Raw genomic sequence first — 112,977 nt, forward strand, 5'->3', positions numbered from 1 at the left:
CGATCCGAGCCTCGGCGCCCGGCGCTACCTGCTGCCCTCGGCGCTGGTGCGGTCCGCCGGGCAGTGCCGGACGGTGCTGCGCGAGCAGCGGGCCCAGGTGGCGGTCGGCATGGGCGGCTATCCGAGCGCCCCGGTGATCCTCGGTGCCCGCTGGTCGGGCCTGCCGAGCCTGATCCACGAGTCCAACGCCGTACCGGGCCGCGCCAACCGTTTCGCCGCCCGGCTCACCCCGCACGTCACGGTCGCCTTCGACCGTTCCCGCTCGGGCCTGGCCGGCGGCGAGAACGCCCGTGTCGTCGGCATGCCCATCGCGGCGGCCCTCGCCGGGCTGGACCGCGCCGCCCGGCGCCCCGAGGCACGGCGGGCGCTGGGGGTGCCGGACGGGGCGCGGCTCGTCGTCTTCAACGGCGGCAGCCTGGGCGCCGCGCGGCTCACCGAGGCCGCGACCGAGCTGGCCCGGCGCTGGCGCCACCGCACGGACGTGCACCTGCTGATCAAGACCGGGCCGGACGCGCTGGAAGAGGCCCGGTTCCGGCTCGCGGGCAGCGAGGTGGCCCGCGTGGTGCCGTACCTGGACCACATGGACCAGGTGTACGCCGCCGCGGACCTGGTGGTCTGCCGGGCCGGTTCGGCGACGGTCGCCGAACTCGCCAGCACCGGCGTGCCCGCGGTGCTCGTGCCCTACCCGCACGCGCCCGGCGACCACCAGACCCACAACGCGCGGGTGCTGACCGACGCCGGGGCCGGCCTGCTGCTGTCCGACGCCGAGACCTCGGCGGCGCGGCTGGCCGAACTGATCGGACCGCTGCTGGCCGATCCCGCCCGGCTCGCGGCGATGGGGTCGGCCGCCGACCCCGGCCCGCACGCGTACGCCGCCGACCTGCTCGCCGCCGAGGTACTGCGCCTCGCCGGCCACCCCCTGCCGGCCTTCGACCCCTTGGAGCGCACCCCGTGAACCACACCCCCGACTGGACCGGCCGCGAGGTCCTGGTCACCGGAGCCGAGGGTTTCATCGGCTCGGCCCTGGTCGACCTGCTCGTCGCCCGCGGCGCCCGGGTCCGGGCGTTCACGCACTACAAGCCGTACGCCGAGAAGGGCCACCTCGCCCACCTCCTCGGCCACCCGCTGGTCACGACGGTCACCGGCGACGTCCGCGACGCCGGCCGCGTGATGGACGCCGTCGACGGCTGCGACACCGTCTTCCACCTCGCCGCACTGATCGGCATCCCGTACAGCTACGACTCGCCCGGCGCCTACGTCCAGACGAACGTCGTCGGCACCGAGAACATCGCCGAGGCCTGCCGGCGCCACCGGGTGCGCCGCCTGGTGCACACCTCCACCAGCGAGGTGTACGGCACCGCCCGGACGGCGCCGATCAGCGAGAGCCACCCGTTGCAGCCGCAGTCGCCGTACTCCGCGTCCAAGATCGGCGCCGACATGATGGCGCTGTCCCACTGGCACGCCTTCGAACTGCCGGTCACCGTGGTGCGCCCCTTCAACACCTACGGCCCCCGGCAGTCCGCCCGCGCGGTGATCCCCGCGATCCTCGCCCAACTGCACTCCGGGGCCCGCACGATCAGGCTCGGCTCGCTCACGCCCACCCGGGACTTCACCTACGTCACCGACACGGCGCGGGGCTTCCTGGCGATGGCCGACTGCGACCGGGCTCTCGGGCAGGTGGTCAACCTCGGCTCGGGCCGGGAGATATCCATCGGGGACCTGGCGCAGGCCCTCACCGTCGCCGCGGGCAGCGACGCGGAGATCGTCGTGGATCCCGCCCGGCTGCGCCCGAGCGGCAGCGAGGTCCAGCGTCTCCTGTCCGACAACTCCCGCGCCCGCCGGTGGGCGGGCTGGGAGCCGCAGGTCGGCCTGGCGGACGGGCTGCGCCGGACGTCGGCGTGGGTGAAGGAGCACCTGGAGCTGTTCGCGGCGGAGCGCTACCAGGTCTGACCCGGCGCTCCCGCGGCCGCGGCGGCCGGGAATGTGAGAAGGACCTCCGCGGGCCCATACCCGCGGAGGTCCTTCTTCGGTCACCGTCGGGACGACAGGATTTGAACCTGCGACCCCTTGACCCCCAGTCAAGTGCGCTACCAAGCTGCGCCACGTCCCGGTGCCCACGCGCGGTGCGACCGCGCGATCACGCGACAGCACCTTACCGCACCCACCGGGCCACGCCTAAGCGGGACGGGCGGGGGGACAATCGGCCGTATGGACAGCACAGCATCGGACCGCCCGGCCGACGCCCGCGACCGGGACGAGGAGGGGCGGGCGCGCAACGCCCGGCCGCGCGACGGGCTGGGGCGCCCGCTGCCGTACGGCGCGGACGGCGTCGCCCGCCAGCCGGAGGGCGTCGTACGGGCGCCGGACGCGACGGTCGCCGAGGCGCAGCGGCTGCTGGACGAGGGGAAGCCGTTCCACGCGCACGAGGTCTTCGAGGACGCCTGGAAGTCGGGCCCCGAGGAGGAGCGGCAGCTGTGGCGCGGGATGGCCCAGCTCGCGGTGGGCCTCACGCACGCGGCCCGCGGCAACGGCACCGGCGGGGCCAGGCTGCTGCGGCGCGGGGCGGGCGCCGTGACGGAGTGGGCGGCGTCGGACGCCGGACGGCAACGGCCGTACGGGGTGGATCTCGGCGCGGTCGCCGGGTGGGCCGTGGAGCTGGCGGGGGACGTGGAGGGCGGCGCGTCCGTGGACGCGGGGGCGCGGGCGCCGCGGCTGCGGGGCTGAGCCGCACGGGCCGGGCAGGCGGCCCGGTCCGGGGGCTGCCGTCGGCGTACGGCAGACTCGTGGGGTGCGGAAGATTCATGTGATCGGTATCGGTGCGGGCGACCCCGACCAGCTGACCCTGCAGGCGGTCAGGGCGCTGCGGAGCACGGACGTGTTCTTCGTCCTGGGCAAGGGCGAGGTGAAGGACGACCTGGTGCGGCTGCGCCGGGACATGCTGGAGACGCACGTACCGGAGGGCACGTACCGGGTCGTCGAGGCCCGCGACCCGGAGCGGGACCGGAGCGCGGAGGGCGCGGCGTACTCCCCGGCCGTCGAGGACTGGCGGCTGGCCCGCGCCGGCATCTACGAACGGCTGATCGCCGAGGAGCTGGGCGAGGACGAGAGCGGCGCGTTCCTGGTGTGGGGCGACCCGTCGCTGTACGACAGCACGCTGGGCATCCTGGAGGAGGTCCTGGGGCGCGGCACGGTGGCCTTCGAGTACGACGTGGTGCCCGGCATCAGCAGCGTCTCGTCACTGGCCGCCCGGCACCGGACGGGGCTGAACCGGGTGGCGCGGCCGGTGCAGATCACCACCGGGCGGCGGCTGGCGGAGGGGTTCCCCGAGGGCGTCGACGACGTCGTGGTGATGCTGGACGCCCACCAGACCTTCCGGCGGTACGCGGACCAGGACCTCGACATCTACTGGGGCGCCTACCTGGGCACCCCGGACGAGATCCTCGACTCGGGTCCGATCGCCGAGGCCGGTCCGCGCATCGAGCGGCTGCGCGCCGAGGCGCGGGAGCGCAAGGGCTGGATCATGGACACGTACCTGCTGCGGCGGCGCCCCGGAGCCTAGGCTCCGGCGCACCCGGGCGGACCGTCCCCACATGCGTGGCCGCTGCACGGGTGTGATCGTGACCTCGTGACAGTCGCCGAGGAAGCACCACGGACCGCCGCCGCACAGCCGCCCGTCCTGGACCGGCGGCGGCGCAACGTCGTCTTCGTCACGATCATGCTCGGGCTGCTGCTGGCGGCCCTGGACCAGACGATCGTCGGCACCGCGCTGCCGACCATCGTGTCGGACCTGGGCGGCGCCTCCCACATGTCGTGGGTGGTGACGGCGTACCTGCTCGCGGAGACCGTGGCGACGGTGCTGGTCGGCAAGTTCGGCGACCTGTTCGGCCGCAAGGTGGTCTTCCAGGTCTCGGCGGTCGTCTTCATCACCGGGTCGTTCCTGTGCGGACTGGCGACCAGCATGCCGCTGCTGATCACGTGGCGGGCGATGCAGGGCATCGGCGCGGGCGGCCTGATGGTGACGGCGATGGCGCTGATCGCGGACGTGATCCCGCTGCGGGAGCGCGGCAAGTACCAGGGCGCCATCGGCGCGGTGTTCGGGGTCTCGACGGTCATCGGCCCCCTGCTGGGCGGTCTGTTCACCGACCACCTCTCGTGGCGCTGGGCGTTCTACGTCAACGTGCCCATCGCGATCGCCGTGGTGATCGCCGCGGCCCGCACCATCCCGGTGGTGAAGTCGGCCGTCCGGCCCGTCATCGACTACCTGGGCATCGCGCTGGTCGCGGTGGGCGCGAGCGCGCTGATCCTGGCGACCAGCTGGGGCGGCAACGAGTACGCGTGGGGCTCGGGCGTGATCCTCGGCCTGTTCGCGGGCGGGCTGGTCGCGCTCGCGCTGTTCTGCCTGGTGGAGCTGCGGGCGGCCGAACCGATGCTGCCGATGCGGCTGTTCGCCAACCCGGTGTTCACGGTCTGCTCGGTGCTCAGTTTCATCGTCGGCTTCGCGATGCTCGGCGCGCTGACCTACCTGCCGACCTACCTCCAGTACGTCGACGGCGACTCGGCGACCGTCTCCGGCGTGCGGACGCTGCCCATGGTGGCGGGACTGCTGATCGCCTCGGTCTTCAGCGGCAGCGTCGTCAGCCGGACGGGACGGTACCGGCTGTTCCCGATCGTGGGCACGCTGGTGATGGGCGTCGGCCTGTACCTGATGTCGCTGATGGACCCGTCGACCGGCGCCGTCCTGGAGTCGCTGTACATGTTCGTGCTGGGCACGGGCATCGGCCTGTCCATGCAGGTGCTGATCATCGCCGTGCAGAACACCGTCGACTACGCCGACCTCGGCACCGCGACCTCCGGCGTCACCTTCTTCCGCACCCTGGGCAGTTCCTTCGGCACCGCGGTGTTCGGCACCATCTACGTCAACGCCCTCGGCCCGAACCTGCGCGAGGGCGTCGCCGAGGCCGCCCGCGCGGGCGGCGCCGACCCGTCGGCGATCGGCCGGGCGGCGACCAGTCCCGAGGGGGTGCACGGCCTGCCCGCCGAGACGTCGGCGCCGATCGTCGGGGCGTACGCGGACACCATCCAGACGGTGTTCCTGTGGACGGTGCCGGTCGCGGCGGTCGGCTTCCTGGTGGCCCTGTTCCTCAAGCAGGTCCAGCTGCGCGACAGCGCCCGCGCGGGCTCCACGGACATGGGCGAGGGCTTCGCGTCCCCGCACGGCGCCGACAACAGGCGGACCCTGGAGGCCTCGGTCGGGAAGATCATCGGCGGTACGGAGCTGGACACCGCGCGCCGGATCATCGCCGAGAGCGACACCCGGCTCGACGTCGCCGGCGCCTGGGCCGTGATGCAGGTCGAGCTGTTCACCCGCCTGGTCGGACACGCCAGTCTGGGGCTGATCGCCGCCCGCCGCCGGCTCCCGCCCGAGGTGCTGCTGCCGGTCTTCGACCGGATGGTCGAGGAGGGCTTCCTGACCCGGCACGGCTCCCTGCTCTCCCACACCGACGCGGGCGCCCGCGAGGCGCTGGTCATCGGGCGGGCGTGGGCCACCTGGCTGGAGCGCCGGGTGGAGCAGGACATCGGCCGGCCCTCGGGCGCGGATCTGCGAGCCGCGGTCGATTCGATCGCCAAGCGCCTGCTGGTCGAGGACCTGAGCAACGGCCTGCCGCGGCGCCTCACGCCAGCAGGAGCTGCAGACCACCCACGATCGTCGCCGCGATCACCAGACGCTCGAACAGGCGCTGGTTGATCCGGGTCACCGCCCACTTGCCGAGGAACGCGCCGGGCACCACGAAGACGACCAGCGCGGCGTCGAGGAGCAGTGAGCGGCCGTCGATCAGGCCGAGACCGGCGCTGAAGGGCACCTTGGAGACGTTGACGATCAGGAAGAAGAACGCCGACGTGCCCAGGAAGCCGAGCTTGCGGAAGCCCGCGGAGAGCAGGTACATCGACATCACCGGGCCGCCGGCGTTGGCGACCATCGTGGTGAAGCCGCCGAGGACGCCGTACGAACGGGCCTTGACCCGGCCGGCCCGCGAGGCCGTGCCGTCGCCCTCGGGCGGGTCGGACGCGTCGGCCTGTCTCCTGCGCCACACCGTCACCCCGGCCATGAGCAGCAGGATCACGCCGATCGACGTCCGGACGACCGCGTCGTCCGCCCACACCAGGAACAGGGTGCCCACGGCCACGCCGACCGCCACGGCGGGGAACAACCGCCACAGCGTGGGCCAGTGCGCGTGCCGCCGGTAGGTGAGGACGGCCAGGACGTCCCCGGCGATCAGGACGGGCAGCAGGATGCCGGTGGAGGCGCGGGCGGGCAGCACCGCGGCGAAGATCGCGAGACTGACCGTGTTGGCCCCGCTCACGGCGGTCTTGGAGAAGCCGACGAGCAGGGCCGCGAAGGCGAGCGCCGCGAACTCCCAGCCGGTGAGGTGCCAGAGCGTCATGGTGTCCATTGCGGCCACTGATGCTATGCGCACTCAACCGGTCCGCGTAAGCACCGTCTCGCCAGTCGGTCCTTAGCGGGCCGGGCGGTCACCGGCGCGGGGCGTGGTCCACGTAGCGGGCCCGCAGTTCCCGCTTCAGCACCTTCATGCTCGGCCCGAGCGGCAGCGCGTCCGCGAACTCCACCCGGCGCGGGTACTTGTACCGGCCGAGGTGCCCCTTGGACCACTCGGTGATCCCGGCCGCGTCCGGCGTCGCGCCAGGCTCGGGGACGACGACGGCGCACACCTCCTCGCCGTGGAGTTCGTCCGGGAGGCCGATGACGGCGACGTGCGCGATGCCGGGGTGGCGCATCAGCACCTCCTCGACCTCCCGCGGGTAGACGTTGTAGCCGCCCCGGATGATGACGTCCTTCTTCCGGTCGACGATGCGCAGGAAGCCCTCGTCGTCCTTGGTGCCGAGGTCGCCCGTACGGAACCAGCCGTCGACCAGCGCCTCGGCGGTGGCCTCCGGCCGGCCGAGGTAGCCGGAGAAGACGTTGTGGCCGCGTACGACGACCTCGCCCAGCTCACCGGGCGGCAGCAGCACGACGCTGCCCTCGACGTCCGCCTGGGCGATCTCCACGTCCACGCCCCACAGCGGGTGGCCGATGGTGCCGGGCCTGGTGCCGAACACGGGCTGGTTCACGGCCGCCGCGGGCGAGGTCTCCGACAGCCCGTACCCCTCGTGGACGCGTGCGCCGAACGCCTCCTCGAACCGCTCCAGCACCGCCACCGGCAGCGAGGCGCCGCCGGAGACGCACACCCGCAGATCCGGCAGGGCACCGGCGTCGCCCGCCGCGGCGGCGAGGGCGACGAACATGGTCGGCACCCCGTGGAAGGTGTTGACCTTCTCCTCGACCATCAGCTCGATCGCGCGCGCCGCGTCGAAGCGGGGCAGCAGGACGAGGGTGGCCCCCGCCCGCCAGGTCGAGTTGAGTGAGACGGTCTGGCCGAAGGCGTGGAACAGCGGCAGCGCGCCGAGCGCGATGTCGTCGGGCCGGATGTCGTTGGCGTCGAAGGCGTTGACGGTCGCGTTCATCACCAGGTTGAAGTGGCTGAGCACCGCGCCCTTGGGGACACCGGTGGTGCCGCTGGTGTAGAAGACCACGGCCGGGTCGTCGGCGTCGCGGGTGACGTACGTCGGCAGCGGCTCGGCGTCGGCGGCGAGCTTGCCGAACTCGTCGCCGAGGGTGATCACCGGTACGCCCGTCTCCCGCGCGGCGGCCGTGCCCGTCTCGGCCTGGGCGGGGTGGCACAGCAGCAGCGTGGCGCCGCTGTCGCGCAGGACGTGCTCGACCTCGGCGGCCGACAGCAGCAGGTGCACGGGCACGACGACGCCACCGGCGGCGGCGATCGCGTAGTACGCCTGCGGGAAGTCGGCGGTGTTCGGCGCCATCAGCGCGACCCGGTCCCCCGGCCGGACGCCGAGGCCGGTCAGCGCGCCGGCCTGCGCCCGCGCCCGCCGCCACACCTCGGCGAAGGAGAGCCGCAGGCCGCCCTCGACCAGCGCCTCCTTGTCGGGACGGCGCCGGGCGTTCTCGGCGAGGATGGCGGCGACGGAGAGGGTTGCCATGGGGTGTTGCTCCGTTCCTTGCTGCGGCTCTGCGGAGAGGTGCGGCGGTCCTGCGGCTAGGGCCTGTCTGACAATTCCCGTCGTCGCCCGGAGGGCGGCCTCGCGGCGTCAGGTGCGTGCTCTCGCCGTGCCGGGCGTAGAGCCTCGTACTGGATGTACTTGGCTCTGCGCCCGGTGCGGCGAGAGTGCGTGCATGGCGTCGCGGGGCTGGGGGCACCTCCCGGCCGGAGGCTGGGGGAGGGAATTGTCAGACAGGCCCTAGTGCCGTTCGACGAGCACCGCGCTGCCCTGCCCCACGCCGACGCACATGGTGGCCAGCCCGCGGGCCGCTCCCGTGCGGCGCATGCGGTGGAGCAGGGTGGTGAGGATGCGGGCGCCGGAGCAGCCGAGCGGGTGGCCCAGCGCGATGGCGCCGCCGGTGGGGTTGACCAGGCCGGGGTCGATGCCGAGCTGGTCGACGCAGGCGAGGGCCTGGGCGGCGAACGCCTCGTTGAACTCGGCCTCGGCCAGGTCGTCGACGCTCCAGCCGGCCCGGGCGAGGACCTTGCGGGTGGCGGGGACCGGGCCGATGCCCATGACGTCCGGGTGGACGCCGGCCGAGCCGCCGGCGACGTAGCGGCCCAGCGACTCCAGGCCCAGGTCGTTCAGGGCCTCCTCGCTGACCAGCAGGAGTCCGGCGGCGCCGTCGTTCATCGGGGAGGCGTTGCCGGCGGTGACCGTGCCGCCGGGGCGGAAGACGGGCTTGAGGCGGCCCAGCTTCTCCAGCGAGGTGTCCTCGCGGACGCATTCGTCGGCGTCGACGACCACGCCGTCGGGGCGCTCGACGGGGAGGATCTCGTCGTCGAAGTACCCGTTCTTGCGGGCCTCGGCGGCGAGCCGGTGACTGCGCAGGGCGAACTCGTCCTGGCGCTCGCGCGCGATGCCGTACCGCCCGGCGACCTCCTCGGCGGTCTCGCCCATCGCCAGCAGTCCGTGCAGGTCCTTCATCGCCGGATTGACCAGGCGCCAGCCGAGCCGGGTGTCGACGGTCTCGATGCGGTGCGGCAGCGCCTCGTCGGGGCGGGGCAGCACGAAGGGGGCGCGGCTCATCGACTCGGAGCCGCCCGCGAGCACGACGTCCGCCTCGCCCGCGGCGACGGTGCGGGCGGCGGTGGTGACGGCCTCCAGGCCGGAGGCGCACAGCCGGTTGACGGTGGCGCCGGGGACGGACTCGGGCAGGCCCGCGAGGAGGGCGGCCATCCGGGCGACGTTGCGGTTGTCCTCGCCGGCCTGGTTGGCGGCGCCCCAGTACACGTCGTCGACGCGGGCGGGATCGAGCGCGGGCACGTCGGCGACCAGGCCCCGGATCACAGCGGCGGCGAGGTCGTCGGGCCGCACGGAGGACAGGGCACCGCGCAGCTTGCCGATCGGGGTGCGGCGGGCGGCCGCGAAGTGGACGGGACGCACGAGGGACTCCTGACCGTCGTCGCCCGGTCGCCGGACGGCACGCCGCCGGACGAGGGGCACACGACATTAATTAGCACTGCTAGTTTTGGACTATAGACCGCCGGACCGCTCCCTGGGAAGATCCTCCGGTCACCTTCACCGACGCAGCCGGAGGAGCCATGGCCGAGGCCCGCGCACACGACCTGACCGGAACACGGGGACGGATCACCGCCCGCGAGTGGCCCGCCGACCGGCCGAGGTACGTGGCGCTGCTGGTGCACGGCTACGGCGAGCACATCGGGCGCTACGAGGAGGTGGCCGGTGTCCTGGCCGGACACGGCGCTGCGGTCTGGGGTCCCGACCACACCGGACACGGCCGGTCCGACGGCGAGCGGGTGCTGGTCGAGGACTTCGAGGACGTGGTCACCGACGTGCACTCCGTGGCGGCACGGGCCCGCGCCGCCCACCCGGACCTCCCGTTCGTCGTGATCGGCCACTCCATGGGCGGCCTGATCGCCTCCCGCTACGCCCAGCGCCACCCCGGCGGGCTGACCGCGCTGGTGCTGTCCGGGCCGGTCATCGGCGACTGGGAGCTGCCGCGCCGGCTGCTGGCCCTGCCGGAGATCCCCGACATCCCGATCAGCCCGGCCTCGCTCTCCCGGGACCCGGCGGTCGGCGCGGCGTACGCGGCGGACCCGCTGGTCTGGCACGGCCCGATGAAGCGGCCGACCCTGGAGGCGTTCGTACGGACCCTGGGGAAGGTGGCCGAGGAGGGCGACGTCGGCCCGCTGCCCCTGCTGTGGGTGCACGGGGACGACGACCGCCTGGTGCCGCTGCCGGGCAGCCGCCCGGGCGTCGAGGCGCTGAGCGGCGGCGACCTGACCGAGCGGATCTATCCGGGCGCCCGGCACGAGCTGTTCAACGAGACCAACCGCGCCGAGGTCTTCGCCGACGTCACCCGCTTCCTGGACGGCGTGCTCGCCCGCTGACCGGGCGGCGCGTTTGCCGCTCCACCCCTCGGGCACCCGCACGTACGCACGTACGCACGACGAACTGAGGGGCACCTCATGGCCGACGCCCTCGAACTCGACGCGCTGTGGGAGGACTTCCACCGCGTGGTGAACATGACCTCCGCGGAACTCGCGGACTGGCTCCGGATACTCGACTCCGGTGAGCTGACCGAGCCGCTGCCGGACGACGCGGGACCGCCGCTCGGCCGGCACGTCCTGTCGATCCTCCAGAAGCGGCGCACCGACCTCACGGAGGACGACCTGGGCGCGATGCTCGAGGTCGTGGACACCGTGACGGAGCAGGCGGACCTGGAGAACGAGCCCCGGTCCGACGACACCGCGCTCCGGCACCGCCTGATGACGGTCGGCCACGACCCGCTGAAGCCCTAGGGGTGTCGTGAGCCCCGGCCAACGGCAGATCGTGCGCGCGCTCGTCGACGCGCACGGGCGGACGTACGCCGAGGAGGCGGGCATCCGGCTCAGGGACACCCCGCAGCCGCTGTACCGGCTGCTGGTCCTCTCCCACCTGCTGAGCGCCCGCATCCGCGGCTCGATCGCGGTGGCCACCGCGCGCGCCCTGTACGACGCGGGGCTGCGGAACCCGCGGCGCATGGCCGACGCCGACTGGCAGGAGCGGGTGGACGCCCTCGGCCGGGGCGGCTACCGGCGCTACGACGAGCGCACCGCCACCCAGCTCGGCGAGGCCGCCCGGCTGCTGACCGAGCGGTGGGGCGGCGACCTGCGCCGGCTCCGCGAGGAGGCGGACGGCGACCGCTCCGAAGTACGGCGGCTGCTCCGGGAGTTCCCCGGTGTGGGGCCGACCGGGGCGGACATCTTCCTGCGCGAGGCCCAGCTCGTCTGGCCGGAGGCGGGCCCCGTCCTGGACCGCAAGGCCCTCCAGGGCGCGGAACGCCTCGGCCTGCCGTCCGACCCGGACCGGCTCCTCGGCCTCGCCGGGACGACGGAACCGGCCGTCCTCGCGGCGGCGCTGGTGCGCGCGGCGGTGGACGGGGACGTCGCCGAGGACACCCTGGAACGCGCGGGCTGAGCCCGGCCGTCCGGCCCCGGGTCACGTCACCCGATCAGCCCCGTGCGCTGGTGAGCCCGCGGCCGCGGTGATGCGCTGAGGACACCGTTCCCGTCCCAGGAGGCATCCCGCGATGAGCCGTCGACCCTCCCGCCCCGCCCGCCTCGTGGCCTCCGCACTGACGGCGGGCGCGCTGCTGACCGCCGCGGCCTGCTCGGACGACGCCGGCGGGCCGGGCGCGGCCTCGGACACCGCCGCGGAACGGGCACGGGCGGCCTCCCCGGCCGCCGAGCGGTCCGTCGCGGCACAGCCCACCGGGTCCCCCAGGACCGCCCCCACCCTCACCGAGTCCGGCGCGAAGGCCGCGCTGCTCACGGAGGGCGACCTGGAGGGCGACTGGAACCAGGTCCAGGACGCGGACAAGTGGCGCGACCGGATGCTCGTCGGCGAGGTCGACGTGTCCGACTTCCTCACCGCCAAGACGGACGCCTCGGACTGCCAGGAACTCCTCGACGGGCTCTACGGCGAGAAGCTGCTGGGCGAGCCGTCGGGGCCGTCGGCGGTCACCGGCTTCGAGCAGGGCGACTCCCGTCTCCTGGACCAGGTGGCCGGCTACGACCGCGGCGGACTGGACGACCGCCTGGAGTGGATGGCCTCCCTGCCCCAGAAGTGCGACCAGTTCACCGCGACCGACTCCGAGGGCGAGAAGCGCACGGTCCAGGTGACCGAGGCGTCGGTGCCCGAGGTGGGCGACGCCCGTGCCGGCCTGCGCGTGACCGTGCAGGGCTCCACCGGCGGCGATCCGGCCACGCTCAGCCTGGACGTGGCCGTCGTGCGCGTCGGCACCTCCGCCCTGACCGTGACCGGAGGCGGCCTCGACGGCGACCAGGCCGACGCCGTCGAGCAGGGGGTGCAGCAGGGCACCGGCCGCCTGAAGACCGTCCTGGACGGCGGGACGCCCTCCCCGCAGCCCACCCCCGAGACCTGACCCCGGCTCCCGCGCCCCGCCCCGCGTCCGCCGACGACACGGCGCGGGGCGGCGCCGTGTGCACGGATCCGGCGAAACCCGGACAGCGTGATCACCGGACGGCACAATGGTCGGCGGTGGACGGCGCACGCGCGAAGGAGCCCGAGACGTGAGCGAGAGCGACCCCGTGCCCGGCGGGCGCCCGGGCGAGACCGAGCGGGCCACCGCGCTGAGCGGTGAGCTGTCCGGCCAGGGGGTGCACGGTGTGGTGCTGGCGTACGTCGACACGGCGGGGATCGCCCGGGTGAAGACCGTGCCCACCGCGCGGCTCGCCTCGGCCGCCGCGTGGGGCGTGGGCATGTCCCCGGTGTTCGACACGTTCCTGGCGGACGACTCGATCGTCGCCACGGACGTCCTCGGCTCCCCCGACGGCGACCTGCGCCTCCACCCCGACCTGGACCGACTGACCTTGCTGGCGGCGCAGCCCGGCTGGGCGTGGGCGCCCGTCGACCGGATCACGCAGGAGGGCGGGCCGCACCCGGCGTGCGCGCGCACCGTGCTGCGCCGGACCGTCGCGCACGCCGCCGAGCGGTACGGCGTCCGGTTCAAGGCCGCGATCGAGATCGAGTGGTCGGTGGGCCGGGACGACGCGGACGACGGCGCCTTCGTCCCGGCCGTGTCGGGACCGGCGTACGGCGCCGCCCGCCAGATCGGGCTCAGCGACTGCGCGGCCGACCTGCTGGCGGCGCTCGCGGCCCAGGGCGTGGACGTGGAGCAGCTGCATCCCGAGTACGCGGCGGGGCAGTTCGAGGTCTCGGTGGGTGCCCTCGACCCGGTGGCGGCGGCCGACCGCAGCGTGCTGGTGCGGCAGACGATCCGGGCCGTGGCCCAGCGGCACGGGCTGCGGGTCTCCTTCGCCCCGGCGGTCCTCGGGCAAGGCGTCGGCAACGGCGGGCACATCCACCTCTCCGCCTGGCGGGACGGGACCAACCTGCACGCCGGCGGCGCCGGCCGGTACGGCATGACCGCCGAGGCCGAGTCCTTCGTCGCCGGGGTGCTGGGCCATCTCCCGGCCCTCACCGCGATGACCGCGCCGAGCCCGGCCAGCCATCTGCGGCTCCGCCCCTCGCAGTGGGCGGGCGTCTTCACCTCCTGGGGCCGGGAGACCCGGGAGGCGGCCCTGCGGATCGTCACCGGGAGCGCCGGGGAGCAGGGCCGGGCGGCGAACCTGGAAGTGAAGCCGGTCGACCTGGCCGCCAACCCGTATCTCGCGCTCGCCTCGGTGATCGCCGCCGGACTGGACGGACTCGCGTCCTCAGCGCCGCTCCCCGAGGAGATCACCGGCGACCCGGCCCGGCTGGACCCCGCCGACGCGGCGGCCCGGGGGGTGCGCCGGCTGCCGGTCTCCCTCGCCGAGTCGGTGGCGGCGTTCCGCGCGGACGACGTCCTGCGGACCGCGCTGGGACCGGTCCTGGCCGACGCGGTGACCGCCGTACGGCAGGGGGAGATCGACGCGGTCGACGGGCTCGACGACGACCGGGTGGCGGCGGCCTACCGCTGGAAGTACTGACATGGCCGGCGGCCCCGTCCACGAGAGCCTCGCCGCGCTGGAGCTGGTCGACCACCACTGCCACGGCGCCGTCACCGGCGACCTGGACCGCGAGGGCTTCGAGTCCCTCCTCACCGAGGGCGAGCGTTGGCCCGGCGTGTCCCCCTTCGACAGCCCCGTCGGCCTCGCCGTGCGCCGTCACTGCGCTCCCCTGCTGGACCTGCCGCGCCACGCGCCCGCAGACGTGTACCTGGCCCGGCGGTCCGAACTGGGCGCGGCCGAGGTGAACCGGCGGTTCCTGCGGGCCGCGGGCACGGGCGTGTTCTGCGTGGACACGGGCTACGCCCCGCACCGGGTGACCGGGCCGGCCGAGCTGGCGCGCGCGGCGGACGCCACGGCGTACGAGGTGGTGCGACTCGAGCAGGTCGCGGAGGCGGTGGCGGCGGGCGGTGTCGAGCCGGACGCGTACGCGGAGGCGTTCCGCACGGCCGCGTGGGAGGCGGTGCGGCGGCCGGGCGTGGTGGGTGTCAAGTCGGTGGCGGCCTACCGGACGGGTTTCGGCCTGGACCCGGCCCGTCCCCCGGCCGGGGAGGTCACGGGGGCGGCCCGGCGCTGGCTGGCGCGCGGCGGCCGGCTCGACGACCCGGTGCTCGTCCGGCACCTGCTGTGGACCGCGGTGGACCTGGGGCTGCCGCTGCAACTGCACACCGGGTTCGGCGACAGCGACATCCGCATGCACCGCGTGGACCCGGCCCTGCTGACCGACTGGCTGCACCTGACCGCCGGCACGATCCCCGTCCTGCTGCTGCACTGCTGGCCCTACCAGCGCCAGGCGGCGTACCTCTCGGCGGTCTTCGAGCGCGTGTACCTGGACGTGGGCCTCACCCTGCACCACGTCGGCCCCGCGCGGGCGGGCGCGATCCTCGCGGAGGCGACGGAGATCACCCCGTTCCGGAAGCTGCTGTACAGCTCCGACGCCTATGGTGTGGCCGAGTTCCATCACCTCGGGGCGGTCGCGTTCCGGCGGGGACTGGCGGAGCTGCTCCAGGAGCGGCTGGACGCCGACGAACTGGCCCTTCCGGACGCGCTGCGCCTGGCGCGCTGGGCGGGCCGGGACAACGCCCGCCGGGTCTACCGGCTGCCCGGGGGCCCGATGGACGACGGCTGAGCGGCGTGGGACCGGTCACAGTCCCGGAGCGCCGCCCGGGAAGCAGGAACGGCTGAAAGTATGATCAAGCGATGTCTGACATGACCGAAACCACGCCGGGCTGGCTGACGACCGACGAGCTGGAGATGGCACGTGCCCGCATGCCGATCCTGTACGTCGAGGCGGTGCCCGTCCGCGTCGACGACAGCGGCGAAGTCACCAGCGTCGGCCTGCTCCTGCGCATCGGCCCGGACGGGACGGTCAGCCGGACGCTGGTCTCCGGCCGGGTGCTCCACCACGAGCGGGTCCGGGACGCGCTCCTGCGCCACCTGGAGAAGGACCTGGGCCCGGTGGCGCTGCCCCGGGTACCGTCCTCGCTCCAGCCGTTCACGGTGGCCGAGTACTTCCCGACGCACGGTGTGACGCCGTACCACGACCCCAGGCAGCACGCGGTCTCCCTGGCCTACGTGGTGCCGGTCACCGGTGACTGCCGGCCCCGGCAGGACGCGCTGGACCTGGTCTGGTTCGACCCGCGCGAAGCCCTGTCGGAGGCGGTGCGCGGCGAGATGCCGGGCGGGCACGGGGCGCTGCTGAAGCAGGCGCTGGCGCATGTGGGCTGCGTGGACTGAGCCGCGGGTGGCGGCGTGCGGCCGCCACCTCGCCCGCACGCGAAGAGGGCCTTCGCGGACTGCTGTCCGCGAAGGCCCTTCGCCGTGTCGGGACGACAGGATTTGAACCTGCGACCCCTTGACCCCCAGTCAAGTGCGCTACCAAGCTGCGCCACGTCCCGTTGCCCGTCTGACCTGGGGTTTCCCCCGGCCGAACGCGCAGGAAAACCATACCGCACTCGGACCCGTGGTCGCGCATCGCTTTTCCGGGGCGGGCACCGCGGTCAGCACTTCTCGGCCCGGGACGGCTGGGCCTTGCGCGCCACCCTTCCAGAGCCGGCCGTGGCCGCGTCGACCCGTACCAGGCCGCGCACCGCCGGTATCAGGAGCAGGGCCGCGCAGACGGCGAAGCTGGTCGCGCCGGAGACGAGCAGCACGTGGTCGGCGCCCAGGGCGGAGGCGGCGGGCCCGGCGAGGGCCTGGCCGACGGGCATCATCGCCAGCGAGCCCGCGACGTCGTAGGCGTGGATGCGGTTGAGCACGTCGGGCGGCACCTGGGTCTGCACGCTGGTCGCCCACATCACGCCCCAGAAGGACATCCCGGCTCCGGCGACGGCGGCCCCCGCGGCCATCGCGGGGACGTCGAGCCCGGCGCCGACGCTCGCCGGGAAGGCGGCGAAGCCGACGAGGGCGATCGCCCCGGCGCGGAGCATGCGGCGGGGCCGCAGCCGCAGCGCGACGAGGCCGCCGACGACGGTGCCGGCGCCCAGGGCGGAGTTGACCAGGCCGTAGGCGCGTGCGCCGTGCTCCTGGACCACCTCGGTGGCCACGAGGGGGACGGTCGGGCCCCAGACGGCGATCATGTAGACGCACCAGACGGCGATGACGCCCCACAGCCACCGGCGGGAGCGGAACTCGTGCCAGCCCTCGACGAGGTCGGCGCGGAAGGCCTTCGTCCGCGGGCCGGCGGCGGCCGGGCCAGGGGTGAGCGGGGGCAGCCGCAGCAGCAGCAGGCACCCGGCGCTGACCGCGTACGTGGTGGCGTGGGCGGCGAAGACCCCGCCGGGTGAGGCGAAGCCGACCAGGAGGCCGGCCACGGCGGGACCGGCGAGCTGGGCGGCGGACTCGGCGACGCGTATCGCGCCGTTCGCGCCCTGGATGTCGGCGGCCAGGCGGGGCACGGTGCTGGCGACGCCGGGCTGGAAGACGGCGCTGGCGACACCGTTGACGAACCCGATGGCGCAGATCTGCCAGAGCACGACGTGTCCGGAGAAGAAGAGGACGGCGGCCGCCGCCTGGGTGCCGAGCCGCACCAGGTCCGCGCCGATCATCAGCCTGCGGGTGCTGAAGCGGTCCGCGAGGACTCCGCCGAAGACGACCAGTCCGGCGAAGGCGGCGGCGGTCGAGGCCATGGCGAGGCCGACCGCGCCCGCCCCGTACCCGTGCTGAAGCAGACCGGCGGCGAGCGCGACGGGCAGCATGGTGTCGCCCAGCCGGGCGATGGCCCGCGCGGCGAAGAACAGCGCGAAGTCGCGCGACCAGACGGCTCGCGCCGCCGTCGCCCCCTCGTGCGTGGACTGCGAGGCCGTCCCGGCCATCCGCGCTCCCCTCCCCGGCCGCGCCGTACGTCCGACAGCCGGAGCCCCCCTCCGGCCCCGGCTGCCACGCGTGTCCCCGGATCATGCCACGGGGCACCGACAACGCCCGAGGGGTTTTCTAGTCCCCGGCCGGCAGCCCCAGTCGTGGATGGGCCTCCAGGAGGCGGGTGGGGGCCGCCTGGCGCCAGGAGTCGGCGAGGATGTCGCGCAGTTCGTCCTCGCCCTCCAGGGCCGCGAGCCGGGCCCGGACCCAGGCGAACTGCGCCTCGTGACCGGCGATCCAGAACTTCCGGGGCTCGGCCAGCACCAGTTCGTCGCGTTCCTCCTTGGGGCAGCGCACCGCGATGGAGGTCTCGTCCTCGGGCAGCGTGGCGAACATCTTCCCCGCGACCCGGAACGTGGGCATGTTCCAGGCGGTCTTCTCCGTGGTGTCCGGCAGGGACAGGGCGACACGGCGTACGTCTTCGGCGTCCGGCATGCCAGGCACGCTATCCGTCCCCACTGACAATCACCCGACGTCGGAGGGGACGCCGACCTGCTTGTAGTAGAGCGTCGTCGGCCGCAGCTCGCCGCCCGGATCCGCCGCGTAGCCGGGGATGGTGCCGGCCCGGGTCCACCCGGCGGAGCGGTAGAGGTGTTCGGCGGGACTGCCGGTCTCGGTGTCCAGGTGGAGCAGGGTGAGGCCGGCCGCGGCGGCCGACTCCTCGGCGGCCGTCAGCAGCCGCCGCCCCACGCCCCGGCCCCGGACGGCCCGGGACACCATGAGCTTGACCAGCTCGGCGCGGTGGCGGCTGTTGGGCTTGTCGGGCAGGGCGAGGCTCACCGTCCCGCACACCCGCTCCCCCTCGTGCGCCACCCAGACGGCCAGCTCCCCGGCGGCCACCGCGCGGACCCTGGCCCGCCACCACGCGAGCGCCGGGCCGCGTTCCAGCGGCGCGAGGAAGCCGACCGACGCGCCGCCGTCCACGACGTCGGTCAGCAGGTCCGCCAACTCCTCCAGCAGCGCGGTCAGTCGGTGCTCGTCGACTCGGCTGACGATCACGGCAGCACCACCGCCAGCACGTAGCGCGTCTCCTCCGGGCCCGCGCAGCGGAACCTGGTCGGCCCCCACACCCGCATCCGCAGGCAGTCCCCGGTGCCGAGGTGGTGCGCGACGTCCTGCGTCGTCACCGCCAGCGCGCCGCCCAGCACCCAGACGTGCTGTTCCAGGCCGGGGACGGGCGGCCGGTCGTAGGCGATGTCGGCGCCGGGGGCGAGCCGTCCCTCGACCAGTTCGCCGCGCAGTCCGGCGTGCGGCGGGGAGACCGAGCGGCGCACGAAGCCGGCGGTCCTGTCCTCCCAGCTGGGCTGCTCGTCGGCCCGTACCAGCAGCGCGGGCTCCGCCTCGACCTCGCCGAGCAGCCGCGACATGGTCCGGCCGTAGACCGCGCAGAGGCGGTTCAGCTGGGCGGCGGTCGGGCTGGTCTCCGCGCGCTCGGCCCTGGACAGCGTGGACCGGCTCACTCCGCTGCGCTCCGCCAGCTCCCCCAGCGACCAGCCGTGCTCGGCGCGCAGTTCGGCGAGGCGGGCGGCGAGCCGGGCGTCCACGAGGTCGGGAGCCCCGTCGTCACCCCTGTCGTCGTCTCTCATATCAGGGACGCTATCCCGGATATGAGACGTGCACGTTACGGGAGCCTCACGCCCGGGCCACCTCGCCGAGGGCGTCGAGCACCGGCCGGATCAGCGGGTGCTCCTCGGCCCCCCGGCGTACGGCGGCGAAGACCCGGCGGGTGGGCGCGACCCCGTCGACCGGGCGGACGACCACGCCGGTGAGGTCGGTGCCGTGCAGCGCCGAGCGCGGGACCAGCGCGACACCCGCGTCGGCCGCGGCGAGCGAGACCACCGCGCGGAAGTCGTCCGAGGAGTGCTCCAGGCGGGGCTGGAACCCGGCGCTCTCGCAGGCCAGCACGACGACGTCGTGGCACGGGTTGCCCGGGTAGGGGCCGATCCAGGGGTCCTTGGCCAGCTCCGCGAGCGGGACCTCGTCGGCACCCGCGAGGCGGTGGGCCACCGGGACGACCGCGTCGAAGGGCTCGGCGTACAGCGGGACGTGGGTCAGCCGCGGGTCGTCGGCGGGCGGCGCCCCGCGGTACTCGACGGCGACGGCCACGTCGACCTGCCGGTCCAGGACCATCGGCAGGCTGGCGTCGCCCTCGGCGTCCTGGACGCGGATGCGGATGCCGGGCGCGGTCTCGGCGAGGCGGGCCAGCGCGGGCGCGACCACCAGGGCGATGCCGGTCGCGAAGGAGGCGACGGTGACGGTGCCGGCGGCGCCCGAGCCGTAGGCGGCGAGTTCGGCCTCGGCCCGCTCCAGCTGGGCGAGGACGGCGTTGGTGTGGCTCAGCAGGATCTCGCCCGCCGGGGTCAGCCGTACGCCCTTGGCGCCGCGCTCGACCAGGCGGTGGCCGGTCTCCTGCTCCAGGGCGGCCAGCTGCTGGGAGACCGCGGAAGGGGTGAGGTACAGCGCGGCGGCAGCCGCCGTCACGGTGCGGTGGTCCGCCACCGCTCGGAGGATGTGCAGCCGCCGCGCTTCGATCACGGGATCGATTCTCTCAGGTCACCGGCGTTTCACGCGGCGAGCTGCTCCCGGGCCGCGACGAAGGCGTCCACCGCGCGGTTCACGTCGGCCGTGGAGTGCGCGGCGGAGAGCTGGACGCGGATGCGGGCCTGGCCCTGCGGCACGACCGGGTACGAGAAGCCGATGACGTAGACGCCGCGCTCGAGGAGCAGCTCGGCCATGCGGCCCGCCTCGGAGGCGTCGCCGATCATCACCGGGGCGATGGCGTGGTCGCCGGGGAGGATGTCGAAGCCCTCCTCGGTCATCCGGCTCCGGAACAGGGCCGTGTTCTCGGCGAGCCGGACGCGCAGGTCGTCGGCGGACTCCAGCAGGTCGAGGACCTTCAGGGAGGCGGCGGCGATCACCGGGGCCAGGGTGTTGGAGAAGAGGTAGGGCCGGGACCGCTGGCGCAGCAGGGCGACGATCTCCGCGCGGGCGGCGACGTAGCCGCCGGAGGCGCCGCCGAGGGCCTTGCCGAGGGTGCCGGTGATGATGTCGACGCGGTCCATGACGCCGTGCAGCTCGGGGGTGCCGCGGCCGCCGGGGCCGACGAAGCCCACGGCGTGCGAGTCGTCGACCATGACCATGGCGTCGTAGCGGTCGGCGAGGTCGCAGATCTCGGCGAGGGGGGCGACGTAGCCGTCCATGGAGAAGACGCCGTCGGTGACGATCAGCTTGCGCCGGGCGTCGCCGGCCGCCTTGAGCTGGGCCTCCAGGTCGGCCATGTCGCGGTTGGCGTAGCGCAGGCGCTTGGCCTTGCTGAGGCGGATGCCGTCGATGATCGAGGCGTGGTTGAGGGCGTCGGAGATCACCGCGTCCTCGGGGCCGAGCAGGGTCTCGAAGACGCCGCCGTTGGCGTCGAAGCAGGAGGAGTAGAGGATCGTGTCCTCCTGGCCGAGGAACGCGGAGAGCCGGCCCTCCAGCTCCTTGTGGACCTCCTGGGTGCCGCAGATGAAGCGGACGGAGGCCATGCCGTAGCCCCAGCGGTCCAGCGCCTCGTGGGCGGCGGCGACGACCTCGGGGTGGTCGGCGAGGCCGAGGTAGTTGTTGGCGCAGAAGTTGAGGACCTCGCCGGGGCGGCCGCCCGCGGTGACGTTCACCGTCGCCGACTGGGGGGTGCCGATCACGCGCTCGGGCTTGTGCAGACCGGCGGCGCGGATCTCGTCGAGGGTGGCGCGCAGGTCGTCGCGCACGGAGTCGAACATCTGAGAAGCTCCTAAGCTCCTGGGAAAGCGGGTGACTTACGCGGTCCAGTCGAGGATGACCTTGCCGCCCCGGCCGCTCGCGGCGTCGGCGAACGCGGCCTCGAAGTCGCGGTGGGAGTAGCGGCCGGTGATCACGGGGGCGAGGTCGAGGCCGCCTTCGAGCAGCACCGACATGGCGTACCAGGTCTCGAACATCTCGCGGCCGTAGATGCCCTTGACGGTGATCATCGAGGTGACGATCCGCGCCCAGTCGACGGGGAACTCCTCGGCGGGCAGGCCGAGCATGGCGATCCGGCCGCCGTGCGTCATGTTGGCGATCATGTCGCGCATGGCCTCGGGGCGGCCGGACATCTCCAGGCCGATGTCGAAGCCCTCGCGCAGGCCGAGTTCGCGCTGCCCGTCGGCGATGGTGGCCTGCGAGACGTCCAGGGCGAGGCTCACCCCGACCTTGAGCGCGAGGTCCAGGCGTTCCTGGCTGACATCGGTGATCACGACGTTGCGTGCCCCGGCGTGCCGGGCGACGGCGGCGGCCATGAGGCCGATCGGTCCGGCGCCGGTGATCAGCACGTCCTCGCCGACCAGCGGGAAGGACAGCGCGGTGTGCACGGCGTTGCCGAACGGGTCGAAGATCGCGGCGACGTCGAGGTCGACGGGGACGCGGTGCACCCAGACGTTGCCGGCGGGCAGGGCGACGTACTCGGCGAACGCCCCGTCGCGGCCGACGCCGAGCCCGACGGTGGCGCGGCACAGGTGGCGCCGGCCGGCCAGGCAGTTGCGGCACTTGCCGCACACCAGGTGCCCCTCGCCGCTGACCCGGTCGCCGGCCTTGATCTCGGTGACGTCCCGGCCGGTCTCGACGACCTCGCCGACGAACTCGTGCCCGACGACGAGCGGGGTGCGGATGGCCTGCCGCGCCCAGCCGTCCCAGGCCCGGATGTGCAGGTCGGTGCCGCAGATGCCGGTGCGCAGCACCTTGATGAGGACGTCACCGGGTCCCACGACGGGCTCGGGCACGTCCGCGAGCCACAGACCGGGCTCCGCCTTCTCCTTGACCAGCGCCTTCAACGCTACGGCTCCTGACGGGTGAGACCCCGGGACCGCGCACGCCGAAGCGGCCCGCGTCCGGGGAGGGGAGGGGGATCGCACTGCAATCTGCCGTACGGCACCGCCCCGGGTCCATCGAGCCTTTCTTAAGCCCGGCCGCAGCTTTCCTTCACGCCGCCCGCCCGCCGTCCTCCGGTCTCACAGCGGGAGCCCGTCCTGGGCGCTGCGCTCGATGCGGCGTACGAGGTCGGCGGCCGTCGACTTGATCGTCGCCAGGCCCGCCGTGCCCCAGGTCCGGGGACGCACGTCGGCGGCGGAGACCGTGCCCAGGACGGTGCCCGTGCTGTCGATGAGCGGGGCGCCGAGGTAGGAGCGGATGCCGAACTCGTCGACGACCGGGTTGCCGGCGAAGCGCGGGTAGTCGCGTACGTCCTCCAGGACCAGGGCCTTGCGCCGGACCACCACGTGCGGGCAGAAGCCGTGGTCGCGGGGCTGGACGCGGCCGAACTCCGGGCTGGTCCCGTCCCCCCGGGTCACCGGCGGGATGTCGGGCACCCGCAGGCCCGCGAAGAACTGCCCGTCCTCGACCAGGAAGTTGACCATCCCGTACGGGGCCTCGGCGAGGCCGGCGAGGTGCGCGGCGAAGGTGTCGAGTGCGGGGTCGGGGCGTTCCACCAGACCGAGCAGGCGCAGCCGTCGTACCCGGACGGGGGCCTCCCGGTCCTCGGGGGTGAGCAGCAGGCGTCCGGCCGGGCGCGGCGGGTCGTAGGTCATGGGCGGGCTCCGGCGCCGTACCCCGTGGTGGGGGCCGGCGTATGGGCGATCAGATGGCGTACGAGGGTGAGCAGGGTCTGCACACCGGAGCTGGAGATCCGGGCGTCGCAGCGGACGATGGGGATCTCGGGGTGCAGGTCCATGGCGGCGCGCACCTCCTCGGGGTCGTAGCGGTGGGAGCCGTCGAACTCGTTGATCGCGACGACGAACCCGAGGCCGCGTTCCTCGAAGAAGTCGACGGCGGCGAAGGACTCCTCCAGCCGGCGGGTGTCGGCGATGATCACGGCCCCGAGCGCGCCCTCGCACAGCTCGTCCCACATGAACCAGAAGCGTTCCTGGCCGGGCGTGCCGAACAGGTACAGGACGTGCGCGGGGTCGAGGGTGATGCGGCCGAAGTCCATGGCCACGGTCGTTTCGAGTTTGTTCTCGATTCCGTCGAGGTTGTCGGTCGCGGCGCTGACCGTGGTGAGCAGTTCCTCCGTGCTCAGCGGCGCGATCTCGCTGACGGCGCCGACGAAGGTCGTCTTGCCGACGCCGAATCCGCCCGCCACGAGGATCTTCAGGGCGGTGGGGAACGGGTCGGCGCCTTCGCCGTGGACGTGGTCAGAGCTGTCGTCGTAGTCCATCGAGCACTGCCTCCAGAAGGGCCCGGTCCGTGGGGTTGTGGTGGAACGCGGCGGGGGGTTTGGTGGTCAGCGCGCCGCAGTCGACGAGGTCCGAGAGCAGCACCTTGGTGACCGCCACCGGAAGCCGCAGGTGCGCGGCGAGTTCGGCGACGGGGAGCGGCGCCCGGCACAGGTCGAGTACCTGCGTGTGTTCGGGTCCGAGGTAGCCGAGGGGGGTCGTCCCCGTGGCCATGACCTGGGACATCAGGTCGAGCGCGACGGTGGGCCGGGTACGGCCGTTGCTGACGGTGAAGGGGCGCACCAGCCGTCCGGCGGCGTCGTCGAGCCAGGGCCCGTCGCCGGCCGCGGCCACCCTCAAGGCCTCATCGCCGGTGGTTCGACGGCGTGCTGCCGGGGCGCGGTGGCCAGGTAGGGGCGGACGCTCTTGACCAGCATGGCCATCTCGTAGCCGAGCACGGCGGCGTCGGCCTCCCGGCCGGCCAGGACGGCGAGGCAGGTGCCGGATCCGGCGGTGGTGACGAAGAGCAGCGTCGAGTCGAGTTCGACGACGACCTGCCGCACGTCCCCGCCGTCGCCGAAGCGGACGCCGGCGCTGCGGCCGAGGGAGTACAGGCCGGAGGCCAGGGCCGCCATGTGGTCGGCGCTGTCGGCGTCGAGACCGTGGACGGACTTCACCAGGCCGTCGCAGGACAGGAGCACCGCGCTGCTCGTGTGCGGAACGCGCTGCACGAGACCGCTCATCAGCCAGTCGAGGTCGGACACTTGGCCGGTCGGCGCATCGCTCGCCATGGTGGATCGACTCCTTGGGGTACGAAGATCTGTGGGGGCGTTCATCCGGACTGGTCCCGGGGGGTCGGCTCCAGGTGTGGTGCGGCCGGGTGGGGTGGCGCGGTGGGGGCGGGCGCCGTGTCAACGCGGACCGGCTCCAGGGAGGCCGGCTCCCGGTGCTGCTGGGCCTCGGCGAGGCCGATGCCCCGCTGGAAGGCCGCCATCAGGCCGGGGTCGTGACCCGTGTACTGCTCGGGTTCCTGGCGCGGTGCCGGGCCGCCGCGCAGTTGGGGTGCGAGGTGCTCCTGGGCGCGGCGGCGGGGCAGTTGGGGTTTGCCCATGGTGCCGCGCACCGCGCTGTGGCGCGGGACGGGCGGGGTGGCCGCGTGTTCGGCGATGACACCGCGCTCTTCGGGGCGTACGCCGGGGACGGCGGCGGCCGGGGTGGGCCGGTTCTGCCGCGTACCGCGCACGGGCAGCGGCAGGGGTCCGCCTTCGGCGGCGGTGCGGCCCCGGGCGGGGCGGGGCACCGCGGGCACGGTCGCGGAGGGTGCGACGGCGTCCGGTACTACGGTCGTTGGTCCCGCGGCGGGGGCGGCGGGGGCCGCCGGGACCGTCGGTGCCATGGGCGGTGGCTGCTGCCGGGGCGGCGGTACGGGGACCGGTTCGGCGGCGGCCGCCTCCGCCGGCCGGGCGGTGCCGTCGGGGAGCCGGCCGGGTTCCGTGCCCAGCAGGGCCTGCGGGACGACCAGTACGGCCTGGACACCGCCGTAGATGTTGGTTTGCAGCCGGACGGTGATGCCGTGCCGCTTGGCGAGCTGGGAGACGACGAACAGGCCGATGCGGCCGTCCGCCAGCAGGTGGGCGACGTTGACCTGGTCGGGGTCGGCGAGCAGGGCGTTCATCCGGGCCTGCTCGGCGGCGGGCATTCCGAGTCCGCGGTCCTCGACCTCGACGGCGAGGCCCGAGGTGACGAGGCTGGCCCGCATCAGCACCTGGGTCTGCGGGGCGGAGAACAGGGTGGCGTTCTCGACGAGTTCGGCCAGCAGGTGGATGACGTCGGCGACGGCGTGGCCGCGCAGGGTCCCGTCGATCGGCGGCACCAGGCGGACCCGGGAGTACTGCTCGACCTCGGCGATGGCCGAGCGGAGCACCTCGGTCATGTCCACCGGGTTGCTCCACTGCCGGCGGGAGACGGCGCCGCCGAGCACGGCGAGGTTCTCCGCGTGGCGGCGGATGCGGGTGGCGAGGTGGTCGACGTGGAAGAGGCCCTTGAGGAGGTCGGGGTCCTCGATCTCGTTCTCCAGCTCGTCCAGGATGGAGATCTCGCGGTGCACCAGTGACTGGAGGCGCCGGGCGAGGTTGACGAAGACCTCCAGCTTCTGTTCGCTGCCCGCCTGGCTGGAGAGCTGGGCGGCCCGGACGACGGCGGTGACGGCGCCGTCGTGGGCGCGGGAGAGGTCGGCGGCGAGCAGTTCGAAGTCGTCGGCGTCGGCGGGCGGCCCGCCGCGCGGTTTGCGCCGGGGCGGCGGCTCGCCGCGGCGCAGCGCCTCGACCACGGCACGCAGGTCGCCCTCCTGGCGTGCGGTGCCGCGGCGCAGCGCGCCGACGCGTTCGTGCACGGAGCGGGCGGCGCGGTCGGCGGCGACGGCGGCGATGGCGACGGCCGCGGCGGTCACCGAGACGGCGCCGGCGAGGACGGCCCACAGGACGGGGCCGGGCCGGATGCCGGTGGAGCGGACGGTGAACAGGACGACCGCGCAGCCGCTGAGGGCGACCGCGACCGGCGGCAGCACGGCGAGACGCAGGAGTTGGGGCCGTATGTGGGTCTCGGGCAGCGCGGGGGCGGTGCGGGGGGCCGGCCGGCCGTGCCGCCCGCCCTCGCGGCGGTCTGCTCGCGCGGCCGGGGCGCGGAGGTGAGACATCGGGGTCCTCGTACTGGTCCGTCGGTCTGGGTGCTCGCGCGTGGTGACGGAGATGCCACGCGGGCAGGCGTCGTCGCTGCGTCGACTGAACGGACCGGGGGATCCGGCTCTACGTCGCCCGACGGACACTGACAGTAGTCGCCTGCCCCTCATGTGCGGTGGGCAGTTGCCAAAGTCCCCCGGGCAACGTCCTGCTCTGGTATGAGGCCTCGTACGACAGCCCGATAAGCCGGTGAAGCACCCGTTCCGGAAGGGTCGCGGACCGGTCGGACTCGATCAGAAACAGTCACTGTCGGTAGCCGAGCTTCCGCATCCCCGACTCGGCGCGAGCGTCAGGGGCGGCGCGGTGTTCAACGCGCTGCTGCCCACCACCGCCATGGGGCCGCGCGCATCACCCCGTCGTTCCGGTCCCGGGCCGCGCGGCCTGGGCGATGAGCAGGGCCACGTCGTCGTGGTCTCCGCCGTGGCGCAGGCTGTTCAGGAGGAGGTCGCAGGTGGCGTCCAGCGAGTGGCCTGGGAGGACGGCGAGGACGCCGAGGAGGGCTTCCAGCCGGGCGTCGATGGGCTGGTCGCGGGTCTCGACGAGGCCGTCGGTGTAGAGGACGAGCTGGTCGCCGGGCCGGAAGCCGATCGAGGTGGAGGAGAAGGGGATGCCGCAGCCGCCCAGCGGGGCGCCGCTGGGCAGGTCGAGCAGTTCGTGGACGCCGTCCGCGTGGCAGTGGACCGGTGGCAGGTGGCCGGCCAGGGAGATGTGGCACTGCGCGGTGCGGGGGTCGAAGACGGCGTAGACGCAGGTCGCGAGGGTGCCGAGACCGTCCGTGATGTGGTCGAGGTGGTTCAGGACCTGGGCGGGGGGCAGATCGAGATCGGCCAGCGTTCTGGTGGCGGTGCGCAACTGCCCCATCGATGCCGCGGCCCCGACACCGCTGCCCATGACGTCGCCGACGACGAGGGCGGTCTTGTCGCTGCTCAGGGGGATGACGTCGAACCAGTCGCCGCCGATCTCGATGGTGTCCTGGGCGGGGCGGTAGCGGTAGGCGACGTCGAGGCCCGGCCGTTGTGGAGGAGGGTGGGGCAGGAGGCCGCGCTGGAGCGTGAGGGCGGTGCGGCGCTGCTCCTCCACGGCGCGGTACCGGTCGGTGACGTCGACGCTGGAGGTGGCCACGCCCAGCACTTTCCCGTTGGGGGACTCGAGCCGGTAGAAGGAGACGGACCAGGCGTGGTCGTTGTCCGGGTCGGCCGCGGTGCGGCCCACGGTGTACTGGTCCAGGACAGGCGTCCCGGTGGCCAGGACGTCACGCATGGCCGCCTCGAAGGACTCGTCGAGGAAGGGCAGCACCTCGTGGACGTGGCGTCCGAGGTGTTCGGCGGCCGGCACACCGTTCATCCGCTCCTCCGCCGGATTCACGGAGATGTACCGCAGATCGGTGTCCAGCATGCCCAGCCCGATCGGCGACTGGGACACCAGCTGCGCGGACAGCGACAGGTCCCGCTCCATCTGCCGCACCGTCGCCTGGTCCGCGGCCAGCCCCAGGGCCCAGTAGTCGCGCTGGTCGTCCTGCAACCGCATGTTGCGGAACTCCACCGGGCGCACGCTGCCGTCCTTGTGCCGGACGGGAAAGACCCCTGCCCAGCTCTCGCCGTCCTCCATGACCTGGGCGAACAGCGCCAGGACGGCGTCCAGCTGCTCCTTGTCGATCAGCAGGTCGGCCGCGTACCGCCCCAGGGCCTCCTCGGCGCTGTAGCCGAAGAGGATCTCGGCCTGCGGGCTCCACAGATCGACCCTGCCTTCGGCGTTGAGCAGGATCGCGGCGACGTTGAGCACGTCCAGCAGACCCCCCGGCCTCGACGCCACCACACCCGGCGTCCCGGGGTCCTCCCGGAACGGTTCGGGTTCGGTCGTACCCATGCCCAGAGCTCCTCCCGGCCAGTGACCGGACGGTCGGGTGGCGGCTGCCGGAGCGGACGGCGCGCCGGCGTCAGTGGCCCCGCCACTCCATCGTCCCCCCTCCGCCACCGGCTCGCCTGCTCCGGCTGCGAGGCGTGACGATGCCCCTCCGCGACGTCACGTCGGCCGGGACGCGGCGCCGGAGGATGTCACCGCTCACCGGCGAGGTCGAGATCGCCCACGCCCGTCCCGGTCACATCATCGGCACTGCGCGGACGCCGCCACGCGTGCGCGACCGGCTCCGACACCGCCCGCCACCACGCCTCCACCGGCACCTCCCCCGCCGGCTCGAAGGGCTCCCCCGGCCGCGGGAACGCCACCGCCTGCCCGGCCTCCCCGGCCGCGTCCTTCGTCCACTCCCCCGGCTCCGCCCACGCATGCGGCGCCAGGTTGAAGGTGCCCCAGTGGATCGGCAGCAGCACCCCGGCCGGAGCGCCTCCCTGGAGGTCGAGATGGGCCCGCAGCCCCTCGGCGGGCGTCATGTGGATGTCCGGCCAGAACCGGGAGTACGCGCCGAGCTGGATCATCGTGGCGTCGAAGGGCCCGTGCGCGGCGCCGATGTCCCGGAAGCCGTCGAAGTAACCCGTGTCACCGCTGTGGTAGACGCGGTGCTCCTCCCCCGCGACGACCCACGACGCCCAGAGGGTGTGCTGGGTGTTGCGCAGCCCCCGCCCGCAGAAGTGGCGGGCCGGCGTCGCGGTCAGGGTGAGGCCGGCGACGCGCGTCGACTCGTGCCAGTCCAGCTCCCGCAGCCGGTCGGCGGGCACCCCCCAGTGTTCGAGGTGGGCGCCGACCCCGAGCGGCACGGCGAACAGGGTGTCCGTGCCGGCCAGCGCCTTGATCGTGGGCATGTCCAGGTGGTCGTAGTGGTCGTGGGAGATCACGACGACGTCGACCGGGCCGAGGGCGGCCAGGGGGACCGGGACGGGGTGCAGCCGCTTGGGCCCGGCGAAGGGGAACGGGGAGCAGCGCTCGCCCCACACGGGGTCGAAGAGCACCCGCCGCCCGTCGATCTCGGCGAGCACGCTGGAGTGCCCCATCCAGGTGAGCCGGAGTCCGGTGGCGGGCTGCCGGGCGAGGTCGGCGAGGGTCGTGGCGTGCACCGGGATCGGGCCCCTGGGGGCGCGGCGGAGCCGGGACTCCCGGTCGAAGTAGATCTTGGCGAACTCACGGGCCGATCCGGAGGGCCGGGTCCGGGCGGTGCCGCCGGGGTTCTGGAAGACGCCGTCACGGAAGTGCGGCGATCTGCGGATGCGCGCCATGCGCTCACCGGTCGGGTCCGCGCCGAAGGCCGCGGGCCTGGGCGAACGGAGCCCGGAGCTCGGGGAACGGAATCCGGCCACGGTAACCTCCAGGTGGAGTAGGTCAGGCTCTCATTATGGTCGTCTCGTGTGACACCGACTGATCGTGTCCGGAGCTTGGGGGGACGGGGCGTGGTGCGAGTCCGGTTGAGTGTGGCCGAGCGGCGCGAGGAGCTGCTGCGCGCGGCCGTCGAGCAGATATCGGCGCGGGGTGTCGCGGCGCTGCGGATCGCCGACGTGGCGTCGGCGCTCGGGGTGAGCAACGCGTTGGTGCTCTACCACTTCTCCACGAAGGAGAAGCTGGTCGCCGCCGCCTTCGCCCGTGCCGCCGAGGACGATCTGGCTCATCTGCACGGACTGCTCGGCCGCCGTACGTCGGCGCTGCGCCGCCTGCGGGCCGCCGTGCGGTGGTACGCCCCGACGGGGCAGGCCAAGGGCTGGCGGCTGTGGATCGAGGGCTGGGCGGCGGCGCTGCGCGAGCCCGCGCTGCGGGACGTCACGCGGGATCTGGACCGCCGGTGGAAGGCCGCGATCGCCGAGGTCATCGCCGAGGGGGTGGCCGCCGGGGAGTTCCCCTGCCCGGACCCCGAGGGCGCGGCCCTGCGGCTGACCGCGCTCCTCGACGGGCTGGCCGTGCAACTGACGTCGTACGCGGGCACGGTCTCGCGGGCCCGGGCGCGGGAGTGGACGGACGAGGCGCTCGCCCGCGAACTGGGCCTGCCGCGGGAGGCGTTGGGTGCCCCCCGCCGCTGACCCGCCGCCGGCCTCGCCGTACCCCGCCCACAACCGGCCTCCGCCACCGGCCCGCCCGCCCCGCGCGGTCACGCCACCGAGGCGATCCGCGTCTTGATGTCGTCCGGCGACAGCGCCCCCTTGGCGGTCACATGGTCGCCCGAGGACTGGCCGCGCAGCCGGCGTCCGATCCACGGCACCAGGTACTCGCGCGCCCAGTGCACGTCGTCCCGGCGGACGTCCAGCGCGCCGCGGTGGGGCAGCGGCGGCCAGGGCTGGTCCGGGTCGGCGGGCACGGGCAGGCCGAGGGCCTGTCCGGCGCGCAGCGCCACCCGTGTGTGACCCTCCGGGGACAGGTGCAGGCGGTCGGCGTCCCACGCCCTGCGGTCCTGGACGCTGCGGAGCGACCAGAGGTCGAGCACCGGGCAGCCGTACCGGTCGGCGATGGCGCGGACGTGCCCGTTGTACGTGGCGATCTTGCCGCGCAGGTGCTTGAGCACGGGCACGCCGCGGGTGTCGAAACCGGTCGTCACGAGGACGGTGCCGGCCGCTTCGGCCAGCGCGGCCACCGCCCGCTCGAACCGCTCGGCCACTTCGTCGGGGTCGGTGCCGGGCCGGAGGATGTCGTTGCCGCCGGCCGCGAACGAGACGAGGTCCGGTGCGAGTCCGGCGACCCGGGGGACCTGTTCGGCCGCGATCTGGTCGAGCAGCCTGCCGCGCACGGCGAGGTTCGCGTAGGTGAAGTCGCCCTCGGGGCGCCGGTCCGCGAGCAGTACGGCGAATCGGTCGGCCCAGCCGACGAACGCCCCGTCGGGGCCGCGGTCGCCGACGCCCTCGGTGAAGCTGTCCCCCAGCGCCACGTACGACCCGATCACTGCTCTGCTGTCATTCTTCGAATCGTCTGCCACATCGAGCCATGATTCACCTTGGAATGTGACCTACGCGACCGTAGGAAGGGGTTGACGGTCGGTGAGAAAGGCCACTCCTAAAGGCTTGGTCAATTGCGGAATACACCGAAGGCCGGACCCGGGGATCGGGGTCCGGCCTTCGGTGGCATGGGGACTGCGCCCTTGCCGTGCGTCAGAGAGAGACGCCGTGCGAGCGCAGGAACGCGACCGGGTCGATGTCCGACCCGTAGTCCGGCGTGGTGCGGATCTCGAAGTGCAGGTGCGGACCGGTCACGTTGCCGGTGGCACCCGAGAGGCCGACCTGCTGACCCGCCGTCACCGACTGGCCGGCGGAGACGGAGAGGGAGGAGAGGTGGGCGTACTGGGCGTAGTGGCCGTCGGCGAGCTGGATGACGACCTGGTTGCCGTACGCGCCGCCGGGGCCGGCGGAGACGACGGTGCCCGCGCCGACGGCCTTGAGCGGGGTGCCGGTCGGGACGACGAAGTCGGTGCCGGTGTGGTAGCCGCTGGACCACATGCTGCCGGACTGGTGGTACGGGGTACCGACGGTGGCGCCCGCGACGGGGGAGGTGTAGCCGCTGCTGGTGCCGGCGTCCGAGGTGGAGGCCTTCTCGGCGTCCGTGGACTTCTCGGCCGGCTTGGCGGCGGGCTTCTCCGCCTCGGCGGGCTTCTCCGCGGCGGGCTTCTCCGCGGCCGGCTTCTCCGACTGGGCGGCCTTGGCGCCGACCGAGAGCTTCAGGCCGGGGTGGATCAGCGACGGGTCCGAACCGATGGCCTCGCGGTTGTCCTCGTACAGCTTCTTCCAGCCGCCGTCGACGTTCTGGTCGTCGGCGATCCGGGAAAGGTAGTCGCCGCTCTTGACGGTGTAGGTCCGCGCGTCCGAGTTCTTCTCGGCGCCACTCGCGGCGGCCTTCTTCGCCGTCGCCGCGACGGACTGCACGGACTGCTCGGAAACGGAGTGCGCGGGGGCGGCGTTGGCGCCGGCGGCCCCGATCAGCGGGAGCGCGAGCGCGGCGCCACCGGTTCCGGCGACGGCGATGGCGCGGGTCAGGCGCATGGCCCTGGTACGGCGGTGCTTACCCTTCGCGGGCATGGCGAATTCCTCTCCGGCGCCTGCGAGGTGAGCTGTCGGGTTCGGGCTGGAGATGCCCGGCCGCGCCGAAACGCGGCTTCACCCCAAGCCGTTCCGGGAACCGGAACAGGCATTCGTACCTGTGGGTCCCCCGCTCCTGCCGGGTACGGGTGGTGGATGAGAGTGGGCTCCGGTCGGCGGCAGGATTAGGCGTCCGTCCGGATCGGTGGTGAACGTAAGCGACCAAGACGCACCCGGACAAGCGAAGAGTTCCACCGGAAGGTGTTCCGATTGATCCTTTACGGGAATATCCGGTCACACTCCGTCGATTCGGGGAATGGCATTCCGAGTGAACGTCCTTGCAAACCGGCTTGATTACGTGGACATGACGGACGACGCACGGTTACGGATATGACGCTGCTCACGCGCCACTTCTCCACCTATTCGCATTTCAGCGCCAGTTGGAATCAAGGCGTCAATTCGGACAGAAAGCCCGAGGTAACCCTTAACGCCCTGTGGACAAGTCCTTGGCGCATACAGGGGATGCCGTATCGTCGAGGCGAGCCCGCCGCCGAGCAGCGTCGGCGGGGCGGAGTGGGAGGAGTCCCCGTGACGCAGCAGGTCCCGTCGACCGAACCCGAGCTGACCGGTGTGCGCAACTTCCGGGACGTCGGCGGACTGCCGGCCGCGGACGGGCGACGGGTGCGGCAGGGCGTGCTGTTCCGCAGCGGGCACCTGGCGCACGCCACCGGGGAGGACGCCGCCTTCCTGGCCACCCTCGGCCTGCACACCATCTTCGACTTCCGCAACGCGGCGGACCAGAAGCTGGAAGGCCCCGACGTCGAGCTGCCGGGCGTGCGCAATGTGAACCTGCCGCTGAGCGACCCGGCCGACGGCGCCGAGTTCTGGAAGATGGTCCGCGACGGCGACCTCGACCAGCTGCACGCGATCCTGGCCGACGGCAAGGGCGCCCAGCGCATGATCGCGTCCTACCGGACGATCATCACGGAGCGCACGGCGGAGCACTCCCGGGTGCTGCACGCGCTCGCCGAGGACAGCGTCCCCGCCCTGATGCACTGCGCGGCCGGCAAGGACCGCGCGGGCCTGTCGATCGCGGTCACGCTGCTCGCGCTCGGCGTCGAGCGCGATGCCGTCCTCGACGACTACCTCAAGTCGAACGCCACGCACCGCCGCTACAAGGTGCGCCGCGGCAGCTCCGCCGCCTCGGCCTACTCCCCCGAGGTCATGGAGCTGCTCAGCCCCCTGTTCGACGCCCGCGCCGAGTATCTGGCGGCCGCCCTGGACACCGTCGAGGAGACCTGGGGCGGCGTCGACGCCTACCTGGAGCAGGGCCTGCACCTGACCCCGGCGACCCGGGAGCGGCTGCGCGAGCGGATGCTGGACTGATCCGGTACCGCACCGACCCGCACGACCGCTAGCGGCTCGCGCCCACCTCGAAGAGCAGGTAGAGGAAGCCGCCGAAGACGTGGCCCAGGGCGATGTAGATGAGCAGCCGGACCCACAGGGCACGCGGGAACTTCTCCTCCATGGAACTCACGGCATCTCCCCGGGGGTCGTCGGGCCGAGGCACAGCGCGGCCGTCGGGCTCTGCAGCAGGGTGTGGACGAAGAGCAGCTCGACCCCTTCGGGGTCCTGTGCGGCGATGCGGTGCGGGGTCAGCGAGTCGAAGTGGGCGCCGTCCCCCACCCCGAGCCGGTGCTCGGTGTCCCCGAGGCGCAGCCGCAGGCGGCCCCTGAGCACGTGCAGCCACTCCTCGCCGGGGTGCACCCGCACGATGTCGCCCTGGGAGCCGTACGGCACCTCGACGCGCAGGGCCTGCATGCCCCGGCCCGGCGCTCCCGCCCGCCGGTACGTCCAGCCGCCCGCGGCCGTGGGCTCCATCTCGGCGGCGCGGATCACCGCGTCCGGGTCCGCGGGCGCCTCCCCCAGCAGCCCGGCGACGGTCGTACCGTAGACGCGGGCGAGGGCGAGCAGCATCGGCAGCGAGGGCTGGCGCTGCCCGGTCTCCAGGCGGGAGAGGTGGGCGGGCGACAGCCCGGCCGCGCGGGCCGCCGCCTCCAGGGTCAGGGCGGCCCGCCGCCGCAGCTCACGCAGCTGGGGCGCGACGGCGGCGACCGCGCCGTCGGCCGGTCCGGTCTCGGAGGAGCTCATGCTCATGGCTCCATTCAGCCCGAATCTTGCCCTTCGGGCAAATTTCTTGCCTCTGAGGCAAAGCTTCGGAGCGGCCTCTGAGGCAAAGCCTCAGGGCTGCTCCGGCGCCGGGCGGCCACCGACGGACTCAGCGGTGCGCCACCGCCTGCTTGACCAGCGTCTTGCCGAAGTCCCACATCAGACCGCCGCCATTGTGCGCGTCGTCCATCACCTCGGTGAAGGCGTCGACGAACCGGTCCACGTCCGCGGTGTCGATGATCAGGGGCGGGATCAGTTTGATCACCTCCAGGTGGTCGCCGGAGACCTGGGTGAGGATCCGGTGCCGTTGCAGCAGCGGCACCACCACCATCTGCGCGAAGAGGCCCTTCCGGGCGGCCTGGAGCATGGTCCAGCGGCTGCGCAGCTTCAGGGACCGCGGCCGGCCGAACTCGATGCCGATCATCAGCCCGCGGCCCCGGACGTCGGCGAGCAGCTCGTAGCGGTCCACCAGCGCCGCCAGCCGGGACTTCAGCCGCTCCCCCACCGCGGCGGCGTTCGCCACGATCTCCTCGTTCTCCATCACCGAGAGCACGGCGAGTCCGGCCGCCATGGCCTGGGCGTTGGAGCCGAAGCTCGCCGAGTGGACCTGCACGCGGTCCATCGAGGAGTACACCTTCTGGAAGATCCAGTCCTTGCCCAGGGTGGCGCCCACCGGCACGTAGCCGCCGGACAGCGCCTTGGCCACGCAGACCAGGTCGGGCTCGACGCCGTCCTCGTGCTGGAAGGCGTAGAACTTCCCGGTCCTGCCCAGGCCCGTCTGCACCTCGTCGGCGATCAGCAGTGCCTTGTGCCGGTGCAGCAGGTCCTGCGCGGCCCGCAGGTAGCCGGGCGGGGCCTCGTGCACGCCCTTGCCCTGGATCGGCTCCACGATGAGCGCGGCCACGTCTCCCCGCCGCAGCTCGCGCGCCAGCGCGTCCAGGTCGCCGAGCGGGACCGCGGTGTCGGGCAGCAGCGGCGCGAAGCCCTTGCGGAAGCCGTCCTCGCCGTTGACGGAGAGCGAGCCGGTGGTCAGTCCGTGGAAGGCGTGGGTGCAGTACAGGATCCTCGGTCTGCCGGTCGCGTACCGGGCGAACTTCAGCGCGGTCTCCACCGCCTCGGTCCCGCTGTTGCCGAAGAAGACCCGGTCCAGGTGCGGGCTGTACGAGAGCAGCCGCTCGGCCAGGAGTCCGGGCAGCGGCGGACAGTCGAAGCGGGTCAGGTCGGCGAGCGAGGCGTCCAGGACGTCGTGCAGCGCCTTGCGGACGACCGGGTGGTGGCGGCCCAGGCCCATCACCGCGAACCCGGCGAGCATGTCCAGGTAGTCGTTGCCGTCGGCGTCCCAGAAGTGCGCGCCCTCGGCCCGCTCGTAGACCTTGTCGAAGCCGATGGTGTGCAGCATGCGCGGCAGCTGGTGGTTGAGGTGCCTGGCGTGCAGCTCGTACCGCTCGGCCCCGCGCTCGGCCAAGAGCGCGGCGAGGTCGAACTCCTTGGTCATTCAGTTCTCTCCTTGCGCAGGCATGACGTTCCGTCCGTCCCCGGGGGTGTCCACCGCTCGCCGCCCGACGGCCAGGCTCGCGCTGATCCGGCCGGCGATGTCGACCGGGGTGAGGCCGATGTCCGCGAGTACCTCGGCTCGTTTGGCGTGGGCGAGGAACTGGTCGGGGATGCCGAAGCGGCGCACGGGCACGTCGGCCTCGGCGTCGCCGAGGGCCAGCGCCACCGCCGAACCGACCCCGGCCGCCCGGCTGTTGTCCTCGACGACGGCGACCAGACGGTGCCGGACGGCCAGCGGGGCCAGCTCCGGGTCGACGGGTTTGACCCAGCGCGGGTCGACGACGGTGCATCCGATGCCGCGCGCCTCCAGCAACTCCGCCGCCCCGAGGCAGACGGGCGCCATCACGCCGACGGCCACCAGCAGCACCTCGGGCCGGTCCGCGGCGTGCAGGACGTCCATGCCGCCGACCCGGCCCACGGCGGGTACGTCGGGGCCGACGGACTCCTTCGGGAAGCGCACCAGGGTCGGCGCGTCGTCGACGGCGACCGCCTCGCGCAGCTGGGCGCGCAACTGGCCGGCGTCGCGCGGGGCGGCGATGCGCAGCCCGGGGACGACCTGGAGGACGGACATGTCCCACATGCCGTTGTGCGAGGGCCCGTCGGTGCCGGTGACGCCGGCCCGGTCCAGGACGAAGGTGACCCCGCAGCGGTGCAGCGCCACGTCCATCAGCAGTTGGTCGAAGGCGCGGTTGAGGAAGGTGGCGTAGACGGCGACGACGGGGTGGAGTCCTCCGGTGGCGAGGCCGGCGGCGGAGACGGCGGCGTGCTGTTCGGCGATGCCGACGTCCCAGACCCGGTCGGGGAACCGTTCGGCGAAGGGTGCCAGGCCGACGGGGTGCAGCATGGCCGCGGTGATGGCCACGACGTCGTCGCGCTCCGCTCCGATCCGCAGCATCTCCTCGCCGAACACGGAGGTCCAGGACGGCCCGCCCGCGGGGCCGAGCGGTGCGCAGGTGAGCGGGTCCATCGCGCCGACGGTGTGGAAGTGGTCCTCCTCGTCGCGGAGGGCGGGTTCGTAGCCCCGGCCCTTCTCCGTGAGGCAGTGCACCAGCACCGGTCCGTGGAAGCGTTTCGCGCGCCGCAGCGCCGACTCGACGGCCTCGACGTCGTGTCCGTCGATCGGGCCGAGGTACTTCAGCCCCAGGTCCTCGAAGAGTCCCTGCGGGGCGAAGGCGTCCTTGAACCCCTTCTTGGCGCCGTGCAGGGCCTCGTAGACGGTGTGGCCGACCACCGGGGTGCGGTGGAGCACGCCCTTGCCCCAGGCCAGCATCCGCTCGTAGCCGTCGGTGGTGCGCAGGGTCGCGAGGTGGTTGGCGAGGCCGCCGATGGTCGGGGCGTACGAGCGTTCGTTGTCGTTGACCACGACGATGAGCGGCCGGTGGCCGGCGGCCGCGATGTTGTTCAGCGCCTCCCAGGCCATGCCGCCGGTGAGCGCGCCGTCGCCGATGACGGCGACGACGTGGCCGCGCTCTCCGCGCACGTCGCGGGCCTTGGCGAGGCCGTCGGCCCAGCCGAGCACGGTGGAGGCGTGGCTGTTCTCGATGACGTCGTGCTCGGACTCCTCGCGGGACGGGTAGCCGGACAGGCCGCCCTTGCCGCGCAGCTTCGAGAAGTCCTGACGCCCGGTCAGGAGTTTGTGCACATAGCTCTGGTGGCCGGTGTCCCACAGGATGCGGTCGGCCGGCGACTCGAAGACCCGGTGCAGGGCGACGGTGAGTTCCACCACGCCCAGGTTGGGTCCGAGGTGACCGCCGGTGCGGGCGACCGCGTGCACCAGGAAGTCACGTATCTCGTCGGACAGTTCACCGAGTTCCGCCTCGGACAGCGCCTTCAGGTCGCGTGGTCCCCGGATGTTCTCCAGAATCGTCACGCTCGGGCCCCCTTCGGTCCGTGCTTCTTCAGCTCACGGTGACGGCCGGCTCCCCCGACGCGCCGTCCTTCTCCATCTGCTCGGCGATCTTCATGGCCTCCTCGATGAGGGTCTCCACGATCTTCGACTCGGGGACGGTCTTGATGACCTCGCCCTTGACGAAGATCTGGCCCTTGCCGTTGCCGGAGGCGACGCCGAGGTCGGCCTCGCGGGCCTCGCCGGGGCCGTTGACGACACAGCCCATGACGGCGACGCGCAGCGGCACCTCCATGCCGTCGAGACCGGCGGTGACCTCCTCGGCGAGCTTGTAGACGTCGACCTGGGCGCGGCCGCAGGACGGGCAGGAGACGATCTCCAGCCGGCGTTCCCGCAGCCCCAGCGACTGGAGGATCTGGATGCCGACCTTGATCTCCTCGACCGGCGGGGCGGATAGGGAGACGCGGATGGTGTCGCCGATGCCCTGCGAGAGCAGCGCGCCGAAGGCGACCGCCGACTTGATGGTGCCCTGGAAGGCGGGGCCGGCCTCCGTCACGCCGAGGTGCAGCGGGTAGTCGCACTGCGCGGCGAGCTGGCGGTAGGCCTCGACCATCACGACCGGGTCGTTGTGCTTGACGGAGATCTTGATGTCGCGGAAGTCGTGCTCCTCGAAGAGCGACGCCTCCCACAGCGCCGACTCGGCCAGTGCCTCGGGGGTCGCCTTGCCGTACTTCTGGAGCAGCCGGCGGTCCAGGGAGCCCGCGTTCACACCGATGCGGATCGGGGTGCCGTGATCGCGAGCAGCCTTGGCGATCTCCTTGACCTTGTCGTCGAACTGCTTGATGTTGCCCGGGTTCACCCGGACCGCCGCACAGCCCGCCTCGATCGCGGCGAACACGTACTTGGGCTGGAAGTGGATGTCGGCGATCACCGGGATCTGCGACTTCCGCGCGATCACCGGGAGCGCGTCCGCGTCGTCCTGGGTCGGGCAGGCCACCCGCACGATCTGGCAGCCCGACGCGGTCAGCTCGGCGATCTGCTGGAGCGTCGCGCCGATGTCCGACGTACGCGTCGTCGTCATCGACTGCACCGACACCGGGGCGCCGCCCCCGACGGCCACCGGTCCGACCTGGATCCGCCGCGACTCGCGCCGCTCGGCGAGCGGCCGGACCGGTACCTCGGGGACCCCGAGGGAGATGGCGGTCACGACGTCACTCCCGGTTCGAGGAGACGGTCTCGCGCATGGCGCGCAGGGACTCCTTGAGGGACCCCATGGTGGCCAGGACGGCGGTCGGCTCGTAGCCGCAGTGCGCCATGCAGTTGGCGCAGCGCGGGTCCTTGCCGCGGCCGTACTTGTCCCAGTCCGTCTCCTCGATCAGCTCCCGGTACGTGGGCACGTATCCGTCGCTCATCAGGTAGCAGGGGCGCTGCCAGCCGAAGAGGGAGTAGTTCGGGATCGCCCAGGCGGTGCAGGGGAAGTCGACCTTGCCCTCCAGGAAGTCGAGGAACAGCGGCGAGTGGTTGAGCCGCCAGCGGGCCCGGTTGCCGCCCGAGAAGGCCTTCTTGAACAGCTCGCGGGTCTGCTCCACGCCCAGGAAGTGCTCCTGGTCGGGTGCCTTCTCGTAGGCGTAGGCGGGCGAGATCATCATCTCGTCGACCTTGAGGTCGTCGTTGAGGTAGTTGAGCACCTCGACGATGGTCTGCGGGGTGTCGGTGTTGAAGAAGGTCGAGTTGGTGGTGACCCGGAAGCCGCGCCGCTTGGCCTCCTTGATGGCCTCCACGGCCTCGTCGAACACGCCCTCCTTCGCCACGGACTCGTCGTGCCGCTCGCGCAGGCCGTCGATGTGGACCGCGAAGGCGAAGTAGGGAGAGGGCTTGAACTTGTCCATCTTCTTGCGCATGAGCAGCGCGTTGGTGCAGAGGAAGACGTACTTCCGCTTGGCCACCAACTGCCGGACGATCTCGTCGATCTGCGGGTGCATCAGGGGTTCGCCGCCGGCGATGGAGACCATCGGCGCTCCGGATTCGAGCACCGCCCCGACGGCCTGTGCGACCGGCATGCGCTGCTTGAGCACCCCGGCGGGGTGCTGGATCTTTCCGCACCCCTCGCACTTCAGGTTGCAGGCGAAGAGCGGCTCCAGTTCCACGATGAGCGGGAACTTGTCCCGCCGGCGGATCTTCTGTTCGGCCAGGTATGTAGCGACCTTGACGGACTGGCGCAGCGGCATGGCCATCTGGGCTCACCTCCGGGGGAGCAGCAAAGAACGGTGCCATTCGAAAAATGCGGGAAGAACGGATCGAAGAACGCGGAAGGCCGATATTCCACCGCGCACGGTGCCGATCCGGACGAGTTCGTGTTCCGGAGCGTCCACGACCACACGAACGGCCGCAACGGGGCGCTCGCCCGCCCGTACGGCGCTCAGGAGCGTGGCCGCGGACTCCATGTCGACGGCGATGGCGCCGGTCGCGAGCAGGTCGGCGCGTTCGGGGCCGCGGACGACGTGGTCCGAGCCGGTCAGCGGCCCGGTGTGGACGGTGCGCCCCGGAACGGCGCGCGCGAGTTCCTTGACGAGCCGGTCGGTGCCGACGCAGGCGACGGTGGAGCGCGGGTCCCGGGTCTCCTCGGCGACGACCAGGTCGCCGGGGTGCATGCCGGGGGCGAGTCCCGCGCAGAAGCCGGTGGCGAGTACGGCGGCGGAGCCGAGCGCCGGGTCGGCCAGGACCCGGGCGACGGAACGCTCGGCGGCCCGGGGGCCCATGCCGGTACGCAGGACGGTGACCGGCCCGCCCGCGCCACCGCGGTCGCCGGTGCGCAGGGCGAGGTGCTCGATGCCGAGCGCGCAGGCGATCAGCAGCGGGGACGACGGGCCGGGCTGCGGGTTCATCAGCCGCCCTTCACCTCGGCCGTGGACGTCGCGTCCGCGGACCGCTCGGCCACGGGGGCCGGGCGTGGCTTCTCGGCGAAGGGCTCCCCGTGGACGTACCGGCCGAGCGCGGTGAGCGGGAAGACCTGGCGGTAGAGGTGGTAGTTGATGGAGAAGTCCCAGGGGAAGCCGGTGCCGGTGAAGTACGGCTCGTCCCAGGAGCCGTCCTCGCGCTGGGTGGCGGCGAGCCAGGCGACGCCGCGTTCCACCGCGCCGGACTCCCGCTCCCCCGCCGCGAGCAGGGCCATCAGCGCCCACGCCGTCTGCGAGGCGGTCGAGGCGCCCCGGCCGCTCCACTCCTTGACGTACCGGTAGGAGCGCAGGTCCTCGCCCCAGCCGCCGTCGTCGTTCTGGACGGACTCCAGCCAGGTCACCGCGCGGCGGATCGCCGGGTGCGAGGCGGGGATCCCGGCGGCGGTGAGGGCGGGGACGACGGAGCCGGTGCCGTAGACGTAGTTCACGCCCCAGCGGCCGAACCACGAGCCGTTCTGCTCCTGTTCGGCGAGCAGCCACTGGATGCCGCGCCGGGTGCGCGGGTCGTGGGCGAGCCCTTCGACGGCGAGGCTCTCGACGACGTGCGCGGTGACGTCCGCCGACGGCGGGTCGATGACCTCGCCGAAGTCGCAGAACGGCAGGCGGTTGGGGAAGGGGCTGGTGTTGTCGACGTCGAAGGCGCCCCAGGCGCCGTTCTTCGACTGCATGCCGAGGTTCCAGCGCACCCCGCGGCCGATGGCCTTCTCCACCCGTTCCGGGTCGTGGTGGCTGACGCGGCGCAGCGCGAGGACCACCTCGGCGGTGTCGTCGATGTCGGGGTAGTTGTCGTTGTGGAACTCGAAGGCCCAGCCGCCGGGCGGGAGGCCGGGCCGTTTCACCGACCAGTCGCCGGGGCGGACGATCTGCTCGCCGAGCATCCAGTCGGCGGCCTTCACCAGCTGCGGGTGGTCGGCGGGCACCCCCGCGTCGGCGAGCGCGATGGTGGCCAGGCAGGTGTCCCACACCGGGGACTGGCAGGCCTCGATCATCCGGGCGCCGTCCTCGCGCCACACGGCGAAACGGTCAAGCGACTCCAGGCCGGCGCGCATCACGGGGTGTTCGAGGTCGTAGCCGAGCAGGTACAGCGCGATGACCGAGTACACGGCCGGCGGCTGGATGCCGCCCCAGCAGCCGTCGTTCTCCTGGCGCTCGATGATCCAGCGGGCGGCGGTGTTCATGGCGGCCCTGCGCAGCCGGCGCGGGGCGACCTTGCGGTAGGCGTGCAGCGCCTTGTCGATGCGCTGGAAGGCGCCGTCCCAGCTCGCCGCCGGGGCCAGGGGCCGCGGGGGGTTGGGCAGGGCGGGGTCGGTGTGCAGTTCGTCCAGCGGGAAGGGGGCGGGACGTACCGGCCGCTTCGCCGAGACGATCGTGAGCGGCACGATGGTCTGCCGGGCCCAGCAGCCGAAGTCGTAGATGTTGAGCGGTACCCAGGTGGGGAAGTAGATGAGTTCCGGCGGGAGCTCCGGCAGGTCGTCCCACTTCCACCAGCCGAACAGGGCGAGCCAGATCCGGGTGAAGACGCGGGAGGCCGCGATGCCGCCGCGGCCGCGGACCCACTCCGACGCCTTCGCCATGTGCGGCGCGTCGGGGGCGTCGCCGGCCAGGCGGAGGGCGACGTAGGCCTCGATGGTGGCGGACAGGTCGCCGGGGCCGCCGTAGAAGGTGGCCCAGGCGCCGTCCTCGCGCTGCTCGCCGCGGACGAACAGGGCGGCGGCGCGGGTGGTCTCGTCGTCCTGGATGCCGAGGAACTGACGCAGCAGCAGGTCCTCGGCGTCCATCGTGACGTTGGTTTCGAGGTCGCCCTTCCACCAGCCCTGGGCGTCCTGCCGGGAGAGCAGGAAGTCCGTGGCGCGCCGGACGGCGCGGGCGGCGGCTTCTGGTACCCCGGCCGCCGCGGCGGGGACGGTGATGTCGGTTTCGCTGGCCGAGGGCGCGAGGGGCTTCAGGGCCGCCCCGGTGCTTCCGTCGGTCGTCGCTGTCATGGCTTCCCCTTCGTGCAGTGTGCATACGGTGCTCTGCTTGGGTCCGCCGTCGGCCGGTGCCTGTCCGTCGAGGACACCGGCCGGCGACTACGCGAGGGCTATTCGACCGATAGTGATCATCTCTTTCGTACGACGACGAAGTCGGCGAGCGCCGCGAACCTGTCCCGCACCCGCTCGGGCATGTCGACGGCGTCGAGGGCTTCGATGGCGATGGTGTGCTGGCGGCGCGCCTCGTCGGCGGTCCACTCGCGCCCGCCCGCCTCCTCGATGAGGGCGGCGCGGGCCGCGAACTCCTCCTCGGAGAAGTTCGCGAAGTCACTGGCCTTGGCGTCGGCCGCGAGGATCTCGCCGAGCCGTTCGGAGGCCGGGCCGCCCGCGGCGAGGGCGGCGACGACCGGGAGGGACTTCTTGCGCTGGCGCAGGTCGCTCCAGGTCTGCTTGCCGGTCGCCCCCGGGTCGCCCCAGATGCCGAGCAGGTCGTCGACGGCCTGGAAGGCGAGGCCCAGGTGGTAGCCGTACTTCTCCAGGGTGTCGGCGGTGCGCTCGTCGGCGCCGCCGAGCACCGCGCCGATGGAGCTGGCGGAGGCGAGCAGGGCGCCGGTCTTGTTGCCCTCCATCTCCAGGCACTCCTCGACGCTGACGCGGTCGCGGTGCTCGTAGGAGATGTCCTGGGCCTGGCCGTCGATCAGGGCGCGGGTGGCGCTGGTGAGACGGCGGGTGGCGCGGCCGGCCTCGACGGTGCCCAGTTCGAGCAGCACCTCGTTGGCGAGGGCGAAGAGGGCGTCGCCGACCAGGATGGCCTGGGCGGGGCCGTGCACCTTCCAGACGGTGTCGCGGTGGCGGCGCTGCTCGTCGCCGTCCATCAGGTCGTCGTGCAGCAGGGAGAAGTTGTGCACCAGTTCCACGGCCACCGCGCCGGGCACGCCGACCTCGGGCGCGGCGCCGGTGACCTCGGCGGAGAGCACGGCGAGCGCGGGGCGTACGGCCTTGCCGCCGTCGCCGTCCGCGGGGTTGCCCTGGGCGTCGATCCAGCCGAAGTGGTAGGCGGCGACGGTGTCCATGGGAGGCGCGAGGCGGTCGACGGCCGCCCGCAGGACCGGCGTGGCCAGGGTCCGGCCGCGCTCCAGCAGCGCGGTCACGTCCACCGTGGTCCTCGGAGCGGCCTTCGGGCCGGGGGGCGCGGTGGGCACAGTCTTTCCTCCAGTTGCGGTACCGGGAGTGCGGGAGTCGGCCCCGCGCGGGTCGGCTCTCATGCCGCCTCCTCGAAGAAATCGGGAAGGAGTCCGCGGGACCGGCCCAGGGCGCCGAGAGCGGCGCCCGCCGCTCCGACACCGCTGCGAACCGCACTCTCCATGGTCGCGGGCCACCCGGTGGCGGTCCACGCTCCGGCCAGGTAGAGGCCGGGTGCCTTGGTGCGGGCGCCGGGCCGGAGGCGGCCGACGCCGGGGGCGGGGGCGAACGTGGCGGTGCGCTCCCTGGTCACGAAGAAGTCCTTCACCCCGGCACCGCGGCTGCGCGGCAGCAGCCGCTCCAGTTCGGGCAGGTACCGCTCGCGCAACGTGGCCACGGGCGCGTCGATCTCGTCCTGCGCGGTCGACTGCGACAGCGCCAGGTACTGACCCTCCTTCAGCCCGGAGGCCTCGGTACGGTCGAACACCCACTGCACCGGGGTGCCGAGCGCCGTGAGGAACGGCGTGGCGAGCACCTTGCGGTCGTAGATCACGTGGATGTTGAGGATCGGCGCGGTGCCGATCTCCAGCAGGTTCTCCGGGGCGTCGAGGGCGCCGTCCGGCAGCAGGTCGTGCGCCTCGCGCTGCGGTACGGCGAGGACGACCGCGTCGGCGTCGAGCGTCTCGTCGGGCACCTGGACGCTCCAGCCGCCGTTCTCCTTCGCCCGGAGGGAGGTGACGCGGGTACGGACCTCGGTGCGCACGCCCGCGGCGTCGAGCGCCCTGCGGGCCAGCCGGTCGTGCAGTTCACCGAGCGGGACGCGGGCCCAGCCGATGTCGGCCGCGCCCGGGTCGGACAGCAGGCCGGTCTTGAACACCATCGCGGCGAGCCCCAGTGAGGCATCGCCCGCGACCGCGTTGAGGGTGGCGACCCCGACCAGGTCCCACAGGGCCTCGACGGCCCGCGCCGACTGGCCGTGCGCGGCCAGCCAGCTGCCGAAGTCCTGGGTGTCCAGGGCGGGATCGGCGAGGTCGAGCCCCTTGAGCGCGAGCGCGGCCCGCCCGACCGCGGCGCGCTCGGCGAGCGAGAGATGGGGGTACGTCGCGAGGCTGCGCCCCAGGTGCAGGGGGACGGGCAGCGCGTCGCGGCGCAGTCTGCCGAGCCGGCGCCCCTCCGGCCGCGCCACGTCGAGGACGGGCACGTCGAGGCGGTCCTGCACGGGAGCGAGCGCGGTGCCGCCGATGCGGTCGAGGAACCAGCGGTAGGCGGTGCAGCAGCGCAGGTAGACGTGCTGGCCGTTGTCGACGGTGAGGTCGCCGCGCCGGAAGGAGAAGGCGAGCCCGCCCAGGCGGGGCCGTCCTTCGAGCAGGGTGACGCGCACGCCGGCGTCGGCGAGCGCGAGCGCGGAGGTCACCCCGGCGAGGCCGCCGCCGACCACCACGGCGTGCGCGCCGGGACGGAGGGCGGTGACGTCCGCGACCTGCCCCCCGTCACGCGTGCCGTTGGCGTGCGTCATCGTGCGCCCTTCCCTGTCCGGTCGCCGTGGTGTTTGAACGGCGTACGGCCGACCGTCTCAGTCAGGGACGCCGACCGCCACCGGAGGGTTGCCCACCGGTGCACGGCGGTGGTCCGGTCCGGGGCCGGCGTGACGCGTGTGCCGGGTGTGCCGGGTGTGTCCATCAGGCGCGCCTCCTGACGGTCCGGCGGGTGACGTGCCGGGTGTCCAGTCCGGACAGGCCGCGCACGGCGACATACGCCTTCTCGCGGCCGGGGAGCGAGACGCGGCCGCGCAGCACGGCCTCCGGGTCGCGCTCGATGCGGTCGAGGAGCCGGCGGTAGATGCCGGCCATGGCGGCCACGCAGGCCCCGCTGCGCCGGTCGAGCATGGGGAGCAGCCGGTAGCCCTCGGCGAACAGGGCGCGGGCCCGGCGCACCTCGAAGTGCACGAGGCCCGTGAAGTCGGAGCCCGCGGGGGGCGTCGGCCCGTTGAACCCGGCCGAGCAGCCGAACTTGGCGAGGTCGTCGGCGGGCAGGTAGGTGCGTCCGCCCTCGGCGTCCTCGCGGACGTCCCGCAGGATGTTGGTGAGCTGGAGCGCGAGGCCGAGCGTGTCGGCGTACTCGGGCGCGCGGTCGGCTCCGTGCGCCCCCGGCTCGGTGCCGAACACGCCGAGGGAGAGGCGTCCGATGGCGCCCGCGACACAGCGGCAGTAGGTCCGCAGGTCGTCCCAGGTCTCGTAGGTCTCGCCGCGTACGTCCATCTGGACGCCGTCGATCAGTTCGTCGAGGCCGCCGAGCGGGATCGGGAAGGCCCGCGCGGCGTGGGCGAGGGCGACGGCGACCGGGTCGGTGTCGTCCTCGTCGACCGCGCCGTCGTGGATCCGGGCGAGCACCGACCGGGTCTCGTCCAGCCGGGCGACCTTGACGTCGTCCGCCAGCGCGCCGTCGCCGATGTCGTCGACGCGGCGCGAGAACGCGTACAGCGCCGACATGGCCCGTCGCTTCGGCGTGGGCAGCAGCCGGATGCCGTACGCGAAGTTGCGTGCCTGCTGACCGGTGACGGCCTCGCAGTAGCTGTAGGCGGCGAGCACCGGCGCCGGCATGTTCGGTGACGGGTCCACGGTCCCGATCACCCCTCTCCTCGCAGGGCCAGGCCCGCCTCGCGCAGCAACCGGAGCTTGCCGGGCTTGGGCGGGCCGGGAAGTACGTCGTGATCCGCGTCGGCGATCGCCCGCAGGGCGGCCCTGCCCCCGGCCACGAACCCGGCGAGCAGCAGACGCAGCCTGCCGTGGACGCTGCCGACCAGGGGGGCGCCCTCGTCCAGCAGGTCGTGGGCGCGCCGGGCCTCGTACGCGAGCAGGGCGCGCACCGACGCGTTGGCGGTGGGCGCGGCGAGGTCCGCCTCCTGGACGTGGAAGCGCTTCATGTCCTCGGCGGGCAGGTAGATCCGGTCCCGGCCGAGGTCCTCGGCGACGTCCTGGAGGTGCTCGACGATCTGGAGGGCGGTGCAGACGGCGTCGGAGCGGCGGATCCGCTCGGGCGTCGCGGTGCCGGTGACGGCGAGGACGAGGTGGCCGACCGGGTTGGCGGACAGCTCGCAGTAGGCGAGGAGGTCGTCGTAGGTCTCGTACCGCCGTACGAGCTGGTCCTGACGGTTGGCGGCGATCAGGCCGAGGAAGGGCGCGGGGGTCAGCGAGCGGCGGCGGACGGTGGGCCGCAGGCGGCGCAGCAGCGGGTGGCGGGGGGTGCCGTCGAAGACCCGGTGCAGGTCCTCCTCGAAGGCGTCCAGCATCAGCACGCGGTCGTCGGCGCGGTCGTCGGGGACGCCGAGGAGACGGGCGTCGGCGCCGCCCGGCGCGAGGTCGCCGTCGCCGATGTCGTCGACGAGGCGGGCGAAGCCGTACACGGCCATGAGGTCGGTGCGCCAGTCGCGCGGCAGGAAGAAGGGGGCAACGGGGAAGTTCTCGTCGGCGGCCTTGGCCAGGGTGCCGCGCTCCGCGTCGACGGCGCACGCTTCGGGGAGCCGGGGAGTTTCCGTAGCCATTGCCGTCACATCTCCCGTTCTACACTGCCGACCCAATACACACTATTTCGGACACGCCGCCCGGCCGCCCGCGGGCAGGCCCTGTGGAGGGTGTCGGGCATTATCGCCCCATGTGCCGCGATTCAGGACCGGTCCAGCTTACGTTGTACAACTCACGGACTTCCCCCGGGGTGCTCGGCGCATCACAACAACACACCGATTCAGTTCAAGATTCCTGAGAACACCAGGAGTTGACGGTTCCTTTGCACGCGCGTGGGCCCCGCCGCAACACGGCGGGGCCCCGGCGTGCCGGCCTACTTGCCCGTGAACTTCTCGTACTCCTTGAGCACCTCGTCCGTCGGGCCGTCCATGCGCAGTTCGCCGCGCTCCAGCCACAGGACGCGGTTGCAGGTGTCGCGGATGGACTTGTTGTTGTGGCTGACCAGGAAGACGGTGCCCGCCTCCTTCTTCAGTTCCCGGATGCGCTCCTCGGAGCGGGTCTGGAACTTGCGGTCGCCGGTGGCCAGCGCCTCGTCGATCATCAGGACGTCGTGGTCCTTGGCGGCGGCGATGGAGAAGCGCAGCCGGGCGGACATGCCGGACGAGTAGGTGCGCATCGGCAGGGTGATGAAATCGCCCTTCTCGTTGATCCCGGAGAAGTCGACGATGTCCTGGTAGCGCTCCTTGATCTGCTCGCGGGTCATGCCCATGGCCAGGCCACCGAGGATGACGTTCCGCTCGCCGGTCAGGTCGTTCATCAGGGCCGCGTTCACGCCGAGCAGCGAGGGCTGGCCGTCCGTGTAGACCTTGCCGCGCTCGGCGGGGAGCAGGCCGGCGATGGCCCGCAGCAGCGTCGACTTGCCGGAGCCGTTGGAACCGATGAGGCCGATGGCCTCGCCCCGGTAGGCGGTGAAGGAGACGCCCCGCACGGCGTGCACCTTGCGCACGCCCCGCTCCTCGCCGCGCTTGATGATCCTGCTCAGGGCGGCGGTCGCGCTGCCCTTGCCGGTCTTGGCGCCGTTGACCCGGTAGACGATGTGCAGCTCGTCCGCGATGACCGTCGGCACCCGCTCGCCCTGCTGCTGCTCAGCCACGGCCGTACCTCTCCTCCGCCTTCCAGAAGTACACGAAACCGCCCACGGCGAGGACCACGGCCCAGCCCAGTCCGACCGCCCAGACGTGCGGCGGCAGGTTCGCGGAGCCGTACCCGTCGATGAGCGCGAAGCGCATCAGGTCCATGTAGATCGCGGCCGGATTCCACTGGAGGATGTCCGAGATCCAGGACGGGTGCTCCTCCAGCATGATCGGGATGGAGAACATGACGCCCGAGGCGTACATCCAGGTCCGCATGATGAACGGCATCAGCTGGGCGAGGTCCGGGGTCTTGGCCCCCATGCGCGCCACGATCAGCGCCAGGCCCACGTTGAAGAGGAACTGCAGGACGAGCGTCGGCACCACCAGCAGCCAGGACAGCTTCGGGTAGCTGCCGAACCCGATCACCACGGCGAACATCACGATCATCGAGGCCAGCAGCTGCTGGAGCTGCTGGAGCGCGAACGAGACCGGCAGCGAGGCACGCGGGAAGTGCAGCGCGCGCACCAGGCCAAGGTTGCCGGAGATCGCGCGGACGCCCGCCATGGCCGAGGACTGGGTGAAGGTGAAGACGAACACACCCGTCACCAGGAACGGGATGTACACGTCCTTCGGCATGCCCTTGCCCGCGTTCAGGATCAGGCCGAAGATCAGGAAGTAGACGAGCGCGTTGAGCAGCGGAGTGGCCACCTGCCACAGCTGGCCGAGCTTGGCCTGGCTGTACTGGGCGGTCAGCTTCGCCTGGGAGAAGGCGAGGATGAAGTGCCGCCGGCCCCAGAGCTGACGGACGTACTCCACGAGGGACGGCCGGGCACCGCTCACGGACAGCCCGTACTTGGCGGCGAGCCGGGCCGGTGGGAGGCCCTCGTCGGGCGCCACGGGCTTGGTCATGGCGACCGTGCCGTCGTGCGTTGTCTCACTCACTGGTGGATACTTTCGTCTTCGGAATGCTCGGCCGCGCGGGCCTGGCACGGACCTGTTGGCCCCGGTCGGGGCCGGAACGCTCTCGGGTACGAGCTTGTCAGATCACCGGAGGGCGGCCCAGCCGGGTCAGGCGCCACACCGTACGCCACCGCATGGGCCGGCGGGGACCGCACGGGGTCGCCCAGCCCTCCCGGAAGCCGCCGAACCATGCCTTGAGCGCAGGTCGCGAGGGGCGGCGCAGCAGCGTGAGCAGCATCCAGACGCCCAGGTAGACCGGGACCAGGAGCGCGGGCAGGTTGCGGCGGGCGAGCCAGACGCGGTTGCGGGCGACCATGCGGTGGTAGACCGCGTGCCGGGAGGGCGCGGTCGTGGGGTGGTTGAGCACCATGTCGGACCGGTAGTCGATCATCCAGCCCGCGTCGAGCGCCCGCCAGGCCAGGTCGGTCTCCTCGTGGGCGTAGAAGAACGCGTCCGGGAGGCCGCCGACCTGGGTGAGGACACGGGTGCGCACGGCGTTGGCGCCGCCGAGGAAGGTGGTCACCCGGGAGGAGCGCATCGGGTCCGAGGCGCGCAGCCGGGGGACGTGCCGCCGCTGGGTCTCGCCGGTGTCCGGGTCGGCGATGCGGAAGCTGATGATGCCCAGCTCGTCGTCGGCCGCGAACGCCTCGCGGCACAGCTCGGCGGTGTCGGTGCGGGCGAGCAGGCCGTCGTCGTCGAGGAAGAGCAGGACGTCGACGTCGCTCCCGCCCGGTCCGAAGGCCTCGATGCCGACGTTGCGGCCGCCGGGGATGCCCAGGTTCTCGGGCAGCTCGACGGTGCGCACGCCGTCCGGCACCTCCGGGACGGGCGAGCCGTTGCCGACGACGACGACCTGGACCGGGTCGCCGTCCTGCTTGGCGACCGAGTCGATCAGGGCCCGCAGCTCCTCGGGACGGTTGCCCATCGTGATGATGACGGCGCCGACCTTCATGGGCGCGCTCACTTCAGCCTGCTGGAGGCGAGGATGGACACCAGGTGCAGCAGGGTCTGCAGCAGCGCGATGCCGGCGAGTACGGCGGTGCCGAGGCGGGTGAAGAACAGGTCGCCGCGGCTCTCGTCGACGATGGCGAGGACGAGGATGAGCAGGGACGCCTCGATGCCGAGGATCAGCCGGTGGAACTTGAGCGCCCCGGCGGCCCGGCGGGCCAGCGCCATGCCGGAGGAGCGGGGCTCCGAGGCGGACTCCTGGACCGGCTCCTTGCCCGTCTGGTGCCGGGCCACGCCGACGAGGTCGGTCTCGGCCTTGATCAGGATGGCGCCGAGGGCGGCCAGGGTGCCAAGGAAGGCCCACAGCCAGTCGATCCGCCCGGTGCCGAACACGTCGGCGGCGCGCAGGCCGAGGCCGACCAGGACCGCCGCGTCGGTCAGGTAGGCGCCGACCCGGTCCAGGTAGACACCGGCGAGCGAGTACTGCTTGCGCCAGCGGGCGATCTCGCCGTCGACGCAGTCCAGCAGCAGGTAGAGCTGGACCGCGACGACGCCGAGCACGGCGCCCGTGATCCCCGGCACCAGCAGGGCCGGGGCCGCGAGCACGCCGCAGACGGTCATCAGGTACGTGAGCTGGTTGGGCGTGATCCTGGTGTTCACCAGGTAGCGGTCGATCCGCAGCGAGACCTCGCGCATGTAGAGGCGTCCCGCCCAGTGCTCACCGCTGCGCCGGTCCTTGACTCCCGCGGGATGGACGACCGGACGTAGTTCAGCTACCGATGGCCTTGACATAGTCGGCGTACAGGTCCTTGATCTGGTCGGTTTTCAGGTCGAGGTGCTCGAGGATCGTGTAGCGGCCGGGCCGGGTCTGGGGGGCGTACTCCACGGCCCGGAAGAACTCCTGGGGTGTGAAGCCGATCTCCTCCGGCAGCACCGGCAGCCCGTGCCGGCGCAGCACCTCGGCCATGTGGGCGGACTCCTCGTGGGCCCCGCGCAGGTACATCGCGAAGGCCGCGCCCAGTCCGCACTGCTCGCCGTGGGCGGCCGCGCGGGTGGGGAAGAGCAGGTCGAGGGCGTGGTTGATCTCGTGGCAGGCGCCCGAGGACGGCCGCGAGTCGCCCGACACCGACATGGCGATGCCGCTGAGCACCAGCGCCTCGGCCAGCACCTGGAGGAACTCGTTGTCCCCGATGCCGCCCGGGTGCCGGAGCACGGCCTCGCCCGCCTGGCGGGCCATGGCGGCGGCCAGGCCGTCGATCCGCTCGCCCTTGACGCGGTTCGCCAGCTCCCAGTCCGCGATCGCGGAGACGTTGGAGACGGCGTCACCGATGCCTGCGCGCACGAAGCGGGCCGGGGCCGCGCGGATGACGTCCAGGTCGATGACGACCGCGATCGGGTTCGGCACGCCGTAGGAGCCGCGGCCGGCGTCGTTGTCCAGGGTGGCGACCGGCGAGCACAGACCGTCGTGCGCGAGGTTCGTGGGCACGGCCACCAGCGGGAGGCCGATGCGCGCCGCGGCGAACTTGGCACAGTCGATGATCTTGCCGCCGCCGAGGCCCACGACCGCGTCGTAGTGGCCGCCCTTCATGGCGCCGGCCAGGTTGATCGCGTCGTCCAGGGTGCCGCCGCCGACCTCGAACCAGTCGGCGCCGGGCAGGGAAGGGGTGACGCGCTCACGCAGCCGGGCGCCGGAGCCGCCGCTGACGGCGACGGCGAGCTTGCCCGAGTGGGAGATGCGCTCGTCGGCGAGCACGGCTCCCAGGTCGTCGAGGGCACCCGCGCGGATGTCCACGACGACCGGCGACGGGATGAGCCTCGTCAGTACTGGCACGCGATCTCCCGGCCCTTGGCGAGGTCGTCGTGGTTGTCGATCTCGACCCACTTGAGGTCGCCGATCGGCGCCACGTCGATCTTGAAGCCGCGGTTGACCAGCTCCTGGTAGCCGTCCTCGTAGTACAGCTGCGGGTCGCGCTCGAAGGTGGCCTTCAGCGCGTCGGCCAGGTCGGCGGCGGCATCGCCCTCGATGAGGGTGACGCCGATGTACTCGCCGGTCGCCTCGGCCGGGTCCATCAGCTTGGTGATGCGCTGGACGCCCTTGTCGGGGTCGACGACGACCTTCATCTCCTCCTCGGCGAGGTTCTTCACCGTGTCGAGGGCGAGGATGATCTTCTTGCCGTCGCCGCGAGCGGCGAGCAGGGTCTTCTCGACGGAGACCGGGTGCACGGTGTCGCCGTTGGCGAGGATCACGCCGTCCTTGAGGGCGTCACGGCCGCACCACAGGGAGTAGGCGTTGTTCCACTCCTCGGCCTTGTCGTTGTCGATGAGGGTGAGCTTGACGCCGTACTTCTGCTCCAGCGCCTCCTTGCGGTCGTACACGGCTTCCTTGCGGTAGCCGACGATGATCCCGACCTCGGTCAGGCCGACCTCGGCGAAGTTCGCCAGCGTCAGGTCCAGCACCGTGATGCTGTCCTCCGCACCCTCGGGGCCGACCGGGACCAGTGCCTTGGGCAGGGTGTCGGTGTAGGGGCGCAGACGGCGTCCGGCGCCGGCCGCCAGCACGAGGCCGATCATGCGGGTTCTCCTTCGTCGTGTACGGCGGGTGCGCCGACCTTGTGGGCGGCGACCCAGAAGCGGATGCTCTCCACGAGCACCACGAGTGCCACGGCCACGGCGAGGACCGTGAGCGCGACCTTGAACTGTGTGGCGGTGAGCAGCACGGCCAGCACGGTGATCACCAGCGTGCGGCCCTCGTGCCCCCCGGCCGTCCGCACCAGCCACTGCGGCGGCGCGCCCGCGTCGCCACGGATGCGGTAGACCGTGTCGTAGTGATGGTAGGCGACCGCGGCCACCAGGCCGAAAGCCGCCGGAAGCGCCCCGTTCACGTCGGCTTTCGCCGCCAGTGCCAGGACGGTGCCGTACTCGGCGGCCCGGAAGAACGGCGGGACGAGCCAGTCGAGGGCGCCCTTGAGGGGGCGGGCGACGGCCAGGGCGGAGGTCAGCAAGTAGACGATCGCGCCGAGGAGCGGCCAGGGGCCGCCGAAGTCGGTGAAGGCGGCCGTCGCGACGACGGCGAGGCCGCCGAGCAGGGCGAGCGCGGGGGCGGCGAAGCCGGGGAGCCGGCGGGCGGTCCCAGCGAGGCCCTTGGCGCCGGCCTCGGCGAGCGGGCCGGAGTCGGCGAGGTCGGCCAGCGCCTTGGCGGCCCGGTCGGTCCGCGTCGCCTTCCTGGTCAGCGAGCGCAGGACGCGGCCCGCCGTGGTGTACGTCGCGGCGAAGGCGCAGCCGATCAGCAGCACGTAGAAGGTGATGCGGGGGGTGGCGACCGCGGTCAGGACGGCGATCATGGCCCAGCGTTCGCCGATGGGCAGGACGATCATGCGGCGGAGCCAGACCGTCCAGCCGACGCTGTCGAGCCGGTCGGAGAGGGCTGCCGTGGGGCTGGTGTTTGCGGCGGCGTCGTGGTTGGCCTCGTTGAACGAGAAGTCCACGACGTGCCGGCAGGTCTGGAGGACCATCGCGCCGAGCGCGAGGGCCCACACGTCGTCGCCGCCCCGGGCGGCTCCGAGGGCGAGGCCCGCGTAGTAGGCGTACTCCTTGGCTCGGTCGAAGGTGGCGTCCAGCCAGGCGCCGAGCGTGGAGTACTGCAGGGAGTAGCGGGCGAGCTGCCCGTCGGTGCAGTCGAGGACGAAGGACGCGATCAGCAGGACGCCGGCGGCGACGAAGCCGCCGCGGGTGCCGGTGGCCGCGCAGCCGGCCGCTATCAGCGCGGTGAGCAGTGAGGCGGTGGTGACCTGGTTGGGGGTCAGTCCGCGCCGGGCGCACCAGCGGGCGATGTAGCGGGAGTAGGGGCTGATGGCGAAGGTGGTGACGAAGCCGTCGCGGGCCTTGACCGCCGACTTCAGGCGTACGGCCTCGTCGTCGACGGCGGCGACCGCCTGCCGGGCCTCGTTGCGGGCCTGCGGGTCGGCGGGGACGGCGGCGACGAGGCTGCCCAGTTCGGGGCGGTGCACGTCGGCGCCGTCGGCGTCAAGGGCGGCGGTGATCCGGTCGGCGAGGCTGTCGACGGCGAGGGCCGTACCGCCGCCCGCGGAGTTCTCGCGGGCCATCGCCCGGGTCAGCGCCTGGCGTCCGTCGGAGCGGGCGGTCACCGCGCCCGGGACGGCGGCCAGCGCGAAGCGCGGGTCGGTGAGGCCGAGGCGCAGGGCGTGCGGGTGGCCCACGAAGCGGGCGTCGACGACGGCGACCCGTTCCGCGGCCGGGACGCGGGCCAGCAGCGTCTCGGTGTCGGCGGCGCCGGAGGCGTGCTGCACGTCGAAGCCCAGGGACCGCAGTTCGCTCTCGATCGACGAACCGGGGACCGGCTGACCGGTGAGGATGGCGGTCGGCAACCGAACTCACTCCCTGGTGCCCGGTGCCTGGAACGCCGGGCCTGTGCATGGTGGGACGCCCGTGCCGGTGGCACCCGGGCGGCGTGTCGGCAGAGGCTATCGGATGCCGGGAACGCCGTGTTCACCGCCCGTTTCACGGTCGGTCGGCGCCGCTTGCACCCGCCTTTGCCGCGATCATCATCGTGGATCCGGGGGCCCGCTCACAAACCGCGCACCCAGACCGGACATCACGGGCATCGCTCAGTGTCCGCGAGTGTTCGCGGAGGGTCAGGCCGGCGCGCGCGCCGGCCGTTCGGCCAACTGGCGCAGACGGGGCTCCCGAGTGCCGCCCGCCCTCTGACCTGCGTAACGTTTGCGCAGGTCAGGGCACATGACAACGGTGTTCAGTGCCGCGTTGCCGGATACCCCCTACCCGTAGTTGACTGTGATCCGGAGGCCGGACGGCGGACAGACAGGGAGGCGGCTTTCTCATGGGGGCAGGGCACGATCACGGGCACGCGCACGGGGCGCCGGCCGGCGGGACGGCGACGGCCGCGTACCGCGGCAGGCTGCGGGTGGCGCTGGGGATCACCCTCACCGTCATGGTCGTCGAGATCGTCGGCGGGGTGCTGGCCGACTCACTGGCCCTGATCGCCGACGCGGCGCACATGGCGACGGACGCCCTGGGCCTGGGCATGGCGCTGCTCGCCATCCACTTCGCGAGCCGCCCGCCCAGCGACCGGCGCACCTTCGGCTACGCCCGCGCCGAGATCCTCGCCGCACTGGCCAACTGCCTGCTGCTGCTCGGCGTGGGCGGGTACGTGCTGTACGAGGCGATCGAGCGGTTCGTCACACCGGTCGGCACCGAGGGCGGGCTGACCGTCGTCTTCGGCGCGATCGGCCTGGTGGCGAACGTGGTGTCGCTGTCGCTGCTGATGCGCGGCCAGAAGGACAGCCTCAACGTGCGCGGCGCCTTCCTGGAGGTGGCGGCCGACGCGCTGGGGTCCCTCGCGGTGATCGTCTCGGCGCTGGTGATCCTGGCTACGGGCTGGCAGCCGGCCGACCCCATCGCATCCCTGCTCATCGGTCTGATGATCGTGCCGCGCACGCTGCGGCTGCTGCGCGAGACCCTGGACGTACTCCTGGAGGCCGCCCCCAAGGGCGTGGACATCGGCGAGGTGCGCGCCCACATACTGGCGCTGGACGGCGTCGAGGACGTGCACGACCTGCACGCCTGGACGATCACCTCGGGCCTGCCGGTGCTGTCGGCGCACGTGGTGGTGAGCGGCGAGACGCTGAGCGCGATCGGCCACGAGAAGATGCTGCACGAGTTGCAGGGGTGCCTCGGCGACCACTTCGACGTGGAGCACTGCACCTTCCAGCTGGAACCCGGCGGGCACGCCGAGCACGAGGCCCGCCTCTGCCACTGAGGGCACCGCGCCGAGAGTCCCGGGGGGGCGCGTGCGCGCGGAAACGCGCCGTCGGGGCCCCGGTCCGCCGTGCGGTCGCTCCCGTGCCCCCTCGTGGTCCCGCCGCGAAGGTTCCCGGACGGCGCCGCCGGGCACGATCACCCATCGGGCCCCCTCCCGCGGCGGCGCGTGGGACATGCGGGTACGCCCATAAGTCCCGGGAGTGCCGGATTCGTACGGCACACTTGGGGCGCGAGGACCGATGTGAAGGATGGGTATGCCGATCACTCCTGCCACCGCGACGCACAGTTCGTCGAACGGCACCGCAGACGCGATTTTGCTGGAACTGGTCGACGAGAACGGCGTGACGATCGGCACCGCGGAGAAGCTCTCCGCGCACCAGCCACCTGGGCAGCTGCACCGCGCCTTCTCCGTGTTCCTCTTCGACGAGCGGGGCCGGCTGCTGATCCAGCAGCGCGCGCTCGGCAAGTACCACTCCCCCGGTGTGTGGTCCAACACGTGCTGCGGTCACCCCTATCCCGGAGAGGCGCCGTTCGCGGCGGCGGCCCGGCGGACGTACGAGGAGCTGGGCGTCTCGCCGTCCCTGCTCGCGGAGGCCGGCACGGTGCGCTACAACCACCCCGACCCCGCCTCCGGGCTGGTCGAGCAGGAGTACAACCACCTCTTCGTCGGCCTGGTCCAGGCGGAGCCGCGGCCCGACCCCGAGGAGGTCGCCGGGACGGCCTTCGTCTCGTCGGCCGAGCTGTCCGAGCGGCACGGGCGGGACACCTTCTCGGCGTGGTTCATGACCGTGCTGGACGCCGCCCGTCCGGCCGTCCGCGAGCTGACGGGCCCGTCGGCCGGCTGGTGAGCCCTACGGCAGGGCGTGCTTGAGCGGCAGCGCGGCCCAGATCACCTTGCCGCCGGTCGCCGTGTGGACCACGTCGCAGGCTCCGCCCGACTCCCGGGTCAGCTCGCGGACCAGCAGCAGCCCGCGCCCGCCCGTCCGCCCGTGGTCGGTCTCCAGAGCGGTCGGGCGGTAGGGGTGGTCGTCCTCCACGGCCACCCGCACCCACTCGGGCCCGACGGCGACCTCGACGGCGAGCACCGGGGACAGCACCGCCGCGTGCCGGACCGCGTTCGTGACCAGCTCCGAGACGATCAGCAGCAGCGCCTGGGCCACGTCGTCGGAGACCGGCACGCCCTGGCGCACCAGAAGGTCCCGCACGGCGTGCCGGGCCTGCGGCACGGAGGCGTCCACCGCGGGGGCGGTGAACCGCCAGACCCCTTCGTACGGCAGCGGCCCGGCGGGCCCGGTCTCGTCCATCGTCCGGTCGCCACCCTTGGGCTCGATAGTCACCACACCCCTGAGTGTTGGTAACGCGCCGCTCCGCACCGCAGGACTGAACACAAGTCAGCGGGTATCGAGCGGTTCTGACCGCCTGCGGAAGACACGGTCACTCCTGGGACCGTTCCTGTCCCCGCTTGCCCGCCTGCTCGGACCGGGAGAGGCGCCGGATAGCATCCGGCCCATGGAGCCGCAGCTGCTGCACGGGGTCGCCGACTCGGTCGCCACCGTCGTCGTCCACCACCCGGCCAAGCGCAACGCCATGACGGCCGCGATGTGGCGTGCGCTGCCGCCGCTGCTGGACGACCTGGCCGCGGATCCGGCGGTACGGGTGCTGGTGCTCACCGGTGAGGGCGGGACGTTCTGCGCGGGCGCCGACATCTCGACGCTGCGGGAGTCACCGGAGCGGGCGCAGCGGCTGGCGGTGCTCGCCGAGGAGGCGCTCGCCGCGTTCCCCAAGCCGACGCTCGCGGCGGTCCGCGGGCACTGCGTCGGCGGCGGGGCCCAGTTGGCGGCCGCCTGCGACCTGCGCTTCGCCGAGGAGTCGGCGCTGTTCGGGGTGACCCCGGCCAAGCTCGGCGTGGTGTATCCGGCGTCCGCGACCCGGCGGCTGGTCGCGCTGACGGGTCCGGCGGCCGCGAAGTACCTGCTGTTCAGCGGGGAGTTGATCGACGCGGCGCGGGCCCTGCGGATCGGCCTGGTCGACGAGGTGCTGCCGGAGGGCGAGCTGGACAAGCGGGTCGCGGAGTTCACCCGCGTGCTGGCGTCCCGCTCGCTGCTGACGCAGGCCGCGGCGAAGGAGTTCGCGAACGGGCGCACGGACCGGGACGCCCACTGGGCCGAGCAGGCACGCGGCAGCGGCGACACCGCCGAGGGGGTCGCCGCCTTCCTGGAGCGCAGGCAGCCGCGGTTCGGCTGGAACGGGCCTACGTCAGGATGAACCGGCTCCGGCCGCGGAACTCCTCGACGAGGTGCGCGGGCGCCTTCTCCGGGGACCCGGCGTCGTAGGGCGGCTGGGGGTCGTACTCGGTCAGCAGCTGGACCGCGCGCGCGTGGTCGTCGCCGGCGATCCGGCCGAGCAGCGTCAGGCCCATGTCGATGCCGGAGGAGACGCCGGCCGCGGTGACGTACTTGCCGTCGGTGACCACCCGCTCCCCGGTCGGCTCGGCGCCGAAGCGGCCGAGGTGGTCCAGGGCCAGCCAGTGCGAGGTGGCGCGGCGCCCGCGCAGCAGGCCGGCGGCGGCCAGCAGCAGGGAGCCGGTGCACACGGACGTGGTCCAGGTACTGGTGGCGTCGGCGGCGCGCAGCCAGTCCAGGAGGGTCTCGTTCTCCATCTGCGGGGTCTGTCCCGGGCCGCCGGGGACGACGACGATGTCGGGGTTCGGCACCTCGGCCAGGGTGCGGTCGGCGGTGAGCGCGAGGGTGCCGGTGTCGGTGCGGACGGGGCCGGTCCGTTCGGCGACGAAGACGGTCTCCGCGTCGGGGAGGCGGCCGAGGGTCTCGTACGGGCCCACGGCGTCCAGGGCGGTGAAGCGGTCGAAGAGGACGATGGCGATCTGCACGGGGGTTCCTTTCGCGGTCGGTCGGCGGGTGACGGGGTGGGCCTCAGTGGGCCGGCGCGGGACGGAAGCGGCGGCGGTACTCCGCCGGTGAGGTGCCGAGTGCCTTGACGAAGGCGCGGCGCATGGCCTCGGGGGTGCCGTAGCCGCTGGCCCGGGAGACCTGCTCGACTCCGTCGCCGGTGTCCTCCAGCAGCCGGCGGGCGTGTTCCAGCCGGATGCGGTCGACGTAGCGGCCGGGCGTCGTGCCGGTCTCCGCCCGGAAGGCGCGGGCGAAGTGGCGCGGCGAGAGGCCGGCCCGGGCGGCGAGGGTCTCCACGCCCAGATCGGCGCCGGGGTGTTCGGTGATCCACTGCTGGAGTTCCCGCAGCGGCTCCCGGCGCGCGGTCTGGGCGGCGAGCTGGGCGCTGAACTGGGCCTGGTTGCCGGGGCGGCGCAGGAACACCACCAGGTGGCGGGCGATGGTCAGGGCGGTGTCCCGGCCCAGGTCCTCCTCCACCAGGGCGAGGGCGAGGTCGATGCCGGAGGTGACGCCGGCGGACGTGGCGACGTGGCCGTCGCGGACGTAGATCGGGTCGGGGTCGACGTGCACCGCCGGGTGCTCGCGGGCGAGCCGGTCGCAGTAGGCCCAGTGGGTAGTGGCGCGGCGGCCGTCCAGGAGGCCCGCCCCGGCGAGCAGGGCCGCCCCGGTGCAGACGGAGACCAGGCGCCGGACGTGCGGTCCGTGTGCGCGCAGCCAGTCGGTCAGGCGGGGGTCGGGACTCCGGGTGCCCTGTCCGCCCGGCACGACCAGGGTGTCCGGGTCCGGCACGTCGGCGAGCGAGCGGTCCGGTACGACGGTCAGACCGCTGGACGTGCGCACGGGAGCGCCGTCCAGTGAGGCGGTGCCGATGCGGTACGTCCCCGGGGTGTGCCGCTCGGCGCCCGCGAAGACCTCCAAGGGGCCGGTGACATCGAGGCTCTGGACCTGGTCGAAGAGGACGAAGAGGACGGTTCGCTGCGCCATGCCCCGATTCTTCGCCCACCTCCGCGATGGCCGCAATGACGAGCATCCCACCTTTCCTGCCATGCTCGCTCACCCGTGGAGAACGTACTGAGCGGTTGGTAACGTGCGTGGCATGACAACTGCCGCCATCGACACCCGCGCCGCACGCCGCTGCCACAACACGCTCAACTCGCTGCACTCGACGCACTACTTCTCGCCCGACACCGGCCGGGAACTGGCCGCCCTCGGGGTCACCGACCCCCGGGCCGTCAACTTCGCGGTGCGCGCCGCCGCGCTGGGCGCGGCCGGGGCCGGCGCGGTGACGGCCGCCTTCTACAACTACAAGTACGAGCTGGTCGCCCGGCACGTGCCCGCCGTCTGGGAGAAGGTCACGCCGGCGCAGGCCCTGGCGGCGCGCTCGCGTGCCGTCGACGCGACGCTGCGCCGCCTGCTGGGCGAGCCGGTCCTGGCCTCGGCGGAGATGGCGGAGGCCGCCGAGTTGGCCCTGCGTGCCGCCGAGGGCTGCACGCGCGGCGGCCGTCCGCTCTACTCGGCGCACGCGGACCTGCCGGTGCCCGACGCGCCGCACCTGGCGTTCTGGCACGCCGCGACCCTGCTGCGCGAGTACCGGGGCGACGGCCACCTCGCCGCGCTGCTGGCCGCGGACCTGGACGGTCTGGAGGCGCTGGTGACGCACACCGCGACCGGCCGCGGCATGGCCCCGAAGTGGGTCCTGTCCACCCGCGGCTGGACCCAGGAGGAGTGGGACGCGGCGCGGGAACGGCTGCGCGGACGCGGGCTGATCGACGACGCCGGTGAGCTGACCGAGCGGGGAGCGGAGCTGCGCGACGAGATCGAGCGGGAGACGGACCGGCTCGACACCGCGCCCTACGCGCACCTCGGCGCGGACGGCGTGGCACGTCTGACGGAACTGGCAACGCCCTTCGCACGCGCGGCACTCGGCGCGGGTGCCTACCCCGCGGATCTCTTCGGCAAGGGCTGAGGACACGCCCGGACGCGCGTCCAGGCATGGCGGGTGGGTTCGGAGGTACCCGTTTGCCCCCCGGCCACCGGGCCGGGAGACGAAAGGGGCTTCTCGTGTTCCGTGCCATCGCAGACGTGCTGCGCCAGATCGGTGGCGCGGTCGCCACCGTGGTGACGCTTCCCTTCCGGGCCCTGGCCCGGCTCTTCGGCGGGGCGTCGTCCTCGGCCCGCGGCCGCAAGGCCTGATCCACCGCCCGGTGCGAGGCCGGTTCCGACCGGCCGGGACGGCGCCCTGATCCCCGATCGTCGGTGCCACCTGCCACAATTGCCGCGCAACCTCAGTGAGAAGGCGGTACGGGATCGTGACGACACCCGGGTCCAGCGGGTCCATGGCAGTAGGGTCCATCGAGAGCAGGATCGCCGAGGAGCTCGGCGTACGGGAGCGGCAGGTGAAGGCCGCGGTGGAGCTGCTCGACGGCGGCTCGACGGTGCCCTTCATCGCCCGCTACCGCAAGGAAGCGACCGAGATGCTCGACGACGCGCAGTTGCGCACGCTCGAGGAGCGGCTGCGCTATCTGCGGGAGCTGGAGGAGCGGCGGACCGCGATCCTCGACTCGGTGCGTGAGCAGGGCAAGCTCACCGAGGAGCTGGAGGCGCGCATCCGCACGGCGGAGACCAAGGCCCGCCTGGAGGACGTCTACCTGCCGTTCAAGCCGAAGCGGCGCACCAAGGCGCAGATCGCGCGGGAGGCGGGTCTGGAGCCGCTGGCCGAGGGCCTGCTGGGTGACCCGACCGTCGACCCGCACGCCGCGGCGGGCGCGTTCGTCGACGCCGGCAAGGGCGTGGCGGACACCCAGGCCGCGCTCGACGGCGCCCGGTCGATCCTCACCGAGAAGTTCTCGGAGGACGCCGACCTGATCGGTGAGCTGCGCGAGCGGATGTGGGGGCGCGGACGGCTCGCCGCCAAGGTCAAGGACGGCAAGGAGGAGGCCGGCGCCAAGTTCGCCGACTACTTCGACTTCGCCGAGCCGTTCACCGCGCTGCCCTCGCACCGCGTCCTCGCCATGCTGCGCGGCGAGAAGGAGGACGTGCTCGACCTCGTCCTGGAACCCGAGGAGGCCTCCGACGGGCCGTCGTCGTACGAGGGCATCGTCGCGAGCCGGTTCGGGATCGCCGACCGCGGCCGGCCCGCCGACAAGTGGCTCTCCGACACCGTCCGCTGGGCCTGGCGCACCCGCATCCTGGTGCACCTCGGCATCGACCTCAGGCTGCGGCTGCGCACGGCCGCCGAGGACGAGGCGGTGAACGTCTTCGCGGCGAACCTGCGCGACCTGCTGCTGGCCGCCCCGGCGGGCACCCGCGCGACGCTGGGCCTGGACCCCGGCTTCCGTACGGGCGTGAAGGTCGCCGTGGTCGACGCCACCGGCAAGGTCGTCGCCACCGACGTGATCCACCCGCACGTCCCCGCCAACCGGTGGGACGAGGCGATCGCCAAGCTGGCCCGGCTCGCCGAGGAGCACTCCGTCGACCTGGTCGCCATCGGCAACGGCACGGCGTCCCGCGAGACCGACAAGCTCGCCGGGGAGCTGATCACCAAGCACCCCGAGCTGAAGCTCACCAAGGTGATGGTGTCCGAGGCCGGTGCCTCCGTGTACTCGGCCTCCGCCTTCGCCTCGCAGGAGCTGCCCGACATGGACGTCTCGCTGCGCGGCGCCGTGTCGATCGCCCGGCGGCTCCAGGACCCGCTGGCCGAGCTGGTGAAGATCGACCCGAAGTCCATCGGCGTCGGCCAGTACCAGCACGACCTGTCCGAGGTGAAGTTGTCGCGTTCCCTGGACGCGGTGGTCGAGGACTGTGTGAACGGCGTGGGCGTGGACGTGAACACGGCCTCCGCCCCGCTGCTCTCCCGCGTCTCCGGCATCACCTCCGGCCTCGCCGAGAACATCGTCTCGCACCGCGACGCGAACGGTCCGTTCACGTCCCGGACCGAGCTGAAGAAGGTCTCGCGGCTCGGACCCAAGGCGTACGAGCAGTGCGCGGGCTTCCTACGGATCCGCGGCGGCAGCGACCCGCTGGACGCGTCCAGCGTGCACCCCGAGGCGTACCCGGTGGTGCGCCGGATGGTGAAGACCGCCGGGCAGGAGGTGGCCGGCCTGGTCGGCAACACGTCGGTGCTGCGGTCGCTGCGGCCGGCGGACTTCGTGGACGAGACGTTCGGTCTGCCGACGGTCACCGACATCCTGCGGGAGCTGGAGAAGCCCGGGCGCGACCCGCGGCCCGCCTTCAAGACGGCCACCTTCAAGGAGGGCGTGGAGAAGCTGTCCGACCTGTCGTCCGGGATGGTGCTGGAGGGCGTCGTCACCAACGTCGCCGCGTTCGGGGCGTTCGTGGACGTCGGTGTGCACCAGGACGGCCTGGTGCACGTGTCCGCGATGTCGAAGACGTTCGTGAAGGACCCGCGGGACGTGGCCAAGCCCGGCGACATCGTCAAGGTCAAGGTGCTGGACGTCGACATTCCGCGCAAGCGGATCTCGTTGACGATGCGGCTCGACGACGAGGCCGCCCCGCAGGGCGAGCAGAAGAAGGAGCGCGGGGGCGGCAGGCCGCCCAGGCAGCGGCAGCAGCGGCAGGGCTCCGGCGGCGGCGGAAAGGGCCGGTCCTCGGCCGCGCCCGCTCCGTCCAACGGGGCGATGGCCGACGCGCTGCGGCGGGCCGGGCTGGCGTAGGCCCCCGGCGCGGTGGCGGGGGCGGGCCGCTCAGGCCGACGTCTCCGTCACCTTGCCGTCCGCCACCTCCAGGCGGCGCGTCACCCGTACCGCGTCCAGCATGCGGCGGTCGTGGGTGATCAGCAGGAGCGTGCCCTCGTAGGCGTCGAGGGCCGACTCCAGCTGTTCGATGGCCGGCAGGTCGAGGTGGTTGGTCGGCTCGTCCAGGACCAGGAGGTTGACGCCCCGGCCCTGGAGCAGGGCGAGGGCCGCCCTGGTGCGCTCGCCGGGTGACAGGGTCGACGCGGCGCGCATGACGTGGTCCGCCTTGAGGCCGAACTTGGCCAGGAGGGTGCGGATGTCCGCCGGTTCGGTCTCGGGAACGCCGGTGCGGAAGGCGTCCAGCAGGGTCTCGGGCCCGTGGAACAGCTCGCGGGCCTGGTCGACCTCGCCCAGCAGGACGCCGGAGCCGAGCGCGGCGTGTCCGGCGTCGAGCGGGACCCGGCCCAGGAGGGCACCGAGCAGCGTGGACTTGCCCGCGCCGTTCGCCCCGGTCACCGCCACCCGGTCCGCCCAGTCGACCTGGAGGGAGACCGGACCCAGGACGAAACCGCCGCGCCGTACCTCGGCGTCGCGCAGGGTGGCCACGACCGCGCCCGAGCGGGGCGCCGAGGCGATCTCCATGCGCAGGTCCCACTCCTTGCGCGGCTCCTCCACGACCTCCAGGCGTTCGATCATGCGCTGGGTCTGGCGGGCCTTGGCGGCCTGCTTCTCGCTGGCCTCGCTGCGGAACTTGCGGCCGATCTTGTCGTTGTCGTTGCCCGCCTTGCGCCGGGCGTTCTTGACGCCCTTGTCCATCCAGGAGCGCTGCGTCTGGGCCCGGTCCTGGAGGGCGGCCCGCTTGTCGGCGTACTCCTCGTACTCGTCGCGGGCGTGCCGCCGGGCCACGTCCCGCTCCTCCAGGTATGCCTCGTAGCCGCCGCCGTAGAGGTTGATCTGCCGCTGGGCCAGGTCGAGTTCGAGGACCTTGGTGACGGTGCGGGTGAGGAACTCGCGGTCGTGGCTGACGACGACGGTGCCCGCGCGCAGGCCCGTGACGAAGCGTTCGAGACGCTCCAGGCCGTCCAGGTCGAGGTCGTTGGTCGGCTCGTCGAGCAGGAAGACGTCGTAGCGGGACAGGAGGAGGGAGGCGAGGCCGGCCCGGGCCGCCTGGCCGCCGGACAGCGAGGTCATCGGCTGGTCGAGGCCGACCGTCAGGCCCAGTGCGCCGGCGGTCTCCTCGGCGCGCTCGTCGAGGTCGGCGCCGCCGAGGGAGAGCCAGCGCTCCAGACCGGTCGCGTAGGCGTCGTCGGCGCCGGGGGCTCCGTCGACCAGGGCCTGGGTGGCCTCGTCCATGACGCGCTGGGCCTCGGTGACGCCGGTACGGCGGGAGAGGAAGCCCCGGACGGTCTCGCCGGGGCGGCGCTCCGGCTCCTGCGGGAGGTGACCTACGGTGGCGGCCGGCGGGGACAGGCGCAGTTCACCCTGTTCCGGCGCGGTAAGCCCGGCGAGCATCCGCAGGAGGGTGGACTTGCCCGCGCCGTTGGCCCCGACGAGGCCGATCACGTCGCCGGGTGCGACGACGAGGTCGAGCCCGGTGAACAGGGAGCGGTCGCCGTGGCCGGCGGCGAGGTTCTTGGCGACGAGGGTGGCAGTCATCAGGCCCACGATCCTAACGGCGCCGCGGGAAGGGATCAGCCCGGTTCCGGGTGCGCCACCGCCGTCACCAGCACGCTTCCCGAGGCCCGCGCCACCACGAAGGCCTCCCCCTTCATCGCCTTCGCGTCCAGCGCCAGCCGGTGGCCGCCCGGTTCGAGGACGCCGTCGAAGACCTCGTGGACGTGGGTGCGGTGGAGCCGGTCGAGGCGGTACGCGGTGAGCCGGACCCGGCAGGCCGAGGTGACCTCGACGTCCGCGGCGGTGCGGGTCGCGGTCAGGCGGGTCAGGCGGCGCCGCTCGGCCGGTCCGCGGTCCAGGGCGTGTTCGATCTGCGCGACGAGCAGCGGGACGATCGGGGCGAGCCCGTCGACCTCGGCCACGTCCGCGCCGGCGTCCGCGAAGGCCCGGCGCACGTCGTCCCGCGCCTCCTCGGTGACCGCGCGTCCGAAGGCGAAGGCGCCGTAGGCGCGCAGCTCGTCGGCCGGGACGGCACCGGCGTCCTGGGTGATGTCGGCGCCGATGCCGATGGCGCGCAGCGCGGCGGCCGGCCTGGCCATGAGGGCGGTGCGGGCGTCGATCAGCAGGACCCGGCGGCGGGACCTCGCGGGGCCGTCGAGCAGGGCGGCGAGGGCGGCGCGGTACTCGGCGCCCGCGAAGCGATAGGGGCCGATGCCGCGGTAGGAGTTGCGTTCCAGGTCTGCTTGGTCGCCGGTCTGCCAGGCGAAGTCCCGCCAGACGAAGTCGTCGCCGTCCCGCAGGATGACGGCGGTCACCGCGCCGCAGCCCAGGTCCTCGCACTCGGGACAGCCGTAGATCACGTAGCGGCCGCCGGGCAGCGGCGCCTCGGTCTCCAGGAGCAGGCCGCGCACCTGTGCGGCGAAGATCGCGGGCGGTACGTCGGAGGCGAGCGGGGAGACGGCGTCCAGGTCGGAGAGCCGGAACAGCAGGGGCCGTCCGTCGACGACGAAGTCCACGAAGTCGCGGTGGACCTGGACGTCGCCGTCGGCGCGGACGGCACCGGCGCGCGTCGCCGGGGCCAGACCGAAGGTCGTGTACTCGGCAGCCATGCGGTGAGTATTCCCGGGCCGGGGCCGTTCCGAGCCCGGCATCGGGGATTCCGCTACCGTCCCCGTGTGGAAACCGAACTGGATGACGAAGTCGTCGTGGTCGGCGGCGGGGTGACCGGGCTGACGACGGCCGTCGTGCTCGCCGAGCGCGGCAGGCGGGTGCGCCTGTGGACGCGGGACCCCGTCGAGCGGACCACCTCGGTGGTCGCGGGCGGGCTGTGGTGGCCGTACCGGATCGAACCGGTCGCGCTGGCGCAGGCATGGGCGCTGCGCTCCCTGGACGTGTACGAGGAGCTGGCGGCGCGGCCCGCGGAGACCGGCGTACGCATGGTCGAGGGGGTGCTCGGTGAGACCCGTCCCGAGCAGGTGGGCGCGTGGGCGGCGTCCCGGCTGCCGGGGCTGCGCGCGGCGCGGGCCGAGGAGTACGCGGGGCCCGGGCTGTGGGCGCGGCTGCCGCTCATCGACATGTCGGCTCATCTGCCGTGGCTGCGGGAGCGGCTGGTGGCGGCGGGCGGTGTGGTGGAGCGGCGCCCGGTGGCCTCACTGGCCGAGGCCGACGCGCCGGTCGTGGTGAACTGCACGGGCCTCGGCGCCCGGGAGCTGGTGCCGGATCCGGCGGTGCGTCCGGTGCGCGGGCAACTGGTCGTCGTGGAGAACCCCGGCATCCACAGCTGGCTGGTCTCGGCCGACGCTGACTCCGGGGAGACGACGTACTTCCTGCCGCAGCCCGGCCGGCTCCTGCTGGGCGGGACGGCCGAGGAGGACGCGTGGTCCACCGAGCCGGATCCGCGGATCGCGGAGGCGATCGTGCGGCGGTGCGCTGCGCTGCGGCCCGAGATCGCCGGGGCGCGGGTGCTCGGCCACCTGGTGGGGCTGCGGCCGGCCCGGGACGCGGTACGGCTGGAGCGCGAGACGCTGCCGGACGGACGGCTGCTGGTGCACAACTACGGTCACGGCGGCGCCGGGGTGACCGTGGCCTGGGGCTGCGCGCAGGAGGCGGCCGGGCTGGCCACCCCCTGACACGGGCGGGGGCGGGCCCCCTCGCGGGGCCCGCCCTCGGTCTCGCCTTCCGTCACTTGTGGTGGTGCTCGCCGATCGGGTCTCCCTCCACGTCCGTACCGGCACCGGGTCCGATGCGGATCTCGTACTCGCCCTCGTACCGCTTGTGGCCCTCGATGACGGCCAGTTCGACGGCCTCGGCGGCCATCTCGCCGCGCACGATGAGGGGGTCGCGGCGCAGGTCGCGCATGAGCGCGACGCACATGAAGATCATCACGATGACGAAGGGTGCCGCCGCGAGGATGGTGAGGTTCTGGAGACCGGTGAGCGCGTCGCCCTCGCCGCTGCCGACCAGCAGCATGATCGCGGCGACCGCACCGGTCACGACGCCCCAGAACACGACCGTCCAGCGGCTGGGTTCGAGTGCGCCCTTCTGCGAGAGGGTGCCCATCACGATGGAGGCCGCGTCGGCGCCCGAGACGAAGAAGATGGCGACCAGGATCATCACCAGCAGGCTGGTGGCCGTGGCGATGGGGTACTCCTGGAGCACGGCGAAGAGCCTGCCCTCCGGGGTCGTCTCGTCGCCGAGCCGGTTCTGCTCCTGGAGCCGCATCGCCGAGCCGCCGAAGATCGCGAACCAGATCAGGCTGACCGTGCTGGGGACGAGGATGACACCGCCGATGAACTGGCGGATGGTCCGGCCCCGGCTGATGCGGGCGATGAACATGCCGACGAAGGGCGTCCAGGAGATCCACCACGCCCAGTAGAAGACCGTCCAGCTGCCCAGCCAGTCAGCGACGCCCTCGCCACCGCTGATCTCCGTGCGGCCCGCCATCGCGGGCAGGTCTCCGAGGTAGCCGAAGACCGAGGTCGGCAGCAGGTCGAGGATGAGGATGGTCGGACCCGCCACGAACACGAACACGGCCAGGAGCAGTGCCAGCACCATGTTGATGTTGGACAGCCACTGGATGCCCTTCTCGACGCCGGAGATGGCGGAGGCCACGAACGCCACCGTCAGCACCGCGATGATGCCGACCAGCAGTCCGGTGCTGACCTTGTCCATCCAGTCGAGCTGCTCCACGCCCGAGCCGATCTGGAGCGCGCCGAGGCCGAGCGAGGCGGCGGAGCCGAAGACCGTCGCGATGATGGCGAGGATGTCGATGACCCGGCCGCCCGCGCCGTTGGCGTGCTTCTCCCCGATGAGCGGCGTGAACACGGCGCTTATGGTCTGCCGGCGACGCCTGCGGAACGTGCTGTAGGCGATGCCGAGACCGACCACCGCGTAGATCGCCCACGGATGGAGCGTCCAGTGGAACAGGGTGGTGGCCATGGCCGTCGTCATGCGGTCGCCGGTGTCGGCGGGGTCGGTGCCGGGCGGGGCCGTGTCGAAGTGCGCCAGCGGCTCGCTCACGCCCCAGAACATCAGGCCGATGCCCATGCCCGCGCTGAACATCATGGCGATCCACGACACGGTCCGGAACTCGGGTTCCTCGCCCTCGGCGCCGAGGTGGATGCGGCCGTACCGGCTGGCCGCGAGCCAGAGGGCGAAGACGACGAATCCGGAGGCGGCCAGCACGAACGCCCAGCCGCCGTTGTGGATCAGACCGCTGAGCATGGTGCCGGAGGCGTCCTCCAGCGAATCGGTGCCGGCGGCGCCCCAGACGACGAAGGCCAGGGTCAGGGCCGCGGTGACGCCGAAGACTACGCGGTCGGTCCGCGGCTTGCGCTCGTGCCCGGGCAGGCCCGCCTCGGACCCCGGTAGTGTCCCTCTTTCGTGCTGTTCCTTGTCACTTGGGTCCTGCGTCACAGACGGCACCTTTCAAGTCGGTGAGGCCGAGAATAGTCCTCCGCCACGCCCTTACCACGTGCGACGCGGAGGTCACCTCCTCAGCAGTGGGCGTCGGGTTCACCCACCGTCAGGCGGTACGCCGCCCGCTCGTCGAGGAGCAGCGGCACCAGGGCGCGCAGCGGCTGGCGCAGCGGTACGTAGGCGCCCTTCTCCCCGGCCGGACGCACTTGTACACCGTGCAGGGCCAGCTCGTCCCGAATGTCCTTGTACTGGTCAGGTGTCAGCCGGTAGCCGCAGGGCGGGTCCTGGATCACCTCGGCGGGTTCGGCCGGGTCGTTGTCGGCGCCGCCGACGTACACGGGCCCGGTGTCGGTGAGACCGGCCCGGCGGGCGGCGTCGGTGGCCGCCTCGACCTGTCCGCGCCGCCGGTCCGCGAAGCGGAACATGCCGTCGAGCGCCGCGAGCTGGGAGTGCACCCGGCGCCGGTTGTTGAGGGCGGGGTCCGCCTGTTCGGCGTCGGTGAGCGGGTCCACGCGGCTCTCGATGAGCAGGCCGGCCGAGTGCTTCACGCCGGACATGTTGCGCAGGATGCGTTCCTGGCCGTCGCCGGCGGTCTGCTTGATCGGGTCGCCGGTGACCGGGTCGGTCCAGATGCCGTAGGTGCCGGTCGAGTAACCGGCTTTGCCGGCGGCGGGACGGACGTACGCCCCGGACAGGGTGCGGGCCTCGTCGTGGACCCGTGGGTGGGTGTTGAGGTTGCGGGGCCAGAGGTCGAAGAGGTCCTCGTCGTAGTACGGGGGTGTGGCGCCGTACTCGTGCAGGTCGTAGAGGACGTCGGGGCGCCGGTCGCGGACGACGGCGGCCAGGGCGCGGGCCTCGGCGGTCTGCAGGGCGAGGTGGTCGCGGTTGATGTCGACGCCGTCGCTGTTGCCGCGGGTGTCGGCGGCCCGGCCGTCGGGGTTGGCGGTGGGCAGGACGAGCACGGTGGTGCGGTCCAGGAAGTGCCGGGTCCGGCGGTCGGTGGCGTACGCCAGGTCGCGGACCGTGGACAGGCACGCCTCGCGGCCGGAGGGCTCGTCGCCGTGCTGGCTGCACACGAGGAGCACCGTGTTCGGCGCGGCGGGCCTGCCGATGGTGACGAGGCGCAGCGGCCGGTCCTGCTTCGTGGTGCCGATGCGGTCGACGTCGACCCGTCCGCTCGCGCGGTCGGCGGCGGCCAGCAGTTCCCGCTCCTCCTCCTGGGTGGTCCAGCGGGCGCCGTCGCTCCGCTCGAAGCCGGTGCGGGGCGGGTGGTGCGCGGCGTCCGCGGCGTGGGCCGGTGCGGTGAGGAGGGACGCGGCGAGGGCCGCGGTGGTCACGGTGAGGGTGCGCAGCCGGTTCATCGGGCTCCCTTCGGGACGCGGTGGGTCGTGCGCGGCGGCGCGTTCACGCCGTCGAGGGGAGTCGGTGCCGCGGTGGCGGCGGCCGTGCCGGCGGTCGCCCGGGCGAAGGCGCCGGGGCCGCCGACGAACGGTACGCGGGCCGACGTCCGGGAGAGGTCCAGGGTGAGGGTCGGCGTGTCGGTGGGCGGGTCGATGAGGCCCTTGTCGGTGCCCGCGACGATGAGGGCGAGACGGTGACCGGCCGGGACGACGTGGTCGGTGGCCGCCAGGTCCAGCGTCATGGTGTACGCCTTGCCCGGGGTGAGCGGGCGGCCGTGCCACGCGGAGGCGTGGTTGCCGAGGTCGGCCCAGCCGCGGCTGACGACGGTGTGGTCCACGTCGGTGGTCCGCGCGGACGTCTCCAGGTAGCAGGAGCTGTCGCCCGTGGTCCGCGGTCCCCAGCAGGTGCGGTCGGTGAGGGTGGTGATGCCCTCGCCCTCGCCGGCGTAGTCGCGGATGGTGTCGGGGCCGAGGTCGACGAGTACGGCGGACAGGTGGGCGGTCGGGGTGCTGGACCGTGCGGTGACGGTGACCTCGGAGGCGCCGGACAGGCGCAGGTCGCGGGTGAGCGGTCCGGTGACGAAGCCGGCCTTGGCCGGTGTGGACGCGTCGATGTGCGTGGCCCAGTCGGTCTCGCTCAGCGCGGGGTCGTCGGTGAAGGTCTCGGTGCCGCGGTCGCGGTGCAGGCCGAGGGTGCCGACGCCCGGTCGCGCGCCGTCGGCCGGGCGCAGGGTCGTGGTGGCCGTGGTGCGCGGCGGCCAGGTCCGCGACGTCTCCCACCGGTCGGGCCCGCGTTCGATGTCGGCCATGGGCTCGCGGTCGATGCCGTTGTCGTGGCCGAGGAGTTCGTGGTCGAACCAGCGGTGCAGGGTGTCGACCCAGTCGGCGCGGCGGAAGTCGAAGGGGTCGACGTGACCGGTCTGGGAGAGCCAGATCTTGCGGTCGACGCCGTTCTTCGCGAGGGCGTCCCACCACGGGCCGACGTGCTGCGTGCGGACGTTGAGGTCCTGCATGCCGTGGACGAGGAAGACGCTGGCCTTGACCTTGCCCGCGGCCTTCACGTAGTCGCGCTCGGTCCACAGCCGGGTCAGGTCTCCGCTGCGCGGGGCGCCGTCGACGAGCCGCTGCTGGACGGCCTCGCAGCGGGCGCGGGCGTCGGGGCTGTTGACGTAGTCGGAGAGCCAGTCGGGACCGGAGTCGTAGAGCGGGGCGCCCTGGCTGAAGTAGTAGTCGTACCAGGAGGAGATGGCGGCGATCGGGACGATGGTCTCCAGGCCCTCGACACCGGTGGCGGCCACGCCGTTGGCGATGGTGCCGTCCCAGCTCTTGCCGATCATGCCGGTCTTCCCGTTGGTCCACGTCGCCTCGGCGCGCTCGCCCCCGTCGCGGCTGGTGTACGCCTTCGCGCGGCCGTTCAGCCAGTCGACCACGGCCTTCGCGGACCGGACGTCGGAGGGTCCGCCGACGTCGACGCAGCCGTCGGAGCGGTTGGTGCCGGCCAGGTCGACGCCGACGAAGGCGTAGCCGCGGGGCACGAAGTAGTTGTCGTAGTACAGCGGCATCCCGACGACGTCGCCGTCCGCGTCGTACGTCTTCTTCTGGCTCTCGTTGCCCCGCCCGCAGCAGGAGTAGTACGGGCTGGCGTCCATGATGACGGGGATCTTCCGGCCCCGCTGGGCGGGTTCGCGCGGGCGGACGATGTCGACGGCGACGCGGTCGTCCTCGCCGTCGGCGTCCCCGTCGTACCCGGTGTCCACCCAGACGGCCTCGCGAACGGCGTTCGCGTAGGAGTAGACGGGTTCGCTCTGCCGCGGTGCGGGGTGCGCCGTCGCGGCGGGCGTGAGGAAGGTTGCCAGGAGTGCGGCCGTGGCCGCCGTCGCGAGCGTTCTCCAGATCGTGAAGCGCGTGCGTATCGGCATGCGCGGACGGTACATCGGTCAACTCCCGCGCAGAAGAGGGCAACGGGTGACTCATGTCGGCCGGATGGCGATCGTGTGACAGGGGTGGCCGTGGACATGACGGTGTCCACAGGGGCTGAATAGGCTGCGAACGGACTTCGTGCCCCTACGACTTGGAGCTTTCGTGCACCGCAGAATCATCGTGCCGGGCGCACTGGGCGCCGCCTCCCTCATGCTGGCGATCCCGGCGTCGGCGGCGGCCCACTCCCCCGGCGCTCCGGGCATCGGCGACCCCTACTACCCGGCCTACGGCAACGGCGGATACGACGTCTCCCACTACGACCTGCGCCTGAAGTACCAGCCGGCCACGGACCGGCTGGAGGGGACGGCCACGATCCTGGCCCGCACCACCGAGGACCTGTCGCGGTTCAACCTGGACTTCCTGCTGGACGTAGGCGAGGTGCGGGTGAACGGCGCCAAGGCGTCGTTCACGACCTCCGGCGAGCAGGAGCTGGAGATCACCCCGGCCAAGCCGCTGGCCAAGGGGTCGGCGCTCACGGTCGTCGTCCGCTACAGCGGTGTGCCGTCCTCGAAGGAGGCGTTCGGCTTCACCAGCTGGCACCGCACCCCGGACGGCGGCGTCGCCGCGAACGAGCCCGAGGCCGCGGCCTGGTGGTTCCCCAGCAACGACCACCCGCGGGACAAGGCCACCTACGACGTGTCCGTGCAGGTGCCGGACGGGACCCAGGCGATCTCCAACGGGACGCTCCAGTCCACGAGTTCACGGCTCGGCTGGACCCGCTGGAACTGGCGCTCCGACAAGCCGCAGGCCACGTATCTCGCCACACTGGCGGTCGGCAGGTTCGACCTCACCACCGGGACCACCGAGAGCGGCGTCCCGGTCGTCAACGCCTACAGCAAGGACCTGGGCGCCAACGCCGGGGCGGCGCGGGCCAGTGTGGAGCGGACCGGGGAGATCGCCGACTGGCTGACCGGCTACTTCGGGCCGTACCCCTACAACGCGCTCGGCGGGTACGTGCCGAACACGGACACGGGGTACGCGCTGGAGACGCAGACCCGGCCGTTCTACAGCCCGCGGCAGTTCGCGAACGGGTCGAACGTCTCCGTGGTCGTGCACGAGCTGGCCCACCAGTGGTACGGCGACCTGGTGTCCGTGCGCGGCTGGAAGGACATCTGGATCAACGAGGGCTTCGCGCGGTACGCCCAGTGGCTGTGGTCCGAGCACGAGGGCGAGGGCACGGCGCAGGAACTGGCCGACTACACGTACGCCTCGCACCCGGCCGACGACCCGTTCTGGACGGTGCGGCCCGGTGACCCCGGGCCGGAGAACCAGTTCGACCTCGCCGTGTACGACCGGGGCGCGCTCGCCGTCCAGGCGCTGCGGAACGAGATCGGGGACGAGGACTTCTTCGCCGTCCTCAAGGGGTGGCCCGCGCGGTACGCCCACGGCAACGCGTCGGTCGCCGACTTCCAGCGGTACGCCGAGGAGGTCTCCGGCAAGCCGCTGGCCGCGCTGTTCGACACGTGGCTGTTCCAGCCGTCGAGGCCGGACGCCCCGGCGGCGCGCGCCGCGTCGCTCGCGCCGGCCTCGGACACGCCGGCGCAGCCCCGGTCGTGGCGGAAGATCGCCGCGACGAACGACGTGCACGGGCACTGACGGCCGGTCGCGCCGCGCTCGGCCGCCTCGCGGGTGAGGCGGCCGAAAGCGGCGCGGTGGCCCCCGCTACCCCTGGGCCCCGTCAAGCCGTTGCCTGTCGGCCTCCTGGGACACCCGGCGCCGGACGCCGAACCAGCCCGCCACCAGCATCACCGCGATCACGGGGACGAGGAGCACGGTCTTGCGGCCGACCTCGTGGTCGTTCCACATCAGGCCGATCACGGCCAGCAGGAACGCGATCGTGACGATCTCGGTGACCGGGCTGCCCGGCAGGCGGAAGTGCGGCCGCTCGACCAGGCCCGCGCGCGCCCGGCGGGCGAAGACCAGGTGACAGATCATGATGATCACCCAGGTGCTGATGATGCCCAGCGAGGCGACGTTCAGCACGATCTCGAAGGCCTTGCTCGGCACCAGGAAGTTCAGGCCGACGCCGAGGACGCAGACCGCGCAGGTCAGCAGGATGCCGCCGTAGGGCACCTGGCTGCGGCTCATCACCCCGGTGAACCTGGGCGCGGAGCCGGACATCGCCATGGAGCGCAGGATGCGGCCGGTGGAGTACAGGCCGGAGTTCAGGGACGACATCGCCGCGGTGAGGACGACGAGGTTCATCACGTCGTCGGCTGCGGGGACGCCGATCTTCGACAGGACGGTGACGAAGGGGCTCTGGTCGCCCGAGTAGACCGAGCTGGGGAGCAGCAGCGCGAGCAGGACGACCGAGCCGACGTAGAACAGGGCGACGCGCCACATGATCGAGTTCACCGCGCGGGGGACGATCTTCTCCGGCTCGGCGGTCTCGCCGGCCGCGACGCCGACCAGTTCCAGGGCCGCGTAGGAGAAGATCACGCCCTGCATGACGAGGACCACGGGCATCACGCCGTGCGGGAGGATGCCGCCGTGGTCGGTGATCATGCCGACGCCCGGGGTCTGGCCGCCCACGTCGTGCTGGGTGGCCAGCAGGAAGATGCCGATCAGCATGAAGCCGACGAGGGTGGCGACCTTGATGATCGCGAACCAGAACTCCATCTCGCCGAAGATCCGGACCGAGATGAGGTTGACGGCCAGGACCACCGCGAGGGCTATCAGGGCGAGCACCCATTGCGGGATGCTCGTGAACATACTCCAGTAGTGCGTGTACAGCGCGATCGCGGTGATGTCGGCGATGCCGGTGGTCGACCAGTTCAGGAAGTACATCCAGCCGGCGACGTAGGCGCCCTTCTCACCGAGGAACTCGCGCGCGTACGACACGAAGGAGCCGGAGGAGGGCCGGTAGAGCACCAGCTCTCCGAGGGCCTTGACGACGAAGAAGGCGAAGACGCCCGCGACGAGGTAGGCGATCGCGAGCGCCGGGCCCGCGTCGCGCAGCCGGCCGCCGGCACCGAGGAAGAGGCCGGTGCCGATCGCGCCGCCGATCGCGATCATGTTCACGTGACGGGCCTTGAGGCCCTTGCTGTATCCGGCGTCGCCCGCGTCCGCGGGGATGGTCCCGGTCGCCTGGGGATGGGCGGCGACCTGTGCCGTGTCGACGGCGTCCTTGCTCACGGGTGGTTCCACTCTCTGGTGCGCCCGGGCGGGAAACGCCCAGGTCGTCCGTACAGTGACGAGGCCCGCACCACCCTTCGCGGCACAGACCAAGGCAGCACCTTCCCACGACGCTGCGTCGTCATGCGGTGGCTCATGTCACACAGCGTGACTTCTCACAAGATCCACCGGCGGTCTCCACCCGGTGCCCAAGAGGTTTCACAGCACTGGTGAGACAGCGATACTGCTGCACATGACGACCACCGACGCCGGGGAGCCGACCCTCACGATCGACGAGCTGGCCGCGCGGGCCGGCGTCACCGTGCGCACGGTCCGCTTCTACGGCACCAAGGGGCTGCTGCCGCCGCCGGTGATCGGGGCGCGCCGGGTGGGGCACTACGGCCGGGAGCACCTGGCCCGGCTGGCGCTGATCGAGGAGTTGCAGCACCGGGGGATGACCCTGGCCGCGATCGAGCGGTACCTGGCTCAGCTGCCGCCCGACGTGAGCGAGCACGACCTGGCGCTGCACCGCGCGGTGGTGGCCTCCTGGGCGCCGGAGACGGTGGAGAGCGTCACACGCGGGGAACTGGACCGGCGCGCGGGCCGGCCGCTGACCGACGGGGACGTGGACCGGCTGGCGGCGATGGACGTGATCGTCCGGGACGCGGACGTCCCGGACGGCGACCTGTACCGGGTCGACACCGGGCTGCTCCGGCTCGGCGTCGAACTGCTCGACGTGCCCTTCTCCCCCGAGACGGTGCTCGCGGCCCGCACCGCTCTCCTGGAGCACTCCCGCGCCGCCGCGCGCGACCTGTCGCGGCTGCTGCGCGACGCGGTGGCCGAAAGCGGGGCGCGGGACGTGCGGTCCCTGTCCGCGCACATGCACCCGCTCGTCGTGCAGGCGCTGCTGACCACCTTCCAGCGGTCGCTGCGGGAGGAGATCCGGGAGTGGATCGACGAGGGCGGCGAGGACGAGCCCGCCGCCCCGGCCGAGGACGACCGCGCCGCCCCGGGCTGAGGCCGCTGCTCAGCGGCCGTCGGTGAAGACCTCCCCCTTGTCCGCCTTCTCCACCAGCAGCGCGGGCGGCGTGAAGCGCTCGCCGTAGCGGTCGGCCAGCTCACGCGCGCGTGCCACGAAGCCGGGCAGACCGCCCTCGTAGCCGTTGACGTACTGGAGGACGCCGCCGGTCCAGCCGGGGAAGCCGATGCCGAGGATCGAGCCGATGTTGGCGTCGGCGACCGAGGTCAGGACGCCCTCCTCCAGCAGCCGGACCGTGTCGAGTGCCTCCGAGAAGAGCATGCGCTCCTGCATGTCCCGGAACGGGATCTCGTACCCGGGCTTCGTGCTGTGCTTGCCCGGGGGGCGACCCCCGGAACCCCCGAAATGCTCCCGCAGGCCCGGCCACAGGGCCGTGCGCTTCCCGTCCTCGCCGTACTCGTAGAACCCGGCGCCGCCGCTGCGGCCGGGGCGCTCGAACTCGTCGACCATGCGGTCGATGACGGCATCGGCGGGGTGCGGGGTCCAGGTGCCGCCGGCCTCCTCCACGGCCCGCCTGGTCTCCTTGCGGATCTTCCGCGGGAGGGTGAGCGTCAGCTCGTCCATCAGGGAGAGCACCTTGGCGGGGTAGCCCGCCTGGGCCGCCGCCTGCTCGACGGAGGCGGGCTCGACGCCCTCGCCGACCATCGCCACGCCCTCGTTGATGAAGTGGCCGATGACCCGGGAGGTGAAGAAGCCGCGCGAGTCGTTGACGACGATCGGCGTCTTGTTGATCTGCCGGACCAGGTCGAAGGCGCGCGCGAGCGCCTCGTCGCCGGTCCGCTCGCCCTTGATGATCTCGACGAGCGGCATCTTGTCGACCGGCGAGAAGAAGTGCAGCCCGATGAAGTCCACCTGGCGCTCGACGCCCTCGGCCAGCGCGGTGATGGGCAGCGTGGAGGTGTTGGAGCAGAGCAGGGCGTCGGGGGCGACGACGCTCTCGATCTCCTGGAACACCTTGTGCTTGAGCGAGGTGTCCTCGAAGACGGCCTCGATGACCGCGTCGCACCCGGCGAGGTCGGCGGCCTCGGCGGTCGGCGTGATGCGGGCGAGGAGCGCGTCGGCCTTCTCCTGGGTGGTGCGCCCCTTGGCGACGGCCTTGGCGCACAGCTTCTCGGAGTAGCCCTTGCCCTTGACGGCGGCCTCCAGGGCGACGTCCTTGAGGACGACGTCGATGCCCGCGCGTGCGCACGAGTAGGCGATGCCGGCGCCCATCATGCCGGCGCCGAGGACGGCCACCTTGGTGACCTTCCGGGGCTCGATGCCGCGGGGGCGGTTGGCGCCGGAGTTGACGGCCTGGAGGTCGAAGAAGAACGCCTGGATCATGTTCTTCGAGGTCTGTCCGGCGGCCAGCTCGACGAAGTAGCGGGCCTCGATGACCTGGGCGGTCTCGAAGTCGACCTGGGAGCCCTCGACGGCGGCGGCCATGATGTTGCGCGGCGCCGGGTAGGGGGCGCCGGCCGTCTGCTTGCGCAGGTTGGCGGGGAAGGCGGGCAGATTGGCCGCGAACTTCGGGTGCGAGGGGGTGCCGCCGGGGATGCGGTAACCGGGCTTGTCCCAGGGCTGCGCGGACTCCGGGTTGGCGTCGATGAAGGCGCGGGCCCTGGCGAGCATGTCGTCGCGGCTGTCGGCGACCTCGTCGACCAGGCCGTTCTCCTGGGCGCGGCGCGGGTTGTACTGGGTGCCCTGGAGGAGCACCTTGAGGAGCGCGTCGGTGATGCCGAGCATCCGGACGGTGCGGACGACTCCGCCGCCGCCGGGGAGCAGGCCGAGGGTGACCTCGGGACAGCCGATCTTGGAACCGGGGGCGTCCAGGGCGACGCGGTGGTGGCAGGCGAGGGCGATCTCGTAACCGCCGCCGAGGGCCGCGCCGTTCATGGCGGCGACGACGGGCTTGCCGAGGGTCTCGATGCGGCGCAGGTCGCGCTTGATGGCCATGCCGCCGTCGAAGAGGTCCTGAGCCGTTTCGGGGGTGACGCGGATCAGGTCGCGCAGGTCGCCGCCGGCGAAGAAGGTCTTCTTGGCGGAGGTGACGATGACGCCGCGGATCGAGTCCTTCTCGGCCTCCAGGCGGTCGGTGACGGCCGCGAGGGAGGCGCGGAACGCCTGGTTCATGGTGTTGGCGGACTGGCCGGGGTCGTCGAGGACGAGCGTGACGACGCCGGTGTCGTCCTGTTCCCAGCGGATGGTGGTGGGCTCGGTGCTCATGAGGGTGTGCTCCAGGTGATCCGTCGTATCCGTCGGGAGGGGGTCAGACGCGCTCGACGATGGTGGCGATGCCCATGCCGCCGCCCACGCACAGGGTGGCGAGGCCGTACCGCTTGTCCTGGCGCTCCAGTTCGTCCACGAGCGTGCCGAGGATCATCGCGCCGGTGGCGCCGAGGGGGTGGCCGAGCGCGATGGCGCCGCCGTTGACGTTGACCTTGTCGAGGGACAGGCCCATGTCCTTGACGAAGCGCAGGACGACCGCGGCGAACGCCTCGTTGATCTCGACCAGGTCGATGTCGTCGATGGTGAGCCCGGCCTTGGCGAGCGCCTTGCGGGTGGCCGGGGCGGGGCCGGTGAGCATGATGGTGGGCTCGGAGCCGGACACGGCGGCCGAGACGATCCGGGCGCGCGGGCGCAGGCCGTAGCGGTCGCCGACCTCCTGCGAGCCGATGGCGACCAGGGAGGCGCCGTCCACGATGCCGGAGGAGTTGCCCGCGTGGTGGACGTGGTCGATCTTCTCGACCCAGTGGTACTTCTGCAGCGCGACGGCGTCGAAACCGCCGAGTTCGCCGATGTCGGCGAAGGACGGCTTGAGGCCCGCGAGGGAGTCGGCGGTGGTGCCGGGGCGCGGGTGCTCGTCGTGGTCGAGGACGGTGAGGCCGGCGCGGTCCCGCACGGGGACGACGGAGCGCTCGAAGCGGCCGTCCTTCCAGGCGGCGGCCGCGCGCTCCTGGGAGAGGGCCGCGTACTCGTCCACGTCGCGGCGGGTGAAGCCCTCGATGGTGGCGATCAGGTCGGCGCCGATGCCCTGCGGCACGAAGTTGGTGGCGAGGTTGGTCATCGGGTCGTTGAACCAGGCACCGCCGTCCGAGGCCATCGGCACCCGGGACATGGACTCGACGCCGCCCGCGAGGACCAGGTCCTCCCAGCCGGAACGCACCTTGGCGGCGGCCAGGTTGACGGCCTCCAGGCCCGAGGCGCAGAAGCGGTTCTCCTGGACGCCGGCCACGGTGTCGGGCAGCCCCGCGGCGATGGCGGCGATGCGGGCGATGTCGGAGCCCTGGTCGCCGACGGGACCGACGACGCCGAGGACGACGTCGTCGACCGCCGCGGGGTCCAGGTCCGGGAAGCGGGCGCGGATCTCGTGGATGAGGCCGACGACCAGGTCGACGGGCTTCGTGCCGTGCAGGGCGCCGTTCGCCTTGCCGCGTCCGCGCGGGGTGCGGATCGCGTCGTACACGTACGCTTCGGTGGTCACTGGCAGGCCTTTCACTGAGGGTTCTTCACGGGGCTGTTCGGGTGAGGGACACGAGTCGGTCCGCCCTCGGGGGGCAGGTCCCAGTCGCGGGCCACGGCGTCGGTGTCGGCGCCGGGCAGCACGGGCCCGGTGCGGACGGCGGTGGGGGTCGCGGAGAAGCGGGGTGCGGGGGCCGGCTGGGTGAGGCCGTCGTGGTCGGTGAAGGTGGAGCGGGCGGCGAGGTGGGGGTGGTGCGGTGCCTCGCGCAGCGTGAGGACGGGGGCCACGCAGGCGTCGGAGCCGGCGAACACGGACGTCCACTCGTCGCGGGTGCGGGACGCGAACCGGTCGGCGACGGCCTCGCGCAGCTCGGGCCAGCGGGCCGGGTCGTCGCGGGCGGGCGCGAGGCCGGGGATGCCGAGCAGCTCCATGAACTCGGTGTAGAAGCGCTGCTCCAGGGCGCCGACCGCCATGTACCGGCCGTCGGCGGTCTCGTAGGTGCCGTAGAAGGGGCAGCCGCCGTCGAGGAGGTTGGCGCCGCGCCGGTCCTGCCAGGCGCCGGCGGCGAGCATGCCGTGGATCATCGAGGAGAGGTGGGCGGTGCCGTCGACGATCGCCGCGTCCACGACCTGGCCGGTGCCCGTCGCGCGCGCGTGGTGCAGGGCGGCGAGGACTCCGACGACCAGGTAGAGCGAGCCGCCGGCGTAGTCGCCGAGGAGGTTGGCGGGGACGGCGGGCGGGCGGCCGGGGTCGCCGATCATGCCGAGGGTGCCGGTGAGCGCGATGTACCCGATGTCGTGACCGGCGCGTTCGGCGAGCGGGCCCTCCTGGCCCCAGCCGGTCATCCTGCCGTACACGAGGCGCGGGTTGCGGGCGTGGCAGGGCTCGGGGCCCACGCCGAGCCGTTCGGCGACGCCGGGGCGGTAGCCCTCGATCAGCACGTCGGCGCGTTCGGCGAGGGCGAGGACCCGCTCGGGGCCGTCCGGCGCCTTGAGGTCGACGAGTACGGAGCGCTTGTTGCGGTTGGTGACGTCGTGCGCGGGGTCGACGCCGAGTCCCGGGCCGCCGGGGCGGTCGACGCGTACGACGTCGGCGCCGAGGTCTGCGAGGAGCATGGCCGCGAACGGCCCGGGGCCGATGCCGGCCAGCTCGACCACGCGCACACCGGAGAGCGGGCCCTCACCCGTGGTCCGGGCTTGTGTCCTGGCTTTCGGCATCGCATCCCCGCTCTGTGACACAACCGATGTAACACCAGTGATGCTAAGAACGTGTTCCACTGGGCACAAGACCCGGGCGAGCAAGCGCTTAGCCCATTATGCGCCGCGAGCGTCCGGCCGCACCGCCGGCCGACGGGAGGCCACGGTGCGGTGGCCCTCCTCCACCCGGTCGACGGACTCCGCCCTCCTCACGCTAGCCTCAGCCACCGGCAACGGCGCGTGCTGCGGACCCGGGGATTGCCGACGGGTGACGAAGGGATGTCATGAGCAGGCTGAAAAGGGCCGACCGGCCGTACGACATCGTGCTCTTCGGAGCGACGGGGTTCGTCGGAGAACTGACCGCGCGGTATCTCGCCGCGCACGCCCCCGAAGGGCTGCGCTGGGCGATCGCCGGCCGCGGCGAGGAGAAGCTGCGCCGGCTGCGCGACCGGCTGCCGGGCGCGTCGGACGCCGGCGTGCTGCGGGCGGACGTGTCCGATCCGGACTCGCTGCGCGAACTCGCCGGACAGGCGCGCGTGGTGGCCACGACGGTCGGCCCCTACGTCCGGTACGGCGACGCCCTGGCCGCCGCCTGCGCGGACAGCGGCACCGACTACCTCGACCTCACCGGCGAGCCGGAGTTCGTGGACCGGACCTACGTGCGCCACGACGCCCGCGCGCGGGAGACCGGCGCCCGACTGGTGCACGCCTGCGGTTTCGACTCGATCCCGCACGACCTGGGCGTGTACTTCACCGTGCGGCAGCTGCCGGAGGGTGTGCCGCTCACCGTGGACGGCTTCGTGAGCGTCGACGCGACCTTCTCCGGCGGCACCTTCGCCTCCGCGCTCGGCCAGTTCGCTCGCGGGCGGCAGCTGCGGGCCGCGGCCGTGGAACGCCGGCGGCACGAACCGCGTCTGGTGGGCCGCCGCGCCGTCACGCCGACGGGCGCGCCGCGCTTCGCGGGTGAGGTGGGGGCCTGGGCGCTGCCGCTGCCGACCATCGACGCGCAGGTCGTACGGCGCTCCGCGAAGGCCCTGGACCGCTACGGCCCCGACTTCCGCTACCGCCACTACGCGGCCGTCCGGCGTCTGCCGGTGGCGGTGGGCGGAGTGGCGGCCGTGGGCGCGCTGCTGGCGGCGGCTCAGGTCCCGCCCGCGCGGCGCTGGCTGTCCGGGCGGCTCAAGCCCGGTGAGGGCCCGAGCGCCGAGAAGCGCGCCAAGAGCTGGTTCTCGGTCCGCTTCGTCGGCGAGGGGGGCGGGCGCAAGGTGTTCACCGAGGTCGCGGGCGGCGACCCGGGTTACGACGAGACGGCCAAGATGTTCGCCGAGGCGGCGCTCTGCCTCGCCCTCGACGCACTGCCGCCGACGTCGGGCCAGGTCACCACGGCCGTCGCGATGGGCGACGCGCTGACCGAGCGGCTGGTGGCGGCCGGCATCCGCTTCCGGGTGGTCGCGACCCGCTGAGGAACCCCTCGTTGGCCGTGGCGGGGATCATCCCGTCCAGCCGACGATCGTGTAGATCATTCCGCCGACCCAGGCCAGCCCCGCCGCCACCGCCAGCGCCAGCCCCGCGAGGGCGGTCCGGCCGACGGGGCGGCCGGGGCGGGCGGGGTACTCGGGTATGCGGCGTGTCGTCATGCGGTCCAGCCTGCCGGGGCGGCGGGTGACGGCACATCCGTACGGATACTCAGGCGGCCTGGGCGGTCCCGCGCAGTCGCCCTGCCCGCGCTTTGAGACTTTCCCACCCACCCCGACCGGCACGACCGGTGCGACGCGGCCGAAGTCTCCACGGGAAGTTCAATGAAACCCTTGAGGGTATGAAGTTCCTTCTCGAAGTCACCATGGACGAGGGCGCGGTCGCCGAGGACCCCGCCGGCGAGTTGCAGCGCATCCTGCGCTACTGGGGCGGCAACCTGCACCACTACGCGCTGCGGCCCGGCGACGGTTCGCCGATCCACGACTCGGCGTACCGGGAGGTGGGCCGCTGGAGCGTCGAGGGTCAGGCCGGGTAGGCGGCGGCCCGCAGCGCCGCGCGGCACAGGGCGTCGGCCCTGCGAGTGGTCTCCGGCAGACGGAAGGCGGGCGCCAGGGCCAGCGTGTGCGCGCAGGCGTTGTCGAGGCTCACCCGGTGACCGGCGGAGACGAAGACCGGCTTCACTCCGTCGCGCGTGCGCACCGCGCGCCCGACCTCCTCGGCGCCGGCGAGCAGCGGGGACGTACTGCCGCGCGGGGCGGCCGGCTCGTCGTACGTGAAGGTGAAGGGGTTCTTGGCCACGCCGATGGTGGGCAGGCCGGTGAGCACGCCCAGGTGGCTGGCGAGGCCGAAGCGGCGCGGGTGGGCCAGGCCGTAGCCGTCGCAGACGACCAGGCCGGGCGGGCACGGCAGGGCGTCCAGCGCGGCGCGGACGGTCGGGATCTCCCGGAAGGCGAGCAGGCCCGGGACATAGGGGAAGGAGATCCGCCCGACGGCGGTGACCTCGGCGACGACGGCGAGGGTCTCGGCGTCCAGCACGACGGCCGCCGCCGCGACCACGTCCCGTTCGTCGTCGTAGGCCACGTCGACGCCGGTCACCGTGCCCGTACCGGGCGGCGGGCCGGTCTCGTCGAGGACGACCCGCGCGCGCAGCCCGTCCTGGACGGCGCGCGCCCGCTCCTCGGTCGCGGGCCAGTCGGCGGGGGTCTGTGCGGTCACGGGCGTCATGGTGGGGCAAGCCTAGGCGAGCCCGCAGTAGGCTCGCGATCATGTTCGTACTGGAGCTGTCCTACACCGCCCCGCTCGAAGCCGTCGACGCCGTCCTGCCGGACCACGTGGCCTGGCTGGACGAGCTGTACGGGCAGGGAGTGTTCCTGGCGTCCGGGCGCAAGGAACCCCGCGACGGCGGGGTGATCATCGCCGTCGCGGAGGACCGCGCCCGGATCGAGGAGATCACCGCGGGCGACCCGTTCGTCCGGGCCGGCGTGTGCGCGTACCGCGTCACGGAGTTCGTCGCCACGAAGACGGCCCCGGCGCTGGACCCGTACCGGGAGGCTCTCGCCTAGAGGGCGGTACGGCTCACTTGCCGAGGGCGCGTCGCAGGTCGCTCTTGTTCATGTTCGAACGGCCGTGCACGTTGCGGCGCTTGGCCTCTTCGTAGAGCTGGTCGTACGTGGGCCCCTGCGGCCCCTCGCCACGGCCCGACCGGCGGCCGCCCCGCTCGCCCGGCGACATGTCCCGGGTGGAGATGCGGCCGGCGGTCTTCGCCTCGCCCGACCGGGCGCGCTCCTTGTTGACCGTCCGGGCCGCGATCTCCTTGGCGCGGCCGGTGCTCTCTCCGCGGTCCTCGGCGCTGTCCTTGATGTGCTCGTACTGACGTTCGCGTTTGGTGCTGGAACCGCGCGGCATGTCCGCTCACTTCCTCTCACGTTCGGCGAGCGGGTACCCGCATCGCGGACCGGCACCCCTCCCCGTCCGGCCTCACCACTCCAGGCGGGCGGCCCTGCCCTGCTCGCCCGCGGCCCAACAGCCCAGGTCGGGCGTGCAGTCCACGGTGTCGTAGGAGCCGGTGTCGACGGTGCGCCAGGTGCGGCCGCCGTCCGTGGTGAGGTCGGTGCCGGTGGGGCCGACCGCCAGGGCGGCGGTGCGGCCGTGCGGGAGCCAGGCGACGCCGGAACGGTAGGCCGGCGGCGGCGCGTCGGCGGGCCGCCAGGTGCGGCCGGCGTCCGCGGTCCGTGCCGCCGCGCGCGGCGAACTCTGGTCGGGGCGGTAGTCGCCGCCGACCGCGAGGCCGTGGGCCCGGTCGCGGAAGGCGAGGGCGAAGACGCCCCGCGCCGGGTCGCCCGCCGGGATCGGCGCGTCGGTGGCCGTCCAGGTCAGCCCCCGGTCGGCGGAGTGCAGCACACGCGCGCGTGCGGCCCCGCCGGTGGCCAGCCACACGTCCCTCGGACCGGAGGAGACCAGGCACTGGCCACTGGCCGCGAACCCGGCCTCGCCGTCCTGCGCGGCCGGCATGCCCCGGTCCGGGAGGACCTTCCAGGAGCGGCCGCCGTCGCGGGTGGACAGGATGCGGAACTTCCCGTCCACCGGGTCGCTCATGGCGAGTCCGTGCCGGGAGTCGAAGAAGGTGAGGCAGTCGTAGAAGGCCCGCGCGTCGGTGTTGCGGAAGGACTCCGTCCAGGTGGCTCCGCCGTCGGCGGTGCGGTAGACCCGGGACGCCTCGCCCTCGCCGATGGCCAGGACCACGGCACGGCGGGCGTCGAACGCCTCGACGTCCCGGAACTCCAGGTCGCCGGCGCCCGGCGGGGAGACGTCGCGCCAGGTGTCACCGCCGTCGGTGGTGCGCAGGACGGTGCCCCCGGAGCCGGCCAGCCACGCGGTGTGCCGGCTGACGGCGGCGAGCCCCCGGAACCGGGCGTCGGGCGCCCCGGTGTCCTTGAGCCGCCAGTGCGGCCGGGTCCGCTCCTCGTGCGACGGCTGACCGGCCTGCGCCGGTACGGTCGTCAGCGCGGCCAGCGCCGCCGCGCAGACCGCCCCCGCGATCGCCCCGCGCCCCGCGCGCCCGCGAGCGGTTCGAATCGGCCGTACCGTGCGTCGCGTGCTTCCCAAGCGCCTCATGGCGGGCGAAGCTAGCCCACCGGGGGTGAGCCGTCCAGAGGACCTGCCCGGCACGCGCGTGACGCAAGTGCCGTACGGGGCGGGCGAGGAGAGCCGTGTCACGCCGGTGCATGAACGCGGTGACAGAGGTCACTCGATGCTCGTGTGCACGGATCGGCTGTTTCCAACGTCTCCTCAAGTGCCCGGCCCGCACCACCCCGAGAGCCCGTCCAGCCGTCACGAGGGAGCAAGGCGTTGTCCACCGTCATCGAGCAGCCGGTCGAGGCGCGTCTCGTCGCCGCCGCACCGCGCATGCCGAGCATTCCCGCCACCCTGCACTACGACCGCGTCGACCCCTTCGCCGTCCGCATGACCTTCCCGGCCCCGGCCACCCTGGAGGGCGTGGAGGTCTGCTGGACCTTCTCCCGGGAGCTGCTCATCGCGGGGATGCGGGAGCCTGAGGGCCACGGCGACGTGCGGGTGCGCCCGTACGGGTACGACCGCACCGTCCTGGAGTTCCACGCGCCCGAGGGCACCGCCGTGATCCACGTGCGTTCCGGCGAGCTGCGCCGGTTCCTGGCGGCCACGGGCGAGCTGGTGCCCGTCGGCATGGAGCACCTCCACCTGGACCTGGAGCACGACCTGGCGGAGCTGCTGCGCGGCAGCCGCTGACCGGCCGTCGCCCCGGCCCGCCTCCGCGCCCCGGCCTCAGCGCCCCGACGACACGGCCCGGGCGCTCTCCGCGCTCACCGCGCCCCAGACCTCTCCCACGATCTTCCGCAGCCCGGGTGCCGCCGCCCCGCCCCGCTCGGTCAGCTCGGCGACGCGCTCCTCGCCGCACCCACCGTCGGCCGCGCGGTGTCCGGCGCCGGCCGGGAGGCCGGGTGCCGCGGCGGCGACGAGCACGGCCGCGGCCGCGTCGCGCTCGGACACCTCGCCGGCCGGGATCCGGCCCTCCAGCACCTCCCGCGTCTCCTCGCGGAGCGCCTTCGCCACGGCCGGGCGCGCCAGGACGTACTCCACGGACGGGAACACCCCGAGCACCCGCTTCTTCTCGGCGCGCAGATAGCCCTCGGCCACCAGCTGCTCCCGGACGGCGTCGAAGGTCACCCGCGCGTGCAGCGCGACCCACGTCCGCCACCGGTGCGGCAGCGACTCGCGGACCAGCTCGAGCAGCCCGTCGAGGACCGCGTCCCCGGTGCGGGAGTCCAGGTCGACGGGGGTGGCGATGCCGTCGTCGTCGGTGAGCAGGCCGCGCCGGGCCAGTTCGGTGAGCGCGCCGGCGCGCACCAGGTGGTGGACCCGGGCGGTGTCCGCTCCCCCGGACTTCGTGGGGTCCCAGGCCAGCAGGCAGAGCCGGGCGGGCAGTGAGAGCGGGCCGTTGGGCACGGGGCCTCCTCGGGGCCGTGGGACCGGGTGCGCGGAAAATACGTTGACAGCACATCCGGCCCCTCGTACGGTGTATGTCGCTTCTGTTGCCGCCGATTGGAGAAGGACGTTGCTCGTCTGAGGTCCTGAGACACCGCGACACACCTCACGTGTGTGTACGCAGCGTGCGACCTCGGCGTTCGAGCCGTCCCTCCGCGGAGCAGGGCTTTTTTCATGCCCGGCACTCCCCCGGAGGCTCCTCCTTCTCTCGTCCGACGGCGGTCGCCGCCCTCCCGGTGTCTCGATACGCGTTTGCCCCTGACGGCTTCAAGCAACCGCGGAGACCCGTATGTCCACATCCATCACTTGTACGTCCCTGTCCTTCGCCTGGCCCGACGGCACGCCCGTCTTCGAGGGACTCGACACCTCCTTCGGCCCCGGCAGGACCGGGCTCGTCGGCGTCAACGGGGCGGGCAAGTCCACCCTGTTGAAGCTGATCGCCGGGCAGCTCACGCCCGCCGACGGCCTGGTCCGCGTCACCGGCGAGGTCGGCCACCTGCCGCAGAACGTCACCCTCGACACCGCGCTGCGCGTCGACGAGGCGCTCGGCATCGCCGCGCGCCGGGCCGCGCTGCACGCCATCGAGGCCGGTGACGTGGCCGAGGAGCACTTCGAGACGGTCGGCGACGACTGGGACGTCGAGGAGCGCGCCCTCGCCACCCTCGGCGAACTCGGGCTCGGCCACGTGGGGCTCGACCGCACCGTCGGCGAGGTCTCGGGCGGCGAGTCGGTACTGCTGCGGCTGGCCGCGCTGCTGCTGCGCCGGCCCGACGTCCTGCTCCTGGACGAGCCCACCAACAACCTCGACCTGTACGCCCGCAGGCGCCTGTACGCCGCCGTCACCTCCTGGCCGGGCGTCATGGTCGTGGTCAGCCACGACCGGGAACTGCTGGAACTGGTCGACCAGATCGCCGACCTGCGGTCCGGCGGCATCACCTGGTACGGCGGGAACCTCTCGGCGTACGAGGAGGCCCTGGCCGTGGAGCAGGAGGCGGCCGAGCGCATGGTGCGGGTCGCCGAGTCCGATCTGCGCAAGCAGAAGCGGGAACTGGCCGACGCCCAGGTCAAACTGGCTCGCCGCAAGCGGTACGGCCAGAAGATGTGGGACCAGAAACGCGAACCGAAGATCGTCATGGGGGCGCGCAAGCGCGCGGCGCAGGAGTCCGCGGGCAAGCACCGCATCATGCACGAGGAGAAGCTCGCCGAGGCCAGGGAGCGCCTCGACGACGCGGTGGAGGCCGTGCGGGACGACGACGAGATCCGCGTCGACCTGCCATACACGGCCGTACCGCCGGGCCGGTCCGTGCTCACCCTGCGCGATCTGGAACTCCGGTACGGCGCGCGGGTGGAGGGCGGCTTCGACCTGCACGGTCCCGAGCGGATCGCGCTGATCGGGCGCAACGGCGCGGGCAAGACCACGCTGCTGCGCACGGTCGCCGGGGAGCTGGCGCCGGTGGCGGGCGAGGCGACGGCGCACGTGCCGCTGCGGTTCCTGCCCCAGCGCCTCGACGTGCTCGACGGGGAGCTGTCCGTCGCCGAGAACGTGGCCCGGTTCGCGCCGGGCGCCACCAGCAACCGGATCCGGGCGCGGCTGGCCCGCTTCCTGTTCCGGGGCGCCCGCGCCGACCAGAAGGCGGCGACGCTCTCCGGCGGTGAACGCTTCCGGGCGGCGCTGGCAGCGCTGATGCTGGCCGAGCCCGCGCCGCAGCTGCTGATGCTGGACGAACCGACGAACAACCTGGACATGGCGAGCGTGCGGCAGCTCACCACCGCCCTGGAGTCCTACGAGGGGGCGCTGATCGTGGCCAGCCACGACATGCCGTTCCTGGAGTCGCTGGGCATCACCCGCTGGCTGCTGTTCGAGGAGGGAGAACTGCGGGAAATCCAGCCAGAAGCTGTCGGGTATCCCGCCTAGCGTCCCTCGCATGAGCGAGTTCATCAGCATCACCGGAGCCAGGGAGAACAACCTCCAGGACGTCACCCTCCGCATCCCGAAGGGCCGGCTGACCGTGTTCACCGGCGTTTCGGGGTCGGGGAAGTCGTCGGTCGTCTTCGACACCATCGCGGTCGAGTCGCGGCGCCAGCTCAACGAGACGTTCACCTGGTTCGTGCGCAACCGGCTGCCCAAGTACGAGCGGCCGCACGCGGACGCCCTGGAGGACCTCTCCCCCGCGATCGTCGTCGACCAGCGGCCGGTGGGCGGCCACTCGCGGTCCACGGTCGGCACGATGACCGACATCCACTCGGTGCTGCGCGTGCTGTTCTCCCGGCACGGCACCCCCAGCGCCGGCGGGGCGACGGCGTACTCGTTCAACGACCCGTCGGGCATGTGCCCCGGCTGCGACGGCCTGGGCCGCACGGTGCGGCCCGACTGGGACCGGATCCTCGACCCCGCCAGGTCGCTGGCCGGCGGGGCGGTCCGCTTCCCGCCGTTCGCGGCCGGGACCTGGCAGGGGCAGGCGTACACCAACTCCGACGAACTGGACCCGGACCGGCCGGTCGGCGACTTCACGGACGCCGAGCGGGCCTTCCTGATGCGCGGGCGGCCCGGCAGCAAGGTCACCGTCAACGGCTCGGGCGGCACCTGGACCACCGAGTACGAAGGGCTCGCCGACCGCTTCGAGCGGCTCTACCTCAAGCGGGACCTGTCGGGCATGAGCGAGAAGACCAGGGACCTCGTACGGGGGTTCCTGGTGGAGGGCGCCTGTCCCGAGTGCGGCGGGGCCCGGCTGAACGCGGCGGCGCTGGCGGCCCGGATCGACGGGCACTCCATCGCCGACTGCTCCGCCATGCAGGTCACCGACCTGATCGCCGTACTGAAGCGGATCGACGACCCGGTGGCGCTGCCGGTCGCCGGTGCCGCCGTCGCGGCCTTGGAGCGGGTCGAGGCGATCGGCCTCGGCTATCTCAGCCTCGGCCGGGAGACCTCCACGCTGTCCGGCGGCGAGGGACAGCGGCTGAAGACCGTGCGGCACCTCGGCTCCAGCCTGACCGGGATGACGTACATCTTCGACGAGCCCAGCGTCGGGCTGCACCCGCGCGACGTCGGACGCCTGGGCGACCTGCTGCTGCGGCTGCGCGACAAGGGCAACACCGTGCTGGTCGTCGAGCACGACCCGGACGTCATCGCGCTGGCGGACCACGTGGTCGACATGGGGCCGGGCGCCGGCGCCGACGGCGGCCGGGTGGTGTTCGAGGGGACGCCGGACGCGCTGGCCGCGTCGGACACGCTCACCGGTCGGTGCCTGGGCAGGCGTGCGGCGGTGAAGGCGGACCCGCGGGAGGCGGACGGGCGGCTGTGGGTGAAGGGCGCCGGCCGGCACAACCTGCGGGACGTGACGGTGGCCTTCCCGACCGGGGTGCTCACCGCGGTCACGGGGGTGGCCGGGTCGGGCAAGAGCACGCTGGTCGCGGAGCTGACCGCCGCCCACCCGGACGCCGTGGCCGTCGACCAGTCGGCCATCGGCGTCTCCGCGCGGTCCACCCCGGCCACCTACCTCGGGATCATGGACACGGTACGGAAGCTCTTCGCGCGGGAGACGGGCACCGAGCCGGGCTTCTTCAGCTTCAACTCGGCGGGCGCGTGCGGCACCTGCGAGGGCCGCGGACTCATCCACACCGACCTCGCGTTCATGGACCCGGTGACGACCACCTGCCACGACTGCGAGGGGCGGCGCTTCCGGGAGGAGGTGCTGCGGCTGACGGTCGACGGGAGGTCGGTCGCCGACGTGCTGGCGATGACCGCGGGCCAGGCGCTGGACTTCTTCGCCGACCCGGGCCTGCGGCGGCGGCTGCGCGCCCTGCATGACGTCGGTCTCACCTACCTCACGCTCGGACAGCCGCTGTCCACGCTCTCCGGCGGCGAGCGGCAGCGCATCAAGCTGGCCACCCGCCTGCACCGCACCGGCGCGGTCTACGTCCTGGACGAGCCGACCACCGGACTGCACATGTCGGACGTCCAGGGGCTGCTCGCGCTGCTGGACCGGCTGGTCGACACCGGCAACACGGTGGTGGTCGTGGAGCACAACCTGGACGTGGTCGCGCACGCCGACTGGGTCGTGGACCTCGGCCCCGACGGCGGCCGGGACGGTGGCCGGGTGATCTTCGAGGGCACCCCGCGGGACCTGCTCGCCGCCCGCGGCTCCAGCACGGCGGAGCATCTCAGGAGGGCTACGAGCGGCTGACGGGGGTTCCGAAGGCACGCGTCCCCGCTGCATGATGGCGGACCGGCGCCGGACCACGGGCGCCGGACCCGACAGCGCCGATACGGAAGGCCCCGCGTGCCCAGCAAGAAGGCCCTCGTCCGCCGCCCCGGCCCCAGGCTCGCCGAGGGCCTGGTGACCCACGTCGAGCGGGAGCCGGTCGACCACGCCCTGGCGGTCGAGCAGTGGGACGCCTACGTCGAGGCCCTCGCGGCGAACGGCTGGGAGACGCTGGAGGTGGACCCCGCCGACGACTGCCCCGACTCGGTGTTCGTCGAGGACACGGTCGTCATGTACCGCAACGTCGCCCTGATCACGCGGCCCGGCGCGGAGTCCCGGCGGGCGGAGACGGCCGGCGTCGAGGAGGCCGTGGCCCGGCTCGGCTGCTCGGTCAACTGGGTCTGGGAGCCCGGAACCCTGGACGGCGGCGACGTCCTGAAGGTCGGTGACACGATCTACGTCGGGCGCGGCGGGCGCACCAACGCGGCCGGGGTGCAGCAGGTGCGGGCCGCGTTCGAGCCGCTGGGCGCCCGGGTCGTCGCCGTGCCGGTGAGCAAGGTGCTGCACCTGAAGTCGGCGGTGACCGCGCTGCCGGACGGCACGGTGATCGGGCACATCCCGCAGACCGACGTGCCGTCGCTCTACCCGCGCTTCCTGCCGGTGCCGGAGGAGTCAGGGGCGCACGTGGTGCTGCTCGGCGGGGACAGGCTGCTGATGGCGGCGAGCGCGCCGAAGACGGCGGAGCTGCTGGCCGGCCTCGGCCACGAGCCCGTACTCGTCGACATCGGCGAGTTCGAGAAACTCGAAGGCTGTGTGACATGCCTCTCGGTGCGGCTGCGGGAGCTGTACGCCTGAACTCGCCGGTACGTCACCCGTCCGGCCCCGGGACCTGCGTGTCTCGGTGCCTTTCCGGGCCCCGCGGGACAGTGGCTGATCAGCGGCCTTTACAGTGCGTTTAACCTACGCCCTCGTAACCTACGGTTTCGTAGCCTACGATCCCGTAGGTTCCCGGCACCGCTCGCCGGCCGCTCCGCACTGTCGCACGTCCCCTGGAGTTCTCCGTGACGATCGTCTCCCCGCACCTCGGCTCCTCCGCCGACTGGACCGACGCCCGGCTGCTGTACGCGCTGGAGGAAGTGGTCGAGACCGAACTCAACCGGCATCTGAAGGTCGCCAAGGACTGGATGCCGCACGAGTACGTGCCGTGGACCGACGGACGGAACTTCCCGGGGATCTTCGAGGACGGCGAGGCCTGGGAGAAGGAGCAGTCGAAGGTCACCGAGATCGGCCGGATCGCGCTCGTGGTGAACCTGCTGACGGAGGACAACCTCCCCAGCTACCACCACGAGATCGCCAGCCTCTTCGGCCGTGACGGCGCCTGGGGCACCTGGGTGCACCGCTGGACCGCCGAGGAGGGGCGGCACGGCATCGTCATGCGCGACTACCTGCTCGCCTCCCGCGCGGTCGACCCGGACAAGCTGGAGCAGTTCCGGATGGCCCACATGAGCGAGGGCTTCGAGTCGGACAACCGGCACTCGATGCTGCACTCGGTGGCCTACGTCGCCTTCCAGGAGCTGGCCACCCGCATCTCGCACCGCAACACCGGCCACCAGTCCGGCGACCCGGTCTGCGACCGCATGCTGGCCCGCATCGCGACCGACGAGAACCTGCACATGGTCTTCTACCGGAACCTGCTCAAGGCGGCCTTCGAGATCGCGCCCGACCTCACCATGCAGGCCGTGCGGGACGTGGTCGTCAACTTCCGGATGCCCGGTCACGGCATGCCCGGCTTCGAGCGGGCCGCCGCGCAGATGGCGATCGGCGAGGTCTACAACCTGCGCATCCACCACGACGACGTGATCCAGCCCGTGCTGCGCTTCCTGAAGGTCCTGGAGATCGACGGCCTCGGCCCGGAGGGTGTGCGGGCCCAGGAGGAACTGGGGCTCTACATGGGCGGGCTGGACGCCGAGGCGTCCAAGTTCGACGAGAAGCTGGCGGCGCGCAAGGCCCGGATGGCGGCCCGCGCGGCGGGCTGACCGGCCGACGGGGTCGGTGGCGACAGCCGGCCGCGGCCGGGTCCGTCACTCGTAGGCCGTGGTCTCCTCCAGCGCCGCGTCGCGCACGTCGGGCACGGGGTGGCGGCGCAGGGCGCGCAGCGTGGTGCGCCAGGGGGCGGGCCAGTCCTCGCGGCCGCCGAGGGCGCCGGTGACGGCCACGGCCATCAGCCCGCGGGCGTGACCGCCGTGCTCGGCCAGCGTCCGGGCCTCGGCGAGCAGCACCGCACAGTCGCCGGGCTGAGCCCGGGTCTCCAGTCGCTCGCGCACGGCGCCCGCGACCCGCGCCGCGAGCGCCGGGCGGTCGGGTCCCGCCAGGTCGGCCACCCGGTCCAGGCGCGGCGGTACGGCGCTCAGGTCCACGTGGTGCGCGGCGAGCACGGCGGCCCGGGCCACGTGGGCGTCGTACGCGGACAGCAGCTCGGCGGCGGCCAGGGCGGCCGGGCGGACCGTCTCGGGGCACCGGCCGTCCGTTTCGAGCCCGGCGACGAGGGCCTCGATCCGGCGGTGGGACGGCCGGTCCCGGGTCTCCCCCGCGTCACTGCGGTCGCCGTCCTCCGTCCCGGCCAGCGTGGTCAGGGCGTCCAGCAGTCCGGTCAGGCCGTGCGGGGCGCTCGACGCCGCGCCGATCAGGGCGTTGGCGGCAACGGCCCAGGTCCCGCGGTTGGCGAGGTCCGTGACGGCCGCGGCCAGCACGCCGGGCGCCTCGGGCGACCAGGGGGCCCAGCGGGCCAGCGCCTGGAAGGCGAGGATCGCGGTGGCCGAGTCACCGGCGGAGTCGGCGGCGGAATCGGCCGCCACGTCACGTATCAGGGCCGCGTAGCGGGCGCGGTGGGCGCCGGGCAGGTTCATCGGCAGGGCCCGCAGCAGTGCGGCCCGCAGGACCGGCGCACCGGCCGCCGCGTCGTGCAGCAGCTCCCAGACCTCCTCGTGTCCCAGCAGCCCGCCGGTGAAGGCGACGCAGGCGGCGCGGACGTCCCGGTGGGTGCCCGGGCGGGCGTACACCTCGGTGACGAGGGCCGCCGCGTCCGGCACGGGGAGCCGGACCGCGGCGAGGCGGACGGCCTCCTTGCGGCCGGTGACCTTGGTGTCCGGCGCCCGCAGCACGTCCCGCAGGTGGCCGGCGAGGACCGACGGCCGCACCTGCCGGGACGCCCGGGTGACCGCGTACACGGCGACGCGGGCCCGGTCGCCGCCCGCGTGGGCCAGCAGCTCGGGCAGTGACTCGGCGGCCCGGTCGGTGCCCGCCAGGGCGGCGAGCGCGGCCTCCGCGAGGACGACCTCCGCCGATCCGGTCCAGCGGCGCAGGAGGCCGGCTCCCCCGTCGGGCACGGCGGCGGCCCGGGTCAGGGCCCTCGCCCGCGCGTGCAGCGGCAGGCCGGTGTCCGCCGCCCGCGCGGCGCACCGGCGCAGCAGGGCGAGCTGCTGGCGCGGCACCCACCGGCTCACCTCGTGCGCGCCCACCGGGAGCGACCAGCGGGTGCCCTTGGTCAGGAACCGGCCGTACGGCGGCGTCTCGGCGAGCAGCGGGTCGAGCAGGTCGGTGCGGCGCCGCACGAGCACGTCGCGCACCGGCGGGAGCACGGCCGCCGACGGTTCGTGGGCGAGGACGCGGGCCGCGCGGTCGTCGCGGGTGGCTAGTGGTTCGAGCCACAGGCCGACCGCGGTGCGCGCGGTCGTGTCGTTGCCGTACCGCACGGCCTGCCAGAGCAGGTCCTGGAGTTCCGGCATCCCGGCGGCGCGGGGGCCCACCGCGCGGGCGAGCGCGAAGACGAGGCCGTAGTCGGACTTCTCGGCCCCGGCCTCGATCCACGGGCGCAGCGCCTCGTACACCCGGTGTTCCTGGCCGCGCCGCAGCGTGCGGTCGAGGCGGCCGAGATCGGCGCCGCCGGTGGTGCCGGATATCCGGACGAGGGTGCGCAGCGCCCAGTTCACCAGCGCGCGCGTGCCGCCCGCGGCGTGCTCGCGCAGGATGCCGAGGGCGAGGGTGCTGAGCAGGCGGCGGGTCTCGGGCGAGGAGTCGCGGGCCGCGACGGCGTCGGTGGCGACGCGGTCCAGGAGGTCGGCGGCCTCCTCGGTGAACAGGGCGGCCGGGACGGCGCCCGCCGCCCCCAGCGCGGCGGACCGTACGGGGTCCTGTTCGTTGGCCAGCCGGGCCATGTCCCGGAGCACGGCGGTGACGGCGGCCGGATCGCCGGAGCGGGCGGCGTTGCGGACCAGCAGGCGCCAGGCGCGTGCGCGGTCGTCGGCGTCGGGGTGCCCGGTGGCCGCCAGCAGCCGGTCGTGCACCTCGGCCACCGGGAGGAAGGACTCGGCGACCAGGATCGTGTACGCGCCGGCGCCGTCGGCACGCGCGCGTGCGGCGGCCTCCCGGGCCTCCCGGGCGGCGTGCGGGCGCGGCAGCACCTCCAGGAGCGACTCGTCGACGAGGACGGCGCCGCCGGCTCCCCGCCCCTCGCGGACGGCCTCGCACAGGGCGGGGCGCCGGGCGGGCGGGAGCGCCTTGAGCAGCCGCGGCAGGTGGCCGTAGGGCAGCAGGATCCGGGCGTAGGCGACGAGTTCGGGCGAGTCGTGCCGGGTCAGCCGGTACAGGACCGTGCGTCCCAGCCGGTGCACGCCGGTGACGGCGGTCCAGGCGGGCGTGGGGAGCAGGCGCAGCGTCCGCCGGGGGTCCGCCGCGGCGAACGCGGGAAGCGCGCCGAGCAGTTCGTGCGGCAGCCGGCTCGGGCCGTACTCCTCCAGCAGTCGCAGCACGCGCGCGGGTTCGGTGGGCGCGAGGAGAGCCACCGGGTGCGCGTACCGGCGCCACCAGGTGTCGCGCAGGGCCTCGGGCAGCGCGGTCAGCTCCCGCTCCAGGGCCTCGAAGAGGGCCGCTCGGTGCCGCTTGGCCAGCGGCGACCAGGCGCGCACCGCGTAGAGCAGGCCGGGCAGCAGCCGGGCGACCGTCGGCGCGGTGCAGCCCGGCAGCAGGCGGGTGGCCTCGGTGTCGCCCCGGTCGCGGCGCACCCCGTCGACCAGCCGGTCGGCGAGGGCGGTGCGCCCGCCGGCCACGACGGCGCGCAGCAGGGCGCGGCGGGTCGCCTCGGGGGCGTCGGCGAGGGCCGTCTCGAACGCGGTGTCCGGCACGCCCAGACTGCCGGCGACGCGCAGGGCGTGACCGCGCACGTAGGGGTCGGGGTCGGCGATCCGGTCCGCGATCCACCCGGTGTCGCCCGCGGCGGAGGCGGCGACGACGGCGAGCCGGCGTCCGTGGGCGCCGCGCGTCTCCAGCTCGGCGAGCAGGGACCGCGGGTCGTCCGAATCGCCCGCGCGCACGACGAGTTCGCGCATGCGGGCCGGGTGGGCGAGCGGGTCGAGGGCGTGCAGCAGACTGTCGGCCTCGTGCTGGACCGCGGTTCGTGCCATGCCGGGATTCTGCCTGCCGGGGCGGGCGCGGCACAGCGAATTACCGGTGCGGGCGGCCGGACCCGGGGCCGCGCTCAGTGGGTGGCGCGGCGCAGTTCCAGGCGTTCCTTCTCCGACAGCCCGCCCCAGACGCCGAAGCGCTCGTCATTGCTCAGCGCGAAGTCCAGGCAGGCCGAGCGGATCGGGCAGAGGGCGCAGATCCGCTTGGCGTCCCGCACGGAACTGCCGGGCTCGGGGAAGAAGAACTCGGCGCCGGTCTGTGCGCACAACGCCTCCTCCTGCCAGTCGAGGTCCGGCGTGGCGATCGTCTCGATGTGCATGGAAAGGAGCGTGCCGGGAGGCGAAAAACATTTCATCAACGCCGGATCAACGACGTCGGCGGGACCGCGCCCGCTCCGATGGTCCTCCGCCGGGTGCGGTGGCGCACGGCGGCGCGCGGAAGCGGGGGCCGGTGGTCGGTGGAAGACTCGGCAGTACAGGCAACGGGCCCCTTCCGAGGAGGGCGATCATGCTCACCACCCGTTTCGTCACCGGCGCCCCGAACTGGGTCGACGTCGGCACGACCGACTTCGACGCCTCCGCCGCCTTCTACGGCGGCCTCTTCGGCTGGCGGTTCCGGTCGGCGGAGGCCGGCGGCTACGGCTTCTTCGAACTGGACGGCCGGATCGCGGCCGGCGGCATGGAGACCTCCTCCGAGCAGGGCCCGCCGTCCTGGACGGTGTACTTCCAGACCCCGGACGCCGGGGCCACCGCCAAGGCCTCCGAGCAGGCCCGCGGGGGTGTCCTCGGGCAACCGATGGAGGTGATGGACAAGGGCACGATGGCGATCCTCGCCGACCGGGCCGGGCTGCCGTTCGGCCTCTGGCAGCCGGCGCGGCTCCCGGGTCTGGGCGTGGTCGGCGAGAGCGGCGCGCTGTGCTGGGTCGAGCTGCACACGGCGGACGTCGCGGCCGCCGCCGCGTACTACCGGAGCGTCCTGGGGCTGGAGACCTCGGCGGTGTCCTTCCCGGGTGGCTCCTACACCTCGGTCAACCCGGGCGGGGAGGGCGAGGACGCCATGTTCGGCGGTGTCGTCCCGCTCGCCGACGACCCGGAGCCCACGGAGGCCGGCTGGCTGCCGTACTTCGCGGTGGACGACACGGACGCCGCGGTCGCCCGGGCCCGGGAACTGGGCGGCACGGTGCCGATGGCCGCGACGGACATCGAGGACGTCGGCCGCGTCGCCCGGATCGCCGACCCGTCCGGAGCCCGCTTCGCGATCCTCAGGCCGCTCCCGCGGCAGGCGTAGGGACGCCACGGGGTCCCGTGCGGACGAGGGCGCCGGCGCAAGGCGGGCGCCGGTTCCGCGTGCTCAGGCCCGCGAACGCCCGCGAACGCCCGCGAACGCCCCCGAGCGCCCGCGCCACATGGACGACGTCGCCGGCGCGGTCGGCCGGACGACGCCGGACGTGCCGGGCTCGGCGAGGTCAGCATCCCGGCCCCGGCAGCCGTGTCGGGGGCCGGGCCCGCGCAGGGGAGACGGCCATCAGGCGCGGGCGACGCCGAGTCCCGAAGTGGGCGCCGGAGGCGGAGCGGGCGCCGGGTTCGCGTGGTCAGGCGCTGGCGCGGTGGACCAGTGTGGTCGGCAGGATGACGCCGGCCGTGCCGGGCTCCGGGTCGGCGGCATCCGGGCCGTCGGCGGCCGTGCGGGGGTCCGGGCCGCGCAGGAGGAGACGGGCCATCAGGCGGCCCATCTCCTCGATGTCCTGGCGGACGGTGGTCAGGGGCGGGTCGGTCTGTTCGGCGACGGGCAGCATGTCGTCGAAGCCCACCACCGCCACGTCGTCCGGCACCCGCCGTCCGCGCTCGCGCAGCACCCGCAGGGCACCGGCGGCGGTGAGGTCGTTGGCCGCGAACACGGCGTCAAGGTCCGGGCAGCGGTCGAGCAGCTCCCGCATCGCCCGTTCGCCGCCGCCCGGGGTGAAGTCGCCGAGCGCGACCAGCCCCGGGTCGGCGCCGGCCCGGACGTCGCGGAAGCCGGCCAGCCGGTCGGCGGCGGAGGTCTGGTCGAGCGGGCCGGTGATGTGCGCGATCCGGGTGCGGCCGAGGGCGGCCAGGTGGCGGACGGCCGCGCGGGCACCGCCGCGGTTGTCGCTGTCGACGTACACCACGTCGTCCCCGTCGTCCTCCCAGTCGGGGCGCCCGCCGAACACCGTCGGCACCCCGGCCCCGCGTACGAGGCCGGGCAGCGGGTCGTGGAGGTGCAGCGAGAAGACGAGCGCGCCGTCGACATGGCCGCCGGCCAGGTAGCGGCCGACGCGGGCGTGGTCCTCGCGGCCCTCGATGAGCAGCAGCACCAACTGGTTGTCGTGGGCCGTCAGTTCCTTGCTGATGCCGCGCAACTGCTGGGCGAAGTAGGGGTCGGCGAAGACCCGGGTCTCCGGCTCGGCGGCGACGACTGCGACGGCGTCGTGCCGTCGGGTCACCAGGCTGCGGGCGGCCTGGTTGGGCACATACCCGAGTTCCTCCACCGCGCGCCGGACCCGTTCGGCCAGCGCGTCGCGCACCCCGTGCGCCCCGTTGACCACGCGGGACACGGTGGCCCGCGAGACCCCGGCCCGCTCGGCCACGGCCTCCAGCGTGGGGCGGGGCACTGTCTCGCTCACTTGGGGGCTCCTCGTCGGCGGCTGCGGCTCAGGATAGCCGCAGCCACCGGACGGGAAGAGGGCGCTCGGGGCCGCCCTCAGTGGTGGTGCTCGGGCGCCTGCGCGGTCTGCTCGGGCGCCTTCGCGGTCTGCTCGCCGCCCCCGTGGGCGTGCTCGTGGGGGTCGTACCCCGGGATGGTGCCGTCGGTCTTCTTCACCAGGAACAGCCCCACCATCCCCATGTCGGAGTGGCTCTGCACGTGGCAGTGGTACATCCACGCGCCGGCGCCCACCCCCTCCCCCGCGATGATCTGGAAGCCGAAGGAGTCCGCCGGGCCGGTGATCTTGTTGTCGATGACCTGGGTGGGGTCCTCGGGGCCGGTGAGCATGCCGGTGCGGTTGTCGGCCCAGCGGTGACCGTGCATGTGGAAGGTGTGGTAGTACTCGCCGTGCGTGATCATGACGATCTCGACGCGATCGCCCACGGTGGCCTCGAAGTTGGGACCGGTGTGGGGCTTCTGGTTGTTGATGAGCATGTCGTTGAAGACGATGGTGTGCGTGGCGTCCGGCAGCACGTCGCCCTTGCGGCGCACGATCACCGGCCCGTAGAGGCCGTTGCGGATGCCGCCGGTGCCGTGCTCGGTGCCGACCACGTGGTCGTGGTAGTGCCAGTAGCCGGCGCTGCCCGAGCGCCAGGTGCCGTCCGCGCGGCGGCCCGGCTTGTGGGTGCGCCAGGTGTAGGTGCGGGTGCCGCCGGGCTCGACGTCGCTCTTGTTCATCGCGGTGCCGTCGCTGGAGATCTCGTAGTCCAGGCCGTGCACGTGCAGACTGGCCCGCACGTCCATGGTGTTGGTGAACTCGATGTGCAGCGTGTCGCCCTCGTTCAGCTCGATCAGCGGTCCGGGGACGGACGCCTTGCCCTTCTCGAAGCCGTAGCCCATCTGACCGTCCGGCAGCTTCTCGGCGTACATCTTGATGTGTCTCACCGCGCCCCCGGCCGGCGCCGTCTTCGCGGAGACTGCCTTGGCCTCATCGACGGCGCCCGCGGTCTCCGGAGCGATGGACAACGATGTCGCGACGGCCGCGCCGCCCAGCAGTACCCGTCGGTTGAAGCCTCGCCTGTCCATGCCGAACTCCCCACGCTGATACGGAATTTGCGGAGCCGTATTTCTGATTGGCTGTGATGAGCCTGTGGGACCGTACCGGTTGGCGCCGCGTTTATCCACACTCAGGACAAAGTTCGTTGGATCCCGGTCATACCTATTGGCGAACCACGCAAAGAGGTCTAGCTTCCTTGGCGCTGCTGCCGTGACCGAGGAGGTGCCCATGCCCTTGAGAGGGTTGAGCGCGAGAAGAAGAGGATGGGCGGCGTTCGCCACCGCCGGCTTCGTCGCCGCGGGACTGCTGGCTGGCCCGACGGCCAGCGCGCGTCCGGCGCCGGACCCGTCCCTGACAACGATGTCGATCAAGTCGCCCCCGGGCGGCTCCAACGTGCGTGTGCTGGTGTTCTACGGTTCCGCCGCGTCCGGCGAGGAGTCGCCGGTCGTGAACGCGGGGATCGCGGCCATCGAGCGGATCGGGCAGTCCGGCCCGGCGAACGAGCGCTTCACGGTCGAGGCCACGGACAACGCCTCGGTCTTCACCAACGAGAAGAGGCTGGGCCGCTTCAACGCGATCGTGTTCCTGACCGGGGGCGGCGACGTCCTCGATCCGGCGCAGGAGGCGGGCCTGGAGGCGTACATGGAGGCCGGCGGCGGGTTCGTCGGCGTCCACGACGCGGCCCGCGCGGAGCCGTACTCGGACTGGTTCACCGGTCTGGTCGGCGCCCGCCCGGCCGCCTCCAGCCCCACCAAGGTCCAGCGGGCCACCGTCGAGGTCGGCGACCGGCGTCATCCGGCCACCAAGGACCTGCCGGCGGAGTGGAAGCGGCCCGACGAGTGGCTCAACTGGCAGAAGAACCCGTCCGGTGATGTGCACACCGTCGCCCGGGTGCGCGAGTCGACGTACGCGCCCGGGGAGAGCGCCAACGGCTGGGACCACCCGGTCAGCTGGTGCCGCGACTACGACGGCGGCCGGTCCTTCTACACCGGCATGGGCGGCACCGAGTCGTCGTACGACGAGACGGAGTTCCGCACGCACCTGCGCGGTGCCCTGCTGTGGACGTCGCGGCTGTCGCAGGCCGACTGCAAGGCCACCATCACCGGCAACTACAAGGCCGAGCGGCTGACCCAGCCCAACCAGGCGGGCCAGAACGACCAGATCGGCGAACCGCACGGCCTGGTCACCGCGCCCGACGGGCGGGTGTTCTACATCGGCCGCGGCGGCGCCGACTCCTCCCAGCCGGTGATCACCGACTGGAACAACCCCGACATCGGCAAGGGCAAGGGCGAGATCCACGTCTACGACCCGAAGACCAAGAAGGTCACCCTCGCCGGGGCCCTGACCGTCTTCGGCAACAAGGGCGGCGGCGACGAGCTGGTCAAGGTCGAGGAGGGCCTGCTCGGCATCGAGCTGGACCCCGCCTTCGCCGAGAACGGCTGGGTGTACCTGCACTACACGCCGCACTCGCAGATCAACCGCGACACCCACATGGCCGAGCGGCGCGTCTCGCGCTTCACCCTGGACCAGGCGACCAACAAGCTGGACCTGGGCAGCGAGAAGGTGCTGCTGAAGTGGCCGGTGCAGATCCACAGCTGCTGCCACGCGGGCGGCGGGATGGCCTGGGACTCCAAGGGGAACCTGTACATCGCCACCGGTGACAACAACTCCAGTGGTTTCAGCGACGGTTACTCCGGCAACAACCCGCAGCCCAACTTCAAGGGCGTGTCCTTCGCGGACGCGCGCCGCACCGCGGGCAACACCAACAACCTCAACGGCAAGATCCTGCGCATCCACCCGGAGCCGGACGGGACCTACACGCTCCCCGAGGGCAACCTCTTCACCGGCAAGGAGACCACCGAGGGCGGCGGCAAGACGCGCGGCGAGATCTACGTGATGGGCGTCCGCAACCCGGCGCGCATCTCCGTCGACAAGGCCACCGACACCCTCTACGCCGGGTGGGTCGGCCCTGACGCCGGCGCCCCCTCGACGACGTGGGGCCCCGCCAAGTACGACACGTTCGCCACCATCACCAAGGCGAGCAACCGGGGCTGGCCGTACTGCATGGGCAACAAGCAGCCGTACCGGGACCGGAACCTGCCGGACCCGTCGAAGCCGCTGGGCTGGTACGACTGCGACGCCCCGAAGAACGAGTCGCCGAACAACGACGGCCTGGTCAACCTGCCGCCGGTGACCGGCAACAACATCTGGTACTCCCCGCAGGGCGGCGGCCCCGACTTCCCGCGCGACGAGAACGGGATCCCGTCGTACAAGCAGGACGAGGCCACCTACCGGCTGCCCTGGCTCAAGGGCGGCGGCCAGGCCGCGATGAACGGCCCGGTCTACCGCTACGACGCGGACAGCACCAGCACCACCAAGTGGCCGGCCTACTGGGACGGCAAGTGGTTCGTCGGTGACTTCTACGACTCCGACCAGCCGCGCAACGCGGTGCTGATGGACCCGAAGACCCAGGGCGACGGCGGTCTGCCGGTGCACTCGGAGTCCCTGAAGAAGATCGTGCCGGTCGGCAACGACGGCATCAAGAACCTGATGGGCTGGAAGTTCGGCCCGGACGGCGCGCTGTACGTCCTCGACTACGGCCGCGGCTTCTTCACCTCCGACGCCAAGTCGGCGCTGTGGCGGGTCACCTACGAGGGCGGCGGCCCGACGCCGGCCGCCGGACAACTGGCCAGGGGGACCGAGTGATACGCCAACGAAGAATGTGGGCCGCGCTGCTGGCCGGGCTGCTGATGATGCTCGGACTGCAGACGGCGTCCGCCCAGGACGGGCCGCCGGCTCCGCGCGCCGAGGCGGCCGACCAGGTCCTGACCTGGACCGCCGGCGACGACATCACCAAGTACACGTCCGCGCCGGAGACGGCGGTGGCCGGACCGGCCACGATCGTCTTCGAGAACAGTGAGGCGACCGGCAACACCACCGGCATGCCGCACACGCTGACGTTCATGACCAGCGACCCGGAGTACAACAGCGACGTCCAGCTGAACATCCTCGCCAACCCGGGCGACGCCCAGGGCGGCAAGCACACCGCCGAGGTCACCCTGACCCCGGGCAAGTACATGTACCACTGCACGATCCCCGGGCACGGCCAGATGACGGGCGTGCTCACCGTGACCGAGGGCGGTGGCGGCGAGGACACCACGGCGCCGGAGACCTCGGCCGAGGTCGGCGGCACGCAGAACGCCGACGGGCAGTACGTCGGTTCGGCGAGCGTGACCGTCGCCGCCACCGACGAGGCCGGCGGCTCGGGCGTCGACCGGGTCGAGTACGCGATCGGCGCGGACGGCGCCTGGCAGCCGTACACCACGCCGGTCGTGGTCGATCAGGTCGGTGACCACACGGTGCGCTACCGGGCGTTCGACAAGGCGGGCAACGCGGCCGCCGAGAAGAGCGTCGACTTCACGGTGGTCGCGCCCGACACCGACGACACGACGCCGCCGGAGACCTCGGCGACGGTCAGCGGTGAGAAGAACCCCGACGGCGCCTACATCGACATGGCGACGGTGACCGTCACCGCCTCCGACACCGGTTCCGGCGTCAACACCATCGAGTACGCCGTCGGCGACGGCGCCTGGCAGGCGTACACCGCGCCCGTCATGGTGCACGAGGTCGGCGAGCACACGGTCCGCTACCGGGCCACCGACAAGGCGGGCAACGTCGCCGCGGAGAAGAGCGTCGCCTTCACCGTGGTCGCCGCTCCCCCGCAGGACACCACCCCGCCGGTGACCGGCGCGACCGTTGACGGCACCAAGAACTCCGACGGCGCGTACGTCGGCAGCGCGAAGGTGACCGTCAACGCCACGGACGAGGGCGGCTCCGGCGTCGCCGGTGTCGAGTACTCGCTGGACGCCGGGCCCTACCTGGCGTACTCCGCTCCCGTGGTCGTCGACCGCGTCGGACGGCACACCGTGGCGTACCGCGCGAGCGACAAGGCCGGCAACACCTCCGAGCCGGTGAGCGTGAGCTTCACGGTGGTGGCGGGCCAGGTTCCGGGGCCGCCCTGCCCGGAGTTCGACGAGCGCCAGACGGTGATCGTCGGCACGGTGGACACCGGTGTGCCGAACCGGGTCACCAACAACCGGTGCCGGATCAACGAGATGATCGAGGACGAGAAGGAGTGGTCGTCCCAGCAGCTCTTCCTCAAGCACGTGCGTGAGGTGCTGGACACCCTCCGGGAGGAGGGGGTCGTCGACGGCCGGGAGGTCAAGGCGATCAACAAGGCCGCCCGCCAGTCCGGGATCGGCAAGCCCGGCCAGACGGAGGGCTACCGCACCATCCTCGACGGCACCCAGGCGTCCTTCGCCAAGTGGGAGCAGGTCGGCGGCGGTTCGTTCGGGCTGAACGCGGACGGGTCGATCACGTCCGGCACCTCGAAGAACGGCCTCGGGATGCTGTGGTTCCCGGAGCGCAAGTACGGGAACTTCTCGCTGAAGCTCCAGTGGCGCGACGACGCGCCGGGTACGGCCAACACCAACGGCGGCGTCTTCGTGCGCTTCCCGCAGGTGCACGACCACCCGGAGGAGTCGCGTCCGGAGTGGGTCGCCATCAAGTACGGGCACGAGATCCAGGCGTTCGACAGCCCGACCGGCGACATGTACAAGTCCGGCTCCGTGTACGGCTTCGACCGGGTCGGCCTGGCCGGCGCGGGTGTCACGGAGAAGGGCACCTGGAACGACTACGAGATCCGGGTGGAGGACCAGCACTACTCGGTCTTCCGCAACGGTGTGCTGATCAACGAGTTCGACAACACCGGTGGCCAGGTCTTCACCCCGCCGCGCTCGGACGACCCGGGCACGGACGGGCGGCGCTTCGCCTCCGGCTACATCGGACTCCAGGTGCACAGCACCTCGGACGTGATCTCGTACCGGGACATCCGCGTCAAGGAGCTGTAGGCCCGTCCGGGCCGGGAGCGTGCTTCCTGGCCCGGCTCGGCTGCACCCGGCTGGGCTCCCCCGGCATCTTCGGATACTCGGGCGGGTACGGCAGGTCGCCGAGTCCGTGGTCGTGCTCGTCCTTCGTCGCCAGTTCCAGCAGGGCGTCGAGGGAGTACCGATGGTCGTCCATGCCCGCGTGCACGTCGCCGAGTTCGGCGAAGCGCGCGGGCATGGTCGTGATGTCGAAGTCCTGCGGGTGCGCGACGCCCACCTCGTCCCAGGTCAGCGGCGCGGAGACCGGGGCGTTCGGGCGGGGGCGCACCGAGTAGGCGGAGGCGATGGTGCGGTCCCGGGCGGTCTGGTTGTAGTCGATGAAGATGCGCTCGCCGCGTTCCTCCTTCCACCACTTGATGGTGACCCGGTCCGGCATCCGCCTCTCCATCTCGCGGCCGACGGCGATCGCGGCGCGCCGCACCTGGGTGAAGGTCCAGCTCGGCTCGATCGGCACGAAGACGTGGAGGCCGCGCCCTCCCGAGGTCTTGGGCCAGCCGCGCAGTCCGCCGAACTCCTCCAGTACGGCGCGCAGTTCGTGGGCGGCGCGGGCGGCGTCGTCGTAGTCGGTGCCGGGCTGCGGGTCGAGGTCGATGCGCAGTTCGTCGGGGTGGTCGACGTCGGCGCGCCGCACCGGCCAGGGGTGGAAGGTGAGGGTGCCGTACTGGGCGGCCCACAGGACCGCCGCCTCCTCGGTGGGACACATCTCGTCGGCGCTGCGCCCGCTGGGGAAGGTGATGTGCGCGGTGGGGATCCAGTCGGGCATGCCCTTGGGTGCGCGCTTCTGGTAGAACCACTCGCCGCCGACCCCGTCCGGGTAGCGCTGCAAAGTGGTGGGACGGTCGCGCAGGGCGCGCAGGATGCCGGGGGCCACCGCCTGGTAGTACCGGGCCACGTCGAGCTTGGTGTAGCCGCGCTCCGGGAAGAACACCTTCCCCGGGCTGGACAGCCGCACGGTCCGGCCGCCCGCCTCCAGTTCCACCGCTTCCGCCATGCGAGCCACGGTAGGCGCAGGGTCTTGGCTTCGCACATCAGGCGGGGACGACACCGCGCTCATACAGTCGGACCATGCGCCTTCCCGTCATGCCGCCCGTGAAGCCGATGCTCGCCAAGTCCGTGGCGAGGATTCCGCCGGGGATGCACTACGAGGCCAAGTGGGACGGGTTCCGGGCGATCGTGTTCCGCGACGGGGACGAGGTGGAACTGGGGAGCCGTACCGGCAAGCCGTTGACCAGGTATTTTCCGGAGCTGGTGGCCGCGGTGCGGGAGCGGTTGCCGCAGCGGTGCGTGATGGACGGGGAGATCGTGATCGCGCGGGAGGGGCATCTGGACTTCGACGCGCTGACGGAGCGGATCCATCCGGCGGACTCCCGGGTGCGGACGCTGGCCGAGCGGACGCCGGCCTCGCTGATCGCCTTCGACCTGCTGGCCCTGGACGACGAGTCCCTGCTCGACGTGGGGCTGGCCGACCGGCGGGCGCTGCTGACGCGGGCGCTGGAGGGGGTCACGCCGCCCGTGCACGTGGCGCCGGCGACGGACGACATCGAGGTGGCCCGGCAGTGGTTCGAGCGGTACGAGGGCGCGGGGCTCGACGGCGTGGTCGCCAAGCCGCTCGACCTGGGGTACCGGCAGGACGAACGGGCCATGTACAAGATCAAGCACGAGCGGACGGCGGACGTGGTCGTCGCCGGATACCGCCTGCACAAGAGCGGCCCCGTGGTCGGCTCGCTGCTGCTCGGGCTCTACGACGACCGGGGCGTCCTCCAGCACGTGGGGGTGAGCGCGGCCTTCACGATGAAGCGCCGGGCGGAGCTGGTGGAGGAGCTGGAGCCGCTGCGCATGGACGACGCGCAGGGCCATCCGTGGGCGGCCTGGGCTCAGGAGTCGGCGCACGAGGGGGCGCGGCTGCCGGGCGCACCGAGCCGGTGGTCGGGCAAGAAGGACCTGTCCTGGGTGCCGCTCAGGCCGGAGCGGGTCGTCGAGGTCGCGTACGACCACATGGAGAACGGGGCACGCTTCCGGCACACGGCCCGCTTCCGCCGCTGGCGCCCGGACCGGACGCCGGAGAGCTGCACCTACGCCCAGCTGGAGGAGCCGGTCCGCTACGACCTCGCGGAGATCCTCGGCGGACCGTGAGGGCTCCTCCCGGGCGACCGGGGCTCACGGCTTCATGAGCACCTTGACCGCGCCGTCCTGCTTCTTCTGGAACATCTCGTACGCGTGCGGCGCGTCCGCCAGCGGCACCCGGTGGGTGGCGAAGTCGTCGACGCCGAGCGGGTCCTCGTCGGTCAGGTGGGGCAGGATCTCGTCGCTCCAGCGGCGGACGTTGGCCTGTCCCATGCGCAGCTGGATCTGCTTGTCGAACATGGTCAGCAGCGGCATCGGGTCGGCCATGCCCCCGTACACGCCGGAGAGCGAGATGGTGCCGCCGCGGCGTACCAGGTCGATCGCGGTGTACAGGGCGGCGAGCCGGTCGATGCTGAACCGCTCCGCGAGCGGGCCGCCGATGAACCGGGGCATCACCGCGGCGGCCTGCTGGACCAGCTTGGCCACGGTCCCGCCGTGCGCCTCGGTGCCGACCGCGTCGATCACGGCGTCGGGACCGCGGCCGCCGGTCTCCTCCTGCATGGCGGCGACCAGTTCCTTCTCGTTGTCGAAGGCCCGCAGGTCGAAGGTCTCCACGCCCCGCTCGCGGGCGCGCCGCAGCCGCTCCGGCACGAGGTCCACGCCGAACACCCGGCCGGCGCCCTTGAGGAGCGCGATCCGGCAGGCCATGTCGCCGATCGGGCCGAGGCCGAGCACGGCGATGCTGCCGCCCTTCGGTATGTCGGCGTAGGCGACCGCCTGCCAGGCGGTGGGCAGCACGTCGGAGAGGTAGACGAAGCGGTCGTCGGCCGGGCCCTCGGGCACCTTGATCGGTCCGAACTGGGCCTGCGGTACGCGCAGGTACTCGGCCTGGCCGCCGGGCACCGCCCCGTACAGCCGGGTGTAGCCGAAGAGCGGGGCGCCCATGCCCTCGCCGGTGACCTGGGTGGTCTCGCACTGGGTCGGCAGGCCGCTGCCGCACATGTAGCAGTGCCCGCAGGCGATCTGGAACGGCACCACGACCCGGTCGCCCGGCTTCAGGCCGGTCACCTCGGGGCCGACCTCCTCGACGACGCCCATCGGCTCGTGGCCGAGGATGTCGCCCGGGGTCATGAACGGCGTGAGTACTTCGTAGAGGTGCAGGTCGGAGCCGCACAGCCCCGACGAGGTGACGCGGATGACCGCGTCGGTCGGTTCCTCGATGCGCGGGTCGGGCACCTCCTCGACCCGGACGTCCCGCTTGCCCTGCCATGTCACTGCCTTCATCGCCCGGGCTCCCTCCGTGGCCGTGCGCGTCGCGCCTCTGCGTTCCGGCCGGGTACCCGGGCCCCTCGTCACTGAACCGGCCACGGTTTCGGCCGAACAGCGGATTATCTGCCTCGTTCCGTGTGCCCTGTCGGATTCGGTCCTGTATGGCACTAAATGCTGCAAGAGGCGCACAATCAATGACACGGAATGGGCGGACGGATGGTCGGGATGCGACGAGGGACGCACGGACGGAGCCCGCGTGAACGGGGCACGCGCGGGCGGAGCACACGCGGGGCACGCGGTGCCGCGCTCGTGGCCGTGACGGCGGCCGTCGCGCTGTCCGCGGGCTGCACGGCCGGGTCGGGCGGCAAGGACAACGGACGGGCGCCGGAGCCGGAGCGTTCGCACACCTCGGCACCCGCCACCGGCCCGGTGCTCGCCGTGAAGGTCGACAACGCGCCCGAGGCCCGGCCCCAGACCGGCCTGGACGCCGCGGACGTCGTCTACGCGGAGCCGGTGGAGGGCGGACTGAGCCGCCTGATGGCGCTCTACGCGACCCGGCTGCCCGAGGAGGTCGGGCCGGTGCGCAGCGCCCGGGAGTCGGACCTGGAGCTGCTGCGCCAGTTCGACCGGCCGACGCTGGCCTTCTCCGGCGCCCAGAGCAAGCTGCTGCCGCTCATCGAGAGGGCTCCGCTGCGCGCCGTCACACCGGGCGACGCACCGGGCGCCTACGTCCGCGACGACGACCGGCAGGCCCCGCACAACCTCTACCTGCGGCCCGGCGAGCTGCCGGCCGAGCCCGCGGGCTCCGGGGCCCTGACCACGGGGTTCACCTTCGGCAAGGCGCCCGGGGGCGGCCGGGCGGAGCCCTCCCGCACCGTGCGCTACCCGGCGACGAGCTTCACCTTCACCTGGTCGGAGAGCCGGGACCGGTGGCTGGTCTCCCTGGACGGCTCACCGGCCGGCGCGGCCGACGGCGAGGCCCCGGCACCGGCCACGGTCGTGGTGCAGCACGTGACGGTGCACGATTCCGCCTTCCGCGACTTCCGCGGCAGCAACTCGCCCTACGTCGAGTCGGTGGGCTCGGGCCGCGCGGAGGTGCTGCGCGACGGCCGGACGTACGACGCCACCTGGACGCGCGGCACGGCCGCCGACGGCACGACGTTCACCACCCGCGACGGCGCCGCGCTGAACTTCGCCGAGGGCCAGGTGTGGGTGGTCTTCGCGGGCGGCTCCTGAGCCGTCGGCCCCGCGTCAGCCCGGCACCCCGGACGACTCCGGGTTGCGCAGCCCCTCGGCGGCGTCCGCGACCCGGCGGACCAGGTCGAAGAACGCGGTCCGCTCGTCGGGCGAGAGCGGGGCGAGGAACACCTGGTTCATCCGGGCGACCCGCACGCTCAGCCTGCGGTGGACGCGCAGCCCCTCGTCGGTCAGCCGGAGCAGGAAGCGGCGGCCGTCCTGCTGGTCGCGGACCTTGTCGAGCAGCCCGCGGCGGCCCAGCCGGCTGATCACCTCGGCGATGGTGGAGCGGTCCAGGCCCACCCGCTCCCCCACCGTGCGCTGGTCCAGGCCGGGCTCGGCGACGAGGGCGTTCAGGACGGCGAACTGCGGCGAGGTGGTCTCCTCGGAGACCATCGTGTTCCAGAGCAGGTAGTGCGCCTGCTGGAGCCGCCGGGCCAGGTGTCCGGGATGGGTGGTCAGATCGACCGCTGCCATGCGCTCTCCCGTGGTTACTTCGTAGGTGCACTGACGATACCCCGGCCTGCCGCGAACCCACGGACACCTCTCCAAGCGATCTACCGGGCACTTTTCCGGGCCTTGACGCCTCGGCCGGTCGATGGCAGCGTGTTGAGCACCTCGCTGAAATACTCAGTGCCCTGATTAATTCGCGTCAGAGATGGGGCTTCTCGGATGGACAAGGTGGTGGCCACGGCCGGTGGGGCGGTGGCCGACGTGCCCGACGGCGCGTCGCTCGCGGTGGGCGGTTTCGGGCTGAGCGGTGTGCCGAACGTACTGATCCAGGCGCTGTACGAGCGCGGCACCGACGGCCTGTCGGTGGTCTCCAACAACTGCGGGGCGATGGAGTCCGGTCTCGCCGTGCTGCTGGCCGCCGGCCGGATCGCCCGCGTGACCGGGTCCTACATCGGCGCGAACAAGGAGTTCGCGCGCCAGTACCTCGGCGGGGAGCTGGAGGTGGAGATGATCCCGCAGGGCACGCTGGCCGAGCGGCTGCGGGCCGGCGGCGCCGGGATCCCCGCGTTCTACACCCCGGCCGGCGTGGGCACCCAGGTGGCCGACGGCGGTCTGCCCTGGCGCTACGACGGCGACGGCGGGGTCGCGCTGGCCTCCCCGCCCAAGGAGGTCCGCGAGTTCGACGGGACCGAGTACGTGCTGGAGCGCGGCATCCGCACCGACTTCGCGCTGGTGCGGGCGGCCAGGGGCGACCGGCACGGGAACCTGGTGTTCGCCAAGTCGTCCCGGAACTTCAACCCGCTGGCCGCGATGGCCGGGCGGGTGACGATCGCCGAGGTGGAGGAACTGGTGGAGCCCGGCGGGATCGACCCGGACGAAGTGCATCTGCCCGGCATCTTCGTGCAGCGCGTGGTGGCGCTGACGGCGGAGCAGGCGGCGGAGAAGAAGATCGAGCGGCGGACGGTGAGTTCCTGATGGCCTGGACACGTGAGGAGATGGCCGCTCGGGCGGCGCGGGAGCTGAGGGACGGCCAGTACGTCAACCTCGGCATCGGCCTGCCGACGCTGATCCCCAACCACCTCCCCGAGGGCGTCGAGGTCACCCTGGAGTCGGAGAACGGCATCCTCGGCACCGGCCGCTACCCGACCGAGGCCGAGGTGGACCCCGATCTGATCAACGCGGGCAAGGAGACGGTGACGGTGCTGCCGGGCGCCGCCTTCTTCGACTCCGCGCTGTCCTTCGGCATGATCCGGGGCGGGCACATCGACGTCGCCGTGCTGGGCGCCATGCAGGTGTCGGCGGGCGGGGACCTGGCCAACTGGGCCGTCCCGGGCAAGATGATCACCGGGATAGGCGGGGCGATGGACCTGGTCCACGGGGCCCGCACCGTGATCGTCGTGATGACCCACACCGCCAAGGACGGCTCGCCCAAGATCCTCCAGGAGTGCGCGCTGCCCCTCACCGGGAAGGCGTGCGTGGACCGGATCATCACCGACCTCGGCGTCCTCGACGTCACGGCCGACGGCCTGGTCCTGGTCGAGACCGCGCCGGGCGTGAGCGTCGAGGAGATCACCGCCCGGACCGACGCCGCGCTCGTCGTGGCGGTGGAGGCACGGGAGACCGCGGAGGAACCGGAGACCGCGGGGCGGCCGAGGATCGCGGAGGAGGCGAAGTGAAGGACGTCTACGTCGTCGACGCGGTCCGCACCCCGTTCGGCAAGTACAACGGCGGCCTGGCGGGCGTACGCCCCGACGACCTGGCCGCGCACGCGATCCGCGAACTCCTCGCCCGCACCCCGGCCCTGGACCCGTCCCGCGTCGAGGACGTCTACTTCGGCAACGCCAACGGCGCCGGCGAGGAGAACCGCAACGTCGCGCGGATGGCCGCCCTCCTGGCCGGCCTGCCCACCTCCGTCCCCGGCGTCACCGTGAACCGGCTGTGCGCCTCCGGGCTCGAAGCCGTCGTCCAGGCCGCGCGCGCCATCGCCGTCGGCGACGCGTCGATCGCCCTCGCGGGCGGGGTGGAGTCGATGACCCGGGCGCCG

At 73.0% G+C, this 112,977-nt stretch carries 102 protein-coding genes, 2 tRNA genes and 1 riboswitch (2 of these 105 only partly in view); of the genes, 39 read left to right on the forward strand and 65 right to left on the reverse strand.

What is annotated here, in order from left to right; genetic code table 11:
- Together ACZ67M_RS06395 and ACZ67M_RS06400 are read left to right on the forward strand one after the other, a co-directional pair.
- Nucleotides 1-955: the 3' portion of a UDP-N-acetylglucosamine--N-acetylmuramyl-(pentapeptide) pyrophosphoryl-undecaprenol N-acetylglucosamine transferase gene (locus tag ACZ67M_RS06395; RefSeq protein WP_385798454.1), read on the forward strand. It extends 176 nt beyond the left edge of the window; the window shows 955 of its 1,131 coding nt (coding positions 177-1,131); the start codon falls outside the window, past its left edge; the stop codon is at nt 953-955.
- Nucleotides 952-1,950, forward strand: a complete 999-nt coding sequence (locus ACZ67M_RS06400; RefSeq protein ID WP_361367763.1) for a GDP-mannose 4,6-dehydratase — start codon at nt 952-954, stop codon at nt 1,948-1,950. The genes ACZ67M_RS06395 and ACZ67M_RS06400 overlap by 4 nt, the downstream gene beginning before the upstream one ends.
- A gap of 86 nt (nt 1,951-2,036) precedes the next feature.
- Here the strand turns inward: ACZ67M_RS06400 and ACZ67M_RS06405 are convergent.
- Nucleotides 2,037-2,110: transfer RNA gene (locus ACZ67M_RS06405), tRNA-Pro, on the reverse strand.
- Nucleotides 2,111-2,208: 98 nt separating this feature from the next.
- Here ACZ67M_RS06405 and ACZ67M_RS06410 point away from each other — a divergent pair.
- The 3 genes from ACZ67M_RS06410 (at nt 2,209) to ACZ67M_RS06420 (ending at nt 5,746) form a co-directional block, all read left to right on the forward strand.
- Complete coding sequence (locus ACZ67M_RS06410; protein ID WP_392017802.1) at nt 2,209-2,724, forward strand: DUF309 domain-containing protein; 516 nt, start codon at nt 2,209-2,211, stop codon at nt 2,722-2,724.
- A 64-nt stretch (nt 2,725-2,788) separates the two neighbouring features.
- Complete coding sequence (cobF, locus tag ACZ67M_RS06415; protein ID WP_469849800.1) at nt 2,789-3,559, forward strand: precorrin-6A synthase (deacetylating); 771 nt, start codon at nt 2,789-2,791, stop codon at nt 3,557-3,559.
- A 66-nt stretch (nt 3,560-3,625) separates the two neighbouring features.
- Nucleotides 3,626-5,746, forward strand: coding sequence for an MDR family MFS transporter (locus ACZ67M_RS06420; protein WP_467324517.1), 2,121 nt, complete (start codon nt 3,626-3,628; stop codon nt 5,744-5,746).
- On the opposite strand, the gene ACZ67M_RS06425 is transcribed toward ACZ67M_RS06420, so the two are convergent.
- The 3 genes from ACZ67M_RS06425 to ACZ67M_RS06435 all read right to left on the reverse strand — a co-directional run bounded on the left by ACZ67M_RS06425 (nt 5,673) and on the right by ACZ67M_RS06435 (nt 9,501).
- Nucleotides 5,673-6,452, reverse strand: a complete 780-nt coding sequence (locus ACZ67M_RS06425; RefSeq protein WP_361367752.1) for a sulfite exporter TauE/SafE family protein — start codon at nt 6,450-6,452, stop codon at nt 5,673-5,675. The two genes, ACZ67M_RS06420 and ACZ67M_RS06425, sit on opposite strands and share 74 nt — an antisense overlap.
- 79 nt (nt 6,453-6,531) lie before the next feature.
- Nucleotides 6,532-8,055 (reverse strand): long-chain-fatty-acid--CoA ligase, encoded by a 1,524-nt coding sequence (locus ACZ67M_RS06430; protein WP_392105173.1) that lies wholly within the window; start codon nt 8,053-8,055, stop codon nt 6,532-6,534.
- 258 nt (nt 8,056-8,313) lie between these two features.
- Nucleotides 8,314-9,501 carry a thiolase family protein gene (locus tag ACZ67M_RS06435; RefSeq protein WP_122616439.1) on the reverse strand — a complete coding sequence of 396 codons (1,188 nt, stop codon included), beginning with the start codon at nt 9,499-9,501 and terminating at the stop codon, nt 8,314-8,316.
- 158 nt (nt 9,502-9,659) lie between these two features.
- Between ACZ67M_RS06435 and ACZ67M_RS06440 the strand changes: the two genes are divergently transcribed.
- The 7 genes from ACZ67M_RS06440 (at nt 9,660) to ACZ67M_RS06470 (ending at nt 15,809) form a co-directional block, all read left to right on the forward strand.
- A complete protein-coding gene (locus tag ACZ67M_RS06440) occupies nt 9,660-10,469 on the forward strand; it encodes an alpha/beta hydrolase (protein ID WP_469849803.1) in 810 nt (269 codons plus the stop codon).
- Nucleotides 10,470-10,547: 78 nt separating this feature from the next.
- A complete protein-coding gene (locus tag ACZ67M_RS06445) occupies nt 10,548-10,880 on the forward strand; it encodes a DUF3140 domain-containing protein (RefSeq protein WP_385798345.1) in 333 nt (110 codons plus the stop codon).
- Between the two features lie 7 nt (nt 10,881-10,887).
- Complete coding sequence (locus ACZ67M_RS06450; protein ID WP_392017790.1) at nt 10,888-11,538, forward strand: HhH-GDP family DNA glycosylase; 651 nt, start codon at nt 10,888-10,890, stop codon at nt 11,536-11,538.
- A 112-nt stretch (nt 11,539-11,650) separates the two neighbouring features.
- The gene (locus tag ACZ67M_RS06455) at nt 11,651-12,505 is read left to right on the forward strand and encodes a hypothetical protein (RefSeq protein WP_469849805.1); all 855 of its coding nucleotides are present in this window, start codon (nt 11,651-11,653) and stop codon (nt 12,503-12,505) included.
- A 148-nt stretch (nt 12,506-12,653) separates the two neighbouring features.
- Entirely contained in the window at nt 12,654-14,054 is a 1,401-nt protein-coding gene (locus ACZ67M_RS06460) for a type I glutamate--ammonia ligase (protein WP_469849806.1), read from the forward strand.
- Between the two features lies 1 nt (nt 14,055).
- A complete protein-coding gene (locus ACZ67M_RS06465; RefSeq protein WP_385798352.1) occupies nt 14,056-15,201 on the forward strand; it encodes an amidohydrolase family protein in 1,146 nt (381 codons plus the stop codon).
- An 80-nt stretch (nt 15,202-15,281) separates the two neighbouring features.
- The gene (locus ACZ67M_RS06470) at nt 15,282-15,809 is read left to right on the forward strand and encodes an NUDIX hydrolase family protein (protein ID WP_064730871.1); all 528 of its coding nucleotides are present in this window, start codon (nt 15,282-15,284) and stop codon (nt 15,807-15,809) included.
- Between the two features lie 87 nt (nt 15,810-15,896).
- On the opposite strand, the gene ACZ67M_RS06475 is transcribed toward ACZ67M_RS06470, so the two are convergent.
- The 15 genes from ACZ67M_RS06475 to ACZ67M_RS06545 form a co-directional block, all read right to left on the reverse strand.
- Nucleotides 15,897-15,970, reverse strand: a tRNA-Pro gene (locus ACZ67M_RS06475).
- Between the two features lie 102 nt (nt 15,971-16,072).
- Nucleotides 16,073-17,386 (reverse strand): MFS transporter, encoded by a 1,314-nt coding sequence (locus ACZ67M_RS06480; protein ID WP_392017782.1) that lies wholly within the window; start codon nt 17,384-17,386, stop codon nt 16,073-16,075.
- A gap of 118 nt (nt 17,387-17,504) precedes the next feature.
- Nucleotides 17,505-17,864, reverse strand: a complete 360-nt coding sequence (locus ACZ67M_RS06485) for an MmcQ/YjbR family DNA-binding protein (protein WP_361367724.1) — start codon at nt 17,862-17,864, stop codon at nt 17,505-17,507.
- Nucleotides 17,865-17,894: 30 nt separating this feature from the next.
- Entirely contained in the window at nt 17,895-18,428 is a 534-nt protein-coding gene (locus tag ACZ67M_RS06490; protein ID WP_469849808.1) for a GNAT family N-acetyltransferase, read from the reverse strand.
- Nucleotides 18,425-19,015 carry a helix-turn-helix domain-containing protein gene (locus ACZ67M_RS06495; RefSeq protein ID WP_469849810.1) on the reverse strand — a complete coding sequence of 197 codons (591 nt, stop codon included), beginning with the start codon at nt 19,013-19,015 and terminating at the stop codon, nt 18,425-18,427. The genes ACZ67M_RS06490 and ACZ67M_RS06495 overlap by 4 nt, the downstream gene beginning before the upstream one ends.
- A 46-nt stretch (nt 19,016-19,061) precedes the next feature.
- Entirely contained in the window at nt 19,062-19,964 is a 903-nt protein-coding gene (locus tag ACZ67M_RS06500; protein WP_355831418.1) for a LysR family transcriptional regulator, read from the reverse strand.
- A 29-nt stretch (nt 19,965-19,993) separates the two neighbouring features.
- Entirely contained in the window at nt 19,994-21,187 is a 1,194-nt protein-coding gene (locus ACZ67M_RS06505; protein WP_361367716.1) for a glycine C-acetyltransferase, read from the reverse strand.
- Between the two features lie 36 nt (nt 21,188-21,223).
- The gene (tdh, locus tag ACZ67M_RS06510; RefSeq protein WP_392017777.1) at nt 21,224-22,252 is read right to left on the reverse strand and encodes an L-threonine 3-dehydrogenase; all 1,029 of its coding nucleotides are present in this window, start codon (nt 22,250-22,252) and stop codon (nt 21,224-21,226) included.
- Nucleotides 22,253-22,429: 177 nt separating this feature from the next.
- Nucleotides 22,430-23,005, reverse strand: a complete 576-nt coding sequence (locus ACZ67M_RS06515) for a GAF domain-containing protein (RefSeq protein ID WP_361367711.1) — start codon at nt 23,003-23,005, stop codon at nt 22,430-22,432.
- The gene (locus tag ACZ67M_RS06520; RefSeq protein ID WP_161332606.1) at nt 23,002-23,631 is read right to left on the reverse strand and encodes a GTP-binding protein; all 630 of its coding nucleotides are present in this window, start codon (nt 23,629-23,631) and stop codon (nt 23,002-23,004) included. Before ACZ67M_RS06520 ends, ACZ67M_RS06515 begins: the two co-directional genes overlap by 4 nt.
- A complete protein-coding gene (locus ACZ67M_RS06525) occupies nt 23,609-23,983 on the reverse strand; it encodes a DUF742 domain-containing protein (protein ID WP_161332607.1) in 375 nt (124 codons plus the stop codon). The genes ACZ67M_RS06520 and ACZ67M_RS06525 overlap by 23 nt, the downstream gene beginning before the upstream one ends.
- A gap of 2 nt (nt 23,984-23,985) precedes the next feature.
- A complete protein-coding gene (locus ACZ67M_RS06530; RefSeq protein WP_122616453.1) occupies nt 23,986-24,420 on the reverse strand; it encodes a roadblock/LC7 domain-containing protein in 435 nt (144 codons plus the stop codon).
- A 41-nt stretch (nt 24,421-24,461) separates the two neighbouring features.
- Entirely contained in the window at nt 24,462-26,324 is a 1,863-nt protein-coding gene (locus tag ACZ67M_RS06535; RefSeq protein ID WP_469849813.1) for a sensor histidine kinase, read from the reverse strand.
- 391 nt (nt 26,325-26,715) lie between these two features.
- Nucleotides 26,716-28,233, reverse strand: coding sequence for a SpoIIE family protein phosphatase (locus ACZ67M_RS06540; protein ID WP_469849815.1), 1,518 nt, complete (start codon nt 28,231-28,233; stop codon nt 26,716-26,718).
- Nucleotides 28,234-28,421: 188 nt separating this feature from the next.
- Nucleotides 28,422-29,615, reverse strand: a complete 1,194-nt coding sequence (locus tag ACZ67M_RS06545) for an MBL fold metallo-hydrolase (protein WP_469849817.1) — start codon at nt 29,613-29,615, stop codon at nt 28,422-28,424.
- Nucleotides 29,616-29,705: 90 nt separating this feature from the next.
- On the opposite strand from ACZ67M_RS06545, the gene ACZ67M_RS06550 reads away from it, so the two are divergent.
- Nucleotides 29,706-30,326 carry a TetR/AcrR family transcriptional regulator gene (locus ACZ67M_RS06550; protein WP_355831432.1) on the forward strand — a complete coding sequence of 207 codons (621 nt, stop codon included), beginning with the start codon at nt 29,706-29,708 and terminating at the stop codon, nt 30,324-30,326.
- 68 nt (nt 30,327-30,394) lie between these two features.
- On the opposite strand, the gene ACZ67M_RS06555 is transcribed toward ACZ67M_RS06550, so the two are convergent.
- Nucleotides 30,395-31,180: an SGNH/GDSL hydrolase family protein gene (locus ACZ67M_RS06555; RefSeq protein WP_361367832.1), complete on the reverse strand. Its 786-nt coding sequence runs from the start codon at nt 31,178-31,180 to the stop codon at nt 30,395-30,397.
- A 205-nt stretch (nt 31,181-31,385) separates the two neighbouring features.
- Complete coding sequence (locus tag ACZ67M_RS06560) at nt 31,386-32,306, reverse strand: M23 family metallopeptidase (protein ID WP_392102333.1); 921 nt, start codon at nt 32,304-32,306, stop codon at nt 31,386-31,388.
- Nucleotides 32,307-32,308: 2 nt separating this feature from the next.
- A riboswitch (cyclic di-AMP (ydaO/yuaA leader) is annotated at nt 32,309-32,468 on the reverse strand.
- Nucleotides 32,469-32,894: 426 nt separating this feature from the next.
- Between ACZ67M_RS06560 and ACZ67M_RS06565 the strand changes: the two genes are divergently transcribed.
- Nucleotides 32,895-33,692 carry a tyrosine-protein phosphatase gene (locus ACZ67M_RS06565; protein ID WP_361367693.1) on the forward strand — a complete coding sequence of 266 codons (798 nt, stop codon included), beginning with the start codon at nt 32,895-32,897 and terminating at the stop codon, nt 33,690-33,692.
- Nucleotides 33,693-33,720: 28 nt separating this feature from the next.
- Here ACZ67M_RS06565 and ACZ67M_RS06570 read toward each other — a convergent pair whose 3' ends face one another.
- From ACZ67M_RS06570 to ACZ67M_RS06665, 20 genes are all read right to left on the reverse strand, one after another.
- A complete protein-coding gene (locus ACZ67M_RS06570; RefSeq protein WP_355831438.1) occupies nt 33,721-33,843 on the reverse strand; it encodes a DUF6126 family protein in 123 nt (40 codons plus the stop codon).
- Nucleotides 33,840-34,457 (reverse strand): helix-turn-helix domain-containing protein, encoded by a 618-nt coding sequence (locus ACZ67M_RS06575; RefSeq protein ID WP_382804011.1) that lies wholly within the window; start codon nt 34,455-34,457, stop codon nt 33,840-33,842. The genes ACZ67M_RS06570 and ACZ67M_RS06575 overlap by 4 nt, the downstream gene beginning before the upstream one ends.
- A 127-nt stretch (nt 34,458-34,584) precedes the next feature.
- Nucleotides 34,585-35,970, reverse strand: coding sequence for an aspartate aminotransferase family protein (locus ACZ67M_RS06580; protein WP_361367687.1), 1,386 nt, complete (start codon nt 35,968-35,970; stop codon nt 34,585-34,587).
- Nucleotides 35,971-37,899 (reverse strand): 1-deoxy-D-xylulose-5-phosphate synthase, encoded by a 1,929-nt coding sequence (gene dxs / locus ACZ67M_RS06585; protein ID WP_361367684.1) that lies wholly within the window; start codon nt 37,897-37,899, stop codon nt 35,971-35,973.
- 28 nt (nt 37,900-37,927) lie between these two features.
- A complete protein-coding gene (ispG, locus tag ACZ67M_RS06590; RefSeq protein WP_469849820.1) occupies nt 37,928-39,082 on the reverse strand; it encodes a flavodoxin-dependent (E)-4-hydroxy-3-methylbut-2-enyl-diphosphate synthase in 1,155 nt (384 codons plus the stop codon).
- Between the two features lie 4 nt (nt 39,083-39,086).
- Nucleotides 39,087-40,109: an adenosyl-hopene transferase HpnH gene (gene hpnH / locus ACZ67M_RS06595; protein ID WP_122620675.1), complete on the reverse strand. Its 1,023-nt coding sequence runs from the start codon at nt 40,107-40,109 to the stop codon at nt 39,087-39,089.
- A gap of 6 nt (nt 40,110-40,115) precedes the next feature.
- Nucleotides 40,116-40,760 (reverse strand): phosphorylase family protein, encoded by a 645-nt coding sequence (locus tag ACZ67M_RS06600; RefSeq protein WP_161327271.1) that lies wholly within the window; start codon nt 40,758-40,760, stop codon nt 40,116-40,118.
- A complete protein-coding gene (gene shc, locus ACZ67M_RS06605) occupies nt 40,760-42,814 on the reverse strand; it encodes a squalene--hopene cyclase (protein WP_392102330.1) in 2,055 nt (684 codons plus the stop codon). Before shc ends, ACZ67M_RS06600 begins: the two co-directional genes overlap by 1 nt.
- Before the next feature lie 116 nt (nt 42,815-42,930).
- Nucleotides 42,931-44,067, reverse strand: coding sequence for a polyprenyl synthetase family protein (locus tag ACZ67M_RS06610; protein ID WP_307016382.1), 1,137 nt, complete (start codon nt 44,065-44,067; stop codon nt 42,931-42,933).
- Nucleotides 44,064-45,500 (reverse strand): hydroxysqualene dehydroxylase HpnE, encoded by a 1,437-nt coding sequence (gene hpnE, locus ACZ67M_RS06615; protein WP_392239906.1) that lies wholly within the window; start codon nt 45,498-45,500, stop codon nt 44,064-44,066. Before hpnE ends, ACZ67M_RS06610 begins: the two co-directional genes overlap by 4 nt.
- Nucleotides 45,497-45,664 (reverse strand): DUF6380 family protein, encoded by a 168-nt coding sequence (locus ACZ67M_RS06620; RefSeq protein ID WP_361367850.1) that lies wholly within the window; start codon nt 45,662-45,664, stop codon nt 45,497-45,499. Before ACZ67M_RS06620 ends, hpnE begins: the two co-directional genes overlap by 4 nt.
- Nucleotides 45,664-46,614, reverse strand: coding sequence for a presqualene diphosphate synthase HpnD (gene hpnD / locus ACZ67M_RS06625; protein ID WP_383132387.1), 951 nt, complete (start codon nt 46,612-46,614; stop codon nt 45,664-45,666). The genes ACZ67M_RS06620 and hpnD overlap by 1 nt, the downstream gene beginning before the upstream one ends.
- Nucleotides 46,611-47,525 (reverse strand): squalene synthase HpnC, encoded by a 915-nt coding sequence (hpnC, locus tag ACZ67M_RS06630; RefSeq protein ID WP_307016377.1) that lies wholly within the window; start codon nt 47,523-47,525, stop codon nt 46,611-46,613. Before hpnC ends, hpnD begins: the two co-directional genes overlap by 4 nt.
- 293 nt (nt 47,526-47,818) lie before the next feature.
- Nucleotides 47,819-48,598 carry an ABC transporter ATP-binding protein gene (locus ACZ67M_RS06635; RefSeq protein WP_161331127.1) on the reverse strand — a complete coding sequence of 260 codons (780 nt, stop codon included), beginning with the start codon at nt 48,596-48,598 and terminating at the stop codon, nt 47,819-47,821.
- Nucleotides 48,591-49,520, reverse strand: a complete 930-nt coding sequence (locus ACZ67M_RS06640; protein ID WP_469849823.1) for an ABC transporter permease — start codon at nt 49,518-49,520, stop codon at nt 48,591-48,593. The genes ACZ67M_RS06635 and ACZ67M_RS06640 overlap by 8 nt, the downstream gene beginning before the upstream one ends.
- A gap of 97 nt (nt 49,521-49,617) precedes the next feature.
- Nucleotides 49,618-50,490, reverse strand: a complete 873-nt coding sequence (locus ACZ67M_RS06645; RefSeq protein ID WP_122620669.1) for a glycosyltransferase family 2 protein — start codon at nt 50,488-50,490, stop codon at nt 49,618-49,620.
- Nucleotides 50,491-50,498: 8 nt separating this feature from the next.
- Nucleotides 50,499-51,278, reverse strand: coding sequence for a CDP-alcohol phosphatidyltransferase family protein (locus tag ACZ67M_RS06650; RefSeq protein WP_161331130.1), 780 nt, complete (start codon nt 51,276-51,278; stop codon nt 50,499-50,501).
- The gene (locus ACZ67M_RS06655; protein WP_234956957.1) at nt 51,256-52,317 is read right to left on the reverse strand and encodes an iron-containing alcohol dehydrogenase family protein; all 1,062 of its coding nucleotides are present in this window, start codon (nt 52,315-52,317) and stop codon (nt 51,256-51,258) included. The genes ACZ67M_RS06650 and ACZ67M_RS06655 overlap by 23 nt, the downstream gene beginning before the upstream one ends.
- Nucleotides 52,305-53,057 (reverse strand): phosphocholine cytidylyltransferase family protein, encoded by a 753-nt coding sequence (locus tag ACZ67M_RS06660; RefSeq protein WP_122620666.1) that lies wholly within the window; start codon nt 53,055-53,057, stop codon nt 52,305-52,307. Before ACZ67M_RS06660 ends, ACZ67M_RS06655 begins: the two co-directional genes overlap by 13 nt.
- Nucleotides 53,054-54,871 (reverse strand): DUF5941 domain-containing protein, encoded by a 1,818-nt coding sequence (locus ACZ67M_RS06665; protein WP_469849826.1) that lies wholly within the window; start codon nt 54,869-54,871, stop codon nt 53,054-53,056. Before ACZ67M_RS06665 ends, ACZ67M_RS06660 begins: the two co-directional genes overlap by 4 nt.
- A 470-nt stretch (nt 54,872-55,341) precedes the next feature.
- Here ACZ67M_RS06665 and ACZ67M_RS06670 point away from each other — a divergent pair, with 470 nt between their 5' ends.
- Nucleotides 55,342-56,280, forward strand: coding sequence for a cation diffusion facilitator family transporter (locus tag ACZ67M_RS06670; protein WP_361367866.1), 939 nt, complete (start codon nt 55,342-55,344; stop codon nt 56,278-56,280).
- A 256-nt stretch (nt 56,281-56,536) separates the two neighbouring features.
- The gene (gene idi, locus ACZ67M_RS06675) at nt 56,537-57,130 is read left to right on the forward strand and encodes an isopentenyl-diphosphate Delta-isomerase (RefSeq protein WP_467324389.1); all 594 of its coding nucleotides are present in this window, start codon (nt 56,537-56,539) and stop codon (nt 57,128-57,130) included.
- Between the two features lie 3 nt (nt 57,131-57,133).
- Here idi and ACZ67M_RS06680 read toward each other — a convergent pair whose 3' ends face one another.
- The gene (locus tag ACZ67M_RS06680; protein ID WP_361367952.1) at nt 57,134-57,586 is read right to left on the reverse strand and encodes an ATP-binding protein; all 453 of its coding nucleotides are present in this window, start codon (nt 57,584-57,586) and stop codon (nt 57,134-57,136) included.
- 205 nt (nt 57,587-57,791) lie between these two features.
- Here ACZ67M_RS06680 and ACZ67M_RS06685 point away from each other — a divergent pair, with 205 nt between their 5' ends.
- On the forward strand, nt 57,792-58,547 hold the full coding sequence (locus ACZ67M_RS06685; RefSeq protein ID WP_469849828.1) for an enoyl-CoA hydratase/isomerase family protein: 756 nt from the start codon (nt 57,792-57,794) through the stop codon (nt 58,545-58,547).
- Here the strand turns inward: ACZ67M_RS06685 and ACZ67M_RS06690 are convergent.
- Nucleotides 58,534-59,169: a DJ-1/PfpI family protein gene (locus ACZ67M_RS06690; RefSeq protein ID WP_469849830.1), complete on the reverse strand. Its 636-nt coding sequence runs from the start codon at nt 59,167-59,169 to the stop codon at nt 58,534-58,536. The two genes, ACZ67M_RS06685 and ACZ67M_RS06690, sit on opposite strands and share 14 nt — an antisense overlap.
- Before the next feature lie 43 nt (nt 59,170-59,212).
- Nucleotides 59,213-60,172: a GlxA family transcriptional regulator gene (locus ACZ67M_RS06695; RefSeq protein WP_361367875.1), complete on the reverse strand. Its 960-nt coding sequence runs from the start codon at nt 60,170-60,172 to the stop codon at nt 59,213-59,215.
- A gap of 112 nt (nt 60,173-60,284) precedes the next feature.
- Between ACZ67M_RS06695 and ACZ67M_RS06700 the strand changes: the two genes are divergently transcribed.
- The 3 genes from ACZ67M_RS06700 (at nt 60,285) to ACZ67M_RS06710 (ending at nt 63,861) form a co-directional block, all read left to right on the forward strand.
- Nucleotides 60,285-61,154: an SCO6745 family protein gene (locus ACZ67M_RS06700; protein WP_469849832.1), complete on the forward strand. Its 870-nt coding sequence runs from the start codon at nt 60,285-60,287 to the stop codon at nt 61,152-61,154.
- 95 nt (nt 61,155-61,249) lie between these two features.
- Nucleotides 61,250-61,381 (forward strand): LPFR motif small protein, encoded by a 132-nt coding sequence (locus ACZ67M_RS06705; protein WP_277343337.1) that lies wholly within the window; start codon nt 61,250-61,252, stop codon nt 61,379-61,381.
- 143 nt (nt 61,382-61,524) lie between these two features.
- The gene (locus ACZ67M_RS06710; RefSeq protein ID WP_361367881.1) at nt 61,525-63,861 is read left to right on the forward strand and encodes a Tex family protein; all 2,337 of its coding nucleotides are present in this window, start codon (nt 61,525-61,527) and stop codon (nt 63,859-63,861) included.
- 30 nt (nt 63,862-63,891) lie between these two features.
- Here the strand turns inward: ACZ67M_RS06710 and ACZ67M_RS06715 are convergent, their stop codons facing one another.
- Nucleotides 63,892-65,538: an ABC-F family ATP-binding cassette domain-containing protein gene (locus ACZ67M_RS06715; protein WP_469849834.1), complete on the reverse strand. Its 1,647-nt coding sequence runs from the start codon at nt 65,536-65,538 to the stop codon at nt 63,892-63,894.
- A 35-nt stretch (nt 65,539-65,573) separates the two neighbouring features.
- On the reverse strand, nt 65,574-66,605 hold the full coding sequence (locus ACZ67M_RS06720) for an oxidoreductase (protein WP_392102320.1): 1,032 nt from the start codon (nt 66,603-66,605) through the stop codon (nt 65,574-65,576).
- 66 nt (nt 66,606-66,671) lie between these two features.
- Here ACZ67M_RS06720 and ACZ67M_RS06725 point away from each other — a divergent pair, with 66 nt between their 5' ends.
- Nucleotides 66,672-67,625: an FAD-dependent oxidoreductase gene (locus ACZ67M_RS06725; RefSeq protein WP_469849837.1), complete on the forward strand. Its 954-nt coding sequence runs from the start codon at nt 66,672-66,674 to the stop codon at nt 67,623-67,625.
- A 52-nt stretch (nt 67,626-67,677) separates the two neighbouring features.
- Here the strand turns inward: ACZ67M_RS06725 and ACZ67M_RS06730 are convergent, their stop codons facing one another.
- The 3 genes from ACZ67M_RS06730 to ACZ67M_RS06740 form a co-directional block, all read right to left on the reverse strand.
- A complete protein-coding gene (locus ACZ67M_RS06730; RefSeq protein ID WP_161328346.1) occupies nt 67,678-69,411 on the reverse strand; it encodes a BCCT family transporter in 1,734 nt (577 codons plus the stop codon).
- Nucleotides 69,412-69,491: 80 nt separating this feature from the next.
- Nucleotides 69,492-70,775 carry a M14 family metallopeptidase gene (locus ACZ67M_RS06735; RefSeq protein ID WP_469849839.1) on the reverse strand — a complete coding sequence of 428 codons (1,284 nt, stop codon included), beginning with the start codon at nt 70,773-70,775 and terminating at the stop codon, nt 69,492-69,494.
- Nucleotides 70,772-72,733: a Xaa-Pro dipeptidyl-peptidase gene (locus ACZ67M_RS06740; RefSeq protein WP_469849841.1), complete on the reverse strand. Its 1,962-nt coding sequence runs from the start codon at nt 72,731-72,733 to the stop codon at nt 70,772-70,774. The genes ACZ67M_RS06735 and ACZ67M_RS06740 overlap by 4 nt, the downstream gene beginning before the upstream one ends.
- A 163-nt stretch (nt 72,734-72,896) precedes the next feature.
- Between ACZ67M_RS06740 and ACZ67M_RS06745 the strand changes: the two genes are divergently transcribed.
- The gene (locus ACZ67M_RS06745) at nt 72,897-74,390 is read left to right on the forward strand and encodes a M1 family metallopeptidase (protein ID WP_392017724.1); all 1,494 of its coding nucleotides are present in this window, start codon (nt 72,897-72,899) and stop codon (nt 74,388-74,390) included.
- 66 nt (nt 74,391-74,456) lie between these two features.
- On the opposite strand, the gene ACZ67M_RS06750 is transcribed toward ACZ67M_RS06745, so the two are convergent.
- Complete coding sequence (locus ACZ67M_RS06750) at nt 74,457-75,929, reverse strand: amino acid permease (protein WP_469849843.1); 1,473 nt, start codon at nt 75,927-75,929, stop codon at nt 74,457-74,459.
- 232 nt (nt 75,930-76,161) lie between these two features.
- Between ACZ67M_RS06750 and ACZ67M_RS06755 the strand changes: the two genes are divergently transcribed.
- Nucleotides 76,162-76,926 carry a MerR family transcriptional regulator gene (locus tag ACZ67M_RS06755; RefSeq protein WP_469849845.1) on the forward strand — a complete coding sequence of 255 codons (765 nt, stop codon included), beginning with the start codon at nt 76,162-76,164 and terminating at the stop codon, nt 76,924-76,926.
- A gap of 9 nt (nt 76,927-76,935) precedes the next feature.
- Here the strand turns inward: ACZ67M_RS06755 and ACZ67M_RS06760 are convergent, their stop codons facing one another.
- The 3 genes from ACZ67M_RS06760 to ACZ67M_RS06770 are packed head-to-tail and all read right to left on the reverse strand — an operon-like array spanning nt 76,936 to nt 81,606.
- On the reverse strand, nt 76,936-79,152 hold the full coding sequence (locus tag ACZ67M_RS06760; protein ID WP_392017719.1) for a 3-hydroxyacyl-CoA dehydrogenase NAD-binding domain-containing protein: 2,217 nt from the start codon (nt 79,150-79,152) through the stop codon (nt 76,936-76,938).
- A gap of 43 nt (nt 79,153-79,195) precedes the next feature.
- The gene (locus ACZ67M_RS06765; RefSeq protein WP_361367910.1) at nt 79,196-80,410 is read right to left on the reverse strand and encodes an acetyl-CoA C-acetyltransferase; all 1,215 of its coding nucleotides are present in this window, start codon (nt 80,408-80,410) and stop codon (nt 79,196-79,198) included.
- Between the two features lie 11 nt (nt 80,411-80,421).
- Nucleotides 80,422-81,606 (reverse strand): CaiB/BaiF CoA transferase family protein, encoded by a 1,185-nt coding sequence (locus ACZ67M_RS06770; RefSeq protein ID WP_392017718.1) that lies wholly within the window; start codon nt 81,604-81,606, stop codon nt 80,422-80,424.
- A 263-nt stretch (nt 81,607-81,869) separates the two neighbouring features.
- Here ACZ67M_RS06770 and ACZ67M_RS06775 point away from each other — a divergent pair, with 263 nt between their 5' ends.
- The gene (locus ACZ67M_RS06775; RefSeq protein WP_469849848.1) at nt 81,870-83,048 is read left to right on the forward strand and encodes a saccharopine dehydrogenase family protein; all 1,179 of its coding nucleotides are present in this window, start codon (nt 81,870-81,872) and stop codon (nt 83,046-83,048) included.
- Between the two features lie 27 nt (nt 83,049-83,075).
- Here the strand turns inward: ACZ67M_RS06775 and mmpA are convergent, their stop codons facing one another.
- Nucleotides 83,076-83,222 (reverse strand): morphogenic membrane protein MmpA, encoded by a 147-nt coding sequence (mmpA, locus tag ACZ67M_RS06780; protein WP_392102309.1) that lies wholly within the window; start codon nt 83,220-83,222, stop codon nt 83,076-83,078.
- A 179-nt stretch (nt 83,223-83,401) separates the two neighbouring features.
- Here mmpA and ACZ67M_RS06785 point away from each other — a divergent pair, with 179 nt between their 5' ends.
- Nucleotides 83,402-83,596 carry a hypothetical protein gene (locus tag ACZ67M_RS06785; protein ID WP_122620640.1) on the forward strand — a complete coding sequence of 65 codons (195 nt, stop codon included), beginning with the start codon at nt 83,402-83,404 and terminating at the stop codon, nt 83,594-83,596.
- On the opposite strand, the gene ACZ67M_RS06790 is transcribed toward ACZ67M_RS06785, so the two are convergent.
- A complete protein-coding gene (locus ACZ67M_RS06790) occupies nt 83,584-84,285 on the reverse strand; it encodes an endonuclease V (RefSeq protein WP_469849849.1) in 702 nt (233 codons plus the stop codon). The genes ACZ67M_RS06785 and ACZ67M_RS06790 overlap by 13 nt on opposite strands.
- Nucleotides 84,286-84,326: 41 nt before the next feature.
- Here ACZ67M_RS06790 and ACZ67M_RS06795 point away from each other — a divergent pair, with 41 nt between their 5' ends.
- Nucleotides 84,327-84,623, forward strand: coding sequence for a YciI family protein (locus ACZ67M_RS06795; protein WP_392017710.1), 297 nt, complete (start codon nt 84,327-84,329; stop codon nt 84,621-84,623).
- Nucleotides 84,624-84,636: 13 nt separating this feature from the next.
- On the opposite strand, the gene ACZ67M_RS06800 is transcribed toward ACZ67M_RS06795, so the two are convergent.
- The gene (locus tag ACZ67M_RS06800) at nt 84,637-84,966 is read right to left on the reverse strand and encodes a plasmid stabilization protein (RefSeq protein WP_385798438.1); all 330 of its coding nucleotides are present in this window, start codon (nt 84,964-84,966) and stop codon (nt 84,637-84,639) included.
- Nucleotides 84,967-85,038: 72 nt separating this feature from the next.
- Nucleotides 85,039-86,136: a WD40/YVTN/BNR-like repeat-containing protein gene (locus tag ACZ67M_RS06805; RefSeq protein ID WP_469850682.1), complete on the reverse strand. Its 1,098-nt coding sequence runs from the start codon at nt 86,134-86,136 to the stop codon at nt 85,039-85,041.
- Between the two features lie 273 nt (nt 86,137-86,409).
- On the opposite strand from ACZ67M_RS06805, the gene ssgD reads away from it, so the two are divergent.
- Nucleotides 86,410-86,826 carry a spore wall synthesis regulator SsgD gene (ssgD, locus tag ACZ67M_RS06810; RefSeq protein ID WP_392102305.1) on the forward strand — a complete coding sequence of 139 codons (417 nt, stop codon included), beginning with the start codon at nt 86,410-86,412 and terminating at the stop codon, nt 86,824-86,826.
- Nucleotides 86,827-86,862: 36 nt separating this feature from the next.
- On the opposite strand, the gene ACZ67M_RS06815 is transcribed toward ssgD, so the two are convergent.
- Nucleotides 86,863-87,543: a GOLPH3/VPS74 family protein gene (locus tag ACZ67M_RS06815; protein WP_469849851.1), complete on the reverse strand. Its 681-nt coding sequence runs from the start codon at nt 87,541-87,543 to the stop codon at nt 86,863-86,865.
- 328 nt (nt 87,544-87,871) lie between these two features.
- Here ACZ67M_RS06815 and ACZ67M_RS06820 point away from each other — a divergent pair, with 328 nt between their 5' ends.
- The 4 genes from ACZ67M_RS06820 (at nt 87,872) to ACZ67M_RS06835 (ending at nt 93,820) form a co-directional block, all read left to right on the forward strand.
- Nucleotides 87,872-89,497, forward strand: a complete 1,626-nt coding sequence (locus ACZ67M_RS06820) for an ABC-F family ATP-binding cassette domain-containing protein (RefSeq protein WP_469849853.1) — start codon at nt 87,872-87,874, stop codon at nt 89,495-89,497.
- Between the two features lie 10 nt (nt 89,498-89,507).
- Nucleotides 89,508-91,766, forward strand: coding sequence for an ATP-binding cassette domain-containing protein (locus ACZ67M_RS06825; RefSeq protein WP_385798446.1), 2,259 nt, complete (start codon nt 89,508-89,510; stop codon nt 91,764-91,766).
- A 96-nt stretch (nt 91,767-91,862) separates the two neighbouring features.
- Nucleotides 91,863-92,639 (forward strand): dimethylargininase, encoded by a 777-nt coding sequence (gene ddaH, locus ACZ67M_RS06830; RefSeq protein ID WP_361367943.1) that lies wholly within the window; start codon nt 91,863-91,865, stop codon nt 92,637-92,639.
- Between the two features lie 206 nt (nt 92,640-92,845).
- Complete coding sequence (locus ACZ67M_RS06835) at nt 92,846-93,820, forward strand: acyl-ACP desaturase (protein WP_361367946.1); 975 nt, start codon at nt 92,846-92,848, stop codon at nt 93,818-93,820.
- Nucleotides 93,821-93,865: 45 nt separating this feature from the next.
- Here ACZ67M_RS06835 and ACZ67M_RS06840 read toward each other — a convergent pair whose 3' ends face one another.
- Both ACZ67M_RS06840 and ACZ67M_RS06845 read right to left on the reverse strand, forming a co-directional pair.
- Complete coding sequence (locus tag ACZ67M_RS06840; RefSeq protein WP_469849854.1) at nt 93,866-97,243, reverse strand: hypothetical protein; 3,378 nt, start codon at nt 97,241-97,243, stop codon at nt 93,866-93,868.
- A gap of 74 nt (nt 97,244-97,317) precedes the next feature.
- Nucleotides 97,318-97,563, reverse strand: coding sequence for a WhiB family transcriptional regulator (locus ACZ67M_RS06845; protein ID WP_122620628.1), 246 nt, complete (start codon nt 97,561-97,563; stop codon nt 97,318-97,320).
- 188 nt (nt 97,564-97,751) lie between these two features.
- Between ACZ67M_RS06845 and ACZ67M_RS06850 the strand changes: the two genes are divergently transcribed.
- On the forward strand, nt 97,752-98,531 hold the full coding sequence (locus ACZ67M_RS06850) for a VOC family protein (RefSeq protein ID WP_453441769.1): 780 nt from the start codon (nt 97,752-97,754) through the stop codon (nt 98,529-98,531).
- Nucleotides 98,532-98,835: 304 nt separating this feature from the next.
- Here the strand turns inward: ACZ67M_RS06850 and ACZ67M_RS06855 are convergent, their stop codons facing one another.
- Nucleotides 98,836-99,888, reverse strand: coding sequence for a LacI family DNA-binding transcriptional regulator (locus tag ACZ67M_RS06855; RefSeq protein WP_469849856.1), 1,053 nt, complete (start codon nt 99,886-99,888; stop codon nt 98,836-98,838).
- Between the two features lie 77 nt (nt 99,889-99,965).
- Nucleotides 99,966-100,994 carry a multicopper oxidase domain-containing protein gene (locus ACZ67M_RS06860; protein ID WP_392239884.1) on the reverse strand — a complete coding sequence of 343 codons (1,029 nt, stop codon included), beginning with the start codon at nt 100,992-100,994 and terminating at the stop codon, nt 99,966-99,968.
- Between the two features lie 199 nt (nt 100,995-101,193).
- Here ACZ67M_RS06860 and ACZ67M_RS06865 point away from each other — a divergent pair, with 199 nt between their 5' ends.
- Nucleotides 101,194-103,671, forward strand: coding sequence for a ThuA domain-containing protein (locus tag ACZ67M_RS06865; RefSeq protein WP_469849858.1), 2,478 nt, complete (start codon nt 101,194-101,196; stop codon nt 103,669-103,671).
- Nucleotides 103,672-103,685: 14 nt separating this feature from the next.
- The gene (locus ACZ67M_RS06870; RefSeq protein ID WP_392239882.1) at nt 103,686-105,875 is read left to right on the forward strand and encodes an OmpL47-type beta-barrel domain-containing protein; all 2,190 of its coding nucleotides are present in this window, start codon (nt 103,686-103,688) and stop codon (nt 105,873-105,875) included.
- Here the strand turns inward: ACZ67M_RS06870 and ligD are convergent.
- Nucleotides 105,862-106,902: a non-homologous end-joining DNA ligase gene (gene ligD / locus ACZ67M_RS06875; protein ID WP_469849860.1), complete on the reverse strand. Its 1,041-nt coding sequence runs from the start codon at nt 106,900-106,902 to the stop codon at nt 105,862-105,864. The two genes, ACZ67M_RS06870 and ligD, sit on opposite strands and share 14 nt — an antisense overlap.
- A 74-nt stretch (nt 106,903-106,976) precedes the next feature.
- Between ligD and ACZ67M_RS06880 the strand changes: the two genes are divergently transcribed.
- Nucleotides 106,977-108,044, forward strand: coding sequence for an ATP-dependent DNA ligase (locus ACZ67M_RS06880; protein WP_392017679.1), 1,068 nt, complete (start codon nt 106,977-106,979; stop codon nt 108,042-108,044).
- A gap of 24 nt (nt 108,045-108,068) precedes the next feature.
- On the opposite strand, the gene ACZ67M_RS06885 is transcribed toward ACZ67M_RS06880, so the two are convergent.
- Nucleotides 108,069-109,259, reverse strand: coding sequence for a zinc-dependent alcohol dehydrogenase (locus tag ACZ67M_RS06885; protein WP_469849862.1), 1,191 nt, complete (start codon nt 109,257-109,259; stop codon nt 108,069-108,071).
- Between the two features lie 201 nt (nt 109,260-109,460).
- Between ACZ67M_RS06885 and ACZ67M_RS06890 the strand changes: the two genes are divergently transcribed.
- Nucleotides 109,461-110,480: a DUF3048 domain-containing protein gene (locus ACZ67M_RS06890; RefSeq protein ID WP_469850684.1), complete on the forward strand. Its 1,020-nt coding sequence runs from the start codon at nt 109,461-109,463 to the stop codon at nt 110,478-110,480.
- A 15-nt stretch (nt 110,481-110,495) separates the two neighbouring features.
- On the opposite strand, the gene ACZ67M_RS06895 is transcribed toward ACZ67M_RS06890, so the two are convergent.
- Nucleotides 110,496-110,957, reverse strand: coding sequence for a MarR family winged helix-turn-helix transcriptional regulator (locus ACZ67M_RS06895; RefSeq protein WP_125489850.1), 462 nt, complete (start codon nt 110,955-110,957; stop codon nt 110,496-110,498).
- A gap of 195 nt (nt 110,958-111,152) precedes the next feature.
- On the opposite strand from ACZ67M_RS06895, the gene ACZ67M_RS06900 reads away from it, so the two are divergent.
- The 3 genes in view from ACZ67M_RS06900 to ACZ67M_RS06910 are tightly spaced (each overlapping or abutting the next) and all read left to right on the forward strand, a layout consistent with a single transcriptional unit that may run on beyond the window.
- Nucleotides 111,153-111,908: a CoA transferase subunit A gene (locus ACZ67M_RS06900; RefSeq protein WP_234956913.1), complete on the forward strand. Its 756-nt coding sequence runs from the start codon at nt 111,153-111,155 to the stop codon at nt 111,906-111,908.
- Nucleotides 111,908-112,609 (forward strand): CoA transferase subunit B, encoded by a 702-nt coding sequence (locus ACZ67M_RS06905; RefSeq protein WP_392017675.1) that lies wholly within the window; start codon nt 111,908-111,910, stop codon nt 112,607-112,609. Before ACZ67M_RS06900 ends, ACZ67M_RS06905 begins: the two co-directional genes overlap by 1 nt.
- A protein-coding gene (locus ACZ67M_RS06910; RefSeq protein WP_392239878.1) for a thiolase family protein crosses the window boundary here: on the forward strand, nt 112,606-112,977 show its beginning. Its footprint extends 831 nt past the window's final position; 372 of the gene's 1,203 nt are visible here — the first part of the coding sequence; its start codon is at nt 112,606-112,608; its stop codon lies beyond the right edge, outside the window. Before ACZ67M_RS06905 ends, ACZ67M_RS06910 begins: the two co-directional genes overlap by 4 nt.

The sequence above is a fragment of the Streptomyces sp. NPDC107500 genome (genome assembly GCF_055582785.1).

Bases quoted from the DNA above. Each gene is read 5' to 3' on its own strand.
- ACZ67M_RS06410 (WP_392017802.1), top strand. From the start codon at position 2,209: ATGGACAGCACAGCATCGGACCGCCCGGCCGACGCCCGCGACCGGGAC.
- ACZ67M_RS06425 (WP_361367752.1), bottom strand. From the start codon at position 6,452: ATGGACACCATGACGCTCTGGCACCTCACCGGCTGGGAGTTCGCGGCG.
- ACZ67M_RS06430 (WP_392105173.1), bottom strand. From the start codon at position 8,055: ATGGCAACCCTCTCCGTCGCCGCCATCCTCGCCGAGAACGCCCGGCGC.
- ACZ67M_RS06440 (WP_469849803.1), top strand. From the start codon at position 9,660: ATGGCCGAGGCCCGCGCACACGACCTGACCGGAACACGGGGACGGATC.
- ACZ67M_RS06445 (WP_385798345.1), top strand. From the start codon at position 10,548: ATGGCCGACGCCCTCGAACTCGACGCGCTGTGGGAGGACTTCCACCGC.
- ACZ67M_RS06455 (WP_469849805.1), top strand. From the start codon at position 11,651: ATGAGCCGTCGACCCTCCCGCCCCGCCCGCCTCGTGGCCTCCGCACTG.
- ACZ67M_RS06465 (WP_385798352.1), top strand. From the start codon at position 14,056: ATGGCCGGCGGCCCCGTCCACGAGAGCCTCGCCGCGCTGGAGCTGGTC.
- ACZ67M_RS06470 (WP_064730871.1), top strand. From the start codon at position 15,282: ATGACCGAAACCACGCCGGGCTGGCTGACGACCGACGAGCTGGAGATG.
- ACZ67M_RS06480 (WP_392017782.1), bottom strand. From the start codon at position 17,386: ATGGCCGGGACGGCCTCGCAGTCCACGCACGAGGGGGCGACGGCGGCG.
- ACZ67M_RS06485 (WP_361367724.1), bottom strand. From the start codon at position 17,864: ATGCCGGACGCCGAAGACGTACGCCGTGTCGCCCTGTCCCTGCCGGAC.
- ACZ67M_RS06495 (WP_469849810.1), bottom strand. From the start codon at position 19,015: ATGAGAGACGACGACAGGGGTGACGACGGGGCTCCCGACCTCGTGGAC.
- ACZ67M_RS06505 (WP_361367716.1), bottom strand. From the start codon at position 21,187: ATGTTCGACTCCGTGCGCGACGACCTGCGCGCCACCCTCGACGAGATC.
- ACZ67M_RS06515 (WP_361367711.1), bottom strand. From the start codon at position 23,005: ATGACCTACGACCCGCCGCGCCCGGCCGGACGCCTGCTGCTCACCCCC.
- ACZ67M_RS06520 (WP_161332606.1), bottom strand. From the start codon at position 23,631: ATGGACTACGACGACAGCTCTGACCACGTCCACGGCGAAGGCGCCGAC.
- ACZ67M_RS06530 (WP_122616453.1), bottom strand. From the start codon at position 24,420: ATGGCGAGCGATGCGCCGACCGGCCAAGTGTCCGACCTCGACTGGCTG.
- ACZ67M_RS06535 (WP_469849813.1), bottom strand. From the start codon at position 26,324: ATGTCTCACCTCCGCGCCCCGGCCGCGCGAGCAGACCGCCGCGAGGGC.
- ACZ67M_RS06540 (WP_469849815.1), bottom strand. From the start codon at position 28,233: ATGGGTACGACCGAACCCGAACCGTTCCGGGAGGACCCCGGGACGCCG.
- ACZ67M_RS06560 (WP_392102333.1), bottom strand. From the start codon at position 32,306: ATGCCCGCGAAGGGTAAGCACCGCCGTACCAGGGCCATGCGCCTGACC.
- ACZ67M_RS06575 (WP_382804011.1), bottom strand. From the start codon at position 34,457: ATGAGCTCCTCCGAGACCGGACCGGCCGACGGCGCGGTCGCCGCCGTC.
- ACZ67M_RS06580 (WP_361367687.1), bottom strand. From the start codon at position 35,970: ATGACCAAGGAGTTCGACCTCGCCGCGCTCTTGGCCGAGCGCGGGGCC.
- hpnH (WP_122620675.1), bottom strand. From the start codon at position 40,109: ATGGCCATGCCGCTGCGCCAGTCCGTCAAGGTCGCTACATACCTGGCC.
- ACZ67M_RS06600 (WP_161327271.1), bottom strand. From the start codon at position 40,760: ATGAACCCGCAGCCCGGCCCGTCGTCCCCGCTGCTGATCGCCTGCGCG.
- shc (WP_392102330.1), bottom strand. From the start codon at position 42,814: ATGACAGCGACGACCGACGGAAGCACCGGGGCGGCCCTGAAGCCCCTC.
- ACZ67M_RS06610 (WP_307016382.1), bottom strand. From the start codon at position 44,067: ATGAGAGCCGACCCGCGCGGGGCCGACTCCCGCACTCCCGGTACCGCA.
- hpnE (WP_392239906.1), bottom strand. From the start codon at position 45,500: ATGACGCACGCCAACGGCACGCGTGACGGGGGGCAGGTCGCGGACGTC.
- ACZ67M_RS06620 (WP_361367850.1), bottom strand. From the start codon at position 45,664: ATGGACACACCCGGCACACCCGGCACACGCGTCACGCCGGCCCCGGAC.
- hpnC (WP_307016377.1), bottom strand. From the start codon at position 47,525: ATGGCTACGGAAACTCCCCGGCTCCCCGAAGCGTGCGCCGTCGACGCG.
- ACZ67M_RS06645 (WP_122620669.1), bottom strand. From the start codon at position 50,490: ATGAAGGTCGGCGCCGTCATCATCACGATGGGCAACCGTCCCGAGGAG.
- ACZ67M_RS06650 (WP_161331130.1), bottom strand. From the start codon at position 51,278: ATGTCAAGGCCATCGGTAGCTGAACTACGTCCGGTCGTCCATCCCGCG.
- ACZ67M_RS06660 (WP_122620666.1), bottom strand. From the start codon at position 53,057: ATGATCGGCCTCGTGCTGGCGGCCGGCGCCGGACGCCGTCTGCGCCCC.
- ACZ67M_RS06670 (WP_361367866.1), top strand. From the start codon at position 55,342: ATGGGGGCAGGGCACGATCACGGGCACGCGCACGGGGCGCCGGCCGGC.
- idi (WP_467324389.1), top strand. From the start codon at position 56,537: ATGCCGATCACTCCTGCCACCGCGACGCACAGTTCGTCGAACGGCACC.
- ACZ67M_RS06680 (WP_361367952.1), bottom strand. From the start codon at position 57,586: ATGGACGAGACCGGGCCCGCCGGGCCGCTGCCGTACGAAGGGGTCTGG.
- ACZ67M_RS06685 (WP_469849828.1), top strand. From the start codon at position 57,792: ATGGAGCCGCAGCTGCTGCACGGGGTCGCCGACTCGGTCGCCACCGTC.
- ACZ67M_RS06695 (WP_361367875.1), bottom strand. From the start codon at position 60,172: ATGGCGCAGCGAACCGTCCTCTTCGTCCTCTTCGACCAGGTCCAGAGC.
- ACZ67M_RS06700 (WP_469849832.1), top strand. From the start codon at position 60,285: ATGACAACTGCCGCCATCGACACCCGCGCCGCACGCCGCTGCCACAAC.
- ACZ67M_RS06710 (WP_361367881.1), top strand. From the start codon at position 61,525: ATGGCAGTAGGGTCCATCGAGAGCAGGATCGCCGAGGAGCTCGGCGTA.
- ACZ67M_RS06715 (WP_469849834.1), bottom strand. From the start codon at position 65,538: ATGACTGCCACCCTCGTCGCCAAGAACCTCGCCGCCGGCCACGGCGAC.
- ACZ67M_RS06720 (WP_392102320.1), bottom strand. From the start codon at position 66,605: ATGGCTGCCGAGTACACGACCTTCGGTCTGGCCCCGGCGACGCGCGCC.
- ACZ67M_RS06735 (WP_469849839.1), bottom strand. From the start codon at position 70,775: ATGAACCGGCTGCGCACCCTCACCGTGACCACCGCGGCCCTCGCCGCG.
- ACZ67M_RS06740 (WP_469849841.1), bottom strand. From the start codon at position 72,733: ATGCCGATACGCACGCGCTTCACGATCTGGAGAACGCTCGCGACGGCG.
- ACZ67M_RS06755 (WP_469849845.1), top strand. From the start codon at position 76,162: ATGACGACCACCGACGCCGGGGAGCCGACCCTCACGATCGACGAGCTG.
- ACZ67M_RS06760 (WP_392017719.1), bottom strand. From the start codon at position 79,152: ATGAGCACCGAGCCCACCACCATCCGCTGGGAACAGGACGACACCGGC.
- ACZ67M_RS06770 (WP_392017718.1), bottom strand. From the start codon at position 81,606: ATGCCGAAAGCCAGGACACAAGCCCGGACCACGGGTGAGGGCCCGCTC.
- ACZ67M_RS06775 (WP_469849848.1), top strand. From the start codon at position 81,870: ATGAGCAGGCTGAAAAGGGCCGACCGGCCGTACGACATCGTGCTCTTC.
- mmpA (WP_392102309.1), bottom strand. From the start codon at position 83,222: ATGACGACACGCCGCATACCCGAGTACCCCGCCCGCCCCGGCCGCCCC.
- ACZ67M_RS06785 (WP_122620640.1), top strand. From the start codon at position 83,402: ATGAAGTTCCTTCTCGAAGTCACCATGGACGAGGGCGCGGTCGCCGAG.
- ACZ67M_RS06790 (WP_469849849.1), bottom strand. From the start codon at position 84,285: ATGACGCCCGTGACCGCACAGACCCCCGCCGACTGGCCCGCGACCGAG.
- ACZ67M_RS06795 (WP_392017710.1), top strand. From the start codon at position 84,327: ATGTTCGTACTGGAGCTGTCCTACACCGCCCCGCTCGAAGCCGTCGAC.
- ACZ67M_RS06800 (WP_385798438.1), bottom strand. From the start codon at position 84,966: ATGCCGCGCGGTTCCAGCACCAAACGCGAACGTCAGTACGAGCACATC.
- ACZ67M_RS06820 (WP_469849853.1), top strand. From the start codon at position 87,872: ATGTCCACATCCATCACTTGTACGTCCCTGTCCTTCGCCTGGCCCGAC.
- ACZ67M_RS06825 (WP_385798446.1), top strand. From the start codon at position 89,508: ATGAGCGAGTTCATCAGCATCACCGGAGCCAGGGAGAACAACCTCCAG.
- ACZ67M_RS06840 (WP_469849854.1), bottom strand. From the start codon at position 97,243: ATGGCACGAACCGCGGTCCAGCACGAGGCCGACAGTCTGCTGCACGCC.
- ACZ67M_RS06845 (WP_122620628.1), bottom strand. From the start codon at position 97,563: ATGCACATCGAGACGATCGCCACGCCGGACCTCGACTGGCAGGAGGAG.
- ACZ67M_RS06850 (WP_453441769.1), top strand. From the start codon at position 97,752: ATGCTCACCACCCGTTTCGTCACCGGCGCCCCGAACTGGGTCGACGTC.
- ACZ67M_RS06860 (WP_392239884.1), bottom strand. From the start codon at position 100,994: ATGGACAGGCGAGGCTTCAACCGACGGGTACTGCTGGGCGGCGCGGCC.
- ACZ67M_RS06865 (WP_469849858.1), top strand. From the start codon at position 101,194: ATGCCCTTGAGAGGGTTGAGCGCGAGAAGAAGAGGATGGGCGGCGTTC.
- ACZ67M_RS06870 (WP_392239882.1), top strand. From the start codon at position 103,686: ATGTGGGCCGCGCTGCTGGCCGGGCTGCTGATGATGCTCGGACTGCAG.
- ligD (WP_469849860.1), bottom strand. From the start codon at position 106,902: ATGGCGGAAGCGGTGGAACTGGAGGCGGGCGGCCGGACCGTGCGGCTG.
- ACZ67M_RS06880 (WP_392017679.1), top strand. From the start codon at position 106,977: ATGCGCCTTCCCGTCATGCCGCCCGTGAAGCCGATGCTCGCCAAGTCC.
- ACZ67M_RS06885 (WP_469849862.1), bottom strand. From the start codon at position 109,259: ATGAAGGCAGTGACATGGCAGGGCAAGCGGGACGTCCGGGTCGAGGAG.
- ACZ67M_RS06890 (WP_469850684.1), top strand. From the start codon at position 109,461: ATGGTCGGGATGCGACGAGGGACGCACGGACGGAGCCCGCGTGAACGG.
- ACZ67M_RS06895 (WP_125489850.1), bottom strand. From the start codon at position 110,957: ATGGCAGCGGTCGATCTGACCACCCATCCCGGACACCTGGCCCGGCGG.
- ACZ67M_RS06900 (WP_234956913.1), top strand. From the start codon at position 111,153: ATGGACAAGGTGGTGGCCACGGCCGGTGGGGCGGTGGCCGACGTGCCC.
- ACZ67M_RS06905 (WP_392017675.1), top strand. From the start codon at position 111,908: ATGGCCTGGACACGTGAGGAGATGGCCGCTCGGGCGGCGCGGGAGCTG.